The sequence below is a fragment of the Pseudomonas sp. GYB4201 genome (genome assembly GCF_056312595.1).
The window spans coordinates 114,224-226,979 of the sequence record NZ_JBWGIG010000003.1 but is presented as its reverse complement, the minus strand read 5'-3'; the positions used below and the strand labels follow the sequence as shown (position 1 = coordinate 226,979).

Sequence of the window (112,756 nt, the reverse complement as noted above, 5' to 3'; positions counted from 1 at the left end):
GCTTGCGCAACTGCCCCTGGGCATAGCGCCGGCGCTCGGTGAGGGTGTCAGGCTGCAAGGGGCGCACGGGGCAGGGGCGGCCGTCGGTGTCCACCGCCACCATGGTGAAGTAACAGCTGTTGGTGTGGCGCACGGTGCGCTCGTGGATGTTCTCGGTCATGACCTTCACGCCTACTTCCAGCGAGGTGCGCCCGGTGTAGTTGACCGAGGCCAGGAAGGTGACCAACTCGCCCACGTGGATGGGCTCCTTGAAGATCACCTGGTCAACCGACAGGGTGACCACGTAGCGGCCGGCGTAGCGCTTGGCGCAGGCGAAGGCCACTTCATCGAGCATTTTCAGCAGGGCGCCGCCATGCACGTTGCCGGAGAAGTTGGCTTTGTCGGGGGTCATGAGCACGCTCATGCTCAGTTGGTAGCTGCCAGGTTCCATATCCACCTCATCACGGGCTCAGGTGCGGCGAAAGGTAGCAGTCCTCGAAGATAGTTAGCTAGCTAACATAATGAAAGAGTGCTTTTCCAGTCCAGTAACAATGGCTGATTCCACCTAGCAGGGTTGGGCGTAGCAGCTGCCGAAGGCTGCGTCCCGCCCCTCAGAAATCGATGCTGGCCGACCTCAGCAAAGAATGCCCATGTAACCGGCATGTCAGCCGCGAGCCTTGAACAGCTTTACCATCACCGTGCGCAACCAGCGGTTGCCGGTGTCCAGGTGATACCGCGCATGCCAGTGCTGCTTCACTGCAAAGCCCTCTATCGCCACTGGGCAATCGTGCACGCTCAAGCCATGTGCCGCAGCCAGGGTCTCACCGATATGCCGGGGCAGGGTGGCGATCAGGTCGGTGCTGCCGATGATCGCGCCAAGGCCCAGGAAACCGGGGAGTTCCAGGATGATCTGGCGCTCGATGCCTTGGCGCGCCAGGGCGGCTTCCAGCAGCTTCTGGCCGGTACCCGCGGTGACCAGCACGTGGCCTTCGGCCTGGTAACGCGGCAGATCAAGGGGCGTGCCCAGGCGGGGGTGGCCGGCGTTGCTCAGGCATACCCAGTCCTGGGGGAACAGCACCTGCTGGTACATGCCGCCGCCCAGCCAGGGCACGAAGCCCACGGCAAGGTCCGCCTCGCCAGACTCCAGGGCGCGCTCGGTGTTGCCGTCGATGCGCGCAGCCTCAAGGCGAATGCCTGGCGCTACCTGGCGCAGGTGCTCCAGCAGCCGTGGCAGCAGGGTGATGTGGCTGGCGTCGCTGATGCACAGGCGGAACCGCCGTTGCGCGGTGGCCGGGTCGAAGTCTGGCGCGTGGCTGGTCAACCTGCGCAATGACTCCAGCACCTCGCGGCACGGCCCGATCAGGGTCTCGGCCCGGGGCGTGGGCGCCATGCCACCCGGCGTGCGCACGAACAGCGGGTCATGCAACTGCTCGCGCAAGCGGCCCAGCCAGATGCTGATGGTGGGTTGGCTCTGGCCCAGTTGTTCGGCGGCGCGGGTGACGCTGCGGGTGTCGTAGAGCACGCTGAACAGCTGCAGCAGCTTGGGTTCAGGCAGCGTGAGGAAGTCGACCATTATTAAAATTCACAATAGAGCTATTGCGGTCATTGTATAGCTCAACAATGCCCCCGCGCATAGAGTGGCCCCACAACAACAGGAGGCCACCCCTTGAAAGTATGCATTCTGGGCGCAGGCGCGCTGGGCTGCGCCATCGGCGCAACCCTGAGCGAGGCCGGCCACGAGACCTGGCTGCTCAACCGCAACGCCGGGCATGTCCAGGCCATCAATGAACACGGCCTCAGGGTGCTGGACGAGGGCGGTGAGCGCGCGGTCAAGATCCGCGCCAGTACCCACGCCGACCTCATCGGCGCGGTTGATCTGGTGGTGGTGTTGGTCAAATCCTTCCACACCGCACAGGCCATTGCCGGCGCCCAAGCGTTGGTCGGGCCCGACACTCTGGTGCTGTCGCTGCAGAACGGCCTGGGCCACGAGGACATCCTCGCCGAGGCGGTAGGGCGCGACAAGGTGCTGGCCGGCAAGACCTACGTCGGCGGCGTGTTGCTGGCTCCCGGCGTGATCCGCGCCGGCGTGGCCGGCAAACACACCTACATCGGTGAGCTGGACGGCAGCCTCAGCGACCGCGTGCAGGCCATCGCCGACGCCTTCAACGGCGCCGGGCTGGCCACTACGGTCAGCGAAAACATCGTCGGCACCATGTGGGACAAGCTGCTGGTCAACGTCGCCACCGGTGCGCTCACCGGCATCACCCGGCTGACCTACGGCCAGCTCTACAGCGAGCCGCTGCTCAAGGCCGTGTCGCTGGCGGCGGTGGCCGAAGCCATCGCCGTGGCCACCGCCGCCGGCGTGCAACTGAGCCTGACCAACCCCGGCGCCGCCTGGAACCTGGCCGCCGAGGGCCTGCCCGCTGCCTTCAAGACGTCGATGCTGCAGAGCCTGGAAAAGGGCTCGGTCACCGAAATCGACTTCATCAACGGCTCCGTCGTGCGCTGGGGCCAGCGCCACGGTGTGCCCACGCCCGTCAACGAGACCCTGGTGGCCTGCATCAAGGGCATCGAACGGGCGATGACCGATCACCATCAACAAGAGGAAGCCAAGTCGTGAGCATTCCCAAAGCTTATGTGGAACACGTGGCCGTCTGGGTCAAGGACATCCACTGGCACATCCGTTTCTTCCACGAGGTGTTCGGCATGACCCTGCGCGAAGTGCAGGGCACCGTCGAGGAGCCCATCCAGTACTGGACCCTGGGCGGCATGCAGTTCATGAGCAAGCCCGACCATGACGCACCCGAAGGCCGCCTCGGCCACCTGGGCGTGATGTGCGAAGACCTGGAGTACGCCCTGGCCGCCGCCCACAAGTTTGACGTCAGCGTCATGCCCCAAGGCCGCAACTGGCTGCGCCTGCCCGACGGCCTGGCGGTGGAATTCATTCAAGCCTCGCCGGTTGCCTGTGTGGCACAGGCCCTGGCCATCAACCCTCGTTCGTGAGCTGCCCCATGACCACACAAGAAAAATACTGGGACGACGCCCGTGAAGGCGACGAATGCACCAGCCCGGAATACACCGTCACCAAGGAACGCATCCTGGCCTACGCCGACCTCACCGGTGACCACACCCCGGTGCACGTCGACGAAGCCTACGCCAACGCCAGCCACTTCGGCTGCCTGGTGGCTCACGGGCTGTTCGGCCAGAGCATCGCCGATGGCCTCAAGACCCAGAGCGACTACCGCTTCCTGCCGGGCATGAGCCTGGGCTGGACTTGGGACTTCGTGTTGCCGATCAAAGTCAACGACGTGCTCCACGTGAAATTCCGCGTGGGCAGTATGCGTGCCAGCAACAGCAAGCCGGGCTGGGGCATCGTCGTCCTGCCTTCGGAACTGATCAACCAGCACGGCCAGGTCGTGCAACGCGGTGAACACCGCCTGATGGTGCCACGGAGACCGCACGCATGAGCCAGCCACTGCCTTTGAAGGGCATTCGAGTCATTGACTACAGCCACTTCCTGGCCGGCCCGTACGTGGGGCGCTGCCTGGCGGCCCTGGGCGCCGAAGTGATCAAGGTGGAACGTCCCGGCAGCGGCGACGCCGGCCGCCAGCACGCCTTCACCCTGGACGAGCACCAGAGCGGCTACTTCCTGCAACTGAACATGGGCAAGCAGGGCGTCAGCGTCAACATGAAGGATGCACGCGGCAAGGCGTTCATGCAGAAGCTGTGCGATTCGGCCGACGTGTTCATCGAGAACTACCGCCCCGGCGCCCTGGAAAAACTCGGCCTGGGCTATCCGGAGCTGTCGGCGCGCAACCCCAAGCTGGTCTATTGCTCGATCTCGGCCTACGGCCACACCGGCCCCGACGCCCACCGCGCCGGCTTCGGCCTGATCGCCGAGGCCAAGAGCGGCATCATGCAGATGGTCGGCAACCCCGGCGAAGCGCCGCCGCTGCTGCGCATCTCGCTGGGCGACATGTACACCGGCATCCACGCGGTGGCGGCCATCAATGCCGCCTTGCTGGGGCGGGTCAATAGCGGCCGCGGCCAGCACATCGACATGGCGCTGTACGACACCCTGGTGTCCATGCACGAGTACGCGGTGCAGTGCTATACCCTGTCCAACGGCGAGATCGTGCCCCAGCAGACCGGCCACGACATGCCCACTTCCACCCTGTACGGCGTGTTCCGTGCCGCCGACGGTGACCTGGTGATCGCCGCGCAGGTGGACGATGCCTGGAAGCGCTTCGCGGTGATGCTGGAGGCCAATGGCGGCCCGGCAGGCTTTGGCAGTGACACGCGGTTCCACAGCCTCAACGGCCGCAACACCCACCGGGTGGAAATCCTCACGGCGGTGAAGGCCTGGGTCGCCGCCAACCCGGTGGCGCGCATCCTGTCGTTGCTCGACGAGATCGACGTGCCCAGCGCCAAGGTGCAACGCATTGACGAGGTCATCGCCGACCCGCAGATCAAGGCGCGGAATATGGTCGTAGAGCAACAGCACCCTCGTTACGGTACCTTGCGCATGCCGAACCTGCCGTTCCGTTTCTCCGACTGCGACACCACGATTCATCAGGTGGCCCCCGACCTTGGCGAGCACAACGCCCAGGTGGCGGCCGAACTGGGCTTCAGCGCGGACGAAATCGCGGCGATGCAGGCCGACGGCGTGCTGTTTTCTCATGGAGGTGAACAATGACAGACCGTTATAGCGTGATCGGGCGCCCGATCAACCACACCAAGTCGCCGCTGATTCATGGCCTGTTTGCCGAGGCGACCGAGCAGGACCTTGAATACGGCGCCATCGAAGGCGAACTGGAAGGCTTCGAAGCCCAGGTGCTGGGCTTCCGCGACGGCGGCGGGCGCGGCATGAACATCACCGCGCCGTTCAAATTGCGCGCCTATGAGCTGGCCGATGCGCGCAGCGAGCGCGCCACCCTGGCCAAGGCCTCCAACGCGCTGAAGTTCGAGCACGGCAAGGTCTACGCCGAGAACTTCGACGGCATCGGCCTGCTGCGTGACATCGAGCACAACCTGCAAGTGCCGCTGGCCGGCCGCCGCGTGCTGGTGCTGGGCGCCGGCGGTGCGGTGCGCGGGGCGTTGCTGCCGTTCCTGGCGGCGGGGCCTGCGCAGCTGGTCATCGCCAACCGCCATGTGGCCAAGGCCCATGCCCTGGCCGCAGAAGTGAACGATGAGCGCGTGCACGTCAGCAGCTATCAGGCGCTGGCCGGTCAACGCTTCGACCTGGTGGTCAACGCCACGTCGGCCAGCCTCACGGGTGAGTTGCCGCCGGTGACCGCCGAGGTGTTCGACGGTGCGCTGTTGGCCTATGAACTCGCCTACGGCAAGGGCCTTACGCCGTTCCTGCGGCTGGCGAGGGAAGCCGGCGTAGAGCGCCTGGCCGATGGCGTCGGCATGCTGGTGGAGCAGGCCGCCGAGGCCTTTGAATGGTGGCGTGGTGTGCGCCCCGAAACCCGCCCGGTCATTGACCGCCTGAACGTGCCGCTGGAGTAACGCCGAGCACCCAACGGGGCGGGAACCCGGATAGCTGGTACGATTGTGGCGTATTCACCCGATGCCTGTACGGAATCACGTTGTATGAAGCCCAGTTTTGAAAAGGTCCCCACCGCCGCCAACGCGTCCTGGACGCTGTTACACCGGCGGCTGAACGACGAAATTCCCTTTGAATGGCACCACCATCCCGAATATGAGCTGACCCTGACCCTCAACAGCCGCGGTCACCGTTACATCGGCAGCGACGTGCAGCCCTATGACGATTGCGACCTGACCCTGGTGGGGCCCAACGTGCCGCACAGCTGGTGCTCTGCCGAAGGGGTCGACCCCGGCCAGCCGCATGTGGCCTTCGTCATCTGGTTTTCCGAGGCCTGGGCCCAGTCGTTGATGGGGCTGTTTCCGGAGCTGGGCCGGTTGCGCAACCTGCTGGCCGCCGCCCAGTGCGCCTTGACGTTCAGCCCCGGCTTTGCCCGCGAGTTGCGGCCGGTCATCGAGGGAATGGTCGAGCAGGATGACCCACAGCGCCTGGTCTCGTTGCTGCAGGTGTTGACCCGTCTGCTTCACGACGGCGACGCGCAGCCTACTGCCCCTGACCAGTGGACGGCGGTTGCCGGCACCCAGGGCGAGGATGCGCGTCTTCATCGGGTGCTGGACCATATCCACGTGCATTACACCAAGCCGCTCACGGTGCCGGTGCTGGCCGAGATGGCGTGTGTCAGCGTGTCGGCGTTCCACCGCATGTTCCGGCGCCACACCCGCGGCACGGTGCTGGAGTACATTGCGCGTCTGCGCATAGGCCGGGCGTGTGCGCTGCTGCTGGCAAGCGAGACGAACATTGCCACGGTGGCCGAGGCGGTGGGTTATTCCTCGGTGGTGTTTTTCAACCGCCAGTTCAAGGCGCACAAGGGCATGACCCCGACTGAATTTCGTCGCCAGCATGGCCGACGTTTTCTTCAGGGCGCCTGAGACGGTCCCAGCGCGACAATTGTACTGAAAGACGCGCCAATCCTGACTCCCGCCTGCTCGGAGGCGAGTGTATCTATACAGGCGCTGGAAACACGCTGGCCCCTGCATGCCGAGGGGCTTTACACCGCAATGACCCGAGTCAGTCAAACCCATGAAAAACTACCAGGCGTTCGAGAGCGCCGACCTTCCCGACAATTACAAAGACAACGTGATCACCATGAAACGCGTGCTGCGCGCGCAGATCGGTGATGTAGACGCACTGTTCGCTGAAGTCAGTGCGTTTATCGAAGGCGAAATCGCGTCCATCCGCGCGCAGGAAGCCGCCACCGGCTGCGGCTGGGCGGTGCTGGAATACGACGCCATCGCCCGTGGAGAGGTAACCCCGGAGCAGTTGGCGCTGATCAAGCGGCGCGGTTGCCTGGTGGTCAGGAACCATTTCCCGCGCGAACAGGTGCTGGGCTGGGACCAGGCCTTGCTGGATTATCTGGACACCAACGCGTTCGACGCCACCTATCGCGGGCCGGTCGACCAGTTCTTCGGCAGCCTGGAGGCCTCCAGGCCCGAGATTTTTCCCATCTACTGGTCGCCGTCGCAGATGCAGTTGCGCCAGCATGAACGCATGGCCACGGCGCAATCGTTCCTGAACCGCCTGTGGAAGACCGAGTCCCAGGGACAGGCCTGGTTCAACCCCGACGTCAACGCCTTGTACCCGGACCGGGTGCGCCGCCGTCCGCCGGGTACCCGCTCCAAAGGCCTGGGGCCGCACACCGATTCCGGCGCGCTGGAACGCTGGCTGCACCCGGCGTACCTGAAGGTGTTCGACAAGATCTACCGCAACGACTTCAAGGCATATGACCCGTGGGACGCGGCCTACCGTACCGACGTCGAGGAATACGCCTACAAGGACACGGTCAAGTGCTCGGCGTTCCGCACGTTCCAGGGTTGGACGGCGCTGTCGGACATGCAGGCGGACCAGGGCGTGCTGCACACGCTGCCCATTCCCGCCGCCATGGCCTATATGCTGCTGCGCCCGCTGCTCAATGACTTGCCCGAGGATGAGCTGTGTGGCGTGGCGCCGGGCAAGGTGCTGCCGGTGTCGGAGCGGTGGCATCCGTTGCTGGTCAAGGGGCTGACGGCGATCCCCGACGTCCGCGCGGGCGACTCGGTGTGGTGGCACTGCGACGTGATCCACAGCGTTGCCCCCGTCGAGGACCAGCAAGGCTGGGGCAACGTGATGTACGTGCCCGCCGCGCCCATGTGCCCGAAGAACCGGCGCTATGCGCGGGACGTGTTCAAGGCGTTCGAGCAAGGTGCTTCGCCGTACGACTTCCCGCCCGAGGATTACGAGGTGAGCTGGAAAGACCGCTTCACCGTGGATCAGCTCAATGACATTGGCCGCAAGGGGTTGGGCGCTGAGTGAAGCCGCGTCGTCCGCATCGCGACTAAAGTCGGCTCCTACGGTGGACGAGGTAGGAGCCGGCCTTGGCCGCGATGCAGGCGCCCCGGTACAAGGGTTGCCGTAGGCTGCTGCGGCATGTTCAGGCTTACAGTGTGCCAATGCGCGCCAGCTCCTTGCTCAGCTCGTCACGATTCAAGGCATCCAAGGGCAGGGCAAGCAAGGCGCCTACCCGTTCGCGGATCTTGGCCAAGGTCTGCTGGAACGCCCGTTCAATCTGCTGCTCGGTGCCGCTCACCGCAGAAGGGTCGGCCAGCCCCCAATGGGCCTTGAGCGAGGGGCCGAAATACACCGGGCAGGCTTCGCCGGCGGCGCGGTCGCAGACGGTAATGACGATGTTTGGTGGCGCGCCCTCAAAGGCATCCGAGGCCTTGCTGTACAGGCCGTCGGTGGCAATGCCCGCGGCAGCCAGGGTGCGCAGCGCCCGGGCGTTGACCTGGCCACTGGGGGAACTCCCGGAGCTGACCGCCACTGTGCCCGCTGGCGCCAGGTGGTTGAACAGGGCCTCGGAGAGGATGCTGCGGCAGCTGTTGTGGGTACACATGAACAGCACTTTCATGACGGGCGTCCTGGGTTCAAAGGCTGAGGCGCAAGGCAAGTGCGCACAGCGTGGCGACAAGGATGGGAAGCGTGAGCACGATCCCGGTTCTGAAGTAGTAACCCCAGCTGACGGTGATGCCTTTTTTCGCCAGCACATGCAGCCATAGCAGGGTGGCCAGGCTGCCGATGGGGGTGATCTTGGGGCCCAGGTCGCAGCCAATGACATTGGCGTACACCATGGCCTCATGCACCACGCCAGACGCGTCGGCGGCATGAATCGCCAGCGCGCCCACCAACACGGTGGGCATGTTGTTCATGATCGAGGACAGTGCTGCACTCAGCAGCCCGGTGCCCAGGGCCGCCCCCCATACACCGTGCTGGGCGAACACGTTGAGCAGCTGCGCGATGTAATCGGTGAGGCCGGCGTTCTTCAGGCCGTAGACCACCAGGTACATGCCCAGGGAGAAGACCACCACCTGCCATGGCGCGCCCTTGAGCACCTTGCCGGTGTCGATGGCGTGGCCCCGGGCGGCAATCAGGTACAGCACCACCGCACACGCGGCGGCGGTCGCGCTGATGGGCACCCCCAATGGCTCCATGACAAAGAAGCCGATCAGCAGCGCGGCCAACACCCACCACCCGGCGCGAAACGTCCCGCGGTCACGAATGGCTTCCCGAGGGGCTTTCAGTTGCCCCAGGTCATAGACCTGGGGCAGATCGGCGCGAAAAAACCACAGCAGCATGCCCAGGGTGGTGGCGATGCTCACCAGGGTGACCGGCACCATCACGCCGGCGTAGCGGGTGAAGCCAAGGTCGAAATAGTCAGCCGAGACGATGTTCACCAGGTTCGACACCACCAGTGGCAAGCTCGCGGTGTCGGCGATAAAACCCGCGGCCATGACAAAGGCCAGGGTCGCGGCCGGCGAGAAGCGCAGGGCCAGCAGCATGGCGATGACGATGGGGGTGAGGATCAGCGCGGCACCATCGTTGGCGAACAGCGCCGATACAGCGGCGCCCAGCAGAATGATAAAGGCGAACAGCCGCCGGCTGCTGCCACCGCCCCAGCGCGCCACATGCAGCGCGGTCCATTCAAAGAACCCGGCTTCGTCAAGCAGCAGGCTGATGATAATGACCGCGATAAAGGCCGCGGTGGCGTTCCAGACGATGTGCCACACCTGTGGAACGTCCCCCAGGCTCACCGTGCCACTGAGCAGTGCCAGCACCGCGCCAAAGGTGGCGCTCCAACCGACGCCAAGGCCTTTTGGCTGCCAGATGACCAGGATGATGGTAAGGGTGAAGATGAGGAGCGCGGGCAACATGCGAGGTATCGGGGGTAGGGGGCTAATATTATATGAATATACGTATAACCATATATACAGTAAAGCCCGCGGCACTGATGTACTGCTGTCAGTTACAGGCCGTCAGCAGCAAGCCTGCTGGCGAACCGGGCGGCCCTCCATGGACTCCAGGCGACGGCGGTCGCCGTGCACCCAAGGCAGATTGGCGTCCAGGGTCAGTTGCAAGACCTCCAGCACCCACTGTGGCAACTCCGGGTGCAAGCGGTAGTAGACCCACTGGCCCTGCCGACGGTCTGCCAGCAGCCCGCAAGCCCGTAGCTGGGCCAGGTGCCGGGAAATTTTTGGCTGGCTGTCCTCGAGCGCGGCGATCAGCTCGCAGACGCAAAGCTCACCTTCGGCCTGCACCAGCAGCATGATGCGCGCCCGGGTCTCGTCGCCAAGGCATTTGAATACGGCGGGGGGGGAGATGCTCATGTTGCTGCTTCCGTAGGTTGTGGTGCGTATATGCGTATTTACGCATGTGTTTGTGGTTTTCGGAAGAGGAGCGGATTGATTGCCTGGGGTTTAGCGGTGTGCCTGGCGAACGGTGGTGCCTGGGGCGCGGCCTGGTGGCCGCTGCTACGGGATGTCCCCCATTCGCCGGCGTAGGTATCGACCATGCGCTGCTCATGGCGGGGAATCACCTGGCAGTCCTCGTTGCTCCACTCCGAGGCTCGAATGCTCGGCACGACTGCCGCCTTGGGCAAAACACCACGTTGCGAACGCCCCTAGCAGCGCAGTCAGCACAGCTAGAATCAGAATGACGTGCTGGGTACCAATAGGCGCGGCCAACACGGCCACCAACAAACCTGCCAGCGGCTGGGACATGTTGTTTAGAAGCGTGATCACGCCGACGGTCTTGCCGAAATCCTGGGGAGGTATTGCCCGCTGCCGGACCGTGCGCATGTAGACATTGAACATTTTATCGAAGGCGACGATTAACAGAAAACCCAATGCATAACCTTGCAGGCCCTGACTCAGTGCGGTAACGAACGCGCCACATGCGATCATCGAGTATCCAACACCGCCGAGCATTCGCAGCGGCATCGTGACCCGGGCGAGCACGAACAGAATCACAATTGTCGTGACCGCACCCGCCGCCTGCAGCGCTGCGTAACTGTCCTTGGCGGCGCCATACTGACCAATAACCATGGCGGCCGAAGTCGCCAGTGTGACGCCAACGATCAAGTTGACACCCACCGCTAGCGTGATGATCTTTTGCAGCTCGCTCAGGTTGCGGATATGACCGAACGCGATCTTCAAGGGCTGCAGCCAGATGTCCTGATGCTGCTCAAACGTCGCCGGCGTGATTGGGCTAAAACGTTGCCACACCATCATGCTCAGGTCTGCCAGCAGAAACAGTCCGGCGGTGCACAGTACCACCCAGTGCCACGCCCAGACCTCCAACATCAATGCCGCAAGCAAGGGCCCCAGCACCAGTCCTGTCTGGTCGGCGATCTGCGAGTAGGACAAGGTTTTGGTGTAACTGTAGTGTTGGAAGATATGCGGCATCAGCACCTCACGGGCCATGATGCCTTGCGTGGTCAGCACGCCGCACAGCGCCGACAGTGCAATGAGCCAGCCGATACCACCGAAGACCCCATACAGCGACATCGCCAACACGCAGAGCGACGCCCGGCAGATTTGACTGATACGCAGGATCGTGATGGGCGAGAATTTGTCGCACAGAGCGCCGCACAGGGGGAAGGCGAGGAACCGTGGCAGGGACTCGACGAAAAACGCGAGCCCCGCCCAGGACGCACTGTGGGTGGCCTGGAACACAACCAGTGGCACGATGAATAACAGAATCTGATCCGCCAGCCTCGATAGGAAAAGGGATGTAAAAAACGCGAGGTATTCCTTACGCATCGCAAGCTCCTGTGGGTGAACGAAGTGGCGTGATCGCGTGCCCGTCTTCCTTGAAGGTGACTGGCCGTACCTGTGGATCGACGCCACCTATGGAGGTGTTCGAGGCGGTCAGCGATAATCCACAGGCCAAGCTGTCGGCCGTGATCAACTCAACGGCAAACTTACTGGCGAATGTCGTGATGAGTTACTCCACTTTCAAAACCCTTGGCAATGAGGGACCAATGAAAATACCAATGGCCTGCTGAGACAGTATTTTCCGAAAGGTATCGACATCTCCGTCTACTCGCAGGAGCAGCTCAACGATGCAGCCCGGATGCTGAATCAACGTCCACGAAAAACACTAAACTATGAGACGCCAGCTGAGAGATTCAGCCAATGCGTTGCGTCTACCGGTTGAATCCACAGCCGATAGCGGACTGTAGTGGCCGGCGGCTTCCGCCCCATTTCTGATGGCCAGCCCCAGTACTGTAGCCGCTGCCGCAGGCTGCGCTGGCCTTCAACCACACTGGAAATCTCTAGCGTACCCAGCGGCCAGCGCAGCCTGGCGGCAGCGGCTAAAGCGGGTGGCTGGGCTCATAGGCCAAGCTCGATCGTATTTGGGTCAGGCCCCAAGCGGCCAGTCTGTTGAAGCCTCGAAATCATTTCCATGTCGCGCATAGTCAGTTCAAAGCCAAAGACATCGAGGTTGGCCGCCATGCGCTGTGGGTTCGTCGAGCGTGGGATCGGTACATGGCCATTCTGCAGGTGCCAACGCAGAACGACGTGGGCTGGCGTTTTATCGTAGCGCTGGGCGATCTCGGAGAATAGCGGCATTGAAAGCAGGTCACCGCCTTGCCCCAACGGGCTCCAGCACGCGGTTGTGATGCCGTGCTCATGACACCATTTGCTCAAGTTGGCCTGGTTGAAGTCAGGATGGATTTCGATCTGATTGACGGAAGGGACTACACCGGTGTCATCAATGACGTGCGCCAAGTGCTCGACATTGAAGTTGGACACGCCGATGGATCGGACTCGCCCCTCCTGCTTTAAACGCACGAAAGCTTTCCACGTCTCGCGATACTTGGCTTTCTTGGGGATGGCCCAGTGAATAAGGTACAAATCCAGGGTTTCAACTCCCAGGCGCTGCATGCTGGAGTCAAATGCGCGCATGACGCTGTCAAAACCCTGGTCGGCATTCCACAGCTTGGTTGTGATGAAAATCTGTTCGCGGGGCACCTCGCTATCGGCCACCGCTCGGCCAACACCGGCTTCATTGCCGTAACTCGCCGCCGTATCAATATGCCGGTAGCCGGCTGCCAGTGCTGCTTTGCAAGCTTCATACGCTTGGGCATCATCCAGTTTCCAGACACCGAATCCCAATTGCGGAATCTGGACGCCGTCGTTGAGAGTAATCAGTGGCGCGGGAGCTATGCGTGGCTGGCGTTCCATGTCCATCAGGTCCTGGTGGGAATTCATAAAGGTAGAGGCGATGACCGTAACGGCGCGCGAAGATCCTTTTCAAGTCGTTTGAGGGCGTCTTCATATTGATTTCATTTTCTTCCTGGCAGGCTGATTGGCAAGGGCCTTGAAAACCTCAAGGCCCGTTTCCTCAAACGTTTTTGGTGGAGGGCAGCAGGACCGTCAGCACACCGAACAGTGGTAGGTAGGAACACAGGGTGTAGACGTATTCAATGCCATGCACATCAGCGAGATGCCCCAACAGTGCGGCACCAATGCCGCCGAAGCCGAACATCAGACCGAAGAACACCCCGGCGATCATCCCGACGTTACCCGGTACCAATTCCTGGGCAAACACCACGATGGCGGAGAACGCCGAGGCCAGCACGAAGCCGATCACCATGCTCAGTACGCCGGTCCAGAACAGGTCGACATACGGCAGGGCCAAGGTAAATGGCGCTACGCCCAGGATGGAGAACCAGATGACTTTCTTGCGGCCGATCTTGTCGCCGATAGGCCCGCCGAAGAACGTGCCTGCTGCCACCGAAGCGAGGAACAAGAACAGGTAAAGCTGGGAGGTGGCCACCGAGAGTTGGAATTTCTGGATCAGGTAGAAGGTGAAGTAGCTGGTGAAGCTGGCCATGTAGAAGTACTTGGAAAACACCAGCAGTGCCAGTACCACCAAGGCGAATGTCACTCGACGTTTGGACAGGCCGTGGGTAGCCTGGCCACCTTGCTTGAGCTTGAACAGGCTCATGTGATCGCGATACCAGCGGCTCAAGCCAAACAGCACGGCAATGGCGAAGGCGGCGAACAGGCCGAACCAGGCGACGTTAGCTTGACCGTACGGGATGATGATCGCCGCCGCCAACAGGGGGCCAAAGGCACTACCCGCGTTGCCGCCCACCTGGAAGGTTGACTGCGCCAGGCCATAGCGCCCGCCGGAAGCCAGGCGTGCGACCCTTGACGTCTCGGGGTGAAAGGTGGAGGAGCCGACACCTACCAACGCGCAGGCAACCAGAATGGCAGGGAAGCTGCCGACGAAGGCCAGCAGGACAATGCCAATCAACGTACAAACCATGCCAGCAGGCAACAGCCATGGTTTGGGATGGCGGTCGGTGTGGTAGCCGATCCAGGGTTGTAGGAGTGAAGCGGTGAGCTGGAAGGTCAGTGTTATCAGGCCGACCTGGGTGAAACTCAGGCCGTAGTTGGCCTTTAGCAACGGATAGATCGACGGAAGCACCGCTTGAATCAAGTCATTGATCAAATGAGCCAGTGCGCAGGCGCCGATGACGCGCATCACCAGGGGGCTGGCTTGGCTGGCGACCGATGCAGAAGTCGCAGCCGTGGTTGTGGGAGAGGCCATTGAAGTCTTCCGGCGAGTAAAAGAAGGCGCGCCCGAACAGTTGTTCCAGAGGCGCACGTAGCAGAAGCTTTTGCTTCAGCGCTATCCTAAATTCATCCGTGCACGAGTTTCTCGCGAGATTCGGTAAGTAACTATCGCAAAAAGGGCGCCATGGTCAGGCCACTCAATGAGTTTCTACGAGAGATAGACGGCGGCACCTGGTCCGTCGTCAGCAGTGCAACTGACTATCCGGAAGGGTGGATCATCGCGCCTCACAGTCACGCCAAACATCAGCTGATCTACGCCATCGAAGGGGTCATGGTGGTGTCCTCCAGCCTTGGCCAATGGACGGTCCCCTCAAATCGCGGCATCTGGATGCCTGCTGGCGAGGTTCACGCTATTCGATGTGTGGGCGAGGTGAAGATGCGTAGTGTGTTCATTCAGCCTGACGAACATGACTCGCTGCCTGCCGATACCAAAGCCGTGAGCATCTCCGCGTTGTTGAGTGAGTTGATCAAGGTATCTATCGACATCAGGCCCCAGGAATCACCCACTCAACGTGAGGCGCGGATCCTGGGGTTGATCCTGGACGAGCTCTGTATTCTCCCGACCCTGCCTCTGCACTTGCCGCAGCCATCGGATGTCCGCGTCAGCTCTTTATGCGCCGCACTTCAACGCGAGCCTGGCGATTGTTCCACGCTGGGGGATTGGAGCGACCGGCTCCAGCTCGATGAGAAGACCATCCAGCGCATTTTTCGCCGAGAAACGGGCATGACGTTCGGGCAATGGCGTCAGCAAGCACGCCTACTGCTTGCCCTGGAGCGAATCGCGTTGGGGCAGAAGATCATCGACATCGCGTTGGAACTGGGGTACGACAGCCCCAGTGCGTTCACGTCAATGTTCAAGAAACAGTTCGGTAAAACCCCGAGCGAGTTTTTTCGCTGACCGCCAGGCTCTTGGTGATGAGTTGCTGCTCGAATGCCCGCTTGTGGCCGGAAGCGGTCATTCAGACTGCTTCTGCTGCTGCCCCGCGATCTGTGACCACGATCTACTGTATATTTCGGTTCAGATGGAAATGTTGCGAAGGGATCGAAGCGTGGTAGCAATACAGGAATGGTTAGCTCGACTGCAAAATCATCAGGCGCCCGTCACGCAATGGGCGGCTCAGCGTCGTGACGAAGCTGCGCATTTGCTCGGCAATGCAGAGGAGAGTGGAAACTGGATAGCACTGACTACCCACTACAACGGCTTCATTCGCGAAGTCGCCGTCAGGGCGCTACGGGACCAACCTTCTCCCGAAGCATTAGCAGCATTGATCGAGCGGTTGAACGATTGGGTGCCACAAATTCGCGATCTGGCAAAGGAAAGTCTGAATCATTACTTATCGCCCTCCCATGCTCAGGCCTTGTTGTTCGCGCTCGAACCCCTCATGGCGCTGGCTTCGCGTCACCGTGCAGACCACGGCCCTACGCTGAGCGCAGTGCGCAACACCCTTCAGGCGGCCGAGGTTCACTCTGATGTCTACGCAAACTTCCTGGCGCGACAAGGCAGCGCAGCTCGCTACCTGTTTGAATTGTTGGTGGAAAAAGATATCGATAAACAGACGCTTCTGCGAGACGCGCTGGCACATCGAGAATTAACTGTACGCCTCGCAGGCGTGGCTGCTTGCCAGGGCCTGCCGGATGCGCAAGCACTGAAATTGTTACGAGAAGCCCTTCCACGTCCAGGGGCGATGGTGCGTGTCTGCGTAATGCGTGCCCTGCTGCCGTTGCTGGAAAATCCCCAACCGTTGTTGTGCGCGGCCTTGCTGGATGACTCACGGTCCATTCGCAGCCTGGCGCGCTGGGAAGCAACGAAGCGCGATATTGATGCGCGGACCATATTGGCAGGACGACTGACGGAAGCCTTTCCCAAAGCAAAGCGCGGTTGGCTGGGTATCCTCGGGCTGGCAGCAGAGCTTGATGTCGAACTCGAACAACGCTGGTTGATGGCAGCTGCACGATCCAATTATCCCACCGTTCGACAAGCCGCTATGGGACACCTGAGCGAAGGACAATCGATTGAGCTGCTCGCGGCACTCGACGATCCATCGGATACCGTATTTCTTGCCGCTGTCGCCCAACTGAACAAACAACCGTGGGCTTCATTGCATACTGGGCTGGACGCCAAACTGGACCGGGATTGGCATGAGCTATCCGATATGCGCCGTCATACCCTCATGCGACTGCGTCCGAAATGGCAACAAGTAGCTTACCTGCTGGCACGGTTGACTACAGAGCCCACTGCACAAGTGTTTTGGGCAAAAAAGGTCGACCTGTGGTGCGAAGAGCAATATCAAGTTGTCGATCCGGTAACGTCTAGGTCCGAGCGGGGGGAACTGATTGAGCAACTCCGAGGCCTGGTCTCGGAAGGACTTATCAGCAGCACCAATTTCGCACGAATCTCGAAATGATGGGCGTGTATGGCATAGAGCATGGCGGCACCTCCCGGCCAGTAGCTGCCCTTCGCGAGGGGCAGCGTTCGACCCAAAGCTGCCGTTCGCATGAGGCAGAAAACGGTCAATAGCAGCCGACAAAACGATAGCAGGCACTTGCTCTAAATCACTGTAGCGGTCCTCTCGACAGGAAATACCGGTGTAGCCGCAATCCAGCGGGTGATCAGCTGAATTTCTAATGAGGCTGATATTTGACTCAACCGAGCCATCAAGGCAAAGTGCCATCCTTCAAGCGCTGGAAAATCGACATGGACCGCACAACCTATCTTCAGCAGGACGACATCAGGGATTTTGTGACTTGGTTGGTGACTAACCTACCTACGATGCCGATACACCTAAAGTTTTCTAAAAGCAAAAATTACGTCCCAGGTGGATTGGATAAGACCGTTACAGGGATTCAAGGCGCCCAGGCTTGCTATCAATGGGCAGGCGATTGGGAAACGGTGAGCACAAGAATTAAAGGCTTTAGGGAAGCAATACGACTTTCTGCACTAGCTGGCGATGAGGCCGCCACCTATAAGGTTTGCCGGGACATCCTAAAATGGGGAGGCGTCGACAACGCAGGTAGCATTAGTTTTCTCGATGCGCGCAAATCTAAGAAAGACCTAACCGCTTACCTGTTACGCGTCGAACCACTACTTGCACTCGACACGTCCAACCGGCTTTCCGATATTACAAAAGAGAAAGTCCTAGCCTACAACTCAGGGTTAACCAAAATTCATGCGCTGTTCGATACCACCGGTTCTCCTATCTATGACGGTCGTGTAGGTGCAGCAATCGCCGCCCTTTACCATCTATATCGGGAAACCCTAACAGAACCGACTGCGCCTATCGCAGACTACAGACGGTTTGCTATGGATGCAGGTCAGGGGTGTCAAATCCGGGACCCGCGCCAACTTTGGATCGGATTCGCAGGTACTCCAATGCTAAACCGCCAGAGACCTGCGGAGTGGGCTAGGCGGCAGGTTCAGCTTGGCTGGATTATGCGAGACGTGCTTGATAAATCGCCGAACCTTTTTTCCCACGTTTCAGAAATGAATCATCGATGCCATTGTTTTGAAGCAGGGCTATTCATGATGGGGTACGACTTGCGCGCACTCGTACCTGGAGGGTGGCAGATACCTGAGCCTCGGCAGTTGGTCGCAAAAAGAGAATCGATGAGAAAGTCTGCTGCGAAGCGTCGGGCTCGGAAAAAATAAAGAATGCTTTCCTAACAAAGGGCCGTCTTAGGACGACACGTTAAGAGTGTCTTGTCATTTGAAATGAAGTCTGCCCACTCCACAATCACTGGTTGAGTAAGAAAATGAACAACGAGAAATCTCTGAACGACTACGTAGTAAGTGGGTCTGAAAATGATCTAGCCAACGCCATAAAAGAAATTCAAAAAAAATTCACTACAGCGGAAGCGTGGGTTACAAAAAACATTCCGCGTACGAATGATAGTTTGGCCATGCATAACCTTTTAAAATGCAGCGCTCAATATCTAGATGTGTTGGTCGTGTCTATAAATAAGCATATTTCAATACTGGCACTCGCAACGCGCAGTCTCTACGAACTTAATCTACAGGTGCGTCTAATTTGTAGTGACCCTAAAAACATCCAAACTTGGTGCTCGGAAGTTATCACCGACAAAATACAGGTTATTGAAGGTGTTTTGGGCATACAAACGATTTCGGAGATGTCACCTCAGAGGGTCATCTTACGCAACGAGATACAAAGGCTGACTGACGTACGCAACAAGCATAACTTGCAGGTTATCAAATCGCCGGCGTCCGCGGGCGAGATAGCCAAGCAGCTAGGACTTTCAGAAAGCCATAAAAATCTCTACAAATTATTCTCTAAAATTGTCCACCCAAGTTCATATCTCGTGAATGACTACAGCAATGCCGCTTCGCCGCAAAATACAAGTATTTTGCAAATTCACGCTCAACTATACGCATGGGATACGCTCAATCGAATCGTCAGTCATTTTACAATCCCTGATAGCATTATCGATCACACAGTTACTTCATAACAAACCGCAATCACTTAGCCTCTATAAGGGTACGCCCGCCCTACACTGTAACGCGCACTTACAGTAAGCTGATTCAATCACCAAGGCTGCTCCATGATACGTTCGAAAAGATCAAAAAAAATCGACGAAGCCACAGATTTAATTTCCTATCTGGATTTGATTTATGGCTTCCCAAACAGCAACTCCGCTTTAAGCTGCTATCGTGGACAAGATGACAAATCTTGGACTGTGAAACCTTCGGTGATGCGTAGTCTAAAGGCGGACGCAGAAAATAACATCTTGAGCGAACTTTTGGTTGAAGCACCGAGCGAGTTTGGCTCTGATAGAAATATGTTCGACAAGCTTGTACGCGCGCAACACTACAGCCTACCTACACGGCTGCTAGATGTGACTTTAAATCCGCTCGTAGGTTTATATTTTGCCTGTAGCGATGAGAAAATGTTTGCTGTCGACGGTGTAGTGCACGTTTTCAACTTCCCTAAGGATAATGTGAAGTTTGCCGATAGTGATACTATAAGTATTATCTGCAACCTAGCCAGATTATCCGACGAAGAGCGGGCAGAGATATCAAACAACTATCGGAAGGTCGGATCAAAAGCCTCTGACTGGACAAAGGAAAAGAAAGGCGCTTTTCAATCTACCCCGGAAGTTAAGCGCCTTATGCAATTCGTCAGAGTCGAAAAGCCTTATTTTCTGGACGCCGTTAGGCCATCTGACTTATTCAGGTACTATTTCGTATATCCATTGAAAAACAATAAGCGCGTAATTGCGCAATCGGGAGCCTTCATTGCTGGAGGGCTTTTGCAGTATCGAGCAATACAGCGCGCCTTGGGTCTGACGCATAACAAAATTATTATTCCAGCCGCAAACAAACCCAAGGTTATCAAGCAGTTAGATGTGTTAAATATTAACTCGCGATCCTTGTTCCCGGAAATAGAATTTGCATCTACTTACATTAAGCGCAAATGGTCAGAAAAAATATAGCCACTTGCCGGAGGCCTGGTGGACTTCGACCTGACTATAGAGGACGTGCGTCATTCTTTACCCATCCAACAAAATGAAGGCAGTTGACGGGCCCCAACCGGATTGTAATCGCGCAAACGTTTAGCGACCAGGCTGGTACGATGTGATGCCGTAGATTCGGATTGGTACCGGGAATATGCCAACCCACTATTTAATTCAAGGAGGTATTGTGAGCAAACTCAATCAGGCATGGGCACTAGCTCTCGCATGGGCTTCTAAGAGAATTCGAAGCCCATTTTCAAATTTTGCCACAAAATTTGTGCTATTTTTAGGATCTGGAATAGTTGCCACCCCACTTTTAGAGCACCTGATCTTCAATGCTGTGTTAAAAAATTTCTTCGGAATAGATCTGGGAATTGAAGTTCCTGACACTCAGGCCTACATCGCGGGAGTAGTGCTGATAGCACTTTCTTTAACGCATAACTTGCTTTTCAATAAGCTGGATCACAGCTATCAAGTCAATATCAAAAATGTTGATACTTCAGTATATAAGTCCTTGTGGGATAAGCTAGATGCGGTCTTGGATGACACTGCTAGACTCAGTAATTTATACTCTACCTACTACTCCGTCCAAGACGATGAGTTAGCGCTTAAGGCGGAAGAGTCTATTATTTCCTGCGCGGATCACCTGAGAAAAAACAGACCATTTTATTTTTCGGATGATTTCTACGAAAAGTGCATATCAATATGTAATGATTCATATGTTGAGGCACGGTCATTTCGAGCTTGTATACAAGCTAAAAAAGAAGAGGAGTTGGCTATCGGTAGGGATGCTTCGTTATCAGAGAAAATTGAATATTACGAGAGGCACTATAACTACGACAGCGCTCGCAAAGAGGCGAAAAAGAACTTGGCTGACATTAAATCTCAATCGGAGAAAGTTTGCGTAGATATCAGGTCGCATATCGGGTTTATTTAACCACTGGAAGAAGCTCAATGGGTGCCTAAAGATGCTCCAATCACACTCCATACCTGCCAGCACTTCGTTAGAGGCGCATTAATGGGTTGGTGGGATCATATGGCCGAATCTCAGAGTAAGAGAATAGCCCATCTATACTGGCCGAAAGCTGTTGGACGTGAACGGCAGCAATTGGCCGATAGCTGCCTGTCGTGAACGACCTCTTCCCACAGCGGGCATTGCCTGTAGCTGAAGTAGACCGACCATGAATCTGTATCGCAGTCATGGAATAGACTTGGGCAGCGCTGTAAGCGCCGCCTTGGTACTCAACCGGAAGAACTCATGATCATGGTCGTTTTGGGCGGTGGGGTAGCTCTTGCACTAGCATTTTGTCTATCGTTAGCCTTCAACCTCGCCAGGACCACCATCTTGGTACTGACGACGATGCCAGCAATTATTCGGCTGGCCGATCCATAAGTATTCCCAGCAGCTTTGGATGAACTGGTGGTGGGCAGGTACGTTCGCATAGCGAGACAGCGGGGCACCGCCTGCGGCAGCGACGACTAGATGCCATCTGGTCATCGCTACCGCACCTCATATACACGATACGACGTGCCAGGCAATTACCACGCCGCAATATGCGAGTCGGCCCGCGGCTCGGTCCCTCCACATAGCACCCCGGTGCGAGGGTCTCGCAGGATGATCTGCCCGCGGCCGAACTCGATCGAGTCGCACGCCACGCTTACCTCATGCCCGCGCCTGGCCAGGCCTGCGGCCAAGGCGCGGGGGGCGGCCTGTTCGATGCCCACCTTGAGGCCGCCCAGCCACTGCCACCGCGGTGCGTCGAGGGCAGCCTGGGGGTTGAGACCGAAGTCCACCAGGTTCATCACCACCTGCACATGACCTTGGGGCTGCATGTAGCCGCCCATCACACCGAAGGGCCCCAGGGGCTCGCCGTTTTGGCTGAGGAAGCCGGGGATGATGGTGTGGAAGGTCTGCTTGCCCGGTGCCAGGCAGTTGGCGTGGGCCGGGTCGAGGCTGAACTCCGAACCCCGGTTCTGCAAGGCGATGCCGCTCTCGGGCAACACTACGCCCGAGCCGAAACCGTGGTAGTTGCTTTGGATGAACGAAACCATGTTGCCTTCGCCATCGGCGGTGGCCAGGTACACTGTGCCACTGGCGTGCGGGTCGCCGGGCAGAGGCGGCTGGGCGTGCTCGCCGATCTGCGCGCGACGCTGGGCGGCGTAGCGTTCGTCGAGCAGCGCGGCGGCGGATACGCGCATGTGCTCGGCGTCGGTGATGTAGTGCAGGCCATCGCTGTAGGCCAGTTTCATGGCTTCCAGTTGCTGGTGCCAGGTGCGCTGGCTGTCGCGCTGGTCGAAATCCATGCCCTTGAGGATGTTCAGAGTCATGAGCGCAATCAGGCCCTGGCCGCTGGGGGGCATTTCCCAGACATCCACGCCGCGGTAATTGAGGCTGATGGGCTGAACCCATTTGGGGCGGTAGTCGCGCAAATCAGCCATGCTCAGGTAGCCGCCTGTGGCCTGGGCGTGGGCAGCCAGGCGTTCGGCCAAGGGGCCGCGGTAGAAACTTTCGCAGCGGGTGCTGGCCAGTTCTTCGAGGGTGCGGGCCTGGGCCGGGTTGCGGAACAGTTCGCCAGGGCGTGGCGCGCACCCGTCGATCAGGTAGGTGTCGAACCAGGCTTGCAGCACCGGGTCGCGGTGTGGGCTGAACTCATTGAGGGCCAAGGCCCATTGCCGTGCTACCACGGGCGACACTGGAAAGCCGTCTTGGGCCAGCTCAATGGCCGGTTGCAGCAGCGCGTCGAACGGCAGCCGGCCGAAGCGCGCCGACAGCTCGGCCCAGGCCGCCGGCACTCCGGGCACGGTCACGGGTGTCCAGCCATACAGCGGCATCTGGCTGTGGCCGGCAGCCTTCACCGTCTCGATGTCCAGCGCCGCCGGGGCATGGCCGCTGGCGTCCAGCCCGTGCAGGGCGCCGCGGGTCCAGACCAGGGCGAAGGCGTCGCCGCCGATGCCGTTGCCCGTGGGCTCGACCACGGTCAGGGCGGCGGCGGTGGCGATGGCGGCGTCGATGGCGTTGCCGCCCTGGCGCAAAATTGCCAGGCCGGCTTCAGCGGCCAGCGGCTGCGAGGCGGCGACCATGCCCTTGCGCGCGTACACGCATTGCCGTTGGGAGCCGTAGGGGTAGTCATGGGCAGAGAAGTCGAACATAGGCAGTGCTCTCGAAAAGTCTGGGGGTTACAGCACGCGGCTGAGAAAGGCCTGGGTACGGGGATGTACAGGGCGGGTGAAGATCTGCTCCGGCGGACCTTCCTCTATCAGTTCGCCCTGGTCGAGCACCACCACACGGTCGGCGACCTCGCGGGCGAAGCCCATCTCGTGGGTGACCACGACCATGGTCATGCCGTCTTCGGCCAGCTCCTTCATCACCTGCAGTACCTCGCCCACGGTTTCCGGGTCCAGGGCACTGGTGGGCTCGTCGAACAGCATGGCCTGGGGTTTCATGGCCAGGGCACGGGCGATGGCCACGCGCTGCTGTTGGCCGCCAGACAGCATCGATGGATAGTGGTCGGCCTTGTCGGCCAGGCCCACCCGGGCGAGCAGGGCGCGCGCTTGCTCGATGGCGCTGGCGCGGGGCACACCCAGTACCTGAATCGGCGCCTCGATAATGTTTTCCAGCGCGCTCATGTGCGGGAACAGGTTGAAGCGCTGGAACACCATGCCGATGTCACGCCGCTGGCGGGCGATGTTGCGCTCCGAGTCGCGGGCCAGGCTGCCGTCGGCCCGCAGCTTGTAGCCCATGGGGTGGCCGTTGACGCGGATGCGCCCGCCCTGGATGTCTTCCAGCAGGTTGATGCAGCGGATGAAGGTGGTCTTGCCGGAGCCGGACGCGCCGATCAATACCACCACTTCGCCCCGGCGTACCTGCAGCGAAATGCCTTTGAGTATCTGCAGTTCGCCGAACGACTTGTGCACGTCCAGTGCTTCTATCACCAGTTCCGGATGGGGTTGGGTCATGTCAGCGGCCCCTCAGCAGTTTGCCCGCGCTGCGCCCGAAAAAGCGGCTGGCGGCGGGGGTGGGCCGGTCGGAGCGGCCGAAGCGCGCTTCCAGCCAGCGTTGGAAAAAGCCCCACAGGGTGGTCAGCAACAGGAAGTAGAGGGCCACCACCAAATACAGCTCGAACACACGGAAGGTCGCCGAGGTGACCATCTGTGTGCTGAGCAGCAGCTCCTGCACGCCGATCACGCTCACCAGCGTGGTGTTCTTGAGCATTACGTTGAACTCGTTGCCCAGTGGCGGCACGATCACCCGGAACGCCTGGGGCAGCACGATGCGGCGCATCAGCTTGCCGAAGGTCATGCCCAGGCAACGCCCGGCCTCGTACTGGCCCTTGTCCACGGCATTGATACCGGCGCGGATGATCTCGGCCATGTACGCGCCTTCGTTGAGCCCCAGGGCGATGATCGCCGCCTGCAGGTTGCCGGGCAGGATGAAGCCGCCCAGGCTCAGGTCTTCAAAACGAAAAACGCCGCCGGCCGCGAGCGCCGTGTACAGAAACACGATCTGCACCAGCAGCGGCGTGCCACGCATCAGCCACACGTAGAGGCGCACCGGGTATTGCAGGAACGGGCTGGCGGACAGGCGCATCAGCGCCGCCACCAGCCCCAGCACGCAGCCCAGCAGCATGGCCAGCACGGCAATCACGCAGGTCAGCCACAGCCCGTTCAGGTACACGCCGCTGGGTTGCAGCAGGTAGTGCCAGAACACATCCCAATTGAAATTCATGGCCGCCGACCTCAGTCCAGGGTGTCGCTGGAAACGTTCCACTTCTTCAGCAACTGGCTGTAGCTGCCGTCGCTGCGCATGTCCTTGATGACCTGGTCGACGGCCGCGCTCAGTTGCCCGTCATCCTTGCGCATGCCCAGGCCCGTCAGAATGCGGCTGAAGGCGGGCACGGCTTCCTGGAACAGGTCCGGGGCCATGCCGGCGTAATAGCCGGCGGTTTCCACCGTGGTGCCGTAGGCGTCCACCTGGCCGATGCGCAGGGCCTGGAAGGCGTCGGTGTCGGTGTTGTACACCACCAGCTTCATGGCCGGCTTGCCGGCCTTGGCCAGGCTGTCATTCTCGCCGTCCAGCAGGGTCTTGATGGTGGAGCCGTTAAGCACCGCCACTTTGTGCCCGCTCAGGTCATCCAGGCTGGCGATGGCTTTGGGGTTGCCCTTGGGCACCACCACCGACTGGCTGGAATACATGTAGTTGACAATATCGATGACCTGGCGCCGTTCGGGCTTGTCGAACAGCTGGTCGACGATCATGTCGCACTGCTTGGCCAGCAGTGCGGGCACCAGCCCGGAGAACGGAATCACCCGCCATTCGATTTTCGGACCTCCCAGGCGCGCGGCGATCTCGGTGCCCAGGTCCACGGTCAGGCCGCGCGGTTTCTGCGCCTCGTCGAAGGACACCAGCGGTGGCGAATCCATGCCTGAGCAGTAAGTAATCTTGCCGCTTTCCGCCAGCCGCGGCGGCGCGGTGACAGCGGCGAAGGTGGGCGGCGCCAGCAGCCCCAGGGCAGCGCAGGCGAGGAGGGCGGTGGGTTTCAGCATGACGAGACTCCGGTTCGAATGGGAAACAAGGCAGTACTCAATCTCACGGGTGAAACAGGCGGCTCTGATGGCCGCTTCAGGCGTTGCGTTGCAGGAATTCGATGATGGCCGGGGTGGTACCTTCGATGTGCTCGCGCAGCACCTGTTCGGCTAACAGCGCATCACCGGCGTGCAGCGCATCAAGAATGGCGGCGTGTTCCTGGCGAGCGCTTAGGGGTTTGTCGACGTGCTGCAGCCACAGGCGCATGTGCGGCTCGATCACTGCGTACAGCGATGAAATCTGGCGCATCAGCCGCGGGCGCTCGGCCACACTGCACAAAAACTCATGAAAGGCGCGGTGGCGGCTAACCCACTGGGCACTGTCTTCACGGCACTCGTCCATGTCTTCCAGCAATCGTTCGAGCTGCACCTTGTGCCGCTCGGTGAGCTTGGGTACCGCCAGCCGAATGGCCAGGCCTTCCAGGGCGCTGCGCATCTCGAACACCTCGCACATTTCCTCGATGTTCAAGCCGCTGACCACTGCGCCACGGTTTGGCCGCAGGGTGACCAGGCCCTCGGCATCCAGACGCCGAAACGCTTCGCGCACCGGCATGCGGCTGGTGCCGATTTCGCTGGCAATGTCCTCGGCCACCAGGCGCACCCCGGGCAGGTACCTGCCGGTGCAAATGGCGTTGAGCAGGAAGCGATAGGCCTCTTCTTCGGCTGTTGCCGAACGGGGGCTTGCGAGTGCGTGATCAAATGACATGCGGGGCACCTTTTGCATTTCTGTATCCAATTATCCATTTATGCAAAAGCAGGATGCATGCCAGCCGAGCCAATAGAGCGCCAAGCGCTTGATCAGAAAAGAGAACCGCCATGGTCGGGCGCAAGGGCCCGTGTCACGCTCGGTAGCAGGGTGCACGATGACGGGGCGGGGAGTGCGTACTTTGGTGGCACGCTGCGCAGACCTAGGCTGAACATTGCCGGGGCAGCACGCCCCGGCAATCTCTCTTAACGGGTCAATGCCCGGCCCAGGGTTGTGCATTGAGCTGCTTGCGCGCCGCCGCCACCTGTTGCGCGGTCACCTTGCCCGCACTATTGCCCCAGCTGTTGCGGATATAGGTCTGCACGGCCGCAACGTCCTCATCGGCCAATTTCCAGTCAAAGCGCGGCATGCCTGCACCCGTCGGATTGCCCGCGGTGAGCGGGGCATCAGCCCCCTTGAGCACCACGTTGATCAACGACGAAGCATCAGCGGCATTGACCTGGGCGTTACCGCCCAGTTGCGGGATCATTCGGCGCACGCCGTCACCGCTGACGGTGTGACAGGCTTCGCACTGGCTTTCGTACACCAACTTGCCTTGGACCATTTGCGCATCGTTGGCGCCTATCGCCACGGTTGGCGTTGCCTGGCTGGCCGGCAGTTGCTGCAGGTAGGCGGTGATGGCGTGCAGGTCGTCGCCCGTCAGGTACTGCGTGGAGTTCTCCACCGCTTCCATCATCGGCCCTGCGGCTACGGCTTGGCGGCTGGTGCCGGTTTTCAGGTAGCTGACCACCTCGTCGGCCTTCCACTTGCCCAGCCCGGTGTGCGGGTTGGGCGTCAGGTCAGGGGCGTGCCAGCCTTGCAGCGTACCGCCTGCGAAGGCCGCCGCGACGTCACCGCCCAAGGCGTTCTTGGCCGTGTGGCAGGCGGCGCAGTGGCCAGGGCCGTTGACCAGGTAGTCGCCGCGGTTCACCGCTGCGCTCACACCCGGGAGCGGGGTGAACACCTGGTCCTTGAAGAACAGCAGGTTCCAGCCAGCCAGCAACAAGCGCTGGTTGTAGGGGAACGGCAGTTCGTTCTCCACCACCTTTTGACGCACGGCCGGCAGGGTCTTGATGTAGGCCCACAGGTCGGCCATGTCCTGGTCGGTCATCTTGCTGTACGCGGTGTACGGCATGGCCGGGTACAGGTAGCCGTGGCTGCCGATGCCATGACGCACGGCCTTGTCGAACTGTGCAAGGTTCCAGCCGCCGATGCCAGTTTCCACGTCTTGGGTGATGTTGGACGACTTGATCACGCCGAAGGGCGTTTGCAAGGCGTAGCCGCCGGCATAGGGCTGGGCGCCCGGCACCGAGTGGCAGGCAGCGCAGTCGCCCATGGCGGCCACGTATTGGCCACGCGTTACCTGGTCGGCCGCGCCGGTCACGGCTTTCGCGTCGATGGCGGTGAAGCTTTTGTGCTGACCGTACTCGGCCAGGCCAACAAAACCCAGGCCACCGATGACGGCACAGCCGGCCAGCGCCGCGAATAGTGTGGTTTTCTTCACGTTGCTCTCCTTAGCGCGTCAGCAGGCCGGGTTGGCGAATGTAGTCGTTGATGATGGCTTTGGCCGTCCACAGCGTCAGCGCGCTGAGGGTGCCCGTGGGGTTGTAGCCGCCGTTGTTGGGGTAGGACGAGGCGCCGCAGACGAACAGGTTGTGCACGTCCCAGCATTGCTGGTAACGGTTGAGCACCGAGGTGGCCGGGTCCAGGCCGATCACGGCGCCGCCGATGGTGTGCGAGCTGTCGTAACCGCGCATGGGTGAGTTGGGCTGGTCGGGGAAGGACACGGTTTCCCAGGTCTTGGCGCCGCTGTTGCGGCAGATCTCGTCAATGTGGCCCTTGACGAAGGTCGACATGCGGCGGTCGTTGTCGTTGTAGTCGAAGGTCATGCGCAGCAACGGCTGGCCGTTGGCGTCCTTGTAGGTGGGGTCCAGCGACAGGTAAGAGTCGACGTGGGAGTACGAGGTGCCCTGGCCCTGGATCTTGGCGTAGTTCTGGTAGCTCTGCTGGAAGGCTTTCTTCCATTGCGAGCCCCACATCTTCGTGCCCGTGGGCACCCGGTCAGTCATGCCGATGGGCGTGCCCTGGTCCGACAGCGCCTGGATGCCTGCACCGCCGATGAAACCCAGCCCAGTGTGGTCGAAGTTGTCGCCGTTGTAGTCGTCGATCTGGGTGGAGAGCGCGCCGGTGGAGATGAACGGGTTCATCTGCTCGTTCTCGTAGTACAGGAAACCGTACGACATGGTCTGGTAGTTGTAGGCGCGGCCCACGGTGCCGGTGCGGGTGGCCGGATCGTAAGGCGTACCCACTTGCGAGAGCAGCAGCAGGCGCACGTTGTCCAGCTGGTAGGCGGCGAACACCACGATGTCGGCAGGCTGGAAGCCCAGGTTGCCGTCCGAGTCCTTGAAGGTCACGCCGGTGACAGTCTTGCCGTCCGGGGCTTTCTCGGCCTTGAGCACGGTGCATTCGGTGAGCAGGGTGAAGTTGCGGCGCAACACCAGGGCCGGGATCACGCAGGCATTGGGTGAGGATTTTGACCAGTTGCCGCAGCCGTAGAAACCGCAGAAGCCGCAGTAGGTGCACGGTGCCAGATTGACGCCCAGGGGGTTGGTGTACGGTGCGCCGATGGTGCCGGCCGGGATGGGGAAGGGGTGCAGGCCCATCTTCTCGGTCACTTCACGAAATTTCTCGTTCCAGTGCGAGCGGGCCATGGACGGCGTGGGGTACTGGCTGGTGCGCGAGCCTTCGAAGGGATTGCCGCCAGGCTGCACCTTGCCATCGAGCACGCCGGCCGTACCGGCAACGCCGGCGATCTTTTCCCAGCGATCGTAGTGCGGTTCCAGGTCATCGTAGGTCACGCCCCAGTCCTGCACGATCAGGCCGTCGGCCAGCTTCATGTTGTGGTAACGGTCCTTGACCCGGGTGGCCATGGTGAAGTCCGAGGGGTTGAAGCGCCAGGCGTTGGCGGCCCAGTGCTTGCCGGCGCCGCCGACGCTGAAGCCCATCTGCCAGATGTTGAAATCGCGGCCGGGCAGGGCGGTCTGCCGCGGGTTGTTGCGGAAGGTCAGGGTTTCCACGCTCGGTGGCTTGAGCGCTTCGCGACGGGCGCCGTAGCGCAGTTCATCGGCGGCAATGCTGGGCGGGTAGTTCTTGTTGGCTTCTTCCCAGACACCGCGCTCAATGGCGACGACGTCCAGGCCTGCGCGGGTGAGTTCCTCGGCCATCAGCGAGCCGGCCCACCCCAGGCCGACGATGACGACGTCGGCTTTCGGTCTTGTGTAGGTCATGTGTAATTCCAGAATCAGGCTGCGCCTGGGTGGCGCTTATGGTTTGGCAAGGCTGCAACGCAAGATCAGACGCGGCCGATGATGCTCACCGGGATGATGTTCAACTTCTGCCCGCGCTGTTCCACGTAGTCGCGGTAGTCGTAGCGCGAGCCGGGGAAGCCGATCATTTTCCAGCCCACCATGTCCTTGTTGCCGCCGTACACCGGGTCGGCGAAGTAGCCTTCCTGGACGTTGGCCAGCAATTGCTTGAACAGCAGGTCCGAGGGCACGTTGTCCAGGGGCACCTGGCCCTGTTCCATGCGTTCGAGCAGTTCGTCCTGCTGCTCCACCGATAGCGCTTCGAAGGGCGCATCCAGGGTCTTGCGGCAGTAGACGTCCAGTTCGGCCAGGCCTGCGCGGTACAGCTCGGCGGGGCTCTTTAGCGATTGATCGCCTTGGGCGGGCGTGCCTTGCTGTTCGGGACCTGCGCGATAACGCCATGAGCCCTGGCCGTAATCGCCGGACAACTGATGGTCGATAAACACCACGCAACCAGCATCGGAGGCGCTGACGCTGATCTCGTCCGCCGGAATCAGGCGGTCGAAGATCGCCTTGATCTGAGCGAACTCCTTGTCGCTGAGGAACATGCGTTTGCTGGGGTCGGCCGGCACGGGCGGCAGGGTTGCCTTGGCGTGCCAGCGTGCGCCGCCGTTGAACACCCGCAGCGCAGCACCGGCCGGGCGGTAGATGGTGGCCGCGGCGCTGGTGGTGATAAGCACCAGCCCGGCCTTGAGGACACTCCGTCGTTTCATGTCGACTCCTGTTGATCGATAGCGGGGAAATCAGTCGCTGGAAACGATGATCCGTCCATGAGAGCGCTCTCATTTGCACTCAAAAAAATCCCCGCTCAACGCTGCAATGCACGTGCTAGACACGTGCGTGCGGGGAGGCGGGGTGCGCGCATAGTAGGTGCGGCGTATTGCCACGTCAAATGAACGCGTTGTCAGCAATCCATATGGGTGGGCTCAGACGGGCTTCGGCGGGGCGCTGGAGCGGCGCACCATCAAGGTGACCGGCATGCTGCGTCGGCGCGCCGGTTTGTCCTTGCCGGCGATGATGATTTGCAACGCCTGCACCGCTTCCAGCGCCTGCTGATCGGTGTCCTGACGCAGTGTGGTCAAGGAAAACACTTCGTTGGAAGCGGTGGGCACATCGTCGAAACCCACCACCGACACGTCTTCCGGTACCGACAGGCCCATGCCCTTGAGCCGGTCCATCACGCCCAGGGCGATAAAGTCGTTGGAGGCGAAAATGGCGGTAGGCCGCGGCGTTTGGGCAAACAGTTGGTCCACCCCACGTCGGCCCGACGCCGCATCGTGGGTGCCGCGCAGAAAGTGCGGCTGCAAACCGGCTTCCTGCATGACCCGGCAGTAGGTGCGCGTGCGCTGGCGCGCCGACACTTCGCTGCCGCCCCCCAGGTGCGCGATGCGCTGATGACCCAGGTCCAGCAGATGCTGCAGCGCCATGCGCACGCCGGATTCGTCATCCACGGCAATGGCCGTGACGCGGGGGTGGGCGATGTTCTTGCTGCCGATGTACACGCACGGCAGCTTGTCGGCGATGTCGGCAATGGTCTGCGAAGTGTGTGGCGTGCCGATCAAAATCACGCCTGCGGCGCGCAGCGTGAGCAGGCGATCGGACTCGCGCAGGGCAGAGGCATCTTCCACCGCGCGCAGGGACGTCACGGGGTCGAACCCGGCGGCGGTCAGCTCGCGGTCCACGGCCTGGGCCAGTTGGATATGAAAGGGGTTGTTGGGGTCGCCGATCACCAGGCCGACGATGGATGAGCGCGCCGACACCAGGCTGCGCGCCGCAAGGTTGGGGCGGTAGTCCAGTTGGGCGGCGATGGCGTCGATGTGTTTGCGGGTTTCGGGACGCACGCCGGGGTCGCCGCGCAGGGCCCGGGACACCTGGGCGCGGGACATGCCGGCGGCCTTGGCGACGTCGTCGAGGGTGCTAAATGGCTTGCTCATCAGAGCGGGCCTTTGCATGCGTGCATCGGTGTAGATTCCTGCCAGCTTAAAACGGCAGGTATTGTGGCGTTGCTGAGCTAAAAGGCAACCTTTGAGGGCCTGAACCTTGATACGTCTGAGCTGTGTGGAACGCGTCACGGCATGAATTTATACCCGGCACCATACACCGACTGGATGATCTCCACCTCCTCGACAATCCCCTCGAACTTGCGGCGGATTTTCTTCACGTGGCTGTCGATGGTGCGGTCTTCGACGATGCGATGGTCGGTGTACAGGTGGTCCATCAGCGCATCGCGCGACATTACCCGGCCGGGGCGCGCCACCAGTGCCTGCAGCAGGCGGAATTCCAGCGGGGTCAGCTCCACGGTGACGCCGTGCCACACGGCCTGGAAGCGGTCGGCGTGCATCTGCAACGGGCCGCTTTCCGGGGCCGGGCCGTGGCCCATGCGGCGCAGGATGACTTTTACCCGCGCCACCAGTTCCAGCAGGCTGAACGGCTTGCAGATGTAGTCGTCGGCGCCGATTTCCAGGCCCAGCAGGCGGTCCTTTTCCTCGACGCGGGCGGTGACCATGATGATCGGGGTGTCCCAGTGCTTGCGCAGCGCACGGCAGATGTCGCGGCCGTCACGGCCGGGCAGCATCAGGTCGAGAATGATCAGTTGCGGGGTGAACTGGCTGACCGCCGCTTCCACGCCCAGGCCGTCGGCCAAGCGGTGGCTGGTATAGCCGGCGGCCAGTAGGAAATCGCTCATCAGTTGCGCCAGCTTGGGCTCGTCCTCGACGATCAGGATGTCCACGGCGCTCATGCCTGCAGCCTCGCGCGCGGCAGTTGCACGGCGATCCACAGGCCGCCCTGGGGCGCTCGGGCGGCGTTGATGCGGCCGCCGTGTGCCAGCACGATGCTGCGGCAGATCGACAGGCCCAGGCCTGAGCCACCCGTGGAGCGGCTGCGCGAGGCTTCGACGCGGTAGAAACGGTCGAACAGCGCACTCAGTGCCGGCTCCGGCACGCCCTGGCCGCTGTCCTGGATGTCGACCCGCACGTGGCTGGCGTCCTGGCGGGCGCGCAGCAGCACGCTGTTGCCGGCCTCCACGTAGTGCAGGGCGTTTTCGAAGACGTTGGCGAACACCTGCTGCAAGCGGCGGCGGTCGCCTTCCACCCACAGCGGCGTGTCGGGCACGTCGGCGTGCAGGGCGATGCCGGCGTCGGCCAGGCGCCGCAGCACCGGGCCCAGGCTGTCGCGCAGCATGCGCGCCAGGTCCAGCTCCACGTGCTGGTAGCTGAGGGTGCCGACGTCGGCCAGCGACAGGTCGTGCAGGTCGTCCACCAGTCGCGACAGGCGCTGGGCCTCGCCGCCGATGGAGTGCACGGCCTCCAAGGTCAGGGGCCGCACACCCACCTCCAGCGCCTCGATTTCGCCGCGCATCACCGCCAGCGGCGTGCGCAGTTCGTGGGAAATGTCGGCGACCATGGCCGAGCGCACACGCTCGTTGTCTTCCAGGGTGGCGGCCAGGTGATTGAAATCGCGCTCCAGCTGGCCGATGTCGCTGCCCGACAGGGTGGGCACGCGCACGCTGTAGTCGCCCTCGGCGAGGTGGTGGGTGGCGCCGGTGATGCGCCGCAGCGGCGCGGCCAGGGCGCGGGCCAACCACCAGGTGATGGCCGCCACTAGCAGCGCGGCCAGCACGGCGATGGTCCAGCTGGCGTCGATCTGGCCTTTCTGGAAACGCAGGTCCCCGGCCTCGGTGGCCTTCTCGAAGGGCAGCATCAGCAGCCAGCCGACAGTCTTGCCGTCCACGGTGATCGGCAGGCGCGGCGAGTCTTTCAGGCAGCCGGGGTTGCCGAACACGTACTGGCCGTCAGCGTCCAGCAGGGTGAAGCGCGTATGGGCGCCGATCATGTCGGCCACCGGCGGGCGCGGCAGCGGCAGCTTGCTGTCGGGCGGGTACACCGAGGCATCGTAGGGGCGCATCAGGTGGTGCCACAGGTCGCGGTTGTGCTGCAAAAATTCCCAGCTGCCATGGCTCTTGTAGGCCGCCGCCAGCGGTGCCACGCCAGACTGCAGTCGCAACTCGTCCTGCTCGGCCAGGTAGCCGATGAAGCCGTGCTCGAAACTGACCCGGGTGGCGGCCACCATCGCCACGATCACCAGGATATTGACCAGCACCATGGCCACGAACAGTTTCGCGGTCAGGCCCAGGCGGCGGGTGGGGGCGGCGTTGCGCAGGAGTGCTTTCATGCCCGGCATTCTACGGGCTGCCCGGTCGGCCCGCAGCGCCCACCCGGCAACTTCCCTATTTTTTGCGCAATTGCTTCGCATACTCGTGGCCATACAGACCGTCATCGAGACCTAGATACATGCACACTTTTCATCCGCTGTGTGTGCTGGCGGCCATGCTGCTGGTCACCGGTTGTTCCCAGGGCAAACAGGAGGCGCCGAAAAAAGCTCAGGCAGTCACCGTGGTAACCCTCAAGCGTCAGCCGTTTACCCGCAGCGTGTCGTTGCCCGGGCGCACCACGGCGTTCCTCACCTCGCCGGTGACCCCGCAGGTGACGGGCATCATCCAGAAGCGCCTGTTTGACGAGGGCAGCGAGGTCAAGGCCGGGCAGTTGCTGTACCAGGTCGACCCGGCGCCGTACCAGGCTACCTATGACGCCGACCAGGCCGAACTGGCCAAGGCGCGCGCCGCCTTGCTGTCGGCCCAGCCCATTGCCAAGCGTGACGAGGCCCTGGCGCACATCGACGCCATCAGCCAGCAAACCCTGGAAACCTCCCGGGCCACGTTGCGTGAGGACGAGGCCGCCGTGCAGTCGGCCCAGGCGGCGCTGGAAAGCGCGCGCATCAACCTCAATTACACCCGCGTCACCGCACCCATCGCGGGCACCATCGGCGCCTCCAGCTACACCCCCGGCGCGCTGGTGACCGCCAACCAGACCAGCCCGTTGACCACCATCTACGCCTATGACCCGATTTACGTGGACGTGACCCAATCCAGCGCCGACGTGCTGCAACTGCGCAAGGCCCTGGCCGACGGCCGCCTGCAGAAAGATGACAAGGGCCGCGCACGCATCAGCCTGACCCTGGAGGACGGCAGCACCTACAGCCACACCGGCAGCCTGCAATTCGCCGGCGTGGGCGTGGACCAGGCCACCGGCACCATCACCCTGCGCGCCATCGTTCCCAACCCGGAAAAGCTGCTGCTGCCGGGCATGTACGTGCACGCCAACATCAACGAAGGCGTGGATGACAACGCCTTGCTGGTGCCGCAACAAGCCATCACCCACGACCCGCGCGGCAACGCCACGGCGCTGGTGGTCAATGGGCAGGACAAGGTGGAATTGCGCACCGTCACCGAGGAGGGCACCAGCAGCACCAACTGGGTGATCAGCGACGGCGTCAGGGCCGGCGAACGGGTGATCCTCGAAGGCTCGCAGTACGTGAAGCCCGGTGACACCGTACAGGCCACCGAGGCTGCGCCCGCCGTGGCTGCGGCAGGGGGCAACTGAGCATGCGCCTTCCGCATTTTTTCATCGACCGGCCGATCTTCGCCTGGGTGATCGCCATCGTCATCACCCTGGCCGGGGCCTTCTGCGTCACGCAACTGCCCCTTGAGCAGTACCCCAGCGTGGCGCCACCGACCATCCAGATCAGCACCACTTATTCCGGCGCCTCGGCGCGCACCAACCAGGACTCGGTGGTGCAGGTGATCGAGCAGCAAATGGTGGGCCTGGACAACCTGATGTACATGTCCTCCAGCGCCAGTTCCTCGGGCACGGTCAGCATCAAGCTGACCTTCAAGAACGGCATGGACCCCGACGCCGCCCAGGTGCAGGTGCAGAACAAGCTGCAGGCCGCCAACGCCTTGCTGCCCACCGAGGTGCAGGACAACGGCGTGCTGGTGCGCAAGGCCGCGCCCGATCAGTTCCTGGTGTTCTCGCTGGTGTCCACCGACGGTAAGATGAGCGCCGACGCCGTGGCCGACTACCTGTACAGCAACCTGGAAGAACCCATCGAGCGCCTGTCCGGGGTGGGCCAGGTGCAGGAGTATGGCGCCCAGTACGCCATGCACATCTGGCTGGACCCGGCCAGGTTGCAGAAGTACGCGCTGATGCCGTCGGACGTGACCACCGCCATCGCCGCCCAGAACGACGACGTCGCGGCGGGCGAGCTGGGCGGCCTGCCCGCCGCCGGTGGCCAGGAGCTGGACGCCACGGTGACCGCGCGTAGCCGCCTGACCACCGCCCAGCAGTTCCGCGACATTGTGCTCAAAAGCAGCGACAACGGCGCCCAGGTGCTGCTCAGCGACGTGGCCCGGGTGGAGCTGGGGCCGCAGACCTACACGGTCACCACCCACTACGACGACAAACCGGCCTCGGGCCTGGGTATCGCCCTGGCGCCCGGCGCCAACGAGATGCAGGTGGCCCAGGAGGTGCACGACTTCCTCGACCAGCGCGCCGCTTCGTTTCCCCAAGGGCTGAAGGTGCAGTACCCCTATGACATGGTGCCGTTCATCAAGGTGTCCATCGAAGAGGTGGTCAAGACCCTGGCCGAGGCCATCGGCCTGGTGGTACTGATCATGTTCGTGTTCCTGCAGAACGTGCGTGCCACGCTGATTCCCAGCATCGCCGTGCCGGTGGTGCTGATGGGCACCTTCGGCGTGCTGTACACGCTGGGCTACACCATCAACATGCTGACCATGTTCGGCCTGGTGCTGGCCATCGGGTTGCTGGTGGACGACGCCATCGTGGTGGTGGAAAACGTCGAACGGGTGATGGCCGAGCAGGGCCTGTCGCCCCGCGACGCCACCCGCGAATCGATGAACGAGATCAGCGGCGCGCTGGTCGGCATCGCCATGGTGCTGTGCGCGGTGTTGCTGCCCATGGCGTTCTTTGGCGGCGCCACGGGGATCATCTACCGGCAGTTCTCGGTGTCGGTGATCACCGCCATGGGCCTGTCAGTGTTCGTCGCCCTGACCTTGACCCCGGCGCTGTGCGCCACCTTGCTCAAGCCCAGCCATGGGGTGACGCAGCACGGTTTCTTCGGTGCCTTCAACCGCGGTTTCGAGCGTGGCGCGGCCGGCTACCAGGGCGCCGTCGGTGGCTTGCTGAAGCGCCGCAAACGCGCGCTGCTGGCCTACGGACTGATCGTTGCCGGTGCCGTATTCATGGCCCTGCACTTGCCCACCGCGTTCCTGCCCATGGAAGACCAGGGCGAGCTGATGGTCACCGTCAAGGGCCCGGTGGGCGCGCCGCGCGAGCGGGTGCTCAAGGCCATGGCCACCGTGCAGCAGTACTTGCTCAAGCAGCCTTCGGTGGCGGCGGCCTTCGAGATTTCCGGCTACGCCACCGGCACCAGCGGCCAGAACGTGGGCATGATGTGGGTGCAGCTCAAGGACTGGAGCGAGCGCAGCGAAAGCGCCACTGACTTTGTCCATCGTGCCATGGCCGACCTCAAGCGCGTGCGCGACGCCCAGGTATTCGTGCTGCAACCGCCTACCGTACACGGCATGGGCGTGAGTTCCGGCTTCGACATGGAACTGGTGGACCAGGGCGGCCTGGGCCACGACGCGCTGGTCAAGGCCCGCGACGAACTGATCGAACGCGCCAACAAAGACCCCGACCTGCGCCAGGTGCGCTTCAACGGCCTCAACGACACGCCCGAGTTCTCCCTGGACATCGACGACCGCAAGGCCAGTGCCATGGGCCTGACCCTGGACGACATCAACGCCACGCTCAAGGACGCCTTGGGCAGCAGCTTCGTCAACAACTTCCTCGACAACGACCGGGTGAAGAAGGTGTACGTGCAGGCTGACGCGCGCTTTCGCATGGTGCCCGAGGACTTGAAGAACTGGTACGTGCGCAATAGCAGCGGGGCCATGGTGCCGTTCTCTTCCTTCAGCAGTTCGCACTGGACCTATGGCCCGCCGGAGCTGGACCGCTACAACGGCAACAACTCGTTCGAGATCGTCGGTGACCCGGCGCCGGGTGTCAGCTCGGGCCAGGCCATGGCGGCCATCACCCGCCTGGTGGGTGAGCTGAAGCCGGGCGTGGGCTATGCCTGGACCGGGCTGTCCTACCAGGAAATGCTTTCGGGCGGGCAGGCGCCGTTCCTGTATGCGGTGTCGGTGCTGTTCGTGTTCCTGTGCCTGGCGGCGTTGTATGAGAGCTGGTCGATCCCGCTGGCGGTGATGCTGGTGGTGCCCATCGGCATCCTTGGCGCGGCGATGGCCACTACCTTTCGCGGGCTGTCCAGCGATGTGTACTTCCAGGTCGGCCTGCTGATTACCGTGGGCCTGTCGGCGAAGAACGCCATCCTGATCGTCGAGTTCGCCAAACAGCTGGAAGAGCAGGGCAGGTCGCTGCTGGACGCCACGCTTGAGGCGGTGCACCTGCGTATCCGGCCCATCGTGATGACCTCGCTGGCGTTCCTGCTGGGGGTGTTCCCGCTGCTGATCAGCGACGGGCCGGGCGCTGCTGCGCGGCATTCGATTGGTACCGGGGTGTTCGGCGGCACGCTGCTGGGCACGGCCCTGGGGATCTTCTTTACACCGCTGTTCTACGTATTGGTTCGTTCGCTGGTCACGCGTCGCGCACCGCAGGAGGCAACATGAGAGCCTGGCTCGCCCTGATCGGCGCGGCTGCCTTGCTTGGCGGCTGTATCAACCTGGCCCCGGCCTACCAGCGCCCGGCGGCGCCGGTGCCGGCACAATGGACCGATGCGTCTAAAACCCCAGGCCCGCAGGCCTCGCAGCTGGCCTGGCGCCAGTTCCTGCGTGACCCGCGCCTGCAACGCACAGTGGCCCAGGCCCTGGCCAATAACCGCGACCTGCGCGTGGCCGTGCTGGACATCGAAAAGGCCCGCGCTACCTACCGCATCCAGGACGCGGCCCTGCTGCCCAGCATCGGCCTGACCGCCGGGCAGGATGCCGAGCGCACCCCGACGGCGGTGAAAAGCTCATCGGCCGGGGTGTCGCGGGTCAGCAGCGTGGAACTGGGCTTCAGCGCCTATGAGCTGGATCTGTTCGGCCGTGTGCACAGCCTCAGCCAGGAAGCCCTGGAAACCTACCTGTCCACCGTTGACAGCCAGCGCAGCACGCAGATCACCCTGGTGTCGGAGGTGGCCAACGACTGGCTGACCCTAGCCGCCGACCGACGCCTGCTGGCGCTGGCCCGGCAGACCCAGGACAGCCAACAGCGCACCTACACCCTGGTGCAGCAGGAGCATGCCTTGGGCGCCACCGACGGCCTGGAACTGGCCGAGGCGCAAAGTAGCCTGCAATCGGCACGCAACGATGTGGCGGTGTACATCGCCCAGGCCACCCAGGCGCGCGATGCGCTGGAGCTGGTGGTGGGCGCGCAGGTGGCGCCGGGCGACTTGCCCGATGCCCAGGTGGACGCGGTGTCGAGCCTGGCCGACCTGCCGGCCGGGGTGCCGTCCACGTTGCTGCAGCAGCGGCCGGACGTGCTGTCGGCCGAGCATGCGCTGAAGGCGGCGAACGCCGACATTGGCGTGGCGCGGGCCAACTTCTTCCCGCGCATCAGCCTGACGGCGGCACTGGGCACTGAGAGCTCGGCGTTGTCGGGGCTGTTTGGCGGTGGTAGCCGTGCCTGGTCCTTTGCGCCCAGCGTGACCTTGCCGATCTTCGACGCCGGCGCCAACCGCGCCACGTTGGCGGCGTCCAAGGCCAGTCGCGAGATTGCCGTGGCCACCTACGAGAAGACCCTGCAGACCGCTTTCGCCGAAGTGGCCGACAGCCTCGCTACGCGGGCCACCATTGCCGAGCGCCTGGATGCCCAGGAGCAGACCGTGGCCGCCGACCAGCGTGCCTACGACCTGTCCATGGCGTTGTACCGGCAGGGCAGCTACAGCCTGCTCGACACCCTGACCCAACAGCGCCTGCTGTACACCGCGCAGCAGGCGCAAGTGCAGACCCAGCTGGCCGCGCAAACCAGCCTGGTCAGCCTGTACAAAGCGCTGGGTGGCGGCTTTGAGCAAACCGACGTGCCGCAGGTCGCAGGGTTGAAGTAGTCTCGGGGCCAAATGCGTGGGGAGGTTTGTGAAGAGGTCGCAGACATCCCTCAGCCAATCTCGACGATCGTCTTGCCCGTGTGGCTCCCTTCGCGCATCGCCACCAACCCCTCGGGGACCTGGTCCAGGCAGATACGGCGTTCAATCATCGGGTCCAGGCGACCCGCAGCCACCAGTTCCAGCAGCGCCGTCAACATCACGGCAAAATCTTCCTGTGTCGGTCGATGCCCCGCCGCATAGGCGCCGCCCAGGGCGACCTCGTGAATCGACGCCGCGTAGGTATAAGGCGGCACGTGAGCCAGGTTGGGCATCGGGTCGATGCAGAGCAACTGGCCGTTGTAGCGAATCAGGTCGAGAGATTTGCGTGCATCCCCCGGGTTGGCCACCTCCAGCATCACGTCCACGCCATAGCCGCCGGTAAGGGCACGGATAGTGTCCGCCAGGGCTGGGTCACGACGGTCCAGTACATGGTCAGCGCCCAGGGCGCGGGTGCGGCCCGCCTGGGCGGCGTTGGCCAGGGCGATGGTGGTGGCACCCAACGATTTGGCGATCTGCAGCGCAAAACCACCCACCGCACCACTGGCGCCTTGCACCAGCAAGGTCTGGCCGGCCTGCAACCGCGCCTTGCGCACAAGGGCCTGATAGGCCGTCATGCCGGCGCAGGGCAGGGCGGCGGCAGCTGCAAAACTGACCTGATCCGGGATACGTGCCAACACGTGTGCCGGGGCAATGCCGTAGTCAGCGAATACACCCGGTGAGCTCAGGTTGCCGTGCCACACCACGCGATCACCGACTTGCCAGTTGCCGGCGTCGTCGCCCACCTGGTCGATCACCCCGGCGCCGTCAAGGCCCATGGTCAATGGCGCGTCGAGCCAAGGCACGGTGCCGTCGGCCAGCTTCCAGTCCACCGGGTTCAGGGACGCCGCGTACAGGCGCACGCGCACCTCGCCAGGGCCGGCAGCAGGTACCGGTAGTTGACGCAGGTGGAGGGTGGACAGGCTTTTGTCCGCGCCGTCGCAAATAACGGCGCGCATCAGGGCAGGGGGCTGGGGGCTCTTGTCGGGCATGGGAACTCCGTAGGCAGTGAAGGCCCCAGTCTAGAGTTGCAGCGCCATAGGATGAATGCCGTGCGCGTTATGGTCTTGATAAGAAATTGTTATGCCGATGAGTGCGCGGCCAACGCACTGCGCACATGGTCGATGGCCCGTTGTGCCCGCAGCGACAAGGGCCATTCCGCCCGATGGATCAGCCACAGGGTGTCACGCACCGTCGCCCCGCAGGCCACCACGCTGATCTGCTCCTGCCGCCCAAACGCCTGGCGGGCATAGCGCGGCAGCACGGTGAAGCCAAGCCCGAGGGCTACCGGCTCCAGGATCAGGCTGATCTGGTTGCTGAAACCGTGCTGCGGCAGGCTGCGCACGCCAGGGTTGCCGGGGAAAGCGCGGCTGAGCAGGCGGCTGGCCATGGCCTGGCCGTCGGGGTGGTCGATGAAGCCCAACTGCTGCAGGTCCTGCCAGTGTTCGGCCTGGGCACCGGCGGGCACGATCAACTCCAAAGGCTCCTCGGCGAAATGCTCGGCCACCAGGCGCGGGTCATCAGGCTTGAGGGTGACCAGGCCCAGCTCGAAGCGGTTCTCCAGCACGGCGGCCAGCACTTCGGTGTCGGGGGCGAAGCGGTGGCGCAAGGTCAGGCCGGGGTGGCGTTGTTGCCACTCCAGCAGCAACGGGTACAGGCACAGGCCGATGCTGCCCGGGCTGATCAGGCTCAGGTCGCCCTGGTCGGCATCGGTTTCGCACAGGCGCAGTTTCAGGCGGCGATCGGCCTGGGACAGTTCGGCGCAGTAATCCAGCAGCGCAAGGCCCGCCGGCGTCAGTTCCAGCTGGCGGGTACGGCGGATGATCAGCGGCCCCAGCGCCTCTTCCAGGTGGCGTACGTGTTGGCTCACCGCTGCCTGGGTCAGGCCCAGGCGCTCGCCGGTGCGGGTGAAGTTGCGCTCCTCCGCCAGGGCGCTGAAGGTGCGCAGCCATTGCAGGTTAAGCATAAGGATCTCTTATCAAAGCGATAACGGGGTAGTGGTTCTAATTATGGGAGGGTCACTCTACGCTAGTCCCATCGTTTCGTGCAGAGAGCCTTGTCATGTCCCACACCTACCCACGCAGTTTTTCCCACATCGGCCTGTCGGTCACCGACCTGGACGCTGCGGTCAAGTTCTACACCGAAGTCCTGGGCTGGTACCTGATCATGCCGCCCACCACCATCAGCGAAGATGACAGCGCCATTGGCGTGATGTGCACCGACGTGTTCGGCGCCCAGTGGGGCTCGTTCCGCATTGCCCACCTGTCCACCGGCGACCGCATTGGCGTGGAAATCTTCGAATTCCGCAACGCCCAGCGTCCGGAAAACAACTTCGAATACTGGAAGACCGGCGTGTTTCATTTCTGCGTGCAGGACCCGGACGTGGAAGGCCTGGCCGCCAGGATCGTCGCTGCCGGTGGCAAGCAGCGCATGCCGGTGCGTGAGTACTTCCCGGGCGAAAAGCCTTACCGCATGGTGTACATGGAAGACCCGTTCGGCAACATCCTGGAAATCTACAGCCACAGCTATGAGCTGACTTATGGGGCTGGCGCGTACCAGTAACGCTTTTTCCAACGGATTGAGGTTTTCATTCCTGGCCTGTTTTCTCCGTTCACGCTCAAGAACGTCGTGCTGCGCAACTGCATCGCCGTGGCCAGTACAGCGCCGTCGATGGCTTCACCAATGACTGGCACCTGGCCCATTACACCAGCCTGGGCCGTGGTGGCGTTGGCCGGGTGATTGTCGAAGCCACGGCGGTGGCCCCCGAGGGGCGCATTACCCCCGCCTGCATCGGTTTGTGGAATGACCAGCAAACCACCGGCATGGCCGCCCTCGCCGCAGCCATCAAGGCCGGCGGCGCGACGGGCATTCCCGACGAGCATATTTCCTATGCTCCGCGCCTCTCTACTGGGCGAGTGGCGATGTCGCGATCATGGGCCTCGACACATCAACCTACCGAGGAAACACTCATGACCCTTCAAGCCAAGCTGGATGCGTTCAAGGCCGACTTCGTTGCCGGCAAGCCTCCTTACAATGCTCCCGCCCCCGTGCACGCTGTGATGCACCGTGCCACCGCCGAGCTGATCGCCAGCGGCCAGGCCGAGCGTGCACTCAAGGCCGGCGATATTGCACCGGTTTTCGAACTGCCCGACGCTGAGGGCAACCGGGTGTCTTCGACTGAGCTGCTGGCGCGCGGGCCGCTGGTCATCAGCTTCTATCGTGGCGTCTGGTGCCCGTACTGCAACATGGAGTTGCAGGCATTGGAGCAGGCGCTGCCGGCCTTCAAGGAACGCGGTGCCAGCCTGGTGGCAATCTCGCCGCAGAGCCAGGCCAACAGTCGCAAGTCGCAACGTCAAAATGGCCTGGGGTTTCCCATCCTCAGCGACAGCGGCAATGAAGTCGCGGCGGCCTTCGGCCTGCGCTTCAGGTTGCCGGACTACCTGGCTGAACTCTATCTGAGCCTGGGCAACAACCTGCCGGTCATCAACGGTGATCAGAGCTGGACTTTGCCGATGCCCGGCCGTTTCGTGATCGGCCAGGACGGCATCATTCTGTACGCCGAGGTCAATCCAGACTACACGCTGCGCCCAGAGCCCACTGAGTTGCTGCCCGCATTACGCGGATGATTTTAACCCCTCCAAGGCCGCCTTCGGGCGGCCTTGCTTATTGCCGGTTCATCAAGCCCTCGACGAAATCAACGAACGCCCTGGCCTTGGCGCTGGCAAGGCGTCCGGTGGGGAACACCGCCCAGAGATCCAGTGGCGGTAACTGCCAATCCTCCAGCAGGGGCACCACTTCACCCCTGGCTAGCTCCTCGGCGAACATCCACTGGGACGTCAACGCCACGCCCAGCCCAGCCAGCACCGCCGCACGCACACCCTCTGCCGCACTGACCCGCACCCGCCCGCTGACTGTCACCGACTGCACGGTACTGCCTTGCTTGAAGGCCCAGTGCTCACCGCCGCCTGCCTGGGCGAAAATCACCGCTCGGTGCTGGGCCAGATCAGTCGGGTTGCACGGCTTGCCATGGGCCTGGACATAGGCAGGCGTGGCCAGCACCAGCCGCCGGCATTCACCGATCTTGCGGGCGATCAGATTGGAGTCGGCCAGCGCCCCCATGCGCAGGGCGATGTCGATGCCTTCTTCGACGAGATTGACGGTACGGTCATCCAGGACGATATCGATGTTCAGCTCGGGGTGGGTATCGAGGAATGTCGCCAGGTGTGGCAGTACATGCAGACGGGCGAAGGTCACCGCCGCACAGACACGCAGGGTGCCGTGCAGCTCACTGCCTGCACCGCGTGCGGCGAGGTCGGCTTCATGGGCCTCTTCAATGGCTCGCTTGGCGCGTTCGTAGTAGGCCGTGCCGGCTTCTGTCGGTGTAAGCCCCCGGGTGGAGCGCAGCACTAGCCGCACGCCGAGGCGCTCCTCCAGCTGGGCGATGGTTTTGGAGATGGCGGGCTGGCCGAGGTTGAGACGCCGTGCGGCTGCCGAAAACGACCCCGCTTCGAGCACGCTGACGAAGGTTTCCATTGCCGCCAATCGATCCATCGTTGTTCCACCCGAAGCAGTTAAAAAAAGCATGGCAAAAAAGCGAGCGAAGCAGGGCTTCGCTCGCAGCGCGACGGTTTATCTCAACAAGCGGTGTGTAAAGCAACCTTGTCTAGAAGGCGGCCTTGCCAATGGATGCACCACCGTCGACGAACAAGGTCTGGCCGGTGATGAAACCACTCGCTTCGGACAGCAGGAAGGCGGTGGCGGCTGCTATCTCTTCAGGCTGGCCAACGCGCCCCATCGGCACACCCGACAGGTAGCGGGCTTCGCCCTCGCTGCCCGGTGGATTGTTTACGCGAAACAGTTCGGTCTCGGTCGGCCCGGGGGCAACGGCGTTGACGGTAATGCCCGTTCTCGCCAGTTCCAGTGCCCACGATCGGGTAAAGCGGATGAGCGCCGCCTTGGCGGCGGCATAGGCGGTGCGCTGAGTGATGCCCAGGACCGTCAGGCTGGAAATGTTGACGATCCGCCCCCAGTGACGCGCGCGCATTCCGGGCAAGAGCGCTTGGGTGGCCAGAAGCGCCGAGTGCAAATTCACGCGCATTACCGCGTCGAAATCGTCCAGGTCCACTTCGCCGAGCGGTTGCGGACGAACCAGGCCGACATTATTGACCACCCCGTCGAAAGTGTACTGCTGGGCCAGCGCCGCCAAGGCGTGTTCGGTCGCCTTGCGATCGCCCAGATCAACCGGTACCAATATGCCGGGGAAATCGACACCCTCGGTGTGCCTGGCGATGCCCACAACGCGGTGACCCGTATTTGACAGCGCTTGCGCCAATGACAGGCCGATGCCCTTGCTGGCGCCGGTTATCAAGAAGGTCCGTGTGCTCATGGTTGCTCCTGGTGCCAGCCCGTTTACGGGCTGGTTGAGTGAAGGTCTAGGCAGGGTTCAGACGGGCTTGGTCCATTCGTTGCCTTTCATGAAGGGGTCCAACTGGGTATGTACCAGGTGGTTGGTGTAGTTGCTCATGACCTTGGTGGCAACACCCAACACGACCTCCAGAACGTTGCGACGAGTGAAGCCGGCAGCCAGGAAGGCTTCGATACCGGCATCGTCGACAAAGCCGCGATCCCGAACAACGTTGGTGGTGAACACATGCAACGCCTCCAGGCGGGCATTGGGAATGGCGCTGCCGGCGCGCAAGGCGGCAATGACGTCGGGCTGCATTTCAATCATCTTGGCCAGGGTGGTATGCCCGGCCATGCAGTAATGGCAGTTATTCTCGAAGTTGGCGGTCAGGTACACCACCTGCTGTTCGTGCGGGGTCAGTGTGCTCTTGCCGAACAGGTCCCAGAGCTGGCTGTATCCGGCCAGCAGCTCCGGCGATTCAGCCATGTTGCCTTGCAGGTTAGGGACGAAACTGAAGGCCTTCTGCACTGCTTCCAGGACGGGCTTGGAGGCAGCAGGGGCGGTTTCGACGGTGTAACGAGTGAAAGTGGTCATCGCAGTTTTCCTTGAGTGGGGCAGCAAGAGTGCTGGGGCTATCTTGCTGTTCCAGGCAGGGCTGCGGAACGTAGGGGGCGGGCATATGATTCATGCCTGTTAGGAATAAAGCGAAATACGGACACACCTGGAGATTGCTGTAGCGCCTCTAACAGAGTTTGGACAACACGCTGGAACCTAACCTGCTGCTTCTGGTATCTAGCTACCACTCGATGGATCGTAGGCTTGCGGTTCGAATCCCTACGCTTCCGCCACAAATTCTTATTAAAGCCCTGAAAATTCAGGGCTTTTTTGTGTCCGGGGTTTACCAGCCCATACTCCAGCCCATATTTTGGCAGGTGGCTTCCCTTGGTTCTCCGTGGGGTTTTCTGCCAAACGGGCGAGCCATGGAGTTCACTTTATGCGCGGGGCCGCTTTTGGCCTGCAACCGAAATGCGGGACCATCGTCGGTAGGCTTGGGAGATTTACGATTCAATCCTGCTGATGATTCCGCGGGATTTAGAGGATGAGGCCGGCTTCCTAGGACAAGAAGCTACGCCGGTGAGGGCGTATGACGTAGGTCACGATAGCTATCGGGGGGAGGGGCCCTTAAGCTGATCACTGAACCGTACAGAAATTGGCCAAGGTGGGTCGCAAAAGTCATTTTTCTACGAGAAGCTGGCTGCCGAGGCAGCGCCTAGGTGGCGATTGTCCATACGGACAACTCACCGCTGTTTCCTGGCGCAATCGCCAACGGTCTTCGTCACTCATTTCCCTGGTATGTCGCTCGACTTCGCACAACCCGCCAATCGAGTGAAACGCCTGCTGCTCCAATGGGCTTTATTGGCGACATGCCGGTCGAAGAACTTGCGGCGCGCAGGCGCCATGCAGCCCATTTCGGTGATGCCCAATTCGAAGCTGACCTTGTAACTTGCGAAATCGTCACAGACCAGTTTTCCGTTCCAGGATGGTAGGAAGCTAGAGGCATGTTCGCTAGCGTGGCGGGGCTGAAGTCGTAAACCACCGCCTTGAGGGCCGAGAACGTCGTGATGCTCTTAAGGTCTGGTAGGGCGCCCGGCCGACCACCGTAGAGCGCAATCGTGGCAAGCAGTATTGATTCACAGCCAACAAACGTGACTACCCGTTGCCTCCTTCGCTGAACATAAGCTGAATGTAATCGATTCTCGTCCCTAATAAGTCATCCACAAAATGAACCATTTTGAGTTCGAACCGTACGAATGCGTTTAAGTAAGCGCTGCATCTCGTATGTAATTGTGTCAATTGAGATACTAGGCAGCCAAGGAAACATCGCCTGGCAGCCAATATTCAGTGGGTTTACCGTTATTTATTGATTTTTAAAGTTAATTTCATGTATCTGTAATGATACATGCAGGCGTATGGAGGTGCGGCTCTAGGGGTTGCAAAACCACTTAATACCCCTAGGAGATCAGGCTTTTTTGCTAGCTACGATGGGTGCTAGCCTTCGGATCCAGTTTGATGTGCTCTGCAGTAATGACCTTGAACCTTCAAAGGTCGGTGTCTACATGACGCACCTTTTTATCGGATTGCAGCGCTTTCGAAGCGCGCAATATGATTCCATTCTCCGTCAAGCTCTGAGTCGATATGCAAGCCCCTAACGCAAGGAATAGCGTTTCCGCCGAAGCGCAGCAACACGAAGGGAATGAGGATAGCGGTATCGCTTCGCTCGTTGTTATTGCCCAAATCGCCGGAGTACCACTGAGCGTTGACCGTCTCAGGCATTTGTCGGGACTTCAGGGGCATGTCGATACGTTGACGCCGGTTCGACTGGCGCGACAGGCCCTCGCTGAGGCACGGTCAACGAACAGCAGCGTTGCTCGTTTGGCTCAAACACCACTACCTGCCATCGCTGAAATGCTGGATGGCCGGTTTCTGGTGGTAGCCAAATGTTCAGATGAAAACGTCTTGCTGCACGACGAGGCAAGCCAGCGCACGTTCCAGGTCTCTTTGATTGAGTTCGAACAACACTGGTCGGGCCGATTAATCTTGGTGACCTCCCGCGCTGTGCTTGCAAAAGCCGGATCACGGTTTGGCTTAGTGTGTTTTTAGATGCATCACGTGATTGGTCGCTTGAAAACTTTTCCAGAGGAAAAGTAATTTCCCCCTGGTCTATTGCTCGCAAGCTGATGAGATCGGTGTTGTGCTAAGCCCTCGGCCGGCCTTGGGCTTACATGTTTAAGATTTGCTGATGGAAGGTGGAGTGTTGGCGTACTGGTTATCCTAATTGAGCTTGGTACGGTATTTCGCATCAGGTGATATAAGAAGCGTCTGTTCTTATGGAGAAGTGGAGATGAAGGTAGGTTTGGTTGCTTGTGTGCTTTCAATGCTTGGCGTGGGTGGCATAGTTGGTCACGCCGATGCATCTTCCGTAAGCGGGGAAAATAGTCCGACGCTTTCCGTGCTCCACCCAAAGCTGGAGAAGACCATCTACTACAACGGAATGTTAGGCGGCCTGCTGGGTAAAGCGCCCCTGATTAAAGCTATTCAATATAGCCCTGATGGAAGATATCTGGCGGTAGAGTACAGTCCGATTGTCTCTACGGTTGATATAGTTGTCTGGGATCTGGTGCGTAATAAGCAACAGTCTCGAATAGAGTGCGCAACTACTTATGCTCAGGCCTCGCACGCAAATATGATGTGGGGGCATGATGGCAGGACAATATACTTTGGGGTGCGCAGACGATGGGATGCAATGACAGGAGCCGTCGAGCCGGACACGACTGCAGTTGGCGGGGATGCACTACCTAATAAGGATGGTAGTAAGGTGTTGGCGGTAATGGGGTCATTTAACAAGCCCAATTTTATTTATATATATGATGCGAAAAGTTGGCAGTTGCAGTCAAAGCTCGATATGGACGGGTTGCGCATAATATCCGCAGCTTGGACTGCTGATAATAAGGTTATGGTCTCTGTTTCAGCCGCTCCCAACGCTAGGAATAAGGTGGTGGATGGGCGAACTCTTCAGTGGTATGACGTGGGCGTCAGGCTGCTCGACCCATCAGGGAAAGAGTCTCCCAAAGCTATCTGGTACCCCCAGGTAGCAAGCCATCGAGTCAAAGCTATTCCTTGGGAGCAGTCTGCAGATGTTCATCTGTATGGAACTAACTTTGCTGGAAATCAAGTTGTCTTGGGGGTTGGGCGTTTGATTGATGGGAGATCAATGAGAATTACTACCTATTATTCTGATGAGGAGATTGCTAAGAAGCAGGATTTGCCGGGTATTGGTGGGCGGGCTTTCACAGTTGATGGTCGATACATGCTGAGTAAAGGGCTCGCATGGTTCGATAATAGAGCGCCGGTAGTGAATGCTATTATTGATACGCTTTCTGGAACACAAGTGGCAACATTTGGTGGGGGGGATAGCGGGATAGCAGTGAGCCCTGACGGCCGCCAAATTGCTATCGGTAATGTACGTTCGGTTCAATTATTAAGTCTCCAATAACTCATTGAGCGCTAGGGGATAGGCCATGACTCAATCAGCTTCAACCGCTACCGTAATTACGCTTATTACTGCCGCAGTAGCCGCTTATGGTGATGCTGACGGGCCCCAGTTGGGCAGCCAATGGACTGCTGTAGACGCGACTAAAGACAACCCAGACCTTGTGACAGTCATGGCAGACGCAGGGTATTCAGGCCAGGCCTACGTGAATCTTCAGACTGGCGAAGTAGTCATCGCTGATCGGGGAACAATTGATATCGAGCAGAATGCGGTTTCTGATGCCGAGATTGCTTTGACGCTGCCTCTTGGAACGCAGGCGGTAGCTAATACTTTTGCCGCTGCGGCAGTCACAGTTGCACAATCACAGTTAGAACAAGTATGAGATTTTTGTCAGCACCTCAATTGATGTTTGCGAACAAAGAGATCCGAAAGACCTGTATGCAAGAGGCAGGCGAGGCGAGCTTTTTAATTTGACAGGTGTACAGCAGTGTTATGAGAAGCCAATTTGCCCGGCATTTGCATTTGATACATCGTCGATTTCCTTGGAGTGCACGGTTGAAATAATGAAAAAGCATCTCGAAGCGGAGGTGCGCAGTCTGAATGGCCGTGCATGAACCTACATAGGGAGTCAGCTTGGTGATGAGGGGGGCGTATTTTCATGGAGATTTTTCAAATTAAGGCGGGGGAGACATTTGGTGACTCAATGTAAGAGGTTTTCGGTGGATTTGGTGTCGGGTAGCGGTATTTAATCTGGTAGGTATTGCATGTTTGATTGTAAGTCCGGTCGGTGGCTGAATGTATGGATATTCATCGCGAATGCGCTGTGGGTTGTTGTTCCGATAGCGATAGGGTATGAGTACATCGTAACGTCTCATTCGACGTTAGGCGAATATGGGATTATATATTGGTTTGTGCTTGTCACCTTGATGATTGTTTCGCTGGCTGGTTTTTGTAAGGCGACTGCGAAGTGGGGCCCATACCGCCGGTTTTTCTTGGGTAGTGGCTGGGTTGCGGTTTTGTTTGTTCTATTTTTGTTGATTAGTTTTCTCGACGATTTTTCCAGATCTGGACTTCACGGGATGCCGTGAAATAATCCGAGCTGGGAGTGTTCTCATTGCTATCGAAAAACTGCCTTATTAGGAATGGATGAGGTTTTTATGTACAAACCGCGCTCCTGTGTTGAGTTGATTGTTTTCCGGTTAGTGGTGGCGTTGAGCTTCTCGTTTACTGCATCAGCTCATGCGTCCCTGCGTAGTGTCCTACCCATTCATGAGGTTGCCGTTGGGCCAGAGGCGATACCTCGTTATGCTGTTACGGTAATCGTTAACGGTAAAACGCTTGAGGCTGGATTGGACACCGGTTCTCTCGGACTCCGTCTGCTACCGCGGGCTGTTCAGCAAGCAGGTATCTCGGGCTCGGGGCCCGATGATGCTTATGGATATGGCAGCGGTGTTGTCCTTCATGGGCCTGATACGCTTGCATCAGTTGAGATGGGTGACCTGAAACACTCGATCTCCCTTCAGGCGGTTCAAGTAGTCGGGTGTCGTGGTGGCGGCGATAATTGTCCAGCTGGCGAACTGTCACCTGCTCAATATGGGCTGATGGGATCTGGATTTGCCGGACAAGGTTTTCCCGCAATCTTGGGTACCCGGCTTGACGCAGGTCACCTCGCAAATCCTCTAGTGGCCCTAGGGGCAGAAAGGTGGATTATTCACATCCCCCAGCGAGGTGCTGGAGACGGTTCATTGATTCTCAATCCAGATGCGCGCGATACCGAAGGCTTCGTCCCACTGCAATCGCAGGGGGCTCCAGCAGGGGCTGTTAATGGATGTGTGAGGGTGGCACGGTTGGGCGCAAGGGAGCTATGCAGTGCAATGTTGTTGGACACGGGTGCACCAGGCATCTCTGTGCGTAACGCCCCACGTCCCCCCGCCTGGCAGCCTGGAGCACCCATTGAAATGCATTTTATCGCGCAGGTTGGACATACCCTGCCGGCCATTGATTTTCGAGCGGGAGATGCAGACCACGGAGGCCGAACAGCGTTTTTATCAGCCCCTAGTCGTCCTGGAATACACATCTCAGCCGGTGTGCTGCCTTTTTATGCGTTTGACGTGCTTTACGATGCCAAGACAGGGGGAATTGCGGTAAGGCTTAACTCTGTTGGTCATGCCATAGCGTCGTCGACTCATTAAACCGCAAGCGTTTCGTGTATGCCCTGGCCCCACTTGAGGCTGGGGCGTTTGGATACACCGGTGAGTCGAAGACCCAGCCGTTGCCCTCATCATCCACCACGCGGGTCTTGCGCAGCTCGCGCAGCAGCACCAGGGCCTGCTCGGGCAAGGGGACGATGTGCTTGCTGCGGTCCAGGTGCTTGGTTTTGCTGACCACATAACGCCAGTCGGCGCCGACCAGGTCGACGTCCTCCCAGCGCATCTTCACCAGCTCGCCGGGACGCACCGGCAGCATCACCAGCAGGCGCATGGCCGCTGCCACTGCGCCGGTGCTGCGCTCGTCGAGGCGCAGCAAAAAGCGGCCGAGGTCCGCCGGCCGCTCGATCGCCGGGTTGCTGGTCACCACATGGCGAATCTTCAGTTCCTCGATGTTGCTCAGCGCCACGTTGCGCTCGACCCAGCCGCGCCCTTCGGCAAACCCTAGCACCGCGCGGATGATGGTGCGGACTCGGCGTGCCATGGCCATGATGCGCTGGCGGCGCAATTCGGTGAGGATGGCGGTGATGTGCTCCAGCTTGATCTCGTTGACCGGCTTGTCGCCAATGGCTGGCAGGACATGATTATTGAGCGCCCCGGTAAACCCCGAGACGGATTTGGTCACCAGCTCCGCGGACTTGAATTTGAGCCACTGCTCGGCCACGTACCTGAAGGTGCGTTCCACGCTGAGCAGCTGCGCTTCGATTTTTGCCGTCTGGGTCTTCAGCGGAGCGATATTGCTCGCTATCTCGCGGCGCGCACCCCGTGCCAGTTCTCGCGCTTCCTTGAGGCCGATGTCGGGATAACTGCGGATGGCAAACACGTTCTCCTTGCCCCGCAACCGATTTATGGACGTCAGTGGACCTTGGTCACAGGCTATCGGGGTCTCCAAAAAACATTTTGACTGGGCTCTAGCGCGCTGGTTTCCGCTGAAAAAATCGAAGTTGTACCCCCACTTGTACCCCCGGTCGCACCGCGTGGATCCGGGATCGAGAATGGCGATTTCTGACAGAATGCCTGCGTGGCAGTGGGTGGTATCCAGTGTACTCCTGACGCGGCGTTGATGGAGAGGAGCGCATGATTGCGGGAGCGCTCGTGACCTTGTTTATCTAAAGTCCCCGCCTATCGACTGCCACTCAAGTGGAGGGGCGACGGTAATCGGTGAAAGGCAATGTTTGCCTCTATGGGGGGGCGGCCAGCCACGCGCATGATCTCGGACGTCACTCGGCAAGTCGAACGTCCTCCGGCGACTAAAGAAATCAGCGCGATCTGCATCTGCCAGCCACCTTGATCCAGCCAAACCGCTCCCTCGTCCCTGGCCCTAGCGCTGGAAGTAAGCAAGAATTTCACACCCATCGCCCACCGGCACATGCCCAACCGTTCTGCGCTTGCCAATGTCCACCACACTCACAGTGGCGTCGTTTTCATTGGCAACCAGCAGGTAATCCTGTGCCGGGCTGAAGCACCCGTCCAATGGCTTGTCACCCAACTCGGCATTGAACAACCATTGCAGATGCTCATCGAAAAAACTCACCACCGGCTCAAAGTCACCCATTACCGCCAGTATTCGGCCATCGGCACTGAAGCGCACCACCTGCCCGGGGCGCTGGTGCCCAGGCAGTTCGAGGGTGCGCAGCAGGCGGTGCTGCTCGGTGTCGACGACGTACAGCACCGGCCGATCCTGTGCGGTGGCCACTACCCACGGATGGCGTGGTGATGCGTCGATGCCGTTCAAGGGACCTGGCATAGCCAGGGCTGCAGGCGCCTGGCCAGGTTCGCGCAAGTCGACGGCATAGAGTTGGCCATCCTCTTCGCTTTCGGCCCATAGCTGGTCGGCGTGCGGTAGCGGCGTGAGGCGGTGCACATTTTTCGAGGGGACGTGGATGTGGCCCACGATCTGGTCCTGGGCAAGGTCTATGACGAGGATCGTCGCGCTGTTTTCACAGCACAGGTACACCCGGCCATCACGGCCCAGGCGTCCGGTGTGGGGTGACACATAGGGCAGGGTGTCGATGAACCCGCTCAGGCGGCGGCTATCAAGGTCGATCACGGCGACCTGGTGGTTGGGGTGGGGGTTGTCGCCGTGGATGCCGTCACCGTAGATGGGCACGTAGGCCTTGCGCAGGTGCTCGATGACGAGCAATTCGTGGGGCCGTGATGGCAGGTCGGTGATGGCGGCGCGGACTGAGAGGTCCCCGGGGTTCAGGAACAGGACCTGCTGGCCCTGTTTGTCGACGGCGATTATTTCCTGTCCGGCACTGTGTTTGAGGTTCATCAGATTCATCCTGTGCTGACGGCAGCAAACGTTGAATGTAGTGATGGAGAGCCTCGCGACGGCTTTAGTTCAAGTGGATTGCCTGGGGCTGCCAAGGGTTCGCTGCTGCCGCAACACGTCCAGCAACAGCCGGAAGGCGGGTTTGTGCTGGCGACGGTTTGGGTAGTACAGGTGATAGTGCAGAGGCGTGTCGCACCAGTCGGCCATTACCCGCAGCAGCCGGCCCTGGGCCAGGTCCTGCTCGACCGCATGCTCCGGCACGTACGCCAGCCCGCAACCGGCGCGGGCGAAATCCAGCATCAGCCCCAGGGTGTTGCACACCAGGTGCCCGTCACCGCGCACCTTGATGTCGCGCCCCTTGTTGGCGAACGGCCAGGCCCACAGGCCGCCTGAGGTGGGCAGGCGCAGGTTGAGGCAGGTGTGGTGGGTGAGGTCTTCGGGCGCCACGGGGTGCGCGCGTTTTTCGAAGTACGCCGGGGCGCCCACCAGCGCCAGGCGGAACGCCGGGCCGATGCGCACGCTGATCATGTCCTTGGCCAGTTGTTCGCCCATGCGGATACCGGCGTCGAAGCGTTCGGCCACGATGTCCACCAGCGCATAGCTGTCACTGATCTCGACCGTGATGCCCGGGTGCTCGGCCATCAGCTGGCTGACGGCCGGGGCCAGGGCCCAGGGGCTGGCGTGCTCCAGGGAAGTGATACGCAGATGGCCCGTAAGCCGGCCGCTCATCTCGCTCAGCTCTCCGAGACCAGCTTCGATACCATCGAAGTGCGGGCCGATGGTGTCCATCAGGCGGACTCCGGCTTCGGTGGGGGCGACGCTGCGGGTGCTGCGGGTGAGCAGCTGTACGCCCAAGCGCTCTTCAAGCTTTCTGATGGTGCGGCTCAGGGCGGGTTGCGAGACACCCAGCTGGGCGGCGGCCTTGGTGAAGCTGCCCTCGCGGGCCACCCGCAGGAAGGCCATCAGGTCGGTCACGGTATCGCGCATGATTAATGTCTTTAGGGTATAGGTCCATTCCTATCATACCCGCTAATCATCATTGTCCGGCGTTGCTAGAGTGGCTCCTTCGTTTTCAATCATCCACGGAGTACCCCGCCCCATGAGCAATCGGCCCTTTGATGTGATCATTTTCGGCGCGAGCGGTTATACCGGACGCCTGGTCGCCGAATACTTCTACGCCACCCACGGGGTCGATGGGCCGGTGAAGTGGGCGCTGGCCGGCCGCAACCTCGGGAAGCTGCAAGCCATTCGTGACAGCTGGACAAACGCTGCCGGGTTGCCGCTGATCCTGGCCGATGCCGCGCAGCCGGCCACGGTGCGTGACATGGCGGCCGCCACCCGGGTGATGATCAGCACGGCGGGGCCGTTCTCGCTGTATGGCTCTGACTTGGTGGCGGCCTGCGCCGAGCTGGGCACCGATTATGTCGACCTGTGCGGGGAGATCCCCTGGATTGCCCAGATGATCGCCCAGCATCAGGCCACGGCACACGCATCGGGCGCGCGGCTGGTGTTTTCCTGCGGCTTCGATTCGGTGCCCTTCGACCTGGGCGTGTGGTTCACCCAGCAACAGGCCATGCGCGAACATGGCCGTTACGCCCCCCGCGTGCGGGCGCGCATGCGCAGGATGCAGGGCGTGCTGTCGGGCGGCACCTTCGCCAGCGTCGGCGCCGTGGAGGCGGCTGCAGCCAAGGATCCGTCGCTGGCCGCTGTGGTGAACGATCCCTTTGCCTACACCCCCGGCTTCAAGGGCGTCGAACAACCGGACGGGCAGACCCCTTACGTGGATGCGCTGGCCGGCAGTTGGGTAGGGCCGTTCATTATGTCGCCGATCAACACCAAGGCCGTGCACCGCACCAACTACCTGCAAGGGCATGCCTGGGGCGAGCACTTCCAGTATGACGAAATGCTGATGCTGGCCGCCGCGCCGTCCGCCGATGATGCGCCCAGCCTGGCCGGTTTCTCGTTCAACGAAGGCGGGCAGCCGCAGCCAGGGCAGGGGCCTACGCAAGCGGAGATGGAGGCAGGGTTCTACGACGTGATGTTCATTGCCGAACTGGGCGACGGCCACGTGGTTAAAACCTCGGTCAGCTGTGATGAAGACCCCGGCTACCTGTCCACATCGAAAATGCTCTGCGAAGCAGCGTTGGCCCTGGCGTATGACGTTGACCGCGACCAGACGCCCGGTGGCTGCTGGACGCCGGCAGCTGCCCTGAACACGGCATTGATGGCGCGGTTGAGCGCACACGCGGGCCTGCGATTCGTGATCGAGGGCTAACGGCAACGGCGCTACACGGCACCCACTTCGCGGATCTGCGCGTACTTGGCCTGCAACTCTTGCCGCTGTTGCTTGCGCAACTGCCCCTGGGCATAGCGCCGGCGCTCGGTGAGGGTGTCAGGCTGCAGCGGGCGCACGGGGCAGGGGCGGCCGTCGGTGTCCACCGCCACCATGGTGAAGTAACAGCTGTTGGTGTGGCGCACGGTGCGCTCGTGGATGTTTTCGGTCATGACCTTCACGCCTACTTCCAGCGAGGTGCGCCCGGTGTAGTTGACCGAGGCCAGGAAGGTGACCAGTTCGCCCACGTGGATGGGCTCCTTGAAGATCACCTGGTCAACCGACAGGGTGACCACGTAGCGGCCGGCGTAGCGCTTGGCGCAGGCGAAGGCCACTTCATCGAGCATTTTCAGCAGGGCGCCGCCATGCACGTTGCCGGAGAAGTTGGCTTTGTCGGGGGTCATGAGCACGCTCATGCTCAGTTGGTAGCTGCCAGGTTCCATATCCACCTCATCACGTCAGGCGCCCTGTAGACCGGGCGTTTCGGGCCGGCTAAGCAACGGCTCAGGTGCGGCAAACGGTAGCAGGTGTGGCGGATAGTTAGCTAGCTAACATAATGAAAGGGTGTTTTCCAGGTCCGGTAACAAACCCGCCTGTAGCCGCTGCCGCCAGGCTGCGCTGGCCGTCAGGTTCGCTGGAAATCTTCAGCGTACTTCCGGGCCGGCGCAGCCTTCGGCAGCGGCTACAGGGAGTGCGTCTGGTGGCGGTGGTCAGAACTGCGACTGCACCTGCAAGCCCAGTACCAAGGCATTGTCCACTTGCCGTACGCCATCCGGGTGCTTGATGTACTGAATGTTGGGCATGATGTTCAGCCATTTGGTCGCCTGGATGCCGTAGTTCAGCTCCGATGCGTACTCGGTGTGCTGCTCGGGCACGTAGCCGGCGTCGTCATAGCTCAAACCGCTTTGTTCGTTGGCGGTCTTGGCGTTGCGCAGGAACAGCGAGCTGGCGTGAATGCGCGCCACGCCAAAGCCCAGGGTGTCGGTGGGGCGGGCGTCGAACATGCCTTTGTAGACGAAGCTGACCTTCTGGTAGCTGTCCACCGGCGTGGTGGCGCGGTCCTGGAACGTGGCGCTGGCGGTCATGGTCAGGCCGCGCGAGGTGTCGCCGTTCACCGAAGTCAGCTGCTGCTTGCCCACCACCCAGAAGCCGTGGCGGCTGCTGTCGCTGCGGTAGGGGTTGCCGGTCAGGGCCGCGGGTTGGCCGTTGGCGTCCCGGTAGACATCCGTGCCGTTGGCGCTGCTGTGGTAGTAACCCACGCGGTATTCGCCCGGCAGCGTGTTCACGGTCGGTGCCCACACCAACTCTACCGGGACGAAGGTGCCGGTGGTGCCCGCGCCGTTGAGCTTGAAGCCGTTGTCGTTTTCCAGGTCCGAGGGGTTGATGTTGAACGCGCCGATCTGCGCGTACACGTCGCTGGTCACGCGGTAGCGCACGCGGGCTGCCCATTGGCTGATGGGGCCGTTGTAGATGGTGTCCACGTAGTTGCCCGGCTGCGAGCCGCAGAACGCCAGGCCCTGGAACGAGCAGTCTTCCACGGCGAAGTCATCGCTGACGGCGAAACGGCCGGCCTTGATGTTGAGCTTATCGTCGAACCAGCCTTTGCTCAGCCATAGCTCGCTGAGGCGGCTGACGCTGCCACGACCCTGGATTTCCTGGGTGGAGCCCAGGCCAGTAGCGCGCGGGTCGTCGATTTTTTCGTTGATGTTGCTGCCGTTGCGGTTGGTGATGGACAGGCTGAAGGCCGCGTCATTCCAGCCCAGCAGCTTCTGCAGGTCGATATTGGCGCCCAGGTTGAACTGGTCGGCGTAGCGGGTGACATGGTGGTTGCTGTGGCCGCCGCGCACGTTGGAGGCCGACTCGCCGGTGTAGCCCATCTGGATGTCGACGCCCTTGTTCAGCAACTCGGTGCGCAGGCCGCCCCAGTCGCCGGTCATCCAGGGGGAGTCGACGGCGAAGGCGTCGGCGGCCTGGGCGCTGATGCCCCAGCTGGAGGCCGCACAGGCGGAGACGAGCAGGGTGAGGGCCTGGCGCTTGCGGGCCCGGCCGTGTGTGGAGTGCGGCATGGTGTTCAGTCCTTTGTGTGTCATTGGAAAGCGGCGGGAGGGCCCCGCCGCCTGACTTTTTTTAGTTGGCTGCGCTGCTTGAGCCCAGTTGCGCCGGCAGGTTGAGGTCCTTGCGCACCTGTGCCACCTGATCGGCGTTCACCGCGGGTGCCGCATTGCCCCAGGTGTTGCGGATGTAGGTGGCCAGGGAGGCGACCTGCGAGTCCGACAGCTTCCAGGCAAAGCTGGGCATGGCGCCGCTGGTGGGGTTGCTTTGCGTGACCGCGCCGCGGCCGCCCTGCAGCACGGTGGTGAGCAAGGTCTGGGCGTTGGCCGACTGCAGCGCCGGGTTGTTGGCCAGGCTGGCGGCGATGCCGCTGATGCCCTTGCCGTCGCTGTTGTGGCAGGCCGAGCAGTTGGCCGCGTACACATTGGCGCCCTGTTTCATGGCGCTTTGCGTGGCGGTCAACGGCTGTGGCTTGGTGGCCGAGGAGCCGGGGATGCTTTGCAGGTAGGCCGCAATGGCCACCAGGTCGTCATCGCTCATGTGCTGGGTGGAGTTGGTCACCGCTTCGGCCATGGGGCCCGAGGCGACGGCCACGTCATTGCTGCCGGTCTTCAGGTATTGCACGATTTGCGCCTGGGTCCAGCCACCGATGCCCACGTAGGGGTTGCTGGTGATCTCCGGTGCATGCCAGCCGGCCAGGTCGCCGCCCTGCAGGAAGGCGCCACCCTTGTCGCCGCCCAGGAAGTTTTTGGCGGTGTGGCAGGCGGCGCAGTGGCCCAGGCCCTGCACCAGGTAGGCGCCACGGTTGACCTGCGTGGTGGCGCTGGCCACCGGCACGAACGGCGTCTTGTCGAAGAACAGCAGGTTCCAGCCCATCATCATCAAGCGGATGTTGAACGGGAAGGGCAGTTGGTTGGAGACCACCTTGTTGTCCACCGCCGGCACCGTCTGCATGTAGGCCCAGAGGTCGTGCATGTCCTGGTCGCTGACCTTCACGTAGGCGTTGTAGGGCATGGCCGGGTACAGGTTTTCACCCTCGCGGCCCTTGCCTTCGCGCACGGCGCGGGTGAACTGGGCCTCGGTCCAGGCGCCAATGCCGGTGGCCTTGTCCGAGGTGATGTTGCTGGCCAGCAGTTTGCCGAACGGCGTTTGCAGGGCGTAGCCACCGGCGAAGGGCTTGCCGCCGTGCGGGTCGGTATGGCACGCGGCGCAGTCGCCGGCGATGGCCACGTAGCGGCCGCGGGTCACGGCCGGGTCTTCCTGGGTGGTGACCGGGGCCTTGACGCCTTGGGCGCTGTCGGTCTGCTGGCCGGGCGCGACCAGGGTCTGGGCCGCGAACACCAGGCCCACGACGCCGCCCAGGGCTACGCCGCCCAAGGCCATGCTGGCTAATCCATGACGGCGCTTCATGCGGGTACCTCCACCAGGGGGCCACGTTTGCCCAGGTACTGTTCAATGATTGCCTTGGCCGTCCACAGGCTCAGGGCGCCGATGGTGGACGTGGGGTTGTAGCCGGCGTTGTTGGGGAACGACGAGGCGCCCAGCACGAACACGTTGTGCACGTCCCAGCTCTGCTGGTAGCGGTTGAGCACGCTGGTTTTCGGGTCCTTGCCCATCACCGCGCCACCGATGGTGTGGTCGCTGCCGGGCAGGTACGGGCCGTAGTTGACGGCCGCGGAGTCGAAGCCGTTGACGATTTCCGCGCCCATGGCCTTGCCGATTTCCACCGCCTTGTCTTCGGTGAAACGCGCCATGCGCCGGTCGTTTTCGTTGTAGTCGAAGGTCACCCGGATCAGCGGGTCGCCGTGGGCGTCCTTGTATTCCGGGTCCAGGTCCAGGTAGCACTCGTCGTGGGAGAAGCTGGTGCCCTGGTTGAAGATGAAGGTGCCGTTCTGGAAGGCGTGGGTGTAGGCCTTCTTCCAGTCGCTGCCCCAGCGCGGGGTGCCCGGTGGCACGGCATCGGCGTTGCCGATCGGGCGGGCGCCGCGGGCCACCACCAGGATGCCGGCACCGCCGATGAAGCCCAGGCCCTTGTGGTCGAAGTTGTCGCCGTTGTAGTCATCGACCTGGGCGGAAAGGGCGCCGGCGCCGATGTACTGGTTGAGCTGTTCGTCCTTGAAGAAGATGTTGGCGCCCGACACGGTCTGGAAGCTGTAGGCGCGACCCACCACGCCTTGGCGGGTCTCGGGGTTGTACGGCGTGCCGATCTTCGACAGCAACAGCAAGCGCACGTTCTGCATCTGGAAGGCGGAGAAAATCACCAGGTCGGCCGGCTGTTCCCACTCCTGCTTGTTGCGGTCCAGGTAGGTCACGCCGGTGGCGGTCTTGCCGTCTTCGGCGAGGTTGGCGCGCAGTACCGCCGATTCGGTCAGCACGGTGAAGTTGCTGCGCTGCATCAGCGCCGGGATCACGCAGGCGTTGGGGCTGGACTTGGAGAAGTTGCCACAGCCGTAGTACAGGCAGTAGCCGCAGTAGGTGCAGGGGCCCATGCGCACGCCCAGCGGGTTGGTGTAGGCCTGGGAGGCTTGCCCGGCAGGTACCATGAACGGGTGCAGGCCCAGCTTCTTGCTGCCCTCGGTGAACAGGTCGGTGAGGCGGGTGGTGGCCAGTGGCGGCAGGGGGAATTCGCTCTTGCGGTTGCCTTCGAAGATGTTGGCGCCGTCGATCTTCTCGCCGTTGAGCACGCCGGCCTTGCCCGATACACCGGCGATCTTTTCAAAGCGCTCGTAGAAGGGTTCCAGGTCCTCGTAGCTCACGCCCCAGTCCTGCACGATCAGGCCTTCGGTGAGCTGCTGTTGGCCATAGCGCTTCATCGTGAAGCTGTAGGGCTCGAAGTCGAACGGCAGGAAACGCCAGGCCATGCCGGCCCAGTGGGTGCCCGAACCGCCGACGTTGTAGCCCAGCTCGTTCAGGCTCCAGTCACGGGTGGGCAGGGCGGTCTGGCTGCGGTTGTTGCGAAAGGTGGTGGTCTCGATGGCCGGTGGCAGCAGCAGGCTGCGGCGGGTGTCCCAGCGCAATTCGTCGGTGTCCACCGACGGTGGGAAGTCGGTGGCGGTCTCGACCCACGGACCGCGTTCGATCGCTACCACGTTGAGGCCGGCGCGCGTCAGCTCTTCAGCCATCAGGGAGCCGCACCAACCGAGGCCGACGATCACTGCGTCGACTTTGGGGCGTACATTGGCCATGAATCAGGTCCTCTTCAATACAGCGTAATCACGCAAACAAGGCAGGTATCAGGCGGGCTGTACTGCTCGATTTTTCTGGTTTAAAGGGTGTTGTCGATCAGGCTGGTGGGGATGATGTGCAGCTTCTGGCCCTTTTTCGCGATCAGGTCGCGGAAGTCGTAGCGGGCGCCGGGGAAGCCGATCATTTTCCAGCTGGCCATGTTCTTGTTGCCGCCGTAGAGCGGGTCGGCGAAGAAGCCCTCGCGTACGTTGGCCAGGATCTGCTCGAACAGCTCCTTGGTTTCCACGTCGTGCCCAAGGTCCAGCTGGCCGGCTTCCATGCTGCGCAGCAGGCTGTCCTGCTGGGTGCCGTCCAGTTGCACGAAGGGTTTGGAAAACGCGTGCTGGCAATGACCGTCGATGGCCGCCAGGCCCTTGCGCCAGCGCTCGGCCGGGGTCAGGGGCGATTGCGTGCCTTGCTCGAAGGTGCCTTTGACGAAGCGGCCCAGGCGGTAGAGCGTGGCGCCCTTGCCGTAGTCACCGGCCAGCTGGCGGTCGATAAACACCGCGCAACCGGCTTCCTTGCCGCCAATGCTCAGCTCGTCCGCCGGGATCAGGCGGTCGGCCAGGGCGCCGGCGGTGTCGAATTCGGCCTGGGTGAAGAACGCCAGGCCACCCTGGCGCGGGGCGGGCAACGCCGGCAGGCTGGCCTTGCCGGGCTCCCAGGGCTGGCCGCCGCTGACGACTTCGGCGCGCGCAGCGGGCAACGTGGACGCGGCCGCCAGGGCCAGGGCCGATGAAAGAAAATCTCTGCGCTGCATGGATGAGTCCTGTGGGCGATGAGGAAGGTCGGACCCCTGGGCAGGCGCGCCGGAACGCGCGCGACCAGGCGGTCACGGCGGGCGAGTCTAGGGGTGCGACATGTCACCACGCCACTAACTATTTGACGTTTTCACGTCAAAAACCACTCAATCGGGCAGGGTCTCGTCAATCACGATACGCAGCTGGGGGGCCGCCTGCGCGGGGCTTTGCAGGTCACCGTTGGCGTACAGCAGGTGCTGGATGGCGGCCTCGGCCTGGCACTCCGGGTCCTGGTCCAGCACCAGGGACAGCAGGCCCTCGCGCAGGAAGTCGGCGTGCTGCTGGCTGGCCTCATGGGTGATCCATACCGGGCGCAGGTCCAGTTCCAGCAGGGCCTTGCGAATGCCCGCCGAACCGCTGCCGGTGTTGTAGATGGCCGCCAGTGGTTGCCCGTCATCAACGGCGTCGCGCACGGCCTGGGCGGTCATGTAGTCGTTGTCGTGGCATTCCACCGGGTGGCTGATGGCGAGGTGCGGGGCGCGCTCGCGCAGCACTTGCAGGAAACCGCCCACCCGCGCCTGGTGGGCGTGGTAGAGCAGGGAGTTGGTGATCAGCAGCACCCTGCCGTGCTCGGGCAGCACCCACTGGGCCAGCAGGCGCCCGGCACTGCGCCCGGCCATGTGATTGTCGATGCCGATGAAGGTGGCGCCCGTCAGCCCGGACAAGCTGCTGGTGAGCAGAACCACGGGCACGCCCTGGTCGATCTGCGCCTGCAACGCTGCGCGGATTACCGGCAAGTCATGGGCTACCACGATCAGGCCCTGGCGCGCGGTGCGGGGCTTGGCGATGAAATCCAGCAGTTGCTGCGGGTCGGCTTCGTCCCAGGTCTGGCGCTGCAGCACCAGGCGCGAGCGCAGCAGTTGCGCCTGGCGAGTGAAGGCGGCGGCGACCCGGCGATAGTGGTCGGTGCTGCTTTCCACCATCAGCAGGTCGAAGCGCAGCAGGCCATGCACCGGCGAGGGCAGCACACGACGCAGGTCCAGGGCCCGGGCGGCGTTGAGCACCTTGCGGCGCTTGGCGTCAGAGACGCTGCCGCGTTCGTTGAGCACCCGGTCGACGGTGCTGAGGCTGACGCCGGCCAGTTCGGCGACATGGACCAGGCGTTTTTTTTGAGTGAGGCTGTCCAACGAAAACGTTTCCGTGAAGGATATGCAGGGGAATTTAGCACGTCGTGACCTGTAGCCGCTGCCGTCAGGCTGCGCGGGCCCTGCGCGTCGCTGGAGATTTCCAGTGTACTCTGGGCCCGCGCAGCCTGGCGGCAGCGGCTACAGGTTACTTGGCGGCCAGGGGTTGCGCTGTGCGGGCCTTGGCGACTTGTGCGGCGCTGATGCCTGGCGCGGCGTTGCCCCAGCTGTTGCGTACGTAGGTGAGCACGGCGGCGATGTCGTCGTCGTTGAGCTTCCAGTCAAAGGACGGCATGCCTGCCGCCGTGATGTTGCCCTCGGTGGCCACCGCGCGCCCGCCCTTGAGCACTGCACTGATCAGGTTGGCACCGCCGGTGGCGCGCATGCCCGAGTTGTCGGCAAACGCCGGCACCATGCCGTTGATGCCTTCGCCGTGGACGTTGTGGCAGGCCATGCAGTTGTTTTCGTACACCTGGGCGCCGCGTTGCATCAACGGATCGCTGGCCGACAGCGCCGCCGGCGCCTGGGTGCCCGAGCCGGGGAGGGATTTGAGGTACAGGGCGATGTCGGCCAGGTCGGCGTCATCGAGGTGCTGGGTGGAGTGCTCCACCGCTTCACCCATGGCACCGGCGGCCACAGCCTTGTCGTTGCTGCCGACCTTGAGGTAGCCCTGGATCTGCTCTGCGCTCCAGCTACCCAGGCCCAGGTGGTGGTCATTGGTGATTTCCGGGGCATGCCCCCCCAGCAGGTCGGCCCCTTGCAGATAGGCGCCGGTGTCGCCGCCCAGGGCGTTTTTCGGCGTGTGGCAGGCAGCGCAGTGGCCGGCGCCGTCCACCAGGTAGCGGCCCCGGTTCCATTGCGCCGATTGCGCTACCACCGGCACGTAGCCCTGATTCTTGAAGAACAGCAGGTTCCAGCCCAGCATGGCCAGACGAATGTTGTAGGGGAAACCCAGGGTATTGGCCTGCGCCGGCTGGTGCACGGGCGCCAGCGAGCGCATGTACGCCCATAGGTCGTGCACGTCGCTGTCGCTCATCTGCACGTAGGCGTTGTAGGGCATGGCCGGGTACAGCAGGGCGCCGTCCTGGCGTTTGCCGTGGCGCACGGCGCGGAAGAAGTCGCGCTCGGTCCAGTTGCCGATGCCGGTCTCGCGGTCGGGGGTGATGTTGGTGGAGTTGATGGTGCCGAACGGGGTCTGCAGGCCGTAGCCGCCGGCAAACGCCTGGCCGCCGGGGGCGGTATGACAAGCCGCGCAGTCGCCCTGCACGGCAATGTAGGCGCCGTGCTTGACCTGGGCAGGTTCGGGCCTGGCGCTGTCTGCCGCTTGCAACTGGTTGTCGGCGACATCGTCGGCACGGGTGCTGCCGTTCAGGTACAGCGCCGTGCCCACACCGGCCACGGCAACTATCACCAGCCCTGCAATGATTTTGGTTTTCATCGGTGAGCGTCCTTATGCCTGAACCAGGGGGCCGGGGTTTTGCAGGTACTGTTCCTTGATCGCCTTGGCCGTCCACAGCGCCAGGGCGCCGATGGTCACGGTGGGGTTGAAGCCGCCGTTGTTGGGGAACGACGAGGCGCCCAGCACGAACACGTTGTGCACGTCCCAGCTCTGCTGGTAGCGGTTCAGGGCGCTGGTTTTCGGGTCGGTGCCCATCACCACGCCGCCGATGGTGTGCGACGAGTCGTTGGCGCGGAACGGTGTGTAGTGGTCGGCGGCAAAGTTGTAGGACTCGATGTGGGTGCCCCCCACCGCCTTGGCGATGGCCTCGCACTTTTGCCGCACGAACTCGCCGGAACGCTTGTCGTTGAGGTTGTAGTCGAAGGTCATGCGCATCAACGGCCGGCCGAAGTTGTCCTTGTACACCGGGTCGAGGTCGAAATACGCGTCTTCGTGGGAATAGCTGGTGCCCTGGCCCTGCACCATGGCCCAGTTCTGGTAGCTGTGCTGGAAGGCCTTTTTCCAGCCCTTGCCCCAGCCGGGCGCGCCCTTGGGCAGCACCCCGGCCATGCCGATGGGCAGGCCGTTGTTGGACAGCGACTGAATGCCCGCACCGCCGATGAAGCCCAGCCCTGAATGGTCAAAGTTGTCGGCGTTGAAGTCGTCGACCTGGATGGCCAGGCAACCGGTGTTGATGAACGGGTTCAGGTGCTCGTTCTCGAACCACAGGTAGGCGTAGGACAGGGTCTGGAAACTGTAATTGCGGCCGATCACGCCTTGTTTGGTGCGCGGGTCGTAGGGCCTGCCGATGCCCGACAGCAGCATCAGCCGCACGTTGTCCAGCTGGTAGGCGGCGACAATGACGATATCGGCCGGCTGTTCGCCGACCACGCCGTCCTTGCCCACGAAGCTGACGCCGGTGGCGGTCTTGCCGTCGGCGGCCTTGTTGATGTGCAGCACTTCGGTGTCGGTCATCACCTCGAAGGTGGGCTGGCGCATCAGCGCTGGCACCACGCAGGCGTTGGGGCTGCTCTTGGACCAGTTGCCGCAACCGAACAGCTGGCAGTACCCGCAGTAGGTGCACGGCCCCATGTGCACGCCCAGGGCGTTGACGTAGGCGCGCGAAATAGTGCCGGCCGGCACGGGGAAGGGGTGCAGGCCCATCTCGGTGGTCTTCTGGGTGAAAATGTCGTTCCAGCGGCTGGGCACCAGGGGTGGGGTGGGGAAGTCGCGGCTGCGCGAACCTTCAAAGGGGTTGCCGCCGGGGATCACCTTGCCATTGATCACGCCGGCCTGGCCGCTGGTGCCGGCAATGCGCTCGAAGCGGTCGTAGAAGGGCTCCAGTTCGTCATAGGTGATGCCCCAGTCCTGCACCTGCAGGCCGGGCACCAGCTGTTGCTTGCCGTAACGCTCCACGGTCTTGCTGTAGGGCTGGAAGTCGAACGGGTTGAAGCGCCAGGACGCCGCCGCCCAGTGGGTGCCCGCGCCGCCCACGTTGTAGCCCAGGGTCAGGTTGCTCCACTCGCGCACCGGCAGCGCCTGCTGCGAGGCGTTGTTGCGGAAGGTGTAGGTCTCCAGCTTAGGCGGCTGGAGGATTTCCTTGCGGGTGGACCAGCGCAGTTCGTCGGTGTCCACCGACGGCGGGAAGTCGGTGGCGGTGTCGCGCCAGGCGCCGCGCTCGATGGCGACGACCTTGAGGCCTGCGCGGGCAAGCTCTTCGGCGATGACCGAGCCGGACCAGCCCAGGCCGATCACTACCACGTCTGCTTTGGGTCTTGCGTTTGCCATGGGTCAATCCTTTGTCGCGCGCAGCCGGGCGCCGTGCCCGGCTGGCAGAAATGAGAGGGTTGTCGCCACTGCCGCCCGGCTGCGCTGGCCCTGAACCTCGCTGAAGATCCTCAGGGTGCACACTGGCCAGCGCTGCCTTCGGCAGCGGCTACAGGTCAGGCGCGGTCGAGCAGGCTCACCGGTTCCAGGTTCAGCGCTACGCCTTTTTTCTGGATGTAGGGGCGATAGTCATAGCGTGCGCCGGGGAAGCCGATCAGCTTCCAGCCCACCATGCCGCGGTTGCCGCCGTACATCGGGTCGGCGAGGTAGCCTTCGCGCACGTTCTGCAGCAGCAGGGCAAAAAATTCGGCGGTGCCGGTATTGGGCAGCTTCAGCGCGCCGCTTTCCATGTCGCGCAGCAGGCTGTCCTGGCTGTCGCCGTCCAGGCCGCTGAAGGGCTTGCCGTAGCGGGCCTGGCAATACGCGCCCAGGTCCTTGAGCCCGCTGCGGTAGCGCTCGGCCGGTGTCTGCTTGAACTGCGGGCCTTGTTCGGGGGTGCCGGGCACGATCGGCCCCAGGCGGTAGACGCTGGCCGCCTGGCCAAAGGCGCCGGCCAGTTCGCGGTCGATAAATTCCACGCAGCCCGCCTGACTGGCGCCAATGCCAAGCTCGTCCTCGGGGATCAGGCGGTCGAAGATCGCCGCCACCTCCTTGGCTTCCTCAGGTGTCAGGTAGGCCAGGCCGCCTTTGCGTGGCAACCTGGGCAAGGCATCGGCCTGGGTGCCTACCGGCATCGGTGTGCGGGAACTGATGACGCTGGCGCCTGCGCTGCTGGCCACGCCCAGGGCAGTCAACTGCACGAGCGATATCAAGGCCTCTCTTCGTTTCATGTGCTCTATCCTCAGGTCTCACGGTGCAGTACGCCGCTGCAGGTGGGGCTGCACGCAAGGCCCGTCCTAGACGGGTTGGCACAGCCACGGCGGGCGAGTCTAGGGGTGCGGCATATCACCACGCCACTAACTCTTTGACGCTTTCCCCTCAAGGCCTGCGCGCGCCATCGGCCTCGCCCTGGGCCAGGCGCACTGGTAGCATCGGGCCCACCACCCTTGCTGCGAGCACACCATGGCCGGCCTGCCACCCGACAATAACGACGCCCCTCGCGGTGCGGTGACGCTCAGCGACGTGGCGCGGCTGGCGGGGGTGGCGCCCATGACCGTGTCGCGCTGCCTCAACCAGCCCGACACCGTGCGCAGCACCACGCGCCTCAAGGTCCAGCGCGCCATCGAACAGACCGGTTATGTGCAGAACCGCCTGGCCGGCGCACTGCGCTCCAGCCGCAGCCGGCTGGTGGCGGTGGTGATGCCGATGGTCACCAACCCGATCTTTTCCGACACCTTCCAGGCCATCAACGACCGCCTCGCCCAGGCCGGTTACCAGGTGCTGCTGGGGGTGTCGGGCTATGAGCGCGAGCACGAACAGGAGCTGCTGGAGGTGATTCTCAGCCGCCGGCCCGACGGGATTATCCTGACCGGCACGCTGCACACGCCGGCCAGCCGCACCCGCCTGCGTGCCGCGGGGGTGCCGGTGGTGGAGACCTGGGACCTGACGCCCGAGCCCATCGACATGCTGGTGGGCTTTTCCCATGAACAGGCGGGCAGGGCCGTGGCGTTGCAGTTGTTCGCCCAGGGCTACCGGCAGTTCGCCCTGCTGGCGGTGGACGACCCGCGCGGGCTGCGCCGCGCCGAAAGTTTCACCCGCGCGCTGGCCGAGCAGGGCGTGAGTGCGGTAAGGCGGCAGATCTACCCCGGCACGCCGACCCTGGCCATGGGGCGGATGGGCCTGGATGCGTTGTGGCAGCAGCCACCGACGCCCGCCGAGCCGTTGGCGGTGGTCTGCACCTCGGACACCATTGCCCACGGCGTGCTTACCGAAGCAGCGGCGCGCGGCGTCCGGGTGCCGGAGCAACTGGCGGTGATGGGGTTTGGCGACATGAGCTTTGCTGCCCACACCTTTCCGGCGCTGTCGACGGTGCGCATCGATGGCGCGCTGATGGGCGAGACGGCGGCGCAGATGCTGCTGGATCGCTTGCAGGGGCAGGGCGGCGGTGGTCAGGTAACCGACATCGGTTTCACCCTGATACAGCGCGACAGCACCACCGCCTGACCCACCGCGCTGTATTCGGACGCGGCCTGGCGGCCGCTCTACGGCGCGCGAACCACCTGTAGCAGCTGCCGCCAGGCGGCGTCCGGGCGCGCCACGGTGCCTCCGGGAAACCGCATCGGCGATCTCATCATTTTGACGTTTTCCCGTCACTTTCGAATTCTGCGCTTGTATTTGAAATCCGCGCGCCCTAGCGTTTAAAGCACAAATGGTAACGATACCATTACCCCTGAAGCAGTCTTGGGATAACAACAAATGTCGACCATCACCTGTGTAAGAACGCTGCGCCTGCCCCAACGCCCCAAGCTGATCTGGCTTGAGATCGAAACCGACGAAGGCCTGATCGGCCTCGGCGAAACCTTTCGTGGCGCCGCCACTGTGGAGGCGGCAGTGCATGAACTGATCGCCCCTGGACTGATCGGTCGTAATTCACGGCAGATCGAAGCCATCTCCCTGGAGCTGACCACCCCTTATGTCGGCTACCACAGCGCCAGCGCCGAGATCCGTGCGGCCAGCGCCGTGGATATTGCCCTATGGGATCTCAAAGGCCAACGCCATGGCATCCCCATCCATGAAGCCCTGGGCGGTGCCTGCCGCGACAGCATCCGTGTCTACAACACCTGCGCCGGCTATGAGTTCAACACCCAACAAGGCGCCCGCCGCGAGATTACGGCCGCCGATGCGGCTCAGGGCCCTTATGACGATCAGTTGGCCTTCAGCCGCGACGCCGGTGCCCTGGCGGCGAGCCTGGTGGAAGAGGGCTACACGGCCATGAAAATCTGGCCGTTCGACCGCTTCGCGCGCCAGGCCGGCGCCAACAGCATTAGCCTGGCTGAGGTACGCCAGGGCTGCGAAGCCTTCCGCCAGATCCGCGCGGCGGTGGGTGATCGCATCGAGATCATGTGCGAGCTGCACAGTCTGTGGGATAGCGCGGCGGCCTTGCGCATCTGCCAGGCGCTGGACGCATTCGACGTGTATTGGGTCGAAGACCCGTTGTGCAAGATGGACGACGCCCAGGCCCTGGCCGACCTGCGCCGTCGAACGCGGGTGCCGATCTGCGCCAGCGAAACCCTGGGCGGCAGCGTGGCCTACCGCGACCTGCTCAACGCCGGCAGCCTGGATTACCTGATGCTGGACCTGGTGTGGTGCGGCGGCTTCACCGAAGCACGCAAGATAGCCGCCCTGGCCCAGGCCTACAACAAGCCGTTGGCACCCCACGACTGCACCGGCCCGGTCGCGCTGTTCGCCGGCCTGCAACTGGGCCTGCATGCGCCCACGGCGGTGCTGCAGGAAGTGGTGCGGGCGTCGCTGTCCACCTGGTACGGCGAGTTGGTCACCCATTTGCCGCAGATCACCGCCGGTTTCGCCGCCGCGCCTACCCGGCCGGGGTTGGGCACTGCGCTGCGCCCCGAGGTCAAGCAGCGTCCCGACGCCATCATCCGGGAAACCCGCCGCTGACCTGACCTCTACTTTCCGGGATCGAGAACACAATGAAAAAAATAGATTCTCTTCGCCGTTTCATCGCCCAGCACCGCCGCTACGAAGTGATCGCGCTGCTGTTCATCATGATGCTGGTCAACCAGGGCGACCGCGCCACGCTGTCGGTGGCCGGGGCCAGCGTGTCCCAGGAACTGGGCCTGAGGCACGGCGAGATGGGCTGGCTGTTCTCGGCCTTCGCCTGGGCCTACATGCTGCTGCAGTTGCCGGGCGGCCTGGCCATCGACCGCTTTGGCAGCATCAAGGTGCTGGGCGTGGCGATCATCGCCTGGTCCGTGCTGACGGCCGCGATTGGCAGTGTCGCGGTGATGCCCGTGGGCATAGCGTTCTTCGCGGTGTTTGCCCTGCGTTTCCTGGTCGGGGTGGCCGAGGCGCCGTGCTTTCCGGCCAACAGTAAAATTGTCTCGATGTGGTTCCCCACCGCCGAGCGCGGCACGGCGACGTCGATCTTCAACGCCTCGCAGTACTTCGCCGCCGTGGTGTTCACGCCGCTGCTGGCGTGGATCTCTACCCGTTGGGGCTGGCCGTGGATTTTCTATGTGATGGGCGTGGCCGGGGTGGCCATTGGCATCGTGTTCATTGCCCGCATCAAGGCGCCCGTTGAGCACCCGGCCTTGAGCGCGGTGGAGCTGGACACCTTGCGTAATGGCGGCGCCAGCCTGCGGGAAAAGCCTGCGCAGGCCGACAAGGCGGACGGTTGGCGCCAGACCTGGGCCAGCGCCCGGGCCTTGTTGGGCCAGCGCATGTTCCTGGGCATTTACCTGGCGCAGTTCTGCATCAGCACCCTGACGTTTTTCTTCCTGACCTGGTTTCCGGTGTACCTGGTGCAGCAGCGTGGCCTGTCGATCCTCAACGCCGGCCTGCTGGCGGCGGTGCCGGCGATCTTCGGCTTCATCGGTGGCATCAGCGGTGGGCTGGTCTCGGACTTGATGCTGCGCAAGGGCCTGTCGCTGACCCTGGCGCGCAAGCTGCCGATCTTCATCGGCATGGCCCTGTCCATGAGCATGATCCTCTGCAACTACGTGCAGACCGACCTGCTGGTGGTGCTGTTCATGACCCTGGCGTTCTTCGGCAAGGGCATGGGCGCCCTGGGCTGGGCAATTATCGCCGACGTGTCGCCCAAGCGCAGCGCGGGCATGAACGGCGCCATCTTCAACACCTTCGGCAGCCTCGCCGGCATCGTCACCCCGGTGGTGATCGGCTACATGGTGCAGGCCATGGGCTCGTTCAACGGCGCGTTGATCTACGTGGCGCTGAACGCGGCGGGGGCGTTCGTCAGTTACCTGTTTATCGTCGGCCCGTTGCAGCGGCCCGACGAGCCTGCGCCCACCGCGCCGCCCGAGGAGGGGCTGCAGCCAGCGCCGGCACGCTGATTTCACGTTTCATCCCACAAGGAAAATAAAAAAGATGCTGAATCGACGACATTTCTGCCGCGCCTCGCTGCTCGCCGGCGGCGCCTTTGCCCTGGCCGATGGCCCCTTGGCCCAGGCCGCTGCGTTGCTGCGCGCTGGCCAGCCGCTGACCGAGGTGGCCAGCCTGGACTGGTTGTGCAACGCCGTGGCATTGACCACCGACGGGCGCCTGTTCGTGGGCCTGCCGCGCTGGCCCGGCTTCGAGCGCACCCCGTCCATTGCCGAGGTGCTGAAGGATGGCAGCCTGAAGCCATTTCCCGGTGGCGACTGGAACGCCTGGGCGCCGGGCAAGCCCAGTGCCCAGGCGCTGGTGAAGATCAACACCATTCATATCTTCGACGACGACACCTTGTGGGCCATCGACCAGGGCGAGGACGCCGGCCCCAAGGGCATCAACACGGCGCAAAAGATCCTGCAGTTCGACACCCGCACCGGCAAGCTGTTGCGCAGCATTACGCTGCCCGAACATGTGCTGCCGGCCGGGGCCAACCTCAATGACCTGCGGCTGGACAGCGAGCATGCCTACGTGACCGATTCGGGGTTGGGGGCGATCATTGTCATCAACCTGCGCACGGGCGCTTCGTTGCGCCGCCTGGCCGATCACCCCTCCACCAAGATGCTGCCCGAGCGCCGACCTTTCGGCGAGGACGGCCAGCCGCTGCTGATGCCCGATGGCAGCGACCACCAGGTGCATTCAGACCCCATCGAGATCAGCCCCGACGGCCAGTGGTTGTACTACCAGGCCCTGAGCGGCCCGTTGTGGCGGGTGCCCACTGCTGGGCTGCGTGACGCCCGGCTGAGCGAGCAAGCCCTTGGCACGCAGGTACAGTTCGTCTACGACACTGGCCCCCTGACGGGTACGGGGATGGACAGCGCCGGCAACCTGTACCTAGCCGAATACGACAAGCCGCGGGTGACCGTGCTGGCACCTGACGGCGCCCTGCGCGTGGTGGTCGAGGATCCGCGGCTGTGGAACCCGGATGCGCTGTTCATCTCCCACCAGCGCGAGCTGTACATCCCCGTGCCGCAAAGCGCGCGCATGGCCGCCAACCGCGGGCCGGGCGGCAAGAGTGCGCTGCAACTGCCGTTCAAGATTTTCAAGGTGCAGTTGCCGCCGGCGCTGGGCTCCCGCGAGAAAGTCCCTGCTGCGGCCTCGTAGTTTCGGTCTCGATTGTCCTGTAATTCACCGCGCCTGGAACGCGGCCTTGGCTGGTATTCCAGGCGATAGACGCGGCTTTACCAAACCAAAAGAGATGCTTGACCATGAAAACAATAATACCTGGCACCGCCTTGACCCTTGCCATGCTGTTGTCAACGTTGGCCCACGCAGCAACCGCCGATTCGGTGGTCTCCCAACCCAACGTCTCGACTGCTGCTGCCCTGCAACTGGCGGAAAAAACGACTCAACTGGCTCTTGAACGGCACATGAAAATCTGTATCGCAGTCACTGACGCCGATGGGCACTTGCTGGCGTTCACGCGCATGCAGGGAGCCTACGCAGGGTGTGTGGAGGCCTCGATTGCCAAGGCGACCTCGGCGGCCCGTTTCGCCATCAACACCATCACCTTTTACGACCTGGCCCGCAAGGAAAACCTGGCCATAGGCACCATTCCTGGCATCTTGCCGGCAGTGGGCGGGGTGGTGCTCAAGCACGGGGGCGCGGTGGTGGGCAGTGTCGGTATCAGTGGTGACACCGACCTGACCGAGCAGAAGCTCGCCGAAGACGTCTCCGCTACTTTCAACTGAGCCAACGGTCGTCTGACAGCACTGTCGGGCGACCATCGTCGGCTGATATTTAAACAGGTGCAGTCATGAACAAACCTCTTCTGGTCGCTGGCATTGTCGACGGCATCAGCGCCGGCGACTATTGCGTGCTAGCACCGTCTCACGTGCCGTCTACCCTGGCCCGCCTTGTCTTGGCGGCCACTTGGCTTGCAGCGCTTTACTGTGGTTGGGGCAACGGCTCGTTGCCCGATTTTGCCGCCTGGTCGGCCGCCCTGTGGTCAGGCCTGGCGCTGGTGTCGGCGGTGTGGCTGACCCCACGGGTGTTCACCCTGGGCTACCTGATTTCCATGCTGGGCTTTCTCATCACCTGGCGTGTGGCGGCCATGAATGGCGCGCTGGTGTTGATGTGGGTGGCAAGCCTGGCCACCGTGGTGCTAGTGCTGCAGTTCATGGACTGCTTGGCCAGTGACTGGCGTCGCAATCAAGCCCGGCAAGGCGCCTGGCTGGGGACGCTGCTGTGGCAGATGACCCTGGTGCGCCTGTATTTCGGCTTGAACGAGCTGGGCCATGCCACGGAAAAACTGTTTGCCGGGCTGGGCTCGTTCCACACCCTGGAGCACGGTTTCCAAGGGTTTGGCATCACCCACGGCGCCGGGTTGTTCGTGGTGCTGGGCGGGCTGATCGAACTGGCCTCGGCCATCAGCGTTGGCCTGGGTCTGTTCGCCCGGGCGGGTGCACTGCTCAGCGTGGTTTATTTCCTGGTCGCCACCCTGGGCTTTGGCGGCGAGTGGACGCGTGGGTACGCCTGGGCATCGCCGGGCGGCGGTGGCTGGGAATACGTGATGATGCTGCTGGTGGTGTTTGGCTCCGTGATGATGACGGGGGCGGGGAAGTTTTCCATCGATGGTTGGCTGCTTTCCAAAGGCGTGCTGCCTGGATGGCTGGTGCGCTGCTGCACCAACCGCGCCGCACTGACGTAAACCCGTCAATTATTTAAATGCAGCCAGATGTGACTGCTTTACGATCCTGCGCGTTGCACCCGGTGACACGTTACCGTATCGATTAGAAAGAGATGACCATGAAAACACTGTGTAAAAAAACCGCCGCAGCCCTGGCCGCTGCGCTCCTGCTCACCGGCTTCGCCACCCAGGCCAGCGCCATCACCAACGTACCGGTGCTGCAGGACAGCGACGTGCAGAAGATCGTCGACGCGGCGAAGAAGTCCATGGCGCTGAACCACACTAAGGGCTGCATTGCCGTGGCCGATGCTGACGGCCAATTGCTGTTCATGCAGCGTCAGGAAGGCTCGGCCCCCGATTGCCTGGAGTCGGCCGAAGCCAAAGTGAGGACAGCGGCGCGGTTCCAGGAAACCACCAACACCTTCTACAAGATGCTCAACCAGAACAAGCTGGTGACCGTGGCAGTACCCGGCATGGCGCCACTGCCGGGGGGCGAGCCTATTCGTCACAACGGCGTGGTGATTGGTTCGGTGGCCGTCAGCACTCCCGACGGGGAGCTTGATTTGAAGGTGGTGGCGGACGCGCTGGCGGCCATTGAGTAAGCCATTCACGCGTGTGCCTTGAACAATTTCACCATCGCCGTTTGCGTCTACCTTGTTCATCCTGTTCCCCAGCTGGGCATGGCGCTGGGGATGGTGGCTTCGGCATTGCTGTTGCAGTTGGCGATGAAAGTGCAGGGTAACGGCGATGCCTTCAGGTCAGCAATTTTCGCTGGGCGTTCGTGGGGATTGCGGTGATCGGGCTGTTGGCGTTGATTGACGTAGCGAGGCTGCGGCGTGACGTCGGGAAGCAGGTGTTGTCGTGGTAGGTTTTTGGAAGAACCGTCCGGGGCTCAAGCATTACACCTGCCAAGGCGGTGTGCCCGCGGACGTGGCCTGGCGGCTGCAGCCGCTGCCGGCGGGCTGCGCAGGCCCTGACGCTGAATATCTTCAGTGAGGATACGGGACCGCGCAGCCTTCGGCAGGGCTACGAGTGATCAACGCAGAAAATCGCCCACCAGCTTTTCCCAGCACTGGGTGCCCAGGCTGATCAACTCGTCATTGAAGTCGTAATGCGGGTTGTGTACCGAACAGCCGTGGAATTCGCCCTCGCCATTGCCCAGCATGAAATAGCAGCCCGGCACCTGGGTCAGCATCCAGGCGAAGTCTTCGGTGCCCATGACCTTGCGCCCACGGGTATTGATCTTGCCGTCTGCGAACAGCGGCGCCAGGCTCTTTTGCACGAACGCGGTTTCGGCCTCGCTGTTGATCAGTGCCGGGGCCAGCGGAGTGAATTCCATATCAATGCTGACATTGAACAGGGCTTCGTGGCCCTGCACTATTTCTTCTAGCCGCTGGTTGATCTTGGCCTGGGTGTCCAGGGTATCGGTGCGCACGCTGATCAGCATCGAGGCTTCGTTGGGGATGATGTTGTACACGCTGCCGGCCTGGATCATGCCGATGCTGATTACCGCGAATTCCTCAGGCGCCAGGTTGCGCGACTTAATGGTCTGAATCGCGTTGATCAGGCTGGCCACCACCGGCACCGGGTCGATGGACAGCTCCGGCATGGCGCCGTGGCCGCCTTTGCCGGTGACGGTAATGCTTACGCGCTCCGAGGAGGCCATGTTCGGGCCGGGTTGAATCACCGCGGTGCCCACCGGGTAGCCAGGCATGTTGTGCAGGGCGAAAATGGCGTCGCACGGGAAGCGGGTGAACAGGCCGTCATCCATCATCGCCTTGGCGCCGCACAGGCCTTCTTCGTCTGGCTGGAAAATCAGGTTTAGGGTGCCGTCGAAGTCGGTACTGGTGGCGAGTCGGTGGGCGGCAGCCAGCAGAATCGCGGTATGACCGTCATGGCCGCAGGCGTGCATGCGGTTGGGGATCTTGCTGGCGTGGGCAAAGGGGTTTTTCTCTTGCATGGGCAGGGCGTCCATGTCAGCGCGCAGGCCGATGCGGCGTTGGCCGTCGCCTTTCTTCAGCACGCCCACCACGCCATGGCCGCCGATGCCACGGTGTACATTGTACCCCCACTGTTCCAGCAGCGAGCTGACCAGTTCGGCAGTGGCCGGGGTATCGAGCCCCAGCTCCGGCGCAGCATGGATCTGGTGGCGAATGGCAATGAAACTGTCAACGTCGTATTCAGCAGCGGTGTGTTTGGCTTGAATATTCATCGGTCAGGCTCTTCCAGTGTTTTCAGGGAACAATTTCAGGCAAACAAGGCTCACGGCGCCACCGGCCAGCAAATAGAACGCTGGGGCCAGTGGGTCATTGAGGGTTGAGGTCAGCCAGGCGGCAATCAGGGGCGAGAAACCACCGAACAGGGTCACGCCGATGCTGTAGCTCACCGACATGCCCAACCCACGCTGATGCTTGGCGAAGGCTTCCATGATGATGGCCAGGAACGCGCCGCAGCCCACGCAGCCGGGCAGTACCAGCAGCGCGACGATCAGCATGGCGGCGTAGAGGTTAGTGGTGTGCGACAACAGGTACAGCGCAGGCCAGGCGGCCAGCACCGGCAGGGTAATGGTCCAGGCCAGGAGTTTCTTGCGCATCTGGTGACGATCGGCATAACGCGCGGCGATAGGGGAAATCACCGCCAGGCAGGCGCTGGCCACGCAGGCAATGGCTAGCGCGCTGCGTTGTGGGTAGTGCAGGGTGGTGATGAGGTAGGAGGGCATGTAGAAGATGAACAGGTACATGCCGATGGTGCCGCTGGCCAGCAGGCCGGAGGACAGGACGATGTTGCGCACATCAATGGCCTGGCGCCAGTGCTGTTTGACCTGTGGCGTGGGCTCGAAGGTCTCGGGCACGCAGCGGCGAATGTACCAGCCCACCGGGCCAATCAGCAGGCCCAGGGTGAACGGCAACCGCCAGCCCCAGTTATCCAGCTGTTCGGGGCTGAGTACGCTGGTCAACAGCAAACCGACGCTGGCACCGACGAGGGCGGCATACCCCTGGCTGGCGGACTGCCAGCTGACGTTGCGGCAGCGGTTGGCGGTGGAGGTCGACTCCATCAGCATCACCGAGGACGTGCCTATTTCGCCGCCCGCGGAAAAGCCCTGAGTCAAGCGCCCGGCCACCAGCATCAAGGTGCCGAACACGCCCATCTGTTGGTAGCTTGGGGCGAAGGCGATCAAGGCGGTGCCCAGGGTCATGAGGAAGATGGTCAGGCTCAAGGCTGCCTTGCGGCCCTTGCGGTCGGCCAGCCGGCCTATAACCAGGGCGCCTACCGGCCGCATCAGGAAGCCTGCGCCGAAGGCAGTCAGCGACATCAGCAACGAGGCGATCGGCGATTGGGCGGGGAAAAAGTTTTTGGCGATGATGACGGCGAAGAAGCTGTAGATGGTGAAGTCATACATCTCCAGGGCATTGCCCAGCGCGCAGGCCAGGGTCGCTTTGCGCGCCCCCCGTGTGATGCGATCAGGCTGACGCACGGCGGCTGTCAGTGGGGTGTCCGAATGCAGGGTGCTCATGACTGTCTCCCAAGGGGTATGCGTGATGATGAGCACTATCGAATAACAGGGACAACGAATCACTTAGCGGTTTTGCAGTAAGTTAACTATTCGGCATAGCTGGCAGGCGACGGGTAGGTGTAATTGCCTCATGGCAGTGCAGGGTACTTCCCTAGCAGGGGTTGCTGCACCGAAAGGTAGCCGTTCACGTTGTGATATGGAGCCGTTGGCACAGCAGGGCGGGTGAAAGTGCCGCTCACGGCTGCTCCATGGCCGCTGAAGCCCGGCTGATTGCGGGAAACGTTTTAACCAAACGGCATAGCGTTATCACAAGGGTAATTTCCGCTGGCTTTTAATTTAAGGAACGCTGGTGCCACCTCTTCCTTTGGTATCAGGAGCGTTGGCATGAGCAGGTCCCCCGTGTGTGCAACATCCATGGCGTCACTTGTGTTGGGCATCGGTTTGCCGCTGGCAGCCCAGGCCGACGGCTTTCCAGCCATCGCCCGCATTGCGCCCGGTTTCGGCTACTACAACGTCGACAAGGGCTACGACGACAAGCTAAAGGTCTACGGCACCCTGGACGCCTTCGTCAGCTACCAGGATTCGGGCCACTTCTCGGGCTACCGCCTGGCGGGCGGTGGCGCCTGGACCAACAAGCTTGGCCTGTACATGCGCAAGGCCATCAACCCCGACACGGTGTTCGAGGCGGACGTGGAGGAAGGCTTCAACCTTAACGGCGACTCCCTGGACCAGCACTGGAAAGAGGTAGGCACCTTGCGGCTGGCCACCGTGGCCCTGCGCTCGCGGCAATACGGGAAGCTGGAGTTCGGCAAGACCTACGGCATGGGGCCGCCCACGTTCGCCGACCCCTTCCTGGCGGTGTACGGCTCGCCCTATACCTACCTGACGGCGCCGCCGTCAGGCAAAGGCTCGTACTACCTGGACCTGCGCCCCAAGCATACCCTGGCTTACACCACGCCCAAGTTCGGCGGATTCAGCGTCGGCACCGCGGTCAGCTTTGGCTTCAATGACGCTGCCAGCACCGGCAGTACCGTGCGCGGCAAAGGCATGAGCGTGCAGTACAGCGATGCCAAGTGGATTCTGTTGGCGTCCTACAACGATTACCTCAGCGACCCCTGGAATGACGACGGCACCGAGCGCCAGACCCACAACTACATCAAGGCGGCGTCGGCCTTCTATGACTTCGGGCCGGTGGCTGCCAGCCTCAGCTGGCAACGCCAGGACGTGGACTACAGCGGCACACCCAGCATGACCGCCTGGTCGGCAGGCTTCTCTGCCCCGGTCGGCAAGGCCGACGTGGCGCGGCTGTCAGTGGTCAAGCGCGAGATCGAGTTCGGTGACAAGGATGCCTTTGGCGTGATGTTGGGCTACGACCACTTCCTCAAGCCCAACTGGGCCGTCTATGGCCGGATCGGTTTCATCAGCAACCAGCCCAACTCATCGGTTACCTACGCCGGTATCCGAATGAACGAGGCAGGCGATGACCCCCAGAACCTGGCCATCGGCACGTATTACCATTTCTAAAATCCAACCGCGCCCCTGTAGCAGCTGCCGAAGGCTGCGTCGTGGTGCCCACGATGTCCAGCGATCGCGCAGCGTTACTCCGGGCTGGCCTCCGCCGCCAGCCTGGTTTTCAGGCTCAGAAAGAAATCCTTCGCGGGCGAAGTCAGCGAGTGCCGATCCACGCATACCAGGTAAATCGGATAGTCGGGGACCAGTTCATCAACATCCACCCATACCAGGTCGTGGATACTTTGCGCCGAGGTAGCGGCAGTGGCCACCCGGCTGAGGGTCATGAAGGCGTCGGCGCTCTTCACCAGGTTCAGCGCCAGCAGCACCGCCGTGCACTCGGTCACCCGCTGTGGGGTGTGGATGTCGTTCACCTCGAACATCTGATAGAACTGCGAAGAGCGGTCATCCACTTCATCCAGGCTGATCCAGTGCGCGTGCTGCAGCTGCCGCAGGGACCGTGCATGGCGCAAGGGGTTGTCGGCGCTGCACACCACCGAGCCCTTGATGCGCTGCACCGCTTCCCAATCCAGGTTCAGGCGCTGGGTGTTCTGCTGCGACGTCAGGGCGAAGTCCAGGGTCCCGTCGCGCACGCGCTGCACGATGACGCTGGGGCGCTGTTCGACGATCTTGAGCCGCACCCTGGGGTTGCGGGTGCGGAACGCGTTCAGGCAGGCCTCGAACCCCGGCAGCATGGCCGTCAGCGAGGTCACGCCGACTGACACTTCGCCCACGGCCACGTCGTGGATGTTATCGACCTCCACCTGCAGCCGCCGCATGCTCTCCACCATCATCTGTGCATGGCGGATCACACGTCTTCCTTCCTCGGTCAGCGACATGCCCTTGTAGGAACGTTGCAGCAGGGTCAGTCCCAGCTCCTGTTCCAGTTCCTTGATGGCGCGGCTCAGGGCTGGTTGGGTGACGTGCAGCACTTGCGACGCTTCATTGATACTGCCGCATTGATTGATGGCGACCAGGGCTTTGATTTGGTGGAGTTTCACGATATCCGGCTCGTTGAGGCTGAGGTGCTACTTTAGCAAAAGCCCTGCCACTTCAAGGGCTAACGAGGCTCGGGGCAGAATGCCTGCGAATAGCCAACGGATTTAGATAAGAGTGCTGAAAAATTGGAGGGAAAAGATGGTGGAGGTTGAGCAGTTGAAGGTCAAGTTTCGGGCGATGACCTGGTCGGGGCGTTTTTACAGTTTTTCCGTCATTGTCACAGTGCTTGGAGCGTTCTTGTCAGCGTTCATGGGGTTTTCAGTACTAAATAACGCTATTTTAATTGCGTCCATAGGGTTTGTCGCGGGCTTTGTGTTTGTGTGCTTGCGTCTATACCGCTGGTTTATTTCTGTATGGGATAAGCCGTTTGCCAAAATGCCCGTTATTCTGCTGCATCTATTGGTGCTGTTGATATCCACCGTCATTTCCAGATGGGTTGTAGCGGGCGCACTGGGGTTGCCACCACAATCGTTTGATATCACGGTCGGATTTCTCGTGCTTGCCTTCTATATTCCTGCCTGGATTCTCTTGGGGGCCTTCCTGTTTTGCCTGTTTGGCTTGGTGCTGTTGATCGGTGTAGGGCTAGGATCATTGTTATTGATTCCGCTGTCTGTCATTGCGAGCCTGTTGAACATTTTCAACCTGCTGCCGTACCTGCGCAAAGCGTGGGACACTGTAGCGCCAGCCAAGCTCAGCTTCACCGATGTGCAGGGGCATTCGGTGGGCGCGCTGTTAAGCGGCATTATTTTGATTAACCTGTATGGGCTGCTCGTTCCGGATGCTCGGCCGTGGATTGACGCCTCGGTCAGGCTGATAGCGGTCTGGGGTGATTTTCAGCCTGCCGTTAACTATCCGGGGGTGCAGGCGGGTGAATACGTCCATCCACTGGATAACGGTTTTATTGCCGTGGCCACGACGAAGGCTGATAACAGTATTGAAATTGAAGTGAAGAAGCAGGTCGAAGACTTTGAGGATCTACACCAACATCCGGTTATTCCTCCCATCCCTTCTGTCAAGCAGGTGACTGACCCTCTTATCCAGCGTATGGTGGACTGTCTAACCACATTACTTCCGCGCGAACCCCCTGGCTGACTTCCAGAGCAGCCGGTATGCGCGGCTCAGGCCACGACGACCTATCGAGCAGATAAGCCCTTTTTCTTCGTAATACCGCAGGGTTGAAGACGGCAGACCGGAACGTCGTGCCATTTCACCGATATCCATCTCTTTCATGCTTGACTTCAAGTCGACTTTAGCTTGCAGACTGCCAGGATCAAACCGCCAAAACAGGCTGAAGGCAAGGGGAAATATCATGGGAGTAGGTGAGACGGCACTGGGCATTCTGTTCGTTGGAACGGAACCCACGCTGATTATGGACGTATCGGCCTTTATTCAAACGCGGGTATTTGGCTTGGCGTCGATTGACTATAGGCTCGTCGGTCGTTGGTTGGGCCATATGGTACATGGGCGGTTTCGTCATGCCTCGATCGTGACTGCGCAACGTGTCCGGAATGAGCGCCTGGTTGGCTGGGTGTTCTATTTCATTATTGGCAGCGTCTTGCGATGGTGCTCATCGGTGCCCAAGGGCTTGCCTGGATCTGTAACCCCTCCCTTATGCCCGCGTTGGTGACCGGCTTGATCAGTGTGATGGCACCTTTCTTCATCATGCAGCCTATGTTCGGTTTTGGCATCGCCGCGTCGAAGACAGCGGCACCGAATGTGGCAAGGCGCAGAGGTGTCATAGCTCATCTAACGTTCGGAATCGGGCTTTTTGGGGCAGGGTGGCTGTTGATGCTGCTCTTTCCTGGGCCGGTATGCCTTGGGTGGGCGCCTGTGGGATAGAAGTGGCACTCAGGCCCTGAATGTCTGCTGTTGGCCAAGCCAGGTACTGCACAGATGGAAGCGTCCATTTTTGTACGCTTCTGGCTGATGTTGGTTTGTCGGTCGGTTGGATTAAAGAGGTTGGTTGATACAACCAGTCTCTAACGGGAGCCGGGCTGAGTGAACGCTTCGGGTTTTGCATCTAGTCTTTCTTTAAGCTTGATTGCGTAGGCTTCGGCACTTTTGACGTCCGAAAATGAGACACCGTGGTCGTCAAGCCACACTTTGCACTGACGGCCATTCTCGCTCACTTCAATCTTTATGTTCATTCAATACTCCATTATGTCCTAACCGAGGCCGGCCTTGACAGGCGCTCCAGCGCATCAGATAGATGGTCGCCAGTGGGTGTTGTTAACGACCGCGTGTGCTTTGGCTTCCAGCACTTGATACTGAATCGTCTCCAGGTACTGGCGCTTCAGGTCCATGGCCGGCGGGCCAAGGATCGGATTACTTCTGAACGGCGCCAACAACTCATCGATAGCCTGAACGACCTCAGCAGATGCGGCATCCACACTGGATGCCAAAAGCGGGTCGAATTCAACCGCCTCGAGCCTTGCGTCCAACGCTTTCAAAATGGGCTCGGCATTTTGAATTTCGGTGCGCATCAGGTCTGAAGATGAGTTCGCCTGTACCTCCGTGTGGCCGATGCCGGGCAACTCAATCTCGGGTTGAAAATCGTGAGGCGCGTTGAATAACGGACACAGCGAGTGAGCTACTCTGGTGCGCATTGTACGCGTCACGCGCATGGGACCCAGTTTATGAATAGAATTTAATTAGCAGGCTACTGAGTTATCGCCCGTAGCAGAATTCCAGAGGTGCCAGGCGATCAACTGCAAGTCGGTTGTCCACAAATGCCAGGAAATTCATCTGGTGCATTTCTGCTGGGGACACTCCCTCACGGTGTGTTGAATTCTGTGTAGGACTCAGGGGAGGTCGGTTGAGGCATGGGAGCTGGCGTGCGAGCTCCTAGGGATCATTGCGCGTTTCCTGTACTCGGGAGAAGCCTCTGGAGGTGCTTGTTGCAGTTAACCCTTCTACGCGGCCTCCCTTTTATGCTCCAAGGGTTTCAGATCAGGCTCGAATGCCACGTCAGACACCACCGGAAGTGGTCATGCCATGCGCCCAGGGCCGAGCAGGCTGATCAGCATTTCGCGGCTTCGTTCAAGAGCCTCGGCTTTTTGATCAAGTACTGCAACTTGCTGCCAGATTCGGTCCCTCAATATGTCGCACAGAGGAGCTGAAGCAGCTGTCACTGCCGGGGCGCATTCGAGCACGTCTTTGATTGTAGACAGCGTGAGACCGGCGTCATTCAGCAACATGATCGCTTCAATGAGTTTTACCTCCGCAGCCCCGTAAAGGCGATATCCGGACGCTGCCCGCTGGGGCTTGAGCAGTCCTTCCTGTTCGTAATAGCGCAGCATGCGAATACTGACACCGGTGAGCGAGGCGAGCGCTCCGATCTTCATGGCAGTCCTTGACTCTGACAGTACTGTCACACTACAAAATCAGGGCCTTCCAGACAAGTGAGGGTAAATCGGTGCTAAAGCTGATCATGTGTGTGAAACGTCAATCCAACCTGACGCGAGAGGCGTTCGATGAGCACTGGCGAAATCGACACGCGCCGCTGGTGCGCAGGCATGCGGCGCTATTGGGAATCCGAAAGTACGTCCAGACCAGCCCACTACCTGACTCGGTGGCCCAGACTGCTTTGCAGCGAAGCAGAGGCACCGAGAGGGCTGACTTTGATGGGTGCGCTGAACTGTGGTGGGATGACCTGGACGCGCACCTGGCCGCACGGGCTACACCCGAAGGGCGGTTAGCCCTCAAGGAACTCATCGAGGACGAGCAGCGCTTCGTTGATTTAACCAGGTCGCAGCTTTGGTACGGCTTGGAAAATGAAGTCATTTAGGCCGTCCTGAAAACCTAGGGGCATGACAGGTATTGCGTCCTCAGCCTGCTTCGGGACAGCATTGGCCATCTGTACTGATAGGGGCAGGCGCGCCCGCGGTGCTTGGAGTGGCCGAGCTCCTGCCATCTCTGGCAAGGCGTGAGGCACCGTCCGGACTCAATAGACACCTGGGGTGCCACCGCCGTCGACAGCGATCGCAGTGCCTTGAATATGGCGTGACTGTTCACCGCAAAGAACCACCGCCAACTGCGCCACGTCCTCGGGTTTACCCAGGCGCACCAGGCCTTCCCGTTCGACCTGTGCCGCGCGCTCCAGATCGACCGTTTTTGCCGCTGGCGGCGGCTCGTTGCTGGAACAGCTGTTCAATCCGGTCGGTTTCGGTCAAACCAGGAAGAATGGCGTTCACGTTCACTCCTTCCAGCTTCCCTTGACCGGACAGCCCCTTGGTGAAATTGTGCATGGCGCCATTGGCCAAGTCTCCGATCAGGAACCCCGGATCGGGGGTACGTGCCGCACCGCCGATGATGTTGACCACATGGCCACCCGCAGCACGCAGCAGCGGCCAGAACAGCCGGCACAGATTCACGCAGCCGCAAAACTTCAACGCAAAGCCATCTTGCCAGGCGTCTGCGGGTCATTCGAGAAAGGCCCCGGCACGCGTAGCACCCGCCGAATTCACCAGGATGTCGCAGCGCCCGAAGCGTGCGGCCACCCCTTCATACACCTTTTGGCAACCGGTCTCGGTGCGCAAGTCCACCGCGCAGGCCGCCGGGCTGGCGGAGTCGTTTGAGCCCAGCTTCTACGCCGTTCGGGGCTACATTCAGGCCGAGTCGTTGGCGTGACTGGATACTGGGCTTGCTTGCCGGGTCAGTTGGCGACATTGGCCCAGGCACGGGTTTGCTCAAGCGTCAGGATGAAGCGCTCCAGCAGCAAGTTGATTTCTGCCTCGTTGATGATCAGCGGCGGGCACAGCGCCACGGTGTCGCCGATACCTCGCACGATCAGGCCATTGGCTTGGGCCTGCGCGGTGAAGTATTTGCCCAGGCGCCCCACGGATTCGAACGGGGCCTTGCTGATGGGGTTGGCCACTAGTTCAACACCCGCGATCAGCCCACAGCCGCGCACTTCGCCTACCAGCGGGTGCGCGCGCAGGGCTGCCAGGCCTTCATGCAGCAGGGCACCGATCCGCTCGGCATGCGCCACCAGTTGGTCTGCTTCGATGATGCGCAGGTTCTCCAACGCCACCGCGGCTGCCACCGGGTGGCCGCTGGCGGTGAACCCAGTGCCCAACGCGCCCAGCTCGTGGCTCTGGTCGGCAATGCCGTGGTACAGCGCTTCGTTGATCAGCACCGCGGCGATGGGTTGGTAGGACGACGACAGCTGCTTGGACAGCACCATCGCGTCCGGCACGATGCCAAAGGTTTCGCAGCCGAACAGCTTGCCGGTACGGCCGAAGCCGCATATCACCTCGTCGGCGATGATCAGCACGTCATGACGGCGACACACTCGCTGGATTTTTTCCCAGTAGGTGCGCGGCGGCACGATGACGCCGCCGGCGCCCATCAACGGTTCCGCGACGAAGGCGGCGATGGTGTGGGCCCCTTCGTGGTTGATCAGCGCCTCAAGCTCGGCGGCCAGGCGGTCGGCGAACCGCTCCTCGGTTTCCCCGGGCAGGCCGTGGCGGTAAAAGTGCGGGGTGCTGACATGCAGGAAGCCGGGGAGGGGCAGGTCGAAACCCTGGTGAACCGAGGCCAGGCCTGTAAGGCTGGCGCTCAGGCCCGTGACGCCGTGGTAAGCGCCCAGGCGGCTGATGAATTTCTTGCGCAGCGGCTGGCCGATGGCGTTGTTTCGGTACCACACCAGTTTGACCAGCACATCGTTGGCTTCCGAGCCGGAGTTGGTGAAGTAAACCTTGCTCATCGGTACTGGCGCCAGGGTAATCAGCTTCTCGGCCAGGGCGATGCTAGCCGGGTGCGATTTATGGCTGAAGGTGTGGTAGAAGGGCAGGGTTTGCAACTGCCGGTGGGCGGCGTCCACCAGGCGCTGTTCGTTGAAACCCAGGGCGGTGCTCCACAGCCCGGCCATTGCTTCCAGGTAGCGATTGCCGTGGTCGTCGATGACGAACACGCCCTCGCCACGTTCGATGATTAGCGGGCCTTTTTCCTGATGGGCGCGGGCGTCGGTGTAGGAGTGCAGGTGGTAATTGATGTCTTTCTGGGCCAGCGGATTGAGCGGCATGACAGGGCATCCCTACGTCAGGTACGACGTTGTAGCCGCTGCCGCAGGCTGCGCAGGCCCTGTGCCTCGCTGAAAATTTCCAGTGTGCTCAGGGGCCCGCGCAGCCTGGTGGCAGCGGCTATAGGTTAGTTGTCCAGTTCCAGGACTTTGGCCAGCTCTACGTAGTCCAGGCTCCACAGGGTGCCGCCGCCCAATTTCTGGTTATGCATGGAACGGAAGCCGGTCAGTTGCTGGCCGCGCTTACTCAAGGTACGTGCCATTTCCAGCGGCACGGCGAACGGGTAGGCCTCCTCTGGCACTAGCCAACCCGGACAGAAAGCCAGGGCAAGCGCACGGCGAGGACGGTTGGAGACATTGGCGCCGCCACCATGCACCAGTTTGCCGGAGTAGAGAATGGCGTCGCCTTTTTCCATTACGGCAGGGATGGTCGGGGTTTGCTCGATGCGGTCGCGGTCATTGAAGTCCGGCCAGGCATGGCTGCCGGGGATGATGCGGGTGGCGCCCATTTCCTCGGTGTATTCTGACAATGCCACCAGGCAGTTGCACATTACTTCTGGCCCAGCAGGCCCCAGGTTGCGGAACACTGGATAGTTTTCCAAATCGCGGTGCAGGAACTGCTGCTTCTCGCCCGGCTGGATCTCGATGATCTGCGCAGCGTTCATCCAATAGGCGTCGCTGGTGTCGAGCATCAGGGTGTCGACATACGACAGCATGATCTCGTGGTCCAGCATTTCCTCGCGGAAGGTCTTGCTACGGCGAATCAGTTGGGTAATGCGCTTGGTCTTCTTGCCCGCGAACTCCTTCATCCACTCAGGTCCATCGTAGCCTGCGGCCCAACCAGCGACGATGTCGTCCATGTCAGCGTTGAAGCGATCGACCTGGGCCTTGAACAGGCCCTTGATGATAACGCCACCTTCCTCGTCGATGATGCGCTTGACTATCTCGGGTGCCGTGCCGGCTGGGACTTCGGTGATTTTGGCAGAGGCATTGATTGCAGTGGCGAGCATGGTGTTCTCCAGTGTATCGGGACTGTTGGCGCTCCGGGGAAGTGCCTGGAGCATGGCCGGATCATAGGCAGCACGGGCATCCCCAAACAGGTGGGCGGGGGCCAAATATGCGCGCTTTCGTGGCCATGCCAGCGCGTGGCTTCCAACCACAGGAGTTTGGCCACTGTGCACCTGTGCCTGCCCTCGATCCCCAGCCACTATTGGCCCAAGCGCTGCATATGCGGCAGCAAAATCTGGCTTGGCAGGAGACGTCATGCGTACCGATATCAGCTTCAAGACCACCGATGGCCTGACTTTGAAGGGCTGGCTGTTCACCCCGCAAAATGCCGCCGATCGCCATCCGGCAATCGTCATGGCCCATGGCTTCACAGCCGTGAAAGAACAGTACCTGGACCGCTACGCCGAGCTGTTTGCCGCTCAGGGGTTTGCCGTGATGGTGTACGACAACCGTAACTTTGGCGCCAGCGACGGCCAGCCCCGCCAGGAGGCCGACCCGCTGTTGCAGGTGCGTGACTACCGCGACGCGATCACCTACGTCAGCAGTCTGGACAATGTCGATGCCTCGCGGATCGGTATCTGGGGCTCCAGCTACAGTGGCGGCCACGTGCTGCAAGTGGCGGCCTTCGACCGCCGGGTCAAATGCGTGTCGTCGCAGGTGCCCGCCATCAGCGGCTCGGCTGACGTGCGCATGGCGGTGCGCCCAGACCTGATGCCTGGCTTGATCGAGGCCTTCGAGGCCGATCGCGCCGCGCGCTATGCCGGCAACCAGGCGCTGGTGATGGAAGTAGTCAACGAAGACCCGAAATCCGACTGTGCGCTGCCCGGCCAGGACTGCTTCGACTTCTTCACCGGCAGCCAGCGCAATGTGGCCCCGGCCTGGCGCAACGAGGTCACTCTCAAGAGCATTGAGATGCTCAACGAGTACGAACCTGGCTACGCAGTGGACCGCATCAGCCCCACGCCGTTGCAGATGATCGTGGCGCTTAAAGATACCGTCACTGTGCCGGACGCGGCCCTCAAAGCCTATGAGGCTGCATTGCAACCGAAAAATCTGGTGCTGCTGAACTGCGGCCACTTCGACCCTTACCTGAGCGAGTTCGAGGCCTCCAGCACTGCCGCCGTCGAATGGTTCAAGCGTCACCTCTGATTTCAGCCTACTGCCTTTTCAAGGAACCCCCATGTCTGCCAAATGGCCCGAAAACCACAGTCAATCCAAAGCCCTGTACGACCGCGCCAGCAAGGTCATGCCCGGCGGCATCACGCGTATCCTGCCGTGGCAGGAACCGTTCCCTGTCTATGCCGGCAGCGGCTCGGGTGCCTACGTGACTGACGTAGATGGCACTCGTCGGCTGGACCTGCTGAACAACTTTGCGTCGCTGATTCACGGCCACGCGCACCCGGCCATCGTTGCCGCCATTCAGGAGCAGGTCACCAAGGGTACGGCTTTCACCCTGCCCACCGAGCCTGAAGTAGTGTTGGCCGAGACCATCTGCGCCCGCGCCGAAAGCTTTGAATGGATTCGCTTTTCCAACTCCGGTACCGAAGCGGTGATGTGCGCCATCAAGGCAGCGCGTGCACTCACCGGGCGTTCGAAGATCGTCAAGTGCGAAGGTGTTTACCACGGCTCCTACGACTACGCCGAAGTGAGCCTGGACTCCTCGCCCGAGAACTGGGGCGTTGACCCTACCTCCACGGGTTATTCCAAGGGCGTGCCTGAGGGCGTCAAGAACGATGTGGTGGTGATTCCCTACAACGACGTCGAGGCGGCCGAACGCATCATCCTCGCCAACCGCGATGCCATTGCGGCCATCCTGATTGACCCGGCACCTAGCTACTTCGGCTTCGTGCCGGTCACCGAGGAATTCATCGGCATGATCCGCCGGGTTGCCACCGAAATCGGCGCCGTGTTCATCCTCGACGAAGTGATCACCTTCCGCGTGCACAGCGGCGGCGCGCAGACGCGCTTCAACATCAAGCCGGACCTGACTGTGCTGGCGAAGATCATCGGCGGCGGCTTCCCGGTGGGCGCGGTGGCGGGTTCACGCAAGTTCATGCAAGTGTTCGACCACCGCGAGGGCAAGCCGCTGTTGCCGTGGAGCGGCACGTTCACCGCCAATCCGATCACCATGACCGCTGGCAAGGTTGCCCTGGACCTGTACACCCAGGCCGAATCCGACCGCATGGACGTGCTGGGTGACCGTCTGCGTGCTGGCGTGACCCAGGCCTTTGCCAGCACAGGGTTCCCAGGGCAGGTGACCGGTTTCTCGTCGATGTTCATGGTATTTGGGCACCAGCGCGAGATCCATGATTACCGCTCCGGTTATTCCAGCAAGGAAGAGGCCAAGTGGGTAACCCGACTGCAGCGCCACCTGGTGCTGGAGGGGTACCACATTGCCAAGACCGGCAAGGCGTTCTTGTCCACCGTGATGACTGACGCGGATGTGGACGGCTTCATCGCCGCCACCGAACGCGCCGCGGAGGCGGCCGTAGCCGAGGCGTAACGCTAGCGGGAATAATAAGGGGGGAATGCCTTGCGGGCACTCCCCCCTTTTTACTACCGTTGTTTACTGTGCGGTGTAAGCACCATCCACCGTCAGCAGCGATCCGGTCATCCACTGCGCATCTTCCGAGGCCAGGAAGGTCACTGCCTTGGCCACGTCGTCAACGTTGCCAATGCGCGGCCATGGGGTCAGGTCTTCGAGCAGGGTCTTGATTTCCGGGTTATCCAGTTCCTGGCGCACCATGGCAGTGGCCAGAAAGCCTGGGCACACGGCGTTGACGTTGATCTTGTGCTGGGCGAAATCAACGGCCAATTGGCGGGTCAGGTTGTTGACCGCACCCTTGGAGGCGCAGTACGACGCTTCCTGGGCCAGGCCCACCAAGCCGCCGATGGAGGAGATGTTGACAATTTTGCCACGGGTGCCAGTGGCGCTGACCTCCTGCTTCATCATCTGGGTAATGGCAAACTTGCAGCCCAGCCAGGTGCCCTTGGTGTTGACATTCATGGTCAGGTCGTAGTCGGCCTCCGTTTCCTCGACGATGGTTTTGAGCTCCACTGCCACGCCGGCGTTGTTGATCATGATGTCCAGGCGGCCGAAGCGCCTCACGGCTTCCTGCACCAGGTTGTCCATGTCGGCGTAGCGCGACACGTCGGCCTTGACGAAGATGGCCTCGCCGCCGTTCTGGCAGATCAAGTCGTCGGTGTCGATGTGCAGGTCTTTTTCGAAGCCTTCGGGGCGGGCGCTCTTGGATAGGTCCGAACACACCAGGTAGGCGCCTTCGGCGGCCAGGGCCAGGGCAATCGCGCGGCCGTTGCCTGAGCTCGAACCCGTGACAATGGCTATTTTGTTGTGGAATCGCATTGAGTCGCCTCCATCGGCGTTGACGGTCGTGAATAAGGGGGTAAGCCCCGGTTTAACGGTGTTGAAGCCAGTCTATGAACCCGACGCAGGCGAAAACAGGTTCGAAAGGGACAGCGGTCAGCCAGGGTGGTGGAGATTGGCCACTGGCAACCTGCCACGCTCCAAAAACTGGCACAGGCCCTGTAGCCGCTGCCGAAGGCTGCGCGGGCCCTGTGTCTCGCTGCAGATTTCCAGTGTACGCAAGGGCCAGCGCAGCCTGGCGGCAGCGTCTACAGGCCGTCAGGACAGTATTCGGGCAGCGAAGCGGGCGGCTTGGGTCAGCACGCGCTGGCCCGTAACGATCTTTCCTGCGCTGGTCAGCAGTCCGTGGGCATGGGCAGGCAGGTGCACATGCTCCACGAGCGTGCCTGCCCGGGCGGCCGCCGCCGCGTAGGCGATGCCTTCATCCGCCAACGGGTCATGCCCCACGGTGAGGATGAATAGCGGCGGCTGCCGAAGGCCTTCGGCATGCAGCAGCGGCGACAGGCGGGCATCATTCAAATCAGCCACCGGCCCGGTGTACTGCTCCCGAAACCAGTGCATGGAGTTGGCCGTCAAGGGAAAGCCGCGGGTGATGCGCCGGTACGAGGGTTGACTTGCGCTGAGGTCGGTGACTGGGTAGAACAGCACTTGGCCCTTGATATTCAGGCCCAGCGTCTGGCTGTCCGGGTCGTTGGCCAGCACCGTGGCCATGTTGCCGCCCGCGCTGTCACCGGCCAGCAGCGTGCGGCCTGGGTCCACCTTAAGCTGTTCGGCATGAGTGGATATATAGCGTAGCGCTCCGGCACAGTCCTGCAGCGGTACCGGGAAACGGTGCTCCGGCGCCAGCCGGTACTCCACGGCCACCACCGTGGCCGCGCTCTGGTTGGCCAGTGTACGGCACAGCCCGTCGTGGCTGTCCAGATCGCCAATCACCCAGCCACCACCGTGGATGAACACCACCAGGGGAGTCATTGCCTGCGCCGGTGTGCCGGCGGGGCGGTAGACGCGCAGGGCAGCGGTGCCACCGGCCACTGGGTAGTCCAGGGTATAGACCTCGGCCACGGCCTGCGCCGGAAAGCCATTGGCGGCGCAGGCCTTGATGTAGTTGGCGCGCGCCGCTGCCAGGGGCACGTCCTGGAAAGAAATTTCGCCATTGTCGCGAAACGCCCGGACCAGGTCGACCGCGTCGGCGGCGACCTCGTTCAGTGGCACGGCGTACGCGGTGGCGTCGCCGCTCACTCTGCCTCCTCCGTGACCTGCAGCAGGCGGTAGTCGTTGACCTTCCAGTCAGCGGCCAGGGCCTTGTACTCGTCCACGGTGCCCGACCAGTTGTTGATCACCTTGCCAGCGGCGTTCTTGTACCAGCTGGAGCAGTCTGACGAAAATGCCGAGGACTGCATATTGGTTTGCAGGCTGTCGTTGTAGGCGTTGAAGGTGTCGAGCTTAACGTCCACGGCGGCGCGCGGGTGCTTGCCCAGGCCCTGAATGGCCTGGATGATATAGCGCTGCTGAATCTCCAGCATGGTGATGATCGAGTTGTGGTTCAGGTTGGTGTTGGGCCCGTAGATCATGAACAGGTTGGGGAAGCCCGGCACGCTCATGCCCAGGTAGGCCTCGGCGCCTTGCGCCCATCGCTGGCTCAGGGTTTGGCCGTTGATACCGGTCACCTGAAGGTCGCCATGGAACGCCTGGCTTTCAAAGCCGGTGCCGAAAATCACGGCGTCCAATTCATGCAGGGTACCGTGCTTGTCGACGATACCCTGGGGCACGAAATGGTCGACTGCAGAGGTTTCCAGACTGACATTGTCACGCATCAGCGCCGGGTAGTAGTCGTCGGAGCGCAGGATGCGTTTGCACGCGAACTCATAATCTGGAGTCAGCTTGGCACGCAGCGCTGCATCTGGTACTTGGGCGGCCAGGTGACCGGTGGCCATGGCGACGCCTTCCAGTTGCGCCTCGGTGCCGTGGCGGGTCCGCGCAAAGCCGTTCTCGCGGAACGTGTGCAGGTTGCGGCGGCTTTCCTCGAACAGCGCGGGGTCTGCGGCGTAGGCGTCCAGTTGCTCCGCAGTGAACACGATCTGGTTGCGTGGCATGATCCAGTTGGCGCTGCGCTGGAACACCGTGAGGTGCTGTGCCTGGCGGGCCACTTCGGGCACGTATTGCACGGCGCTGGCGGCGGCGCCGATGCTGGCCACCTTCTTGCCGTTCAGGTCCACGTCCGCAGGCCATTGGGCCGAATGGAACGAGCGTCCGGCGAAGCTCTCCAGCCCCTTGAACGCCGGGATGGCGGGGTTATTCAGTTGCCCCCAGGCGGGTACGAAGAAACGGCCGCTCAAGCGGCGGCCGTTGGCCAGCTCGAAGCCCCAGGTATTGGCCCGTTCATTCCAGCGTGCCTGGGTCAATTCGCTGTTGAGCAGAATGTGCGGCATCAGCTCATAGCGCTCGGCCATGGAGTCCATGTAGCGCAGCAGCTCGTCGCGGTCGGCATACATTTTGCTCACCCGCAGGTGCGGGTGGAAACTGTAGCAGTACAGGTGCGACTCGGTATCGCACGCCGCGCCGGGGTAGGCGTTGTCACGCCACACGCCGCCGATGCGCGGGCCACGCTCCAGGATGATGAAGTTGTCGATGCCCTGGCGCTTGAGCTGGGCACCCATGCCCAGGCCGCCAAAACCGGCGCCCAGGATGACGATATCGTAGGTGTTCTGTGCAGTGGACATACGCGTGTTCCTTGATAGAAGGCCGGGTTAGAAGGCTTTTTTGTATAGGGCCAGGGCGTCTGCTGCACGCACCTCGACCGGGTTGTTCTGCAGCAGGCGTTCCTGCTTCATGGCATCGCTGGCCAGCAGCGCCAGGCTGCCCTCGGTCACCTGCACGTCGCGCAGGCGGCGAGGTGCGCCGGAGGCGTTCATCAGGTCTTCCATGTATTCCACAAACCGTGTGGCGCGGCTGGTGATGGTGGCGCTGCTGGCACCCAGCAGCACATCAGCCAATTCGGCATACAGCGGGGCAGCAGCGCTGAGATTGAAGCGCAGCACCGGGCCCAGCATCAGGGCATTGGAGAGACCATGGGGGATGTGATAGTGGCCACCCAGCGGGTAGGCCAGGGCGTGCACCGCCGCCACCGGGGCGTTGGCGAAGGCCTGGCCGGCCAGTGTTGCCCCCAGCAGCATGGCCTCGCGGGCCAGGCGGTTCTTGCCATCTTCACAGGCTGAGATCAGGTTGCCGGCCAACAGCCGCAGGGCTTCACGGGCCAAGGCGTCGGACACCGGGTTCTTGCGGTGGCGGCTGGTGTAGGCCTCGATGGCGTGCACCATGGCGTCGATGCCGGTAGCGGCGGTGGTCAGCGGCGGCAGGCCGATGGTCAGCTCGGCGTCGAGGATGACTTTGTCGGCGTAGAGCTGGTTGGCCACCACACCCATCTTGGTGGTCTCGCCGGTGGTCAGGATGGTGATGTTGGTCACCTCCGAGCCGGTGCCCGCAGTGGTCGGTATCTGCACCAGCGGCAAGCGGCTGCCCTTGACCTTGCCGATGCCATACAGCTCGGACAACGCTTGGCTGGACGGGATCAGCACGGCGGCTAGCTTGGCGATGTCCATGGACGAACCACCGCCCAGGCCCAGCACCAGGTTCACTCCCGCTGCGCGGGCTTGGCCCACGCAGTCGTGCAGCACCGCCTCGGGCGGATCGGCCACCACGTCGTCGAACACGCTGATGCTGAAGCCTGCCGCTTGCAGCGAGGCCTTGGCCGCATCGAGCAGGCCGGCGGTGTGCAGGAACTTGTCGGTGACGATCAGCAGGTTGCGTTGCTCGGTCCAGGCGCCCAGCAGCTCGCCCAGACGACGCGCGGCGCCCCATTCGGCGACGATCGAGCCGACGGTATCAAAGGTGAAGGGCTTGAAGATGCTCATGGGTACGGCTCCTGAGGTGTGTAGCCGCTGCCGCCAGGCTGCTCGGGCCCTGTGCTTCACTGAAAATGTGCAGGGCCGCCTTGCTGCAGCGGCTACAAGGGGTGTGGGGCTATTAGAGGGGAGAGGCGGTGGCGGGGCTTCAACCTACGGGTGGAATTTGCAGGGGGGCGGGGTGGAGAACGCGGGTTGGGCAAAATGTTGCAGCGGCAAAATGTCCACCCGGCACCTGTTGCATGTCCACCCGCAGGTTGAAGATGGCCCCCACGGCAACGCGCTATACACATGGCCAATAACTACAAGACCCGATGCCACCGGAGGACCGATGAACCTGCCTCATCAACCCAAGTTTCTGCCCGCCACCGCGAGCTGCAAACCGTCACCGCTGCTGATTGGCGGGCTGCTGGAGACCGGCCTGCGCGCCGCCGGCGACAACCAGATCGTGTACCGCAATCAGATGCGCCACGACTACACCACGTTCAATCGCCGGGTGCATCAGCTGGCCCATGCCCTCAGCGCGCTGGGCGTTGTGGCCGGCGACACGGTGGCGGTGCTGGACTGGGACAGCCATCGCTACCTGGAATGCTTCTTCGCCGTCCCCATGCTGGGCGCGGTGCTGCATACCGTGAACGTGCGCCTGGCGCCCGAGCAGGTGCAGTTCACCATGGCCCACGCCGAAGACACGCTGGTGCTGGCCCACCGCGATTTCCTGCCACTGCTGGAGACCATCGCCGGTCAGTTGCCCATGGTTCGTGGATACCTGCTGTGCGAGGACGATGGCGGCGCCGTGCCCACCTCGCTACCTGTGCTGGGTGAATATGAAACGCTGCTGGCGGCACAGCCCGGCCACTATTCATTCCCTGAGTTCGACGAGAACGCCGTGGCCACGCTGTTCTACACCACCGGCACCACGGGCAACCCCAAGGGCGTCTATTTCACCCACCGGCAACTGGTGCTGCACACCCTGGCGGGGGCCAATGCCCATGGCAGTGCCGGGGCGGCGTTGCTCAATCGCGACAAGGTCTACATGCCTATCACGCCAATGTTCCATGTTCACGCCTGGGGTGTGCCCTACATTGCGACTATGATGGGCTGCCAGCAGGTGTACCCCGGCCGTTACGAGGCTGGGCTGCTGGCGTCCATGATTGTCGATGAACGGGTCGACTACTCCCACTGCGTGCCGACCTTGCTCGCCATGGTGCTGGATGCCGCCCTGGCCAGTGGCGCCGACCTGTCCGGCTGGCACGTGCTGATCGGTGGTTCAGCGCTGTCCACAGGCTTGGCCCACCGGGCGCAGGGCATGAACGTGGACGTGCGTGGCGCGTACGGCATGTCCGAGACTTGCCCCATCGTTTCCCTCACCTGCCTGCCGGCCGAGTTTTCCGAGTTGGAGGCCGAGCAACAACTGCACTGGCGTTGCAGTGCTGGAGTGATCGCGCCGCTGGTGCAGATGAAGCTGGTAGACGAACACCAGCAGCCGGTGGCCCAGGACGGTCAGCAGGTGGGCCAGTTGCTGATCCGCAGCCCCTGGCTGACCCCCGGCTACTTCAAAGACGCGGTCAACAGCGAAACCCTCTGGGAAGGCGGTTGGTTGCACACCGGCGATGTGGCCAGCATCGACGCCCACGGCCTGGTGCACATCCATGATCGCCTCAAGGACCTGATCAAGACCGGTGGCGAATGGATTTCGTCCCTGGACATCGAAAGCCTGATCAGCCGTCACCCCAATGTCAGTGAATGCGCCGTGGTGGGCGTGCCTGATCCGCGCTGGGGCGAACGACCGGTAGCATTGTTGGTGCAGGCCGCCGCGTCACCGCTCCTGGATGCCGAGGCGCTCAAACTGCACCTGACCGGCTTCGTCGCCCAGGGGGCTTTGTCCAAATGGGCCATTCCCACGGAGGTGCGGGTGGTGGCGGCGATCCCGCGCACCAGCGTCGGCAAACTGGACAAGAAACTGATTCGCGCGCAGTTCTGACCCTTCGGGGTAAGATCGTTTCAACACCACCCGTGGTACAAGGCAGTCGCTGTGAAGTTACCCATCGATACCAGCAAGTTCCGCCCTGCGCCCATGCCGCGCACGCTAATCCCAAGGCCCCGGGCCATGGCCCAGATTGCTGCGGCGTTGCAGGGCGACGCCACCTTGGTACTGCTGCGCGCGCCCCTGGGCTATGGCAAGTCGCTGCTGCTCAGCCAACTGGCCGAGCAACGCGGCACCACCCTGGGGTTCCTGCGCATCGACCGCGCAGACAATGACCCCGTGCATTTCATCGGCCACCTGTACCACCTGCTGCTCAAGCGCGCGGTGCCCGTGGACATGGACAAAGACCAGGCATGGTCCGCCATTCGCAGCCACCTCGACGGCCTGGTCGCGCCCTTCACCCTGTGCCTGGATGACCTGCACCTGCTGCGCTCGGCGCGGGTGCTGGGCTACCTGGAGGCGTTGCTGCACCAGCCGCCCCGGCACCTGCACCTGGTTGTCGCCAGCGAGGGCGCACCGGCGCTGGGCCTCAGCCACCTGCGGCGCGACAACCGTGTGCGGCTGCTGGGCCCGCGGGAACTGGCCCTGGACGCTGAAGAAACCCAGCAGGTGCTGCTGGCCCAGGGCGTAATACTGGAACCCGCCTTCGTCTATCGCTTGCAGGCGGGCAGTGAAGGCTGGATCAGCGGCGTGCTGTTCTGGTGTTCGGCGTATCGGGAATTGTCCTTTCTCGATCCGTCGCCCGAGCATTTGGAGCAGGCGGTGCTCGGCTCCTATCAGCACATCGGCGAGTTCATCGAGGAAGACGTGCTGCGCTGTTTGCCCCAGGCACTGGTGCGTTTCATCGAGCACACCTCGGTGGTCAGCGCGTTCGACCTGGAGCTGGCCACGGTGCTGACCGACGATGCCCAGGTCGAGGCGCCGCTGCGCAAGCTGTTGCAACTTGACCTATTCATCGAGGATCGGATCGGCGAGCGCCTGCGCTACCAATACCACCCGGCCTTGCGTCTGACGGCGCTGCAACGGTTGCGCAGGCGGCGTCCCGACCGGCTGCTGCAGCTGCATCAGCGTGCAGCCGACTGGCTGCTGGCCAATGCCTTTTATGCCCAGGCGGTGTCCCAGTATGGCCGGGCAAAAAACACCGAGGCGGTGATGCGCACGGTGGAGCAGCACACCTTCGACCTGCTGCGCGAGGGCGAGATCAACGCCATCGTCGACTTCCTCGGCCACGCGCTGCGCGACAGTGAAACTGACCACCTCAACCTGGCCATGACCGAGGCCTCGGCGCTGATCGTCACCAATGACATCCAGCGCACCCGCGCCTGTATCGGCGCGTTGAAGCGGTTGGGCGGCCCGTCGGCCGAGCGGGTCATGCAAACCATCGCTTTCCTGCGCAGCCACCTGGCTTGGCTGGGCGGCAACCTGCGCCATGGCGTGGACGTGGCGCGCATGGCCTTGGAGCGGTACCCGCAGGCCAACGCGGCCACCGCCATCCTGAATGCCAACAGCGCCGCTTGCCTGGCCGCCCTGGGGCGCCTGGAGGATGCCCGGCTGCAGAATGACCAGGCCCTGCTGCAGCTGTCGGCGCTGGGTTTCAAAGGCTATACCCACCGGCTGCATCTGCAGGCAGGGCTGATCGAACTAGCCCAGGGCAAGACCGAGCAGGCACGCCAGCGGTTCTTTGAAGGCGACCTGGCGTCGGGCGCAGGCAAGGTCGCAGGGAACTTCTACGATGCCTTCCTGCACTTGGGGCAAGGCCTCGTGCTGATGCAGCGCAACGCCTTGAGCGCCGCCTCCCTGAGCCTGGCCCGGGCCGAAAAGATTGCCATGGACTTCCCCCACGGCGCGGCGCTGGCACTTATTTTCCATCACCAAGCCTGCTTGTTCGATGCGCTGGGCGACGCACTGCGTGCCGTGGCCAAGTGGGACCAGGCGCGACGCCTTGCACAGGACTTTGGCCAATGGCGGGTGTACCGCCTGGCCGGGGCATGGCGGGTACGCCACGCGGTGCGTCATGGCGATCAGGCCTTCCTGCTGAGCTGGCTGCACGAGTGGCACTGGTGCAACCGGCAGTACGGTGAAGACCTGCAACCCGATGAGTTGCTGGCCTACGCCTGGGTGCAGCGCCACCTGGGTCAGCGGGCCGTGGTGAACCAGTACGTGCAGGCGCTCGGTGAGCTGGCGCAGGAGCATCAACACCACCGGCTGCGCCTGGACATTGTGCTGTTGCAGGCCAGTGTGGCACTGGACCAGCACGACCAGCCACAGGCCATGCACCTGCTGGACGAGGCCGTTGCGCTGGCCTGCGAGCATCAGTTCGGCCAGCTGTTGCACTACGAAGGCGTGGCCCTGAGCGACCTGTTTCAGCAACTGCTGGCCCCGGACGCTCGCAAGCAGTATGAACTGCAACGCCCGTTACCCGATGCCCAGCTATTGCAACAATGGTTGCCTGGCCTGGTGAAGCCATTGCGGGCCGCCCAACGCCTGATCGAGCCGGTCACCCGTCGCGAGCGCGAGGTGCTGCAACGCATGGCCCGTGGCCAGGGCAACGCGCAAATCGCCGAGTCGCTGTTCGTCAGCCTGAGTACGGTCAAGACCCACATCAACAACCTGTTCCGCAAGCTTGAGGTCAACGACCGCGATGAAGCCCTGCGCAAGGCCCGCAGTGTCGGGCTGTTGAGCTGACGGGGCAGGGCACTCCACCCTCCCTGCAGGCAGAATCCATCCCAAACTCCACCCCCGGTTCGACGCAACCGGGGGCGGGCGCTGTTACAACATGATGTCGTTTTCGCTCATGACTTTTCTCGGTGGGACTTACCTTTATGTTGCTCAACGAACGCGATCTGAGCTTTCTGCTGTACGAATTCCTCGATACCCTGGCCTTGCTTGAGCGTGAGCGGTACGCCGAGCACGACCGGTCGGTGTTCGACGCCACCCTGGCCACGGCCCGTCAGGTAGCGGCGGAATTTTTCGCCCCGCACAACCACAAGGCCGATCAGCACGAACCCACTTTCGATGGCGAGCGGGTGACTCTGATTCCCGAAACCCGGCACGCCTGGGATGCCTTCGCCGATGCCGGGTTCCTGGCGGCACACCATGACTTTGCCGACGGTGGACTGCAACTGCCCGAAGTGCTGCTGCGCGCCTGCATGGCATATTTCAACGCGGCCAACATCGCCACCACCGGTTACCCGTTCCTGAGCATTGGCGCGGCCAATCTGATCAAAAGCTTTGCTGCGCCGCAGGTGCAGCAGCGCTTCCTGCCGGCGATGTTCGCCGGGCGCTTCAGCGGCACCATGGCGTTGACTGAACCTGGCCAAGGCTCGGCGCTGGGCGACCTGCGCACCCGCGCGGTGCCGACTGAAGACGGCACCTACCGGGTGTTCGGGCAGAAAATGTTCATTTCCGGCGGGGACCATGAACTCACTGAGAACATCGTGCACCTGGTGCTGGCCCGCATCGAGGGCGCCCCGGCGGGGGTGAAAGGCATTTCGCTGTTCGTGGTGCCCAAGTTCAACGTCGACGCCGATGGCGCGCTGGGCACCCGCAACGACGTGGCCCTGGCCGGCCTGCTGCACAAGATGGGTTACCGCAATACCACCTCCACTGTGTTGAGTTTCGGCGAGGGCGCGGGCGCCGTGGGCTATCTGGTGGGCGAGGCCAACAAGGGCCTGGGCTACATGTTCCAGATGATGAACGAGGCGCGCATCGGCGTGGGCTTGGGCGCGGCCAGCTTGGCCTACCAGAGTTACCTGCATGCCCTGGACTACGCCCGCGAACGGCCCCAGGGCCGCCTGGCCAGCTGCAAGGACCCGGCCATCCGCCAGGTGCCGATCATTGAGCACGCCGATGTGCGGCGCATGCTGCTGACGCAGAAAGCCTATGCCGAGGGCTCCCTGGCGCTGTGCCTGTATGCCAGCAGCCTGGTGGAGGATGTCCACACCGGCACCACGCCCCAGGCCCGCGACGACGCGGCGCAGTTGCTGGACTTGCTGACGCCTATGGTCAAGACCTGGCCGTCGCGCTACGGCCTGGTGGCATCGGACCTGGGCATTCAGATTCTTGGCGGCGCCGGGTATACCCGTGAGTACCCCCTGGAGCAGCTGTACCGGGACAACCGCCTCAACCCCATTCATGAAGGCACTGAAGGCATTCAGGCCCTCGACCTGCTGGGGCGCAAACTGAGGCTCAAGGGCGGCCGGGGCTACACGCTGTTCCTGACGCAGGTGCAGGACAGCCTGCACCAAGCCGCCCGGCTGGAACACTGCCAGCCCCTGGCGCGGCACCTGGCCTCGGGCCTGGCGGTGCTGCGCGAGGTGACCGCCGCACTGCAGCAGCAGGTGGCCGAGGACGTCGACCGCGGCCTGGCTAACGCCACCGCCTACCTGGACCTATTCGGTCGGGTGCTGGTGGGCTGGGTGTGGCTGCGCCAGGCCATGCTCGCCGAAGCCGCGCTGAGCCAAGGCGCGCAAGGCGCGGAGGCAGATTTTTACCGCGGCAAGCTGCACACGGCGCGTTACTACCTGGAGTGGGAACTGGCCGTACTGCCGGGCATCGCCCAGCTGCTATGCGCGGGCAACCGTAGTTGCCATGACATGCAGAACCACTGGTTCTGACCTTTGACCTTTTTGTTGGAGCCTTCCCATGACTGCATTGATTGACTACCGCTGCGAGGGCTCGGTAGTACTGATCGGACTGGCCCGGCCGCCCGTGAATGCGTTGGACCAAGCGCTGCGCCAGGCCTTGGCTGAGGCCTTAGAACGCGCTATTGATGACCCACAGGTTCGGGCCCTGGTCATCCATGGCCAAGGACGGGCGTTCAGCGCTGGCGCCGACATCAGCGAGTTCGGCACCCCGGCGGCCTTTGCCACGCCTGGATTGGCCGGGCTGCTGGAACGGCTGGCGCAGTCGCCCAAACCGGTGATCGCCGCGATCTCAGGCATAGCCCTGGGGGGCGGCCTGGAAACGGCCTTGGCCTGCGGGTATCGCCTGGCCACGGCCAGTGCTGCCCTGGGCTTGCCGGAAACCCGCATCGGCCTGTTGCCCGGTGCCGGCGGCACCCAGCGCCTGCCACGCCTGATCGGTGCTCAGGCAGCGCTGGAGATGATTCTCTCAGCCGAACCGGTGAGCGGGACTAAGGCCCTGGCGCTGGGGCTTATAGACTTTGTCGTCGATAATGATGATGAGCTGCTTGGCGCAGCGGTGAACTTTGCCACCGATGTGCTGCAAACCTCCGCCCCCGCGCAGCGGCCTTGGCCCTATGCCAACCCTGCTCAGGGCCTGTCAGCAGATTTCTTCAGCGCACACGCCGCTAACAATGCCCATCGCTGGCGCGGGCAATTGGCACCCCTTTTGGCGCTGGAGGCGGTGCGCGGCGCCTGCGAGGGCAGCCTGGCCCAGGGCCTGGCCAAGGAACAGGCGCTGTTCGCCCAGCTGGAGTCGTCGCCCCAGTCGGCAGCGCTGCGCCATCAATTCTTTGCCCAGCGCGAGGCCCTAAAGGTGCCGGGTGTCGACAAACACACGCCGCGTCGCACAGTGGCGAGCGTGGCGGTGATCGGCGCCGGTACCATGGGTGCCGGCATTGCCATGAATTTCGCCAATGCCGGCATCCCCGTGACCTTGCTGGAACTCAAGGGCGAAGCCCTGGACCGTGGGCTGGCCCATGTCCGCCAGCAGTACGATGGCGCGGTCAAGCGCGGCAAGCTCAACGCCAGGCAACTGGATGAGCGCATGGCGCTGATCACTGGGACCCTGGAATACGCCGATATCGCCCAGGCTGACCTGGTGATCGAGGCGGTGTTCGAAAGCCTGTCGATCAAGCAGAACGTTTTCCGCATTCTGGACGAGGTGTGCAAGCCGGGGGCGATCCTGGCCACCAACACATCAACCCTGGACGTGGACCTGATTGCGGGAGTTACTCGCCGGCCTCAGGACGTGATTGGCCTGCATTTTTTCAGTCCGGCCAACATCATGCGCCTGCTGGAAGTGGTGCGCGGCCGTGACACCTCGGCCCAGGTCCTCGCCACGACGCTGGACCTGGCGCGGCGCCTCGACAAGATTGCCGTGGTGTCGGGGGTGTGTTTCGGTTTTATCGGCAACCGCATGCTCGAACCCTACGCGCGGGAAGCCCATCGGCTGGTGCTGGAAGGTGCCACCCCGGCCCAGGTCGACGGTGTGCTCACCGATCTGGGGTTGGCCATGGGCGTGCTGTCGATGTACGACCTGGCCGGCATTGATGTCGGCTACCGCGTGCGCGAGTCACGGCGCGAGGCCATTGCCCATGATCCCAGCTACTGCAAGCTGGCGGACGAGCTGTTTGCCCAGGGGCATTACGGGCAGAAGACCGGTCGCGGCTTTTACCGCTACAACGGCCGCGAGCGCATCGAGGACTATGAAGTGGTGGCGTGCGCCGAGGTGTTGGCCAGCGAACTGGGCATTGCCCGTCGGGTGATCTCCAACCAGGAGATCCATGACCGCTGCCTGTTCATGTTGATCAACGAGGGCGTGCAGTTGCTCGATGAAGGCATCGCCCAGCGCAGCGGTGATATCGACCTGGTGTGGATCAACGGTTACGGCTTCCCCGCCTGGCTGGGCGGGCCGCTGCACTATGCCGAGCAACTGGGTCTTGAGCGGGTATTGGCCGGTATCGAGCGCTATCGCGAGCAGTTGGGCGATCACGGCCAGATGTGGTTCCAGCCTGCTGCCTTGCTGCAGCGTCTGGTGGCTGAACATCGCACTCATATTCAGCGTCTTTGAACGTTCTAGTCAGGAGATCCATTTATGTCGGACGCTGTCATTCTTTCAACCGCCCGCACGCCGATCGCCAAGGCGTACCGGGGTGCTTTCAACACCCTCAAGTCACCCAGCATGGCGGCGCTGGCCATTTCGGCCGCCGTGGAGCGGGCTGGTATCGAGCCGGGCGAAGTCCAGGACCTGGTCATGGGCACCGCCATGCCTGGCGGCACGGCGGGTTGGAACCTGGGACGCATGAGTGCGCTGGCAGCGGGCTTACCGCTAAGCGTGGCCGGGCAGACCATTGATCGTCAGTGCGCTTCGGGGCTGATGGCGATTGCCACAGCGGCCAAGCAGATCGTACATGACGGCATGCGCGTGGCCATCGGCGCCGGGCAAGAGAACATCAGCGCGGTCCAGGCGCGCAACATGGAGTGGGCATTCGCCGAGCGTGACCCGCGGGTGGAACAGCATGCCGCTCATGCCTACATGCCGATGCTGCAGACGGCTGAGTGGGTGGCCAAACGCTACCGCATCAGTCGGGAGCAGCAGGACGCCTATGCGCTGCAATCCCAGCAGCGTACTGCAGCCGCTCAGCAGGAGGGGCTGTTTGCCGACGAGATCATTTCAGTCAGCAACCTGAAGTCAGTGCAGGACAAGGCCAGCGGGCTGGTTACCCTGCAACCGGTGACTCTCAACCTGGACGAGGGCAACCGTCCGAGTACGGTGTTGCCGGACTTGGCCCAGCTCAAGTCGGTGGTGGAGGGAGGCAGCATTACCGCGGGCAACGCCAGCCAGTTGTCCGACGGTGCCAGTGCTTGTGTGTTGATGGACGGGCGCCTGGCGCAGCGGCGCAATCTAGAACCTATTGGGCTATACCGTGGGATTGCAGTGGTCGGCCTGGCTCCGGAGGAAATGGGCATCGGGCCCGTGCTGGCGGTGCCCAGGTTGCTCAAGCAGCATGGCTTGCGGGTGGAAGACATCGGCTTGTGGGAGCTTAACGAGGCGTTTGCCTGCCAAGTGATCTACTGCCGGGACAAGCTCGGCATCCCCAATGAAAGACTCAACGTCAACGGCGGTGCTATCGCCATTGGCCACCCTTACGGCATGAGCGGCGCGCGGATGGTCGGGCACGCCCTGCTGGAAGGGCAACGGCGCGGCGTGAAGTACGTCGTCATTACCATGTGTGTGGGCGGTGGCATGGGTGCCGCCGGCCTGTTCGAGGTGTTGTGATGAATACTCTGTTTTCGTTGCAGGGCAAGGTGGTGCTGGTCACAGGGGCTTCCAGCGGTTTGGGCGAGCACTTTGCCCAGGTGATCAGCGCCGCCGGCGCGCGGGTAGTTATCGCCGCGCGTCGCCAGGAGCGCTTGCAGGCACTGGCCGCACGCTTGCGTGAGCAAGGCGGCGAGGTGCTGGCGGTGGCGCTGGACGTGACCTCACGCGGCAGCGTTGAGGCGGCGTTCGATGCGGCGCAGCGCGCCTTTGGCGTGGTCGATGTGGTGGTCAACAATGCGGGTGTTGGCGGTGCGGTGAAAGCGCTGGAGGTCAGCGAGGCGGAGTGGAGCACCATGCTGTCCACCAACCTCGACGGTGTCTGGCGCGTGGCCCAGTGCGCGGCCCAGCGTCTGGCGAAGGCCGGGCAGGGGGGAAGTATCATCAACATCGCTTCCATACTGGGCGAGCGCGTGGGCACTGGCCTGAGCCACTACTGCGCGGCCAAGGCCGGTGTGTTGCAGTTGAGCAAGGCTTTGGCATTGGAGTTGGCGCGATACGACATCCGCGTCAACGCCATCGCCCCCGGATATTTCCAGACCGAGATGAACGACAGCTACTTCAACTCGGAGAAGGGCCAGGCCTACATCAAATCGGCAGTGCCCATGCGCAAACTGGGGCAGCTACCGCAGCTTGATGGGCCCTTGCTGCTGCTGGCCAGCGAGGCCGGCAACTTCATGACCGGTGCCACCCTGGCAGTAGACGGCGGCCACCTGGTCTCAACCCTGTAGCCGCTGCCGAAGGCTGCGCAGGCCCTATGGCTCACTGAAAATCCCCAGTGTTCACCCCGGCCCGCGCAGCCTGGCGGCAGCTGCTGCAGGGTGCTTGTCTTGAGCTACTGGGTCATACGGAGTAGCGCGACAGGGTTTCGCCGCCATCGATGCGCACCAACGCGCCGTGGATGTAGCTGGAACGGTCGGAGGCGAGGAACACGGCCAGGTCGGCGACGTCGCTGATTTCGCCCCAGCGCTTGAGAGGGATACTTTCGCTGAAGTCGTCCACGTAGCCTGGCTGTTCCAGCAGGGCGCGGGTCAGTGCAGTCTTCGCGTAAGTGGGGCAGATGCCGTTGACGCGGATGCCTTCATGGCCGTATTCAATGGCCAGGCAACGGGTCATGTTGGCCTGCGCGGCCTTGGAAATGTTGTACACCGACTGCCACGGGTGGCCGCCAAGCCCTGCGGTTGAAACCAGGTTGATGATGTTGCCGCCACCGCCCTGTTGCAGGAATGCTCGAACCGCAGCCTGGGCGCCGAAGAAAGTGCCCTTGACGTTAACGTTCAGGCACAGGTCCAGTTCCTCTTCGCTGAAATCATGGATCAGCTTGCCATCGCGATAAACCCCGGCGTTATTGATCATGACGTCGATACGACCGAATTCGCGGGTGGCAGCCTCTACCAAGGCAGTCAGGTCGCCACTGCGGGTGACATCGCAATGCTGGAACAGAGCCCGGCCGCCACGCTCGGCAATCAGCGCGGCCGTGGTGAGGTCGGGGTGCTCATCGTACCCGCCAGGGTGGCTGGCTTCGTTGATGTCGCCGATTACCAGGCTGGCGCCCTCTTCGGCAAGACGCAGGGCGATACCACGGCCTAGACCGGTGCTGGCACCGGTGATGACAACCACTTTTCCGGCCAGATTCATGTCCATCTAATGGCTCCACGTCAGGTTGAATGGGCGCTTCAGAATAAGACCGGCATCCAACCCCCTGTTCGTGGAAGGGGTCGATGCCGGGGGTGGTGCTCGGGTGTTCAGGCCATGCCATAGGCGGCAGGCTGAGCAAAGCGCGAAGCGTATTTGCCGCCGTTGTTCAGTACGCGGTATTCACGTGGTGAACGGCCGGTCCAGCGCTTGAAGGCATGGCGAAAATTGGCGGCATCGCTGTAGTTCAATTGTTCGGAGATGGCTTCGGTGGTCATGGGCGTGTTCAGCAGGTAGCGGATTGCGAGCTTCTTGCGCACTTCCACCAGCAGGGCGTTGTACGAGGTTCCCAAGGCGTCGAGACGACGGCGCAGGGTGCGCGGCGACAGGTGCAGGTGGTCGGCAATGTCGGACAGCGAGGCAATGCAGTCACCGGAATTGAGCAGCAGGTTCTGCACTTGATAGCTGATGTCGTACTTCTGCACGATCTCGCGCAGTTGCGCCTGGCAGTTGGCCCTGCAACTGCTGTGGGTGATGCTGTTGGACTGTGGCAGCTTACTGTCCAGCCAGTGAGCGGCCAGTCGAATGGCCGTGCGCTCGCGGTTGAAACTGACCGGAACGCCGAAGCTGGCTTGAATATCGGCTTGCTCCTGAGCGTTGGCTTGCACCACCAGTTCGATGCCTTCGCAGGCAAACTCGCGGCCAAGGATGTCTTGCAGCAGGGTCAGCAACTTGGACACCTCCAGGTGGTACCAGAAGGCGTTCTCCGGGCTGATCAGTCCGTATTGGTCACTGAGCTGCAGCAGCGCAACATCATTCTCCACCTGCAGGTGCAGGCTCATCTTCAGGTTGATCAACAGGCCGAAGTGGCTGGCGGTTTCCAGTGCTTCGCGCAAGGTGGCGCTGCTGAGCATGGCAAAACCGACAATGCCGTAGGACGTGAGGTGCAAGCGCTTGCCTACCTGCAGGCTCAGCAGCGGGTTGGCGGCGGCGCGATTGAAGGCAGCATGGATCGAGGACTGCTGATTGAGCGAGATTTTGCTATGCGGATTGGCCAGGTCAGCCAGGGATATGCCCCCTGCGGCCAGGCATTCGCCCAATTGTGTTTCACTCTCCAGCAGGCCGGCTGCCGCGAGGATTTCCGCAGTGGAAAAGACCTTGTCATCCAAGGTTATAGGTGTGGTTTCGATCTGTCCCATCGTACTGCCCTCACGGTGTAGCAAAGCCAATGTGACTGCGAACGATCGCCGTGGCTACGGATCATCCGCGTCGGTTCATTCAAATCTTCAGGGGTGGCGTGGGCAGGCCGGGGGTGATCTTGACGGGTAGCAGGCAAGGGCAATGCACAGCAGGTTCGGGCGTGGCAACACCACGGATCCGGGACGGGTCTTTGACCTCATTTTTATCTCCTGACCTTTTTCAGGGCTGCGATTGAGCGCCCTCTCTTGTTGTTGGTCTATCAGGTAGGCAATGCATTAAAACGAGCCGAAACAAATATTGTTATACTAGCTAGGTCGTATGACCGATTAAATACGGTCGTACGACCTAGGTCAAGTGACAGATATTCGATCGCCTGTTTTATTTCGATGAACGGCTGTAGCCGCTGCCGATAGGCTGCGCGGGCCCCGGCGCGCGCTGAAGATCTTCAGGTGGGGAGGGCCCGCGCAGCCTGCCGGCAGCGGCTACAGGGTTACGGCGGGCGGGAGAGTCAAGCGCCCAGGGTGGCGCCGCAGTCGCTGCCCAGGTAGGTCAGGGCAGGGCTCAGGCTGCGGCACAGTGGCAAAGCGCTGGTAGGCCTTCAACGGCCCGGAGCACAGCAGCTCGCAGGCGCCACCTAGTTGATCCGCAGCGGGTCCAGGCCGGCCACTTCGAAACCCTGGTTGGCCAGGGTGCGGGCGATGGTGCGGCCCACGTTATCCAGGCCGATGATGGCGACGCGTGTAGGGGCGGTGGGGATGGGGCGCTCCGGGCGCAGGGTGGGTCAGGGGTGCATGGCTTTGAACAGGGCGGCGATGTCCCAGTCACCCATGCCGGCGGCCTGAGCCTGGCGGCAATAGGTCAGATAGGCGTCAGTGCTGGCATGCGGCGCCTTAGCGCGCACCAGTGCATCCAGCACCACTTCCTGTCCGGCCACGTGGACATCCACCGATGCCTGCTCACCGCTGTAGTTGCCGGCGGTGATGCGGTCGGCAGCGGTGTTGATGCCCTCCACCAGCATGTCGGTCATGATCGGCGACAGGGTCTTGAACGCTTCAGCCGACACGCCAGCGGTGGAGGCCAGCACTGCGCCTTCGATCCAGGCGGCGAAGGCACCGAAGTAGAACGCGTAGAGCGCCAGGTAGGCGGGCGTGCAGGCCGTAGGGTCGGCGCCGAGGAATTTCGGGTTGCCGGCCAGCAGTTTCAGGGTCTGGCCGTGGGTGTGGTAGGCGTCGATGTTGCCTGAATAAAGGATGGTGGTGGCCGCGCCGCCAATATCCTTGGGGTAGCACATGATGCCGCCGTCAATGTAGTGGCCGTCGTGGCGGTCCACCCAGGCAGCGCTCAGGGTCACGTCGTCGACCGTGCCGGTGCTCATGTTGACTAGGGTCTTGCCACTCAAGCTCAGGCCTGGTTCGAGGGCTTGCAGTACACTCAATGCCGCCGCTTTGTCGATCATGCAGACAATGGTCAGGGGGCTGGCCTGGATCGCTTCACTGGCACTGGCCGCCTGGCGGGCCCCTTCGTGCACTAGGCCACTGGCGCGTTCCGGGCTGCGGTTCCACACGGTGACGTCCAGCCCGGCGTTCAGCAGGTTGCGGGCCAGCACGCTGCCCATGGCGCCTAGGCCCAGGACGCTGACGGATGGTATATTTGATGCGGGCATGGTTAACCTCGGCGAAGGATAAAGGGAAAGCCCCAGCTGTTCTGGGGCAGGGCATCAGTTGGGGGTATTGAGGCCGATGTAGTCGGCGATTTCCTCGTAATTTACCTGCCACAGGCCCGGCAGGCCATACAGGTCGGCGGTGAACGAGCGGAACCCCAGAATCTGTTGTACACGCGGGGACAGGGTGCGCACCAGCGCCATGTCCACCACGAACGGGTAGGCCTCTTCAGGCACCAGCCAGCCCAGATTGAAGGTGAAGGCTACGGCCCGGCGGTACTGGTCGGTGGTCACATTCGCGCCGCCGCCGTGGGCGATCTTGCCGGTGAAAAACAGCGCGTCGCCCGGCTCAAGCTCTGCCGGCACGGTCATGTCCGGGGTGCCACGGTCATCGTAGTCGGGCCAGTACTGGCTGCCAGGGATGATGCGAGTGGCACCGTTCTCTTCGGTGCAGGGGCTCAGGGCGATCAGGAAGTTGCAGATCACGTCCGGGGCCTTGATGCCCATTTCCTTGAAGGCCATGTAGTTTTCGAAATCGCGGTGCAGCGGCTGGGCCTTGTTGCCTGGACCGATCTCGATGACCTGCGCGGTGCCCATCCAGTAGGTGTCGCACCAGGGGCTGAGAATGGCATGGGCCAGTTGGTGGACCTTGTCGTGGTCGATGATTTCTTCGCGGAAGGTCTTGCTGTGGGTCACAAGGTTAGTCAGGCGCTTGGTGTTGGCACCGTGGAAATCCTGGGCACCCTCGTTGGTCTTCGACGAGCCTGCGGGAATCTTGTCCAGCTCTGGCTGAATGTCGGCATTGAAGCGCGCCACCTGGTCGGCGCTCAGCATGCCCTTGATGATGACGCCTGCGTCTTCACGCAGGATTTTCAGTACTTCTTCCTTGGGCGTATCGAGGGTGATTTTCTTGAATGCGCTGGCCATAAACTACCTGTCGGGGCAAGAGATGCAGGAAGAGGGCGGCGTGGCCACCCTCCGGTGATGAACTCAAACGGCAGCCGGTTCGCTGTAGTCCACAGGGGTGCCCAGCCAGCCGTTCCAGCGTTTGGTCCAGTAAAGGTTGTGCAGCTGGGTGGTCAGCTCACCCGGGCCGACCTTGCCGCCCAATACGCGGTCGTTGACGCTGTTGATCGGCATGACGCCGCCGGCGGTGGAGGTCAGGAACGCCTCGTCGGCGTTGAGCAACTGCTCCACGTGCACGCGCTCCACGTGCAGCGGCAGGCCCAGTTGCGCCGCCAGCTCCAGGGTGGTCTTGCGGGTGATGCCTTCCAGGCAGCCGGAATCGGGGGTGTACAGCGCGCCATCCTTGAACAGGAAGATGTTGGAGCCCGGCGCTTCGGTGAGATAACCATCGGCATCGCACAGCACGGACCATTCCTTGTTGGCGGCGTTGGCTTCGAACAGAGCCAGCTTGAGGTCCATCCAGTGGAAGTTCTTGGCGGTAGGGTCCACCGCTTTTGGTGGGATGCGAATGAATTGCTTGCTGACCATCAGGTCGATGCCGCGGGTGCGCTGTTGGTCATCGGCGATGAACACGTACGGCACCACGAAGGCGTAGAAGCGGTTTTCATAGGCCTTGGGGTTGAGACGGCTGCCGTTACCGGGCTTGAAGCCGCGGGTCACCGCCCACCACACGTAGGCTTCCTTGGCACCGGCCTGCTTGATCAGGTTCATGAGGATTTCGGTGGTCTGGGCCTGGGTGTACGGGTTGGTCAGCTGAAACTTGGCGCAGGCGCTTTCAAAGCGTTCCAGGTGGTCTTCCAGGCGGAACAGGTAGCCCTTGCTGACGCTGACCACATCGTAGCAGGCGTCAGCCTGAGTGAAGCCCAGGTCGGCCATGGGGATGGCGGCGTTATCCAGGTCCACGTAGGTGCCGTTGACGAACGCCGAGCCATGGCCGTACTTGGGATCGAAGGGCACCCGCAGGTGTGCGGGGTCGTTACGCATGATGTGTTCAGCCTGGATGATGCTCATCGTTCGCGCTCTCTTTCAAGGGGAGATGCAGCGGTGTGACCCGCCTGAGTAGTGCTTGTGGGCTCATGGTAGGGCGCCTGGGATGTGGCCCAACAGGTGAGCAGGGGCCAAGTTTCGACGTCGATGCGGCCATGCTGCAGTGTGCCGACGCCTGTCCTGTGCGGAACCCTTTGTTGGCCGCCTGTCACCTTTATTGCCCGACGCCGGGTGCCTACAGTCTTCGTGCCGTGCGGTGGACGCCGCGCATCTTTTTCCAGCACAGAGGAATGGGCATGAAGGGTTCAAAGGTAACGTTCATTGGTCTGGGCCAAATGGGGGCGGCCCTGGTGCCGCCGTTTATCAACGCAGGCCATGACGTAACGGTATGGAACCGCTCAGCGGCCAAGGCAGAACCGCTGGTATCCTTGGGTGCGAGTGCCGCCGCCAGCTTCGAGGCGGCGGTGGTCGCAGCAGATCTGATCATTGTGTGCCTGGCCGACTACGCCACCAGCAATGCGTTATTTCACCAGGGCAGCGTCACGGGGTTGCTCAAGGGCAAGACCGTGGTGCAGTTGACCACCGGTGACGGCAAGGAAGCCGAGTCCGGTGCGCAATGGGCGGTCGAGATCGGTGTGGACTACCTGGATGGCGCCATCATGGATTACCCCACCAAGGTCGGTGGTCCGGAGTGCTTGCTGCTGGTTTCCGGCCCCCAGGCCGTGTGGGCACGTCACAAAGTGGCGCTGAACCTTCTGGGCGGGCGCATGACTTACGTCGGCGCCAATCCGTCGGCGGCCAACCTGCTGGACGGCAGTCTGCTGACGATGTATTACGGCAACACCTTCGCGCTGATGCAGAGCGCGGCGATGCTGCAGGCCGAGCAGGTCGACATCAAGGACTTCAAGACCGCCCTGGCCGCGTTCAAGCCGGTGATCGAGAGCACCTGGAAGCGCAGCATCGACGCCATCGACACGCAGGATTATTCGGGCAACGAAGCCTCGATTCACGTGCACTCGCTGGGCGTGCAGTCGCTGCTCAAGCGTGCTCGCAATGCCGGTGTCGACTATCGGTTGCTGCAGTTTTTCGCCGTTTGCGTGGACACCACGGCCGCCCGCGGCCATCAGGCCGATGAATTGCCGGCCGTCTACGAAGTGTTCCGTCGCCCGGACTGATTGGCCACTGGGCGGCAGGATGGCAGAGGGGCCGCAACATCCCGCAAAATGTCCCCTCTGCACCTGTTTGCCGAATGTGGCCGGCGCATAATCGAAGCGTCCAAGGGAAATGGATGACAGGACCCGGAAGGGTCCACCCCGCCAGGACGCCGCTGCGTTAAATAAGAACAACGACTTTCCAGAATTCCTGCCCTCTACCGTGTTTCAGGAGCAGCTTATGCGTGACGCATCCAGCCTTCATATTGCCGGCGACCATTCCTTCCTGATCGATGAATCGATCGGTGATCTTGACCTTGATCTGGTTAAAAGCCTGGTCGCCTTGAACTCGCCCGAAAACCTCAGCGATGAAACCAGCCTGCCCACGGGCTCGATCATTTTCAGCGCCGCCGCCTGGTTTATCGCCGGTATTGTCCTTTGGGCCCTGGTGGGCTTCTACATCTGATCGAGGGTTGACCATGAGCACTTCAGGTGAAGATGTAGGCGGGCTGATTTCCCGGGAAACCCTGGCAGGCCGTCTGCCCGTGGCGGGCAGCGGGCGCCTTTACACCAGTTTCGGGCCGTTGCTCAACGCTGCCATTGCGTTGGGTGCTGCCAGTTACAGCTATCTGTTCGGCGCCTCCCTGGCGTACATCGGTAATACCGCCATCGGTATTATCGGTTACATGATCGGCCTGATGATGACCCTGGGGCCGAT

General features: G+C 62.2%; 101 protein-coding genes and 5 pseudogenes (2 of these 106 cut by a window edge). 49 read left to right on the top strand and 57 right to left on the bottom strand.

The window, feature by feature from the left end; all coding sequences use genetic code 11:
- Positions 1 to 430, bottom strand: partial view of an acyl-CoA thioesterase gene (locus AC0Z2B_RS04480; protein WP_416424151.1) — the 5' portion only. The gene continues 59 nt to the left of window position 1, outside the view; only the first 430 of its 489 coding nucleotides appear in the window; its start codon is at positions 428 to 430; the stop codon falls past the left edge of the window.
- Between the two features lie 213 nt (positions 431 to 643).
- A complete protein-coding gene (locus tag AC0Z2B_RS04475) occupies positions 644 to 1,552 on the bottom strand; it encodes a LysR family transcriptional regulator (protein ID WP_476295309.1) in 909 nt (302 codons plus the stop codon).
- Between the two features lie 93 nt (positions 1,553 to 1,645).
- Here AC0Z2B_RS04475 and AC0Z2B_RS04470 point away from each other — a divergent pair, with 93 nt between their 5' ends.
- The 7 genes from AC0Z2B_RS04470 (at position 1,646) to AC0Z2B_RS04440 (ending at position 7,876) form a co-directional block, all read left to right on the top strand.
- Positions 1,646 to 2,599: a ketopantoate reductase family protein gene (locus tag AC0Z2B_RS04470; protein WP_476295308.1), complete on the top strand. Its 954-nt coding sequence runs from the start codon at positions 1,646 to 1,648 to the stop codon at positions 2,597 to 2,599.
- On the top strand, positions 2,596 to 2,982 hold the full coding sequence (locus tag AC0Z2B_RS04465; protein WP_476295307.1) for a VOC family protein: 387 nt from the start codon (positions 2,596 to 2,598) through the stop codon (positions 2,980 to 2,982). The genes AC0Z2B_RS04470 and AC0Z2B_RS04465 overlap by 4 nt, the downstream gene beginning before the upstream one ends.
- A gap of 8 nt (positions 2,983 to 2,990) precedes the next feature.
- A complete protein-coding gene (locus tag AC0Z2B_RS04460; RefSeq protein ID WP_476295305.1) occupies positions 2,991 to 3,446 on the top strand; it encodes a MaoC family dehydratase in 456 nt (151 codons plus the stop codon).
- Positions 3,443 to 4,675 (top strand): CaiB/BaiF CoA transferase family protein, encoded by a 1,233-nt coding sequence (locus tag AC0Z2B_RS04455; protein WP_476295304.1) that lies wholly within the window; start codon positions 3,443 to 3,445, stop codon positions 4,673 to 4,675. Before AC0Z2B_RS04460 ends, AC0Z2B_RS04455 begins: the two co-directional genes overlap by 4 nt.
- Positions 4,672 to 5,490, top strand: a complete 819-nt coding sequence (aroE, locus tag AC0Z2B_RS04450; RefSeq protein ID WP_476295302.1) for a shikimate dehydrogenase — start codon at positions 4,672 to 4,674, stop codon at positions 5,488 to 5,490. Before AC0Z2B_RS04455 ends, aroE begins: the two co-directional genes overlap by 4 nt.
- Positions 5,491 to 5,574: 84 nt before the next feature.
- A complete protein-coding gene (locus tag AC0Z2B_RS04445) occupies positions 5,575 to 6,456 on the top strand; it encodes a helix-turn-helix domain-containing protein (RefSeq protein WP_476295300.1) in 882 nt (293 codons plus the stop codon).
- Between the two features lie 151 nt (positions 6,457 to 6,607).
- Positions 6,608 to 7,876, top strand: a complete 1,269-nt coding sequence (locus tag AC0Z2B_RS04440) for a DUF1479 domain-containing protein (protein ID WP_476295299.1) — start codon at positions 6,608 to 6,610, stop codon at positions 7,874 to 7,876.
- A 124-nt stretch (positions 7,877 to 8,000) separates the two neighbouring features.
- Here the strand turns inward: AC0Z2B_RS04440 and AC0Z2B_RS04435 are convergent, their stop codons facing one another.
- From AC0Z2B_RS04435 to AC0Z2B_RS04420, 4 genes are all read right to left on the bottom strand, one after another.
- Complete coding sequence (locus tag AC0Z2B_RS04435; RefSeq protein WP_476295298.1) at positions 8,001 to 8,471, bottom strand: arsenate reductase ArsC; 471 nt, start codon at positions 8,469 to 8,471, stop codon at positions 8,001 to 8,003.
- Between the two features lie 16 nt (positions 8,472 to 8,487).
- On the bottom strand, positions 8,488 to 9,771 hold the full coding sequence (locus AC0Z2B_RS04430) for an arsenic transporter (RefSeq protein ID WP_476295297.1): 1,284 nt from the start codon (positions 9,769 to 9,771) through the stop codon (positions 8,488 to 8,490).
- Between the two features lie 102 nt (positions 9,772 to 9,873).
- Positions 9,874 to 10,224, bottom strand: a complete 351-nt coding sequence (locus AC0Z2B_RS04425; protein ID WP_476295296.1) for a metalloregulator ArsR/SmtB family transcription factor — start codon at positions 10,222 to 10,224, stop codon at positions 9,874 to 9,876.
- 192 nt (positions 10,225 to 10,416) lie between these two features.
- Entirely contained in the window at positions 10,417 to 11,658 is a 1,242-nt protein-coding gene (locus AC0Z2B_RS04420; RefSeq protein ID WP_476295295.1) for an MFS transporter, read from the bottom strand.
- An 89-nt stretch (positions 11,659 to 11,747) separates the two neighbouring features.
- Here AC0Z2B_RS04420 and AC0Z2B_RS04415 point away from each other — a divergent pair, with 89 nt between their 5' ends.
- Entirely contained in the window at positions 11,748 to 11,903 is a 156-nt protein-coding gene (locus AC0Z2B_RS04415) for a hypothetical protein (protein ID WP_476295368.1), read from the top strand.
- Positions 11,855 to 12,055, top strand: a pseudogene (locus tag AC0Z2B_RS04410) (transposase); the annotation flags it as partial. The gene AC0Z2B_RS04415 and the pseudogene AC0Z2B_RS04410, both read left to right, overlap by 49 nt.
- Positions 12,056 to 12,231: 176 nt before the next feature.
- On the opposite strand, the gene AC0Z2B_RS04405 reads toward AC0Z2B_RS04410, so the two are convergent.
- Together AC0Z2B_RS04405 and AC0Z2B_RS04400 are read right to left on the bottom strand one after the other, a co-directional pair.
- Positions 12,232 to 13,086: an aldo/keto reductase gene (locus AC0Z2B_RS04405; RefSeq protein ID WP_476295294.1), complete on the bottom strand. Its 855-nt coding sequence runs from the start codon at positions 13,084 to 13,086 to the stop codon at positions 12,232 to 12,234.
- Between the two features lie 160 nt (positions 13,087 to 13,246).
- The gene (locus AC0Z2B_RS04400; protein WP_476295367.1) at positions 13,247 to 14,461 is read right to left on the bottom strand and encodes an MFS transporter; all 1,215 of its coding nucleotides are present in this window, start codon (positions 14,459 to 14,461) and stop codon (positions 13,247 to 13,249) included.
- A 150-nt stretch (positions 14,462 to 14,611) separates the two neighbouring features.
- Here AC0Z2B_RS04400 and AC0Z2B_RS04395 point away from each other — a divergent pair, with 150 nt between their 5' ends.
- The 6 genes from AC0Z2B_RS04395 (at position 14,612) to AC0Z2B_RS04370 (ending at position 20,890) form a co-directional block, all read left to right on the top strand.
- Complete coding sequence (locus AC0Z2B_RS04395) at positions 14,612 to 15,385, top strand: AraC family transcriptional regulator (RefSeq protein WP_476295292.1); 774 nt, start codon at positions 14,612 to 14,614, stop codon at positions 15,383 to 15,385.
- 151 nt (positions 15,386 to 15,536) lie between these two features.
- Complete coding sequence (locus AC0Z2B_RS04390; RefSeq protein ID WP_476295291.1) at positions 15,537 to 16,892, top strand: PBS lyase; 1,356 nt, start codon at positions 15,537 to 15,539, stop codon at positions 16,890 to 16,892.
- Between the two features lie 290 nt (positions 16,893 to 17,182).
- On the top strand, positions 17,183 to 18,133 hold the full coding sequence (locus AC0Z2B_RS04385; RefSeq protein WP_476295289.1) for a hypothetical protein: 951 nt from the start codon (positions 17,183 to 17,185) through the stop codon (positions 18,131 to 18,133).
- 104 nt (positions 18,134 to 18,237) lie between these two features.
- Positions 18,238 to 18,948: a DUF5677 domain-containing protein gene (locus AC0Z2B_RS04380; protein WP_476295288.1), complete on the top strand. Its 711-nt coding sequence runs from the start codon at positions 18,238 to 18,240 to the stop codon at positions 18,946 to 18,948.
- 93 nt (positions 18,949 to 19,041) lie between these two features.
- Positions 19,042 to 19,932, top strand: coding sequence for an FRG domain-containing protein (locus AC0Z2B_RS04375; protein ID WP_476295287.1), 891 nt, complete (start codon positions 19,042 to 19,044; stop codon positions 19,930 to 19,932).
- Positions 19,933 to 20,140: 208 nt separating this feature from the next.
- Positions 20,141 to 20,890, top strand: coding sequence for a hypothetical protein (locus AC0Z2B_RS04370; RefSeq protein ID WP_476295285.1), 750 nt, complete (start codon positions 20,141 to 20,143; stop codon positions 20,888 to 20,890).
- Between the two features lie 602 nt (positions 20,891 to 21,492).
- On the opposite strand, the gene AC0Z2B_RS04365 is transcribed toward AC0Z2B_RS04370, so the two are convergent.
- From AC0Z2B_RS04365 to AC0Z2B_RS04315, 11 genes are all read right to left on the bottom strand, one after another.
- Entirely contained in the window at positions 21,493 to 23,103 is a 1,611-nt protein-coding gene (locus tag AC0Z2B_RS04365; protein WP_476295283.1) for a gamma-glutamyltransferase family protein, read from the bottom strand.
- A 27-nt stretch (positions 23,104 to 23,130) separates the two neighbouring features.
- Positions 23,131 to 23,910 (bottom strand): amino acid ABC transporter ATP-binding protein, encoded by a 780-nt coding sequence (locus tag AC0Z2B_RS04360; RefSeq protein WP_476295281.1) that lies wholly within the window; start codon positions 23,908 to 23,910, stop codon positions 23,131 to 23,133.
- Position 23,911: 1 nt separating this feature from the next.
- Positions 23,912 to 24,679, bottom strand: a complete 768-nt coding sequence (locus AC0Z2B_RS04355; RefSeq protein ID WP_268141578.1) for an amino acid ABC transporter permease — start codon at positions 24,677 to 24,679, stop codon at positions 23,912 to 23,914.
- A gap of 11 nt (positions 24,680 to 24,690) precedes the next feature.
- Positions 24,691 to 25,497 carry an ABC transporter substrate-binding protein gene (locus AC0Z2B_RS04350; protein WP_476295280.1) on the bottom strand — a complete coding sequence of 269 codons (807 nt, stop codon included), beginning with the start codon at positions 25,495 to 25,497 and terminating at the stop codon, positions 24,691 to 24,693.
- A 76-nt stretch (positions 25,498 to 25,573) separates the two neighbouring features.
- Positions 25,574 to 26,242, bottom strand: coding sequence for a GntR family transcriptional regulator (locus AC0Z2B_RS04345; protein WP_476295279.1), 669 nt, complete (start codon positions 26,240 to 26,242; stop codon positions 25,574 to 25,576).
- A gap of 253 nt (positions 26,243 to 26,495) precedes the next feature.
- A complete protein-coding gene (locus tag AC0Z2B_RS04340; RefSeq protein WP_476295278.1) occupies positions 26,496 to 27,785 on the bottom strand; it encodes a cytochrome c in 1,290 nt (429 codons plus the stop codon).
- Positions 27,786 to 27,795: 10 nt separating this feature from the next.
- Positions 27,796 to 29,568 (bottom strand): GMC family oxidoreductase, encoded by a 1,773-nt coding sequence (locus AC0Z2B_RS04335; protein WP_476295277.1) that lies wholly within the window; start codon positions 29,566 to 29,568, stop codon positions 27,796 to 27,798.
- A 65-nt stretch (positions 29,569 to 29,633) separates the two neighbouring features.
- Positions 29,634 to 30,359, bottom strand: coding sequence for a gluconate 2-dehydrogenase subunit 3 family protein (locus AC0Z2B_RS04330; protein ID WP_476295275.1), 726 nt, complete (start codon positions 30,357 to 30,359; stop codon positions 29,634 to 29,636).
- 213 nt (positions 30,360 to 30,572) lie between these two features.
- Positions 30,573 to 31,580 (bottom strand): LacI family DNA-binding transcriptional regulator, encoded by a 1,008-nt coding sequence (locus AC0Z2B_RS04325; protein ID WP_268141585.1) that lies wholly within the window; start codon positions 31,578 to 31,580, stop codon positions 30,573 to 30,575.
- 134 nt (positions 31,581 to 31,714) lie between these two features.
- Complete coding sequence (locus tag AC0Z2B_RS04320; RefSeq protein ID WP_476295274.1) at positions 31,715 to 32,386, bottom strand: response regulator; 672 nt, start codon at positions 32,384 to 32,386, stop codon at positions 31,715 to 31,717.
- A complete protein-coding gene (locus AC0Z2B_RS04315) occupies positions 32,383 to 33,819 on the bottom strand; it encodes an ATP-binding protein (protein WP_476295273.1) in 1,437 nt (478 codons plus the stop codon). The genes AC0Z2B_RS04320 and AC0Z2B_RS04315 overlap by 4 nt, the downstream gene beginning before the upstream one ends.
- A gap of 119 nt (positions 33,820 to 33,938) precedes the next feature.
- Between AC0Z2B_RS04315 and AC0Z2B_RS04310 the strand changes: the two genes are divergently transcribed.
- From AC0Z2B_RS04310 to AC0Z2B_RS04300, 3 genes are read left to right on the top strand one after another with little or no spacing between them, the layout of a single operon-like run.
- The gene (locus AC0Z2B_RS04310; RefSeq protein ID WP_476295271.1) at positions 33,939 to 35,087 is read left to right on the top strand and encodes an efflux RND transporter periplasmic adaptor subunit; all 1,149 of its coding nucleotides are present in this window, start codon (positions 33,939 to 33,941) and stop codon (positions 35,085 to 35,087) included.
- A 2-nt stretch (positions 35,088 to 35,089) separates the two neighbouring features.
- The gene (locus tag AC0Z2B_RS04305) at positions 35,090 to 38,191 is read left to right on the top strand and encodes an efflux RND transporter permease subunit (RefSeq protein ID WP_476295270.1); all 3,102 of its coding nucleotides are present in this window, start codon (positions 35,090 to 35,092) and stop codon (positions 38,189 to 38,191) included.
- Positions 38,188 to 39,609: an efflux transporter outer membrane subunit gene (locus tag AC0Z2B_RS04300; RefSeq protein ID WP_476295269.1), complete on the top strand. Its 1,422-nt coding sequence runs from the start codon at positions 38,188 to 38,190 to the stop codon at positions 39,607 to 39,609. The genes AC0Z2B_RS04305 and AC0Z2B_RS04300 overlap by 4 nt, the downstream gene beginning before the upstream one ends.
- Before the next feature lie 50 nt (positions 39,610 to 39,659).
- On the opposite strand, the gene AC0Z2B_RS04295 is transcribed toward AC0Z2B_RS04300, so the two are convergent.
- Both AC0Z2B_RS04295 and AC0Z2B_RS04290 read right to left on the bottom strand, forming a co-directional pair.
- A complete protein-coding gene (locus AC0Z2B_RS04295; protein WP_476295268.1) occupies positions 39,660 to 40,676 on the bottom strand; it encodes a zinc-binding dehydrogenase in 1,017 nt (338 codons plus the stop codon).
- A gap of 89 nt (positions 40,677 to 40,765) precedes the next feature.
- Entirely contained in the window at positions 40,766 to 41,650 is an 885-nt protein-coding gene (locus AC0Z2B_RS04290) for a LysR family transcriptional regulator (protein WP_476295267.1), read from the bottom strand.
- Between the two features lie 95 nt (positions 41,651 to 41,745).
- Between AC0Z2B_RS04290 and AC0Z2B_RS04285 the strand changes: the two genes are divergently transcribed.
- Both AC0Z2B_RS04285 and AC0Z2B_RS04280 read left to right on the top strand, forming a co-directional pair.
- Positions 41,746 to 42,246: a lactoylglutathione lyase family protein gene (locus tag AC0Z2B_RS04285; protein WP_476295265.1), complete on the top strand. Its 501-nt coding sequence runs from the start codon at positions 41,746 to 41,748 to the stop codon at positions 42,244 to 42,246.
- A gap of 173 nt (positions 42,247 to 42,419) precedes the next feature.
- Positions 42,420 to 43,310: a peroxiredoxin-like family protein gene (locus AC0Z2B_RS04280; protein WP_476295264.1), complete on the top strand. Its 891-nt coding sequence runs from the start codon at positions 42,420 to 42,422 to the stop codon at positions 43,308 to 43,310.
- 37 nt (positions 43,311 to 43,347) lie between these two features.
- Here the strand turns inward: AC0Z2B_RS04280 and AC0Z2B_RS04275 are convergent, their stop codons facing one another.
- The 4 genes and pseudogenes from AC0Z2B_RS04275 to AC0Z2B_RS04260 form a co-directional block, all read right to left on the bottom strand.
- On the bottom strand, positions 43,348 to 44,235 hold the full coding sequence (locus AC0Z2B_RS04275) for a LysR family transcriptional regulator (protein ID WP_476295262.1): 888 nt from the start codon (positions 44,233 to 44,235) through the stop codon (positions 43,348 to 43,350).
- Between the two features lie 112 nt (positions 44,236 to 44,347).
- Positions 44,348 to 45,070 (bottom strand): SDR family oxidoreductase, encoded by a 723-nt coding sequence (locus tag AC0Z2B_RS04270; protein ID WP_476295261.1) that lies wholly within the window; start codon positions 45,068 to 45,070, stop codon positions 44,348 to 44,350.
- A 57-nt stretch (positions 45,071 to 45,127) separates the two neighbouring features.
- Positions 45,128 to 45,682 carry a carboxymuconolactone decarboxylase family protein gene (locus tag AC0Z2B_RS04265; protein ID WP_476295260.1) on the bottom strand — a complete coding sequence of 185 codons (555 nt, stop codon included), beginning with the start codon at positions 45,680 to 45,682 and terminating at the stop codon, positions 45,128 to 45,130.
- A 705-nt stretch (positions 45,683 to 46,387) separates the two neighbouring features.
- A pseudogene (locus tag AC0Z2B_RS04260) lies at positions 46,388 to 46,709 on the bottom strand (IS66 family transposase); the annotation flags it as partial.
- 575 nt (positions 46,710 to 47,284) lie between these two features.
- Here AC0Z2B_RS04260 and AC0Z2B_RS04255 point away from each other — a divergent pair.
- The 4 genes from AC0Z2B_RS04255 to AC0Z2B_RS04240 all read left to right on the top strand — a co-directional run bounded on the left by AC0Z2B_RS04255 (position 47,285) and on the right by AC0Z2B_RS04240 (position 49,753).
- Complete coding sequence (locus tag AC0Z2B_RS04255; RefSeq protein WP_476295259.1) at positions 47,285 to 47,749, top strand: cysteine peptidase family C39 domain-containing protein; 465 nt, start codon at positions 47,285 to 47,287, stop codon at positions 47,747 to 47,749.
- Between the two features lie 241 nt (positions 47,750 to 47,990).
- Positions 47,991 to 49,142 (top strand): WD40 repeat domain-containing protein, encoded by a 1,152-nt coding sequence (locus AC0Z2B_RS04250; RefSeq protein ID WP_476295257.1) that lies wholly within the window; start codon positions 47,991 to 47,993, stop codon positions 49,140 to 49,142.
- 25 nt (positions 49,143 to 49,167) lie between these two features.
- Positions 49,168 to 49,521: a hypothetical protein gene (locus tag AC0Z2B_RS04245; protein WP_476295256.1), complete on the top strand. Its 354-nt coding sequence runs from the start codon at positions 49,168 to 49,170 to the stop codon at positions 49,519 to 49,521.
- A 1-nt stretch (position 49,522) separates the two neighbouring features.
- A complete protein-coding gene (locus tag AC0Z2B_RS04240; RefSeq protein ID WP_476295365.1) occupies positions 49,523 to 49,753 on the top strand; it encodes an adenylyl-sulfate kinase in 231 nt (76 codons plus the stop codon).
- Positions 49,754 to 51,341: 1,588 nt separating this feature from the next.
- On the opposite strand, the pseudogene AC0Z2B_RS04235 reads toward AC0Z2B_RS04240, so the two are convergent.
- The 3 genes and pseudogenes from AC0Z2B_RS04235 to AC0Z2B_RS04225 all read right to left on the bottom strand — a co-directional run.
- Positions 51,342 to 52,190 (bottom strand): annotated as a pseudogene (locus tag AC0Z2B_RS04235) (tyrosine-type recombinase/integrase); the annotation flags it as partial.
- 477 nt (positions 52,191 to 52,667) lie between these two features.
- Positions 52,668 to 53,621, bottom strand: coding sequence for a YncE family protein (locus AC0Z2B_RS04230; protein WP_476295255.1), 954 nt, complete (start codon positions 53,619 to 53,621; stop codon positions 52,668 to 52,670).
- A gap of 69 nt (positions 53,622 to 53,690) precedes the next feature.
- A complete protein-coding gene (locus tag AC0Z2B_RS04225) occupies positions 53,691 to 54,608 on the bottom strand; it encodes a LysR family transcriptional regulator (RefSeq protein ID WP_476295253.1) in 918 nt (305 codons plus the stop codon).
- A 112-nt stretch (positions 54,609 to 54,720) separates the two neighbouring features.
- Between AC0Z2B_RS04225 and AC0Z2B_RS04220 the strand changes: the two genes are divergently transcribed.
- Entirely contained in the window at positions 54,721 to 55,896 is a 1,176-nt protein-coding gene (locus AC0Z2B_RS04220; protein ID WP_475505625.1) for a saccharopine dehydrogenase family protein, read from the top strand.
- Positions 55,897 to 55,907: 11 nt separating this feature from the next.
- Here AC0Z2B_RS04220 and AC0Z2B_RS04215 read toward each other — a convergent pair whose 3' ends face one another.
- From AC0Z2B_RS04215 to AC0Z2B_RS04175, 9 genes are all read right to left on the bottom strand, one after another.
- Positions 55,908 to 56,396, bottom strand: coding sequence for an acyl-CoA thioesterase (locus AC0Z2B_RS04215; RefSeq protein WP_476295252.1), 489 nt, complete (start codon positions 56,394 to 56,396; stop codon positions 55,908 to 55,910).
- Positions 56,397 to 56,663: 267 nt separating this feature from the next.
- Positions 56,664 to 58,019, bottom strand: coding sequence for a carbohydrate porin (locus AC0Z2B_RS04210; protein WP_475505623.1), 1,356 nt, complete (start codon positions 58,017 to 58,019; stop codon positions 56,664 to 56,666).
- A gap of 61 nt (positions 58,020 to 58,080) precedes the next feature.
- The gene (locus AC0Z2B_RS04205; protein WP_475505622.1) at positions 58,081 to 59,415 is read right to left on the bottom strand and encodes a c-type cytochrome; all 1,335 of its coding nucleotides are present in this window, start codon (positions 59,413 to 59,415) and stop codon (positions 58,081 to 58,083) included.
- Positions 59,412 to 61,190, bottom strand: a complete 1,779-nt coding sequence (locus tag AC0Z2B_RS04200) for a GMC family oxidoreductase (RefSeq protein ID WP_475505621.1) — start codon at positions 61,188 to 61,190, stop codon at positions 59,412 to 59,414. Before AC0Z2B_RS04200 ends, AC0Z2B_RS04205 begins: the two co-directional genes overlap by 4 nt.
- 80 nt (positions 61,191 to 61,270) lie before the next feature.
- Positions 61,271 to 61,990 (bottom strand): gluconate 2-dehydrogenase subunit 3 family protein, encoded by a 720-nt coding sequence (locus AC0Z2B_RS04195; RefSeq protein WP_475505620.1) that lies wholly within the window; start codon positions 61,988 to 61,990, stop codon positions 61,271 to 61,273.
- 147 nt (positions 61,991 to 62,137) lie between these two features.
- Entirely contained in the window at positions 62,138 to 63,157 is a 1,020-nt protein-coding gene (locus AC0Z2B_RS04190) for a LacI family DNA-binding transcriptional regulator (protein ID WP_475505619.1), read from the bottom strand.
- Between the two features lie 145 nt (positions 63,158 to 63,302).
- Positions 63,303 to 64,592, bottom strand: coding sequence for a c-type cytochrome (locus AC0Z2B_RS04185; RefSeq protein ID WP_475505618.1), 1,290 nt, complete (start codon positions 64,590 to 64,592; stop codon positions 63,303 to 63,305).
- A gap of 12 nt (positions 64,593 to 64,604) precedes the next feature.
- The gene (locus AC0Z2B_RS04180) at positions 64,605 to 66,380 is read right to left on the bottom strand and encodes a GMC family oxidoreductase (RefSeq protein ID WP_476295251.1); all 1,776 of its coding nucleotides are present in this window, start codon (positions 66,378 to 66,380) and stop codon (positions 64,605 to 64,607) included.
- Positions 66,381 to 66,535: 155 nt separating this feature from the next.
- Positions 66,536 to 67,249, bottom strand: a complete 714-nt coding sequence (locus AC0Z2B_RS04175) for a gluconate 2-dehydrogenase subunit 3 family protein (protein ID WP_476295250.1) — start codon at positions 67,247 to 67,249, stop codon at positions 66,536 to 66,538.
- 232 nt (positions 67,250 to 67,481) lie between these two features.
- Between AC0Z2B_RS04175 and AC0Z2B_RS04170 the strand changes: the two genes are divergently transcribed.
- From AC0Z2B_RS04170 to AC0Z2B_RS04135, 8 genes are all read left to right on the top strand, one after another.
- Positions 67,482 to 68,522 (top strand): LacI family DNA-binding transcriptional regulator, encoded by a 1,041-nt coding sequence (locus tag AC0Z2B_RS04170; protein ID WP_476295248.1) that lies wholly within the window; start codon positions 67,482 to 67,484, stop codon positions 68,520 to 68,522.
- A 252-nt stretch (positions 68,523 to 68,774) separates the two neighbouring features.
- Positions 68,775 to 69,977, top strand: coding sequence for a mandelate racemase/muconate lactonizing enzyme family protein (locus tag AC0Z2B_RS04165; protein WP_475505614.1), 1,203 nt, complete (start codon positions 68,775 to 68,777; stop codon positions 69,975 to 69,977).
- 32 nt (positions 69,978 to 70,009) lie between these two features.
- Positions 70,010 to 71,389 (top strand): MFS transporter, encoded by a 1,380-nt coding sequence (locus AC0Z2B_RS04160; protein WP_475505613.1) that lies wholly within the window; start codon positions 70,010 to 70,012, stop codon positions 71,387 to 71,389.
- Between the two features lie 34 nt (positions 71,390 to 71,423).
- A complete protein-coding gene (locus AC0Z2B_RS04155) occupies positions 71,424 to 72,587 on the top strand; it encodes an L-dopachrome tautomerase-related protein (protein ID WP_476295247.1) in 1,164 nt (387 codons plus the stop codon).
- A 104-nt stretch (positions 72,588 to 72,691) separates the two neighbouring features.
- A complete protein-coding gene (locus AC0Z2B_RS04150; protein ID WP_476295364.1) occupies positions 72,692 to 73,174 on the top strand; it encodes a GlcG/HbpS family heme-binding protein in 483 nt (160 codons plus the stop codon).
- Between the two features lie 65 nt (positions 73,175 to 73,239).
- Positions 73,240 to 74,133 (top strand): DoxX family protein, encoded by an 894-nt coding sequence (locus tag AC0Z2B_RS04145; protein ID WP_475505611.1) that lies wholly within the window; start codon positions 73,240 to 73,242, stop codon positions 74,131 to 74,133.
- Between the two features lie 98 nt (positions 74,134 to 74,231).
- Positions 74,232 to 74,714 (top strand): GlcG/HbpS family heme-binding protein, encoded by a 483-nt coding sequence (locus tag AC0Z2B_RS04140; protein WP_475505610.1) that lies wholly within the window; start codon positions 74,232 to 74,234, stop codon positions 74,712 to 74,714.
- Positions 74,715 to 74,732: 18 nt separating this feature from the next.
- Complete coding sequence (locus tag AC0Z2B_RS04135) at positions 74,733 to 74,909, top strand: hypothetical protein (RefSeq protein WP_475505609.1); 177 nt, start codon at positions 74,733 to 74,735, stop codon at positions 74,907 to 74,909.
- Between the two features lie 239 nt (positions 74,910 to 75,148).
- Here the strand turns inward: AC0Z2B_RS04135 and AC0Z2B_RS04130 are convergent, their stop codons facing one another.
- A complete protein-coding gene (locus AC0Z2B_RS04130) occupies positions 75,149 to 76,324 on the bottom strand; it encodes a M20 aminoacylase family protein (protein WP_475505608.1) in 1,176 nt (391 codons plus the stop codon).
- Between the two features lie 3 nt (positions 76,325 to 76,327).
- Positions 76,328 to 77,626 (bottom strand): MFS transporter, encoded by a 1,299-nt coding sequence (locus AC0Z2B_RS04125; RefSeq protein ID WP_475505607.1) that lies wholly within the window; start codon positions 77,624 to 77,626, stop codon positions 76,328 to 76,330.
- A gap of 414 nt (positions 77,627 to 78,040) precedes the next feature.
- Between AC0Z2B_RS04125 and AC0Z2B_RS04120 the strand changes: the two genes are divergently transcribed.
- Complete coding sequence (locus tag AC0Z2B_RS04120) at positions 78,041 to 79,150, top strand: porin (RefSeq protein WP_475505685.1); 1,110 nt, start codon at positions 78,041 to 78,043, stop codon at positions 79,148 to 79,150.
- A 74-nt stretch (positions 79,151 to 79,224) separates the two neighbouring features.
- Here the strand turns inward: AC0Z2B_RS04120 and AC0Z2B_RS04115 are convergent, their stop codons facing one another.
- On the bottom strand, positions 79,225 to 80,136 hold the full coding sequence (locus AC0Z2B_RS04115; protein ID WP_475505606.1) for a LysR family transcriptional regulator: 912 nt from the start codon (positions 80,134 to 80,136) through the stop codon (positions 79,225 to 79,227).
- 136 nt (positions 80,137 to 80,272) lie between these two features.
- On the opposite strand from AC0Z2B_RS04115, the gene AC0Z2B_RS04110 reads away from it, so the two are divergent.
- Complete coding sequence (locus tag AC0Z2B_RS04110; RefSeq protein ID WP_475505605.1) at positions 80,273 to 81,226, top strand: hypothetical protein; 954 nt, start codon at positions 80,273 to 80,275, stop codon at positions 81,224 to 81,226.
- A 15-nt stretch (positions 81,227 to 81,241) separates the two neighbouring features.
- Here the strand turns inward: AC0Z2B_RS04110 and AC0Z2B_RS04105 are convergent.
- A pseudogene (locus AC0Z2B_RS04105) lies at positions 81,242 to 81,364 on the bottom strand (MerR family DNA-binding transcriptional regulator); the annotation flags it as partial.
- On the opposite strand from AC0Z2B_RS04105, the gene AC0Z2B_RS04100 reads away from it, so the two are divergent.
- The gene (locus tag AC0Z2B_RS04100) at positions 81,363 to 81,761 is read left to right on the top strand and encodes a DUF2938 family protein (protein ID WP_475505604.1); all 399 of its coding nucleotides are present in this window, start codon (positions 81,363 to 81,365) and stop codon (positions 81,759 to 81,761) included. The pseudogene AC0Z2B_RS04105 and the gene AC0Z2B_RS04100 overlap by 2 nt on opposite strands.
- Entirely contained in the window at positions 81,695 to 81,973 is a 279-nt protein-coding gene (locus AC0Z2B_RS04095) for a DUF2938 family protein (protein ID WP_475505603.1), read from the top strand. The genes AC0Z2B_RS04100 and AC0Z2B_RS04095 overlap by 67 nt, the downstream gene beginning before the upstream one ends.
- A gap of 140 nt (positions 81,974 to 82,113) precedes the next feature.
- Here AC0Z2B_RS04095 and AC0Z2B_RS04090 read toward each other — a convergent pair whose 3' ends face one another.
- The 3 genes from AC0Z2B_RS04090 to AC0Z2B_RS04080 all read right to left on the bottom strand — a co-directional run bounded on the left by AC0Z2B_RS04090 (position 82,114) and on the right by AC0Z2B_RS04080 (position 83,478).
- Positions 82,114 to 82,281 carry a hypothetical protein gene (locus AC0Z2B_RS04090; protein ID WP_475505602.1) on the bottom strand — a complete coding sequence of 56 codons (168 nt, stop codon included), beginning with the start codon at positions 82,279 to 82,281 and terminating at the stop codon, positions 82,114 to 82,116.
- A 54-nt stretch (positions 82,282 to 82,335) separates the two neighbouring features.
- Positions 82,336 to 82,740: a hypothetical protein gene (locus AC0Z2B_RS04085; RefSeq protein ID WP_476295246.1), complete on the bottom strand. Its 405-nt coding sequence runs from the start codon at positions 82,738 to 82,740 to the stop codon at positions 82,336 to 82,338.
- A 381-nt stretch (positions 82,741 to 83,121) separates the two neighbouring features.
- A complete protein-coding gene (locus AC0Z2B_RS04080; protein ID WP_475505600.1) occupies positions 83,122 to 83,478 on the bottom strand; it encodes a MerR family transcriptional regulator in 357 nt (118 codons plus the stop codon).
- Positions 83,479 to 83,549: 71 nt separating this feature from the next.
- Here AC0Z2B_RS04080 and AC0Z2B_RS04075 point away from each other — a divergent pair, with 71 nt between their 5' ends.
- Complete coding sequence (locus tag AC0Z2B_RS04075) at positions 83,550 to 83,921, top strand: EthD domain-containing protein (protein WP_475505599.1); 372 nt, start codon at positions 83,550 to 83,552, stop codon at positions 83,919 to 83,921.
- Positions 83,922 to 84,077: 156 nt separating this feature from the next.
- On the opposite strand, the gene AC0Z2B_RS04070 is transcribed toward AC0Z2B_RS04075, so the two are convergent.
- The 4 genes and pseudogenes from AC0Z2B_RS04070 to AC0Z2B_RS04055 form a co-directional block, all read right to left on the bottom strand.
- A complete protein-coding gene (locus tag AC0Z2B_RS04070) occupies positions 84,078 to 84,176 on the bottom strand; it encodes a hypothetical protein (protein WP_475505684.1) in 99 nt (32 codons plus the stop codon).
- 10 nt (positions 84,177 to 84,186) lie between these two features.
- Positions 84,187 to 84,717: pseudogene (locus tag AC0Z2B_RS04065) on the bottom strand (SDR family NAD(P)-dependent oxidoreductase).
- A gap of 71 nt (positions 84,718 to 84,788) precedes the next feature.
- Entirely contained in the window at positions 84,789 to 86,159 is a 1,371-nt protein-coding gene (locus AC0Z2B_RS04060; RefSeq protein WP_475505598.1) for an aspartate aminotransferase family protein, read from the bottom strand.
- 125 nt (positions 86,160 to 86,284) lie between these two features.
- The gene (locus AC0Z2B_RS04055) at positions 86,285 to 87,166 is read right to left on the bottom strand and encodes a phytanoyl-CoA dioxygenase family protein (RefSeq protein ID WP_475505597.1); all 882 of its coding nucleotides are present in this window, start codon (positions 87,164 to 87,166) and stop codon (positions 86,285 to 86,287) included.
- A 163-nt stretch (positions 87,167 to 87,329) separates the two neighbouring features.
- On the opposite strand from AC0Z2B_RS04055, the gene AC0Z2B_RS04050 reads away from it, so the two are divergent.
- Both AC0Z2B_RS04050 and AC0Z2B_RS04045 read left to right on the top strand, forming a co-directional pair.
- Positions 87,330 to 88,313 (top strand): alpha/beta hydrolase, encoded by a 984-nt coding sequence (locus tag AC0Z2B_RS04050; protein ID WP_475505683.1) that lies wholly within the window; start codon positions 87,330 to 87,332, stop codon positions 88,311 to 88,313.
- A 31-nt stretch (positions 88,314 to 88,344) separates the two neighbouring features.
- Entirely contained in the window at positions 88,345 to 89,667 is a 1,323-nt protein-coding gene (locus tag AC0Z2B_RS04045) for an aspartate aminotransferase family protein (RefSeq protein ID WP_476295244.1), read from the top strand.
- Between the two features lie 63 nt (positions 89,668 to 89,730).
- On the opposite strand, the gene AC0Z2B_RS04040 is transcribed toward AC0Z2B_RS04045, so the two are convergent.
- The 4 genes from AC0Z2B_RS04040 to AC0Z2B_RS04025 all read right to left on the bottom strand — a co-directional run bounded on the left by AC0Z2B_RS04040 (position 89,731) and on the right by AC0Z2B_RS04025 (position 94,460).
- A complete protein-coding gene (locus AC0Z2B_RS04040) occupies positions 89,731 to 90,528 on the bottom strand; it encodes an SDR family NAD(P)-dependent oxidoreductase (protein ID WP_476295243.1) in 798 nt (265 codons plus the stop codon).
- 279 nt (positions 90,529 to 90,807) lie between these two features.
- Entirely contained in the window at positions 90,808 to 91,788 is a 981-nt protein-coding gene (locus tag AC0Z2B_RS04035) for an alpha/beta hydrolase (protein WP_476295241.1), read from the bottom strand.
- On the bottom strand, positions 91,785 to 93,269 hold the full coding sequence (locus AC0Z2B_RS04030) for a flavin-containing monooxygenase (protein ID WP_476295240.1): 1,485 nt from the start codon (positions 93,267 to 93,269) through the stop codon (positions 91,785 to 91,787). Before AC0Z2B_RS04030 ends, AC0Z2B_RS04035 begins: the two co-directional genes overlap by 4 nt.
- 27 nt (positions 93,270 to 93,296) lie before the next feature.
- Positions 93,297 to 94,460 carry an iron-containing alcohol dehydrogenase gene (locus AC0Z2B_RS04025; protein WP_475505592.1) on the bottom strand — a complete coding sequence of 388 codons (1,164 nt, stop codon included), beginning with the start codon at positions 94,458 to 94,460 and terminating at the stop codon, positions 93,297 to 93,299.
- A 322-nt stretch (positions 94,461 to 94,782) separates the two neighbouring features.
- On the opposite strand from AC0Z2B_RS04025, the gene AC0Z2B_RS04020 reads away from it, so the two are divergent.
- The 6 genes from AC0Z2B_RS04020 to AC0Z2B_RS03995 all read left to right on the top strand — a co-directional run bounded on the left by AC0Z2B_RS04020 (position 94,783) and on the right by AC0Z2B_RS03995 (position 105,170).
- Positions 94,783 to 96,432 carry a fatty acid--CoA ligase gene (locus AC0Z2B_RS04020; protein WP_476295239.1) on the top strand — a complete coding sequence of 550 codons (1,650 nt, stop codon included), beginning with the start codon at positions 94,783 to 94,785 and terminating at the stop codon, positions 96,430 to 96,432.
- A 126-nt stretch (positions 96,433 to 96,558) separates the two neighbouring features.
- Positions 96,559 to 99,120 carry a LuxR C-terminal-related transcriptional regulator gene (locus AC0Z2B_RS04015; RefSeq protein ID WP_476295238.1) on the top strand — a complete coding sequence of 854 codons (2,562 nt, stop codon included), beginning with the start codon at positions 96,559 to 96,561 and terminating at the stop codon, positions 99,118 to 99,120.
- 137 nt (positions 99,121 to 99,257) lie between these two features.
- On the top strand, positions 99,258 to 101,051 hold the full coding sequence (locus tag AC0Z2B_RS04010; protein ID WP_476295237.1) for an acyl-CoA dehydrogenase: 1,794 nt from the start codon (positions 99,258 to 99,260) through the stop codon (positions 101,049 to 101,051).
- Between the two features lie 28 nt (positions 101,052 to 101,079).
- Positions 101,080 to 103,191 carry a 3-hydroxyacyl-CoA dehydrogenase NAD-binding domain-containing protein gene (locus AC0Z2B_RS04005; RefSeq protein ID WP_476295235.1) on the top strand — a complete coding sequence of 704 codons (2,112 nt, stop codon included), beginning with the start codon at positions 101,080 to 101,082 and terminating at the stop codon, positions 103,189 to 103,191.
- Positions 103,192 to 103,215: 24 nt separating this feature from the next.
- On the top strand, positions 103,216 to 104,400 hold the full coding sequence (locus AC0Z2B_RS04000) for an acetyl-CoA C-acyltransferase (protein ID WP_476295234.1): 1,185 nt from the start codon (positions 103,216 to 103,218) through the stop codon (positions 104,398 to 104,400).
- The gene (locus AC0Z2B_RS03995) at positions 104,400 to 105,170 is read left to right on the top strand and encodes an SDR family NAD(P)-dependent oxidoreductase (RefSeq protein WP_475505586.1); all 771 of its coding nucleotides are present in this window, start codon (positions 104,400 to 104,402) and stop codon (positions 105,168 to 105,170) included. The genes AC0Z2B_RS04000 and AC0Z2B_RS03995 overlap by 1 nt, the downstream gene beginning before the upstream one ends.
- 112 nt (positions 105,171 to 105,282) lie before the next feature.
- Here the strand turns inward: AC0Z2B_RS03995 and AC0Z2B_RS03990 are convergent, their stop codons facing one another.
- The 5 genes from AC0Z2B_RS03990 to AC0Z2B_RS03970 form a co-directional block, all read right to left on the bottom strand.
- Positions 105,283 to 106,083, bottom strand: a complete 801-nt coding sequence (locus AC0Z2B_RS03990) for an SDR family NAD(P)-dependent oxidoreductase (protein ID WP_476295233.1) — start codon at positions 106,081 to 106,083, stop codon at positions 105,283 to 105,285.
- 101 nt (positions 106,084 to 106,184) lie between these two features.
- Positions 106,185 to 107,273: an AraC family transcriptional regulator gene (locus AC0Z2B_RS03985; RefSeq protein WP_475505584.1), complete on the bottom strand. Its 1,089-nt coding sequence runs from the start codon at positions 107,271 to 107,273 to the stop codon at positions 106,185 to 106,187.
- A 782-nt stretch (positions 107,274 to 108,055) separates the two neighbouring features.
- On the bottom strand, positions 108,056 to 108,937 hold the full coding sequence (locus tag AC0Z2B_RS03980; RefSeq protein WP_476295232.1) for an NAD(P)-dependent oxidoreductase: 882 nt from the start codon (positions 108,935 to 108,937) through the stop codon (positions 108,056 to 108,058).
- 54 nt (positions 108,938 to 108,991) lie between these two features.
- A complete protein-coding gene (locus tag AC0Z2B_RS03975; RefSeq protein ID WP_475505582.1) occupies positions 108,992 to 109,861 on the bottom strand; it encodes a phytanoyl-CoA dioxygenase family protein in 870 nt (289 codons plus the stop codon).
- A 63-nt stretch (positions 109,862 to 109,924) separates the two neighbouring features.
- The gene (locus AC0Z2B_RS03970) at positions 109,925 to 110,911 is read right to left on the bottom strand and encodes an aminotransferase class IV (RefSeq protein ID WP_475505581.1); all 987 of its coding nucleotides are present in this window, start codon (positions 110,909 to 110,911) and stop codon (positions 109,925 to 109,927) included.
- A gap of 272 nt (positions 110,912 to 111,183) precedes the next feature.
- Here AC0Z2B_RS03970 and AC0Z2B_RS03965 point away from each other — a divergent pair, with 272 nt between their 5' ends.
- The 3 genes from AC0Z2B_RS03965 to AC0Z2B_RS03955 all read left to right on the top strand — a co-directional run.
- Positions 111,184 to 112,062, top strand: coding sequence for an NAD(P)-dependent oxidoreductase (locus AC0Z2B_RS03965; RefSeq protein WP_475505580.1), 879 nt, complete (start codon positions 111,184 to 111,186; stop codon positions 112,060 to 112,062).
- Between the two features lie 109 nt (positions 112,063 to 112,171).
- Positions 112,172 to 112,504, top strand: a complete 333-nt coding sequence (locus tag AC0Z2B_RS03960; RefSeq protein ID WP_476295231.1) for a hypothetical protein — start codon at positions 112,172 to 112,174, stop codon at positions 112,502 to 112,504.
- A 13-nt stretch (positions 112,505 to 112,517) separates the two neighbouring features.
- On the top strand, positions 112,518 to 112,756 hold the 5' portion of the coding sequence (locus AC0Z2B_RS03955) for a cytosine permease (RefSeq protein WP_476295230.1). 1,237 nt of this gene lie beyond the right edge of the window; the window shows 239 of its 1,476 coding nt (coding positions 1-239); the start codon lies at positions 112,518 to 112,520; its stop codon lies off the right edge, out of view.

Coding starts and splice junctions, on each gene's coding strand:
- AC0Z2B_RS04475 (WP_476295309.1), bottom strand. CDS start 1,552: ATGGTCGACTTCCTCACGCTGCCTGAACCCAAGCTGCTGCAGCTGTTC.
- AC0Z2B_RS04460 (WP_476295305.1), top strand. CDS start 2,991: ATGACCACACAAGAAAAATACTGGGACGACGCCCGTGAAGGCGACGAA.
- AC0Z2B_RS04455 (WP_476295304.1), top strand. CDS start 3,443: ATGAGCCAGCCACTGCCTTTGAAGGGCATTCGAGTCATTGACTACAGC.
- aroE (WP_476295302.1), top strand. CDS start 4,672: ATGACAGACCGTTATAGCGTGATCGGGCGCCCGATCAACCACACCAAG.
- AC0Z2B_RS04445 (WP_476295300.1), top strand. CDS start 5,575: ATGAAGCCCAGTTTTGAAAAGGTCCCCACCGCCGCCAACGCGTCCTGG.
- AC0Z2B_RS04440 (WP_476295299.1), top strand. CDS start 6,608: ATGAAAAACTACCAGGCGTTCGAGAGCGCCGACCTTCCCGACAATTAC.
- AC0Z2B_RS04435 (WP_476295298.1), bottom strand. CDS start 8,471: ATGAAAGTGCTGTTCATGTGTACCCACAACAGCTGCCGCAGCATCCTC.
- AC0Z2B_RS04430 (WP_476295297.1), bottom strand. CDS start 9,771: ATGTTGCCCGCGCTCCTCATCTTCACCCTTACCATCATCCTGGTCATC.
- AC0Z2B_RS04425 (WP_476295296.1), bottom strand. CDS start 10,224: ATGAGCATCTCCCCCCCCGCCGTATTCAAATGCCTTGGCGACGAGACC.
- AC0Z2B_RS04420 (WP_476295295.1), bottom strand. CDS start 11,658: ATGCGTAAGGAATACCTCGCGTTTTTTACATCCCTTTTCCTATCGAGG.
- AC0Z2B_RS04415 (WP_476295368.1), top strand. CDS start 11,748: ATGGAGGTGTTCGAGGCGGTCAGCGATAATCCACAGGCCAAGCTGTCG.
- AC0Z2B_RS04405 (WP_476295294.1), bottom strand. CDS start 13,086: ATGGAACGCCAGCCACGCATAGCTCCCGCGCCACTGATTACTCTCAAC.
- AC0Z2B_RS04400 (WP_476295367.1), bottom strand. CDS start 14,461: ATGGCCTCTCCCACAACCACGGCTGCGACTTCTGCATCGGTCGCCAGC.
- AC0Z2B_RS04395 (WP_476295292.1), top strand. CDS start 14,612: ATGGTCAGGCCACTCAATGAGTTTCTACGAGAGATAGACGGCGGCACC.
- AC0Z2B_RS04385 (WP_476295289.1), top strand. CDS start 17,183: ATGGACCGCACAACCTATCTTCAGCAGGACGACATCAGGGATTTTGTG.
- AC0Z2B_RS04380 (WP_476295288.1), top strand. CDS start 18,238: ATGAACAACGAGAAATCTCTGAACGACTACGTAGTAAGTGGGTCTGAA.
- AC0Z2B_RS04375 (WP_476295287.1), top strand. CDS start 19,042: ATGATACGTTCGAAAAGATCAAAAAAAATCGACGAAGCCACAGATTTA.
- AC0Z2B_RS04365 (WP_476295283.1), bottom strand. CDS start 23,103: ATGTTCGACTTCTCTGCCCATGACTACCCCTACGGCTCCCAACGGCAA.
- AC0Z2B_RS04360 (WP_476295281.1), bottom strand. CDS start 23,910: ATGACCCAACCCCATCCGGAACTGGTGATAGAAGCACTGGACGTGCAC.
- AC0Z2B_RS04355 (WP_268141578.1), bottom strand. CDS start 24,679: ATGAATTTCAATTGGGATGTGTTCTGGCACTACCTGCTGCAACCCAGC.
- AC0Z2B_RS04350 (WP_476295280.1), bottom strand. CDS start 25,497: ATGCTGAAACCCACCGCCCTCCTCGCCTGCGCTGCCCTGGGGCTGCTG.
- AC0Z2B_RS04345 (WP_476295279.1), bottom strand. CDS start 26,242: ATGTCATTTGATCACGCACTCGCAAGCCCCCGTTCGGCAACAGCCGAA.
- AC0Z2B_RS04335 (WP_476295277.1), bottom strand. CDS start 29,568: ATGACCTACACAAGACCGAAAGCCGACGTCGTCATCGTCGGCCTGGGG.
- AC0Z2B_RS04330 (WP_476295275.1), bottom strand. CDS start 30,359: ATGAAACGACGGAGTGTCCTCAAGGCCGGGCTGGTGCTTATCACCACC.
- AC0Z2B_RS04325 (WP_268141585.1), bottom strand. CDS start 31,580: ATGAGCAAGCCATTTAGCACCCTCGACGACGTCGCCAAGGCCGCCGGC.
- AC0Z2B_RS04320 (WP_476295274.1), bottom strand. CDS start 32,386: ATGAGCGCCGTGGACATCCTGATCGTCGAGGACGAGCCCAAGCTGGCG.
- AC0Z2B_RS04315 (WP_476295273.1), bottom strand. CDS start 33,819: ATGAAAGCACTCCTGCGCAACGCCGCCCCCACCCGCCGCCTGGGCCTG.
- AC0Z2B_RS04310 (WP_476295271.1), top strand. CDS start 33,939: ATGCACACTTTTCATCCGCTGTGTGTGCTGGCGGCCATGCTGCTGGTC.
- AC0Z2B_RS04305 (WP_476295270.1), top strand. CDS start 35,090: ATGCGCCTTCCGCATTTTTTCATCGACCGGCCGATCTTCGCCTGGGTG.
- AC0Z2B_RS04300 (WP_476295269.1), top strand. CDS start 38,188: ATGAGAGCCTGGCTCGCCCTGATCGGCGCGGCTGCCTTGCTTGGCGGC.
- AC0Z2B_RS04295 (WP_476295268.1), bottom strand. CDS start 40,676: ATGCCCGACAAGAGCCCCCAGCCCCCTGCCCTGATGCGCGCCGTTATT.
- AC0Z2B_RS04290 (WP_476295267.1), bottom strand. CDS start 41,650: ATGCTTAACCTGCAATGGCTGCGCACCTTCAGCGCCCTGGCGGAGGAG.
- AC0Z2B_RS04285 (WP_476295265.1), top strand. CDS start 41,746: ATGTCCCACACCTACCCACGCAGTTTTTCCCACATCGGCCTGTCGGTC.
- AC0Z2B_RS04275 (WP_476295262.1), bottom strand. CDS start 44,235: ATGGATCGATTGGCGGCAATGGAAACCTTCGTCAGCGTGCTCGAAGCG.
- AC0Z2B_RS04270 (WP_476295261.1), bottom strand. CDS start 45,070: ATGAGCACACGGACCTTCTTGATAACCGGCGCCAGCAAGGGCATCGGC.
- AC0Z2B_RS04265 (WP_476295260.1), bottom strand. CDS start 45,682: ATGACCACTTTCACTCGTTACACCGTCGAAACCGCCCCTGCTGCCTCC.
- AC0Z2B_RS04255 (WP_476295259.1), top strand. CDS start 47,285: ATGCAAGCCCCTAACGCAAGGAATAGCGTTTCCGCCGAAGCGCAGCAA.
- AC0Z2B_RS04250 (WP_476295257.1), top strand. CDS start 47,991: ATGAAGGTAGGTTTGGTTGCTTGTGTGCTTTCAATGCTTGGCGTGGGT.
- AC0Z2B_RS04245 (WP_476295256.1), top strand. CDS start 49,168: ATGACTCAATCAGCTTCAACCGCTACCGTAATTACGCTTATTACTGCC.
- AC0Z2B_RS04230 (WP_476295255.1), bottom strand. CDS start 53,621: ATGAACCTCAAACACAGTGCCGGACAGGAAATAATCGCCGTCGACAAA.
- AC0Z2B_RS04225 (WP_476295253.1), bottom strand. CDS start 54,608: ATGCGCGATACCGTGACCGACCTGATGGCCTTCCTGCGGGTGGCCCGC.
- AC0Z2B_RS04220 (WP_475505625.1), top strand. CDS start 54,721: ATGAGCAATCGGCCCTTTGATGTGATCATTTTCGGCGCGAGCGGTTAT.
- AC0Z2B_RS04215 (WP_476295252.1), bottom strand. CDS start 56,396: ATGGAACCTGGCAGCTACCAACTGAGCATGAGCGTGCTCATGACCCCC.
- AC0Z2B_RS04210 (WP_475505623.1), bottom strand. CDS start 58,019: ATGCCGCACTCCACACACGGCCGGGCCCGCAAGCGCCAGGCCCTCACC.
- AC0Z2B_RS04205 (WP_475505622.1), bottom strand. CDS start 59,415: ATGAAGCGCCGTCATGGATTAGCCAGCATGGCCTTGGGCGGCGTAGCC.
- AC0Z2B_RS04200 (WP_475505621.1), bottom strand. CDS start 61,190: ATGGCCAATGTACGCCCCAAAGTCGACGCAGTGATCGTCGGCCTCGGT.
- AC0Z2B_RS04195 (WP_475505620.1), bottom strand. CDS start 61,990: ATGCAGCGCAGAGATTTTCTTTCATCGGCCCTGGCCCTGGCGGCCGCG.
- AC0Z2B_RS04185 (WP_475505618.1), bottom strand. CDS start 64,592: ATGAAAACCAAAATCATTGCAGGGCTGGTGATAGTTGCCGTGGCCGGT.
- AC0Z2B_RS04180 (WP_476295251.1), bottom strand. CDS start 66,380: ATGGCAAACGCAAGACCCAAAGCAGACGTGGTAGTGATCGGCCTGGGC.
- AC0Z2B_RS04175 (WP_476295250.1), bottom strand. CDS start 67,249: ATGAAACGAAGAGAGGCCTTGATATCGCTCGTGCAGTTGACTGCCCTG.
- AC0Z2B_RS04170 (WP_476295248.1), top strand. CDS start 67,482: ATGGCCGGCCTGCCACCCGACAATAACGACGCCCCTCGCGGTGCGGTG.
- AC0Z2B_RS04165 (WP_475505614.1), top strand. CDS start 68,775: ATGTCGACCATCACCTGTGTAAGAACGCTGCGCCTGCCCCAACGCCCC.
- AC0Z2B_RS04160 (WP_475505613.1), top strand. CDS start 70,010: ATGAAAAAAATAGATTCTCTTCGCCGTTTCATCGCCCAGCACCGCCGC.
- AC0Z2B_RS04155 (WP_476295247.1), top strand. CDS start 71,424: ATGCTGAATCGACGACATTTCTGCCGCGCCTCGCTGCTCGCCGGCGGC.
- AC0Z2B_RS04150 (WP_476295364.1), top strand. CDS start 72,692: ATGAAAACAATAATACCTGGCACCGCCTTGACCCTTGCCATGCTGTTG.
- AC0Z2B_RS04145 (WP_475505611.1), top strand. CDS start 73,240: ATGAACAAACCTCTTCTGGTCGCTGGCATTGTCGACGGCATCAGCGCC.
- AC0Z2B_RS04140 (WP_475505610.1), top strand. CDS start 74,232: ATGAAAACACTGTGTAAAAAAACCGCCGCAGCCCTGGCCGCTGCGCTC.
- AC0Z2B_RS04130 (WP_475505608.1), bottom strand. CDS start 76,324: ATGAATATTCAAGCCAAACACACCGCTGCTGAATACGACGTTGACAGT.
- AC0Z2B_RS04125 (WP_475505607.1), bottom strand. CDS start 77,626: ATGAGCACCCTGCATTCGGACACCCCACTGACAGCCGCCGTGCGTCAG.
- AC0Z2B_RS04120 (WP_475505685.1), top strand. CDS start 78,041: ATGGCGTCACTTGTGTTGGGCATCGGTTTGCCGCTGGCAGCCCAGGCC.
- AC0Z2B_RS04110 (WP_475505605.1), top strand. CDS start 80,273: ATGGTGGAGGTTGAGCAGTTGAAGGTCAAGTTTCGGGCGATGACCTGG.
- AC0Z2B_RS04100 (WP_475505604.1), top strand. CDS start 81,363: ATGCTTGACTTCAAGTCGACTTTAGCTTGCAGACTGCCAGGATCAAAC.
- AC0Z2B_RS04095 (WP_475505603.1), top strand. CDS start 81,695: ATGGTGCTCATCGGTGCCCAAGGGCTTGCCTGGATCTGTAACCCCTCC.
- AC0Z2B_RS04090 (WP_475505602.1), bottom strand. CDS start 82,281: ATGAACATAAAGATTGAAGTGAGCGAGAATGGCCGTCAGTGCAAAGTG.
- AC0Z2B_RS04085 (WP_476295246.1), bottom strand. CDS start 82,740: ATGCGCACCAGAGTAGCTCACTCGCTGTGTCCGTTATTCAACGCGCCT.
- AC0Z2B_RS04080 (WP_475505600.1), bottom strand. CDS start 83,478: ATGAAGATCGGAGCGCTCGCCTCGCTCACCGGTGTCAGTATTCGCATG.
- AC0Z2B_RS04060 (WP_475505598.1), bottom strand. CDS start 86,159: ATGCCGCTCAATCCGCTGGCCCAGAAAGACATCAATTACCACCTGCAC.
- AC0Z2B_RS04055 (WP_475505597.1), bottom strand. CDS start 87,166: ATGCTCGCCACTGCAATCAATGCCTCTGCCAAAATCACCGAAGTCCCA.
- AC0Z2B_RS04045 (WP_476295244.1), top strand. CDS start 88,345: ATGTCTGCCAAATGGCCCGAAAACCACAGTCAATCCAAAGCCCTGTAC.
- AC0Z2B_RS04040 (WP_476295243.1), bottom strand. CDS start 90,528: ATGCGATTCCACAACAAAATAGCCATTGTCACGGGTTCGAGCTCAGGC.
- AC0Z2B_RS04030 (WP_476295240.1), bottom strand. CDS start 93,269: ATGTCCACTGCACAGAACACCTACGATATCGTCATCCTGGGCGCCGGT.
- AC0Z2B_RS04025 (WP_475505592.1), bottom strand. CDS start 94,460: ATGAGCATCTTCAAGCCCTTCACCTTTGATACCGTCGGCTCGATCGTC.
- AC0Z2B_RS04020 (WP_476295239.1), top strand. CDS start 94,783: ATGAACCTGCCTCATCAACCCAAGTTTCTGCCCGCCACCGCGAGCTGC.
- AC0Z2B_RS04015 (WP_476295238.1), top strand. CDS start 96,559: ATGGCCCAGATTGCTGCGGCGTTGCAGGGCGACGCCACCTTGGTACTG.
- AC0Z2B_RS04010 (WP_476295237.1), top strand. CDS start 99,258: ATGTTGCTCAACGAACGCGATCTGAGCTTTCTGCTGTACGAATTCCTC.
- AC0Z2B_RS04005 (WP_476295235.1), top strand. CDS start 101,080: ATGACTGCATTGATTGACTACCGCTGCGAGGGCTCGGTAGTACTGATC.
- AC0Z2B_RS04000 (WP_476295234.1), top strand. CDS start 103,216: ATGTCGGACGCTGTCATTCTTTCAACCGCCCGCACGCCGATCGCCAAG.
- AC0Z2B_RS03995 (WP_475505586.1), top strand. CDS start 104,400: ATGAATACTCTGTTTTCGTTGCAGGGCAAGGTGGTGCTGGTCACAGGG.
- AC0Z2B_RS03990 (WP_476295233.1), bottom strand. CDS start 106,083: ATGGACATGAATCTGGCCGGAAAAGTGGTTGTCATCACCGGTGCCAGC.
- AC0Z2B_RS03985 (WP_475505584.1), bottom strand. CDS start 107,273: ATGGGACAGATCGAAACCACACCTATAACCTTGGATGACAAGGTCTTT.
- AC0Z2B_RS03980 (WP_476295232.1), bottom strand. CDS start 108,937: ATGCCCGCATCAAATATACCATCCGTCAGCGTCCTGGGCCTAGGCGCC.
- AC0Z2B_RS03975 (WP_475505582.1), bottom strand. CDS start 109,861: ATGGCCAGCGCATTCAAGAAAATCACCCTCGATACGCCCAAGGAAGAA.
- AC0Z2B_RS03970 (WP_475505581.1), bottom strand. CDS start 110,911: ATGAGCATCATCCAGGCTGAACACATCATGCGTAACGACCCCGCACAC.
- AC0Z2B_RS03965 (WP_475505580.1), top strand. CDS start 111,184: ATGAAGGGTTCAAAGGTAACGTTCATTGGTCTGGGCCAAATGGGGGCG.
- AC0Z2B_RS03960 (WP_476295231.1), top strand. CDS start 112,172: ATGGATGACAGGACCCGGAAGGGTCCACCCCGCCAGGACGCCGCTGCG.